General features: G+C 66.6%; 104 protein-coding genes, 1 tRNA gene and 2 riboswitches (2 of these 107 cut by a window edge). Of the genes, 32 read left to right on the top strand and 73 right to left on the bottom strand.

The genetic code is table 11. The features are described 5' to 3' along the window. The 4 genes from ACZYZE_RS08220 to ACZYZE_RS08205 all read right to left on the bottom strand — a co-directional run. A protein-coding gene (locus ACZYZE_RS08220; protein WP_459318877.1) for an alkene reductase crosses the window boundary here: on the bottom strand, nt 1-465 show its start. It extends 606 nt beyond the left edge of the window; the window shows 465 of its 1071 coding nt (coding positions 1-465); its start codon is at nt 463-465; its stop codon lies off the left edge, out of view. Nucleotides 466-547: 82 nt separating this feature from the next. Then, a complete protein-coding gene (locus ACZYZE_RS08215; RefSeq protein ID WP_459318876.1) occupies nt 548-1603 on the bottom strand; it encodes a 2,3-butanediol dehydrogenase in 1056 nt (351 codons plus the stop codon). A gap of 40 nt (nt 1604-1643) precedes the next feature. Then, complete coding sequence (locus ACZYZE_RS08210) at nt 1644-2429, bottom strand: acetoin reductase (RefSeq protein ID WP_463907271.1); 786 nt, start codon at nt 2427-2429, stop codon at nt 1644-1646. A 72-nt stretch (nt 2430-2501) separates the two neighbouring features. Next, nucleotides 2502-4292, bottom strand: a complete 1791-nt coding sequence (locus ACZYZE_RS08205) for an NAD(P)-binding domain-containing protein (protein WP_463907270.1) — start codon at nt 4290-4292, stop codon at nt 2502-2504. Between the two features lie 205 nt (nt 4293-4497). Here ACZYZE_RS08205 and ACZYZE_RS08200 point away from each other — a divergent pair, with 205 nt between their 5' ends. Beyond that, nucleotides 4498-5835 (top strand): GAF domain-containing protein, encoded by a 1338-nt coding sequence (locus tag ACZYZE_RS08200; protein WP_463907269.1) that lies wholly within the window; start codon nt 4498-4500, stop codon nt 5833-5835. 60 nt (nt 5836-5895) lie between these two features. On the opposite strand, the gene ACZYZE_RS08195 is transcribed toward ACZYZE_RS08200, so the two are convergent. The 3 genes from ACZYZE_RS08195 to ACZYZE_RS08185 form a co-directional block, all read right to left on the bottom strand. After that, nucleotides 5896-6813, bottom strand: coding sequence for a hypothetical protein (locus ACZYZE_RS08195; RefSeq protein ID WP_463907268.1), 918 nt, complete (start codon nt 6811-6813; stop codon nt 5896-5898). 3 nt (nt 6814-6816) lie between these two features. After that, nucleotides 6817-7479, bottom strand: a complete 663-nt coding sequence (locus ACZYZE_RS08190) for a DUF6318 family protein (RefSeq protein WP_463907267.1) — start codon at nt 7477-7479, stop codon at nt 6817-6819. 221 nt (nt 7480-7700) lie between these two features. Next, on the bottom strand, nt 7701-8342 hold the full coding sequence (locus ACZYZE_RS08185) for a type IV secretion system protein (RefSeq protein WP_463907266.1): 642 nt from the start codon (nt 8340-8342) through the stop codon (nt 7701-7703). A gap of 276 nt (nt 8343-8618) precedes the next feature. Here ACZYZE_RS08185 and ACZYZE_RS08180 point away from each other — a divergent pair, with 276 nt between their 5' ends. Both ACZYZE_RS08180 and ACZYZE_RS08175 read left to right on the top strand, forming a co-directional pair. Next, nucleotides 8619-9053 (top strand): pyridoxamine 5'-phosphate oxidase family protein, encoded by a 435-nt coding sequence (locus ACZYZE_RS08180; protein ID WP_459318869.1) that lies wholly within the window; start codon nt 8619-8621, stop codon nt 9051-9053. Nucleotides 9054-9081: 28 nt separating this feature from the next. Next, nucleotides 9082-9531 (top strand): very short patch repair endonuclease, encoded by a 450-nt coding sequence (locus ACZYZE_RS08175; protein ID WP_463907265.1) that lies wholly within the window; start codon nt 9082-9084, stop codon nt 9529-9531. On the opposite strand, the gene ACZYZE_RS08170 is transcribed toward ACZYZE_RS08175, so the two are convergent. Next, on the bottom strand, nt 9528-10076 hold the full coding sequence (locus tag ACZYZE_RS08170; protein WP_463907264.1) for a TetR/AcrR family transcriptional regulator: 549 nt from the start codon (nt 10074-10076) through the stop codon (nt 9528-9530). The genes ACZYZE_RS08175 and ACZYZE_RS08170 overlap by 4 nt on opposite strands. 246 nt (nt 10077-10322) lie before the next feature. Here ACZYZE_RS08170 and ACZYZE_RS08165 point away from each other — a divergent pair, with 246 nt between their 5' ends. Further along, nucleotides 10323-10619, top strand: a complete 297-nt coding sequence (locus ACZYZE_RS08165; protein WP_459318866.1) for a hypothetical protein — start codon at nt 10323-10325, stop codon at nt 10617-10619. 22 nt (nt 10620-10641) lie between these two features. Here ACZYZE_RS08165 and ACZYZE_RS08160 read toward each other — a convergent pair whose 3' ends face one another. The 10 genes from ACZYZE_RS08160 to speB form a co-directional block, all read right to left on the bottom strand. Continuing rightward, on the bottom strand, nt 10642-11838 hold the full coding sequence (locus ACZYZE_RS08160; RefSeq protein WP_463907371.1) for a 5-methylcytosine restriction system specificity protein McrC: 1197 nt from the start codon (nt 11836-11838) through the stop codon (nt 10642-10644). Between the two features lie 70 nt (nt 11839-11908). Then, on the bottom strand, nt 11909-14140 hold the full coding sequence (locus tag ACZYZE_RS08155; RefSeq protein ID WP_463907263.1) for an McrB family protein: 2232 nt from the start codon (nt 14138-14140) through the stop codon (nt 11909-11911). 170 nt (nt 14141-14310) lie between these two features. Continuing rightward, entirely contained in the window at nt 14311-14565 is a 255-nt protein-coding gene (locus tag ACZYZE_RS08150) for a hypothetical protein (RefSeq protein WP_459318864.1), read from the bottom strand. Nucleotides 14566-14643: 78 nt separating this feature from the next. Beyond that, a complete protein-coding gene (locus ACZYZE_RS08145; protein WP_463907370.1) occupies nt 14644-15102 on the bottom strand; it encodes an acyl-CoA thioesterase in 459 nt (152 codons plus the stop codon). 53 nt (nt 15103-15155) lie between these two features. Then, complete coding sequence (locus tag ACZYZE_RS08140; protein ID WP_463907369.1) at nt 15156-17087, bottom strand: ABC transporter ATP-binding protein; 1932 nt, start codon at nt 17085-17087, stop codon at nt 15156-15158. Between the two features lie 95 nt (nt 17088-17182). Continuing rightward, nucleotides 17183-18916, bottom strand: a complete 1734-nt coding sequence (locus ACZYZE_RS08135; RefSeq protein ID WP_463907262.1) for an ABC transporter ATP-binding protein — start codon at nt 18914-18916, stop codon at nt 17183-17185. Nucleotides 18917-19111: 195 nt separating this feature from the next. Continuing rightward, the gene (locus ACZYZE_RS08130; RefSeq protein ID WP_463907261.1) at nt 19112-20818 is read right to left on the bottom strand and encodes an MFS transporter; all 1707 of its coding nucleotides are present in this window, start codon (nt 20816-20818) and stop codon (nt 19112-19114) included. A 10-nt stretch (nt 20819-20828) separates the two neighbouring features. After that, entirely contained in the window at nt 20829-21308 is a 480-nt protein-coding gene (locus ACZYZE_RS08125; protein ID WP_463907260.1) for a MarR family winged helix-turn-helix transcriptional regulator, read from the bottom strand. 158 nt (nt 21309-21466) lie between these two features. Beyond that, a complete protein-coding gene (locus ACZYZE_RS08120; RefSeq protein WP_463907259.1) occupies nt 21467-23131 on the bottom strand; it encodes a thiamine pyrophosphate-binding protein in 1665 nt (554 codons plus the stop codon). After that, nucleotides 23128-24216, bottom strand: coding sequence for an agmatinase (speB, locus tag ACZYZE_RS08115; RefSeq protein WP_459318859.1), 1089 nt, complete (start codon nt 24214-24216; stop codon nt 23128-23130). Before speB ends, ACZYZE_RS08120 begins: the two co-directional genes overlap by 4 nt. 325 nt (nt 24217-24541) lie before the next feature. Here speB and ACZYZE_RS08110 point away from each other — a divergent pair, with 325 nt between their 5' ends. Next, a complete protein-coding gene (locus tag ACZYZE_RS08110; protein WP_463907258.1) occupies nt 24542-25357 on the top strand; it encodes a DUF559 domain-containing protein in 816 nt (271 codons plus the stop codon). Between the two features lie 144 nt (nt 25358-25501). Here ACZYZE_RS08110 and ACZYZE_RS08105 read toward each other — a convergent pair whose 3' ends face one another. Continuing rightward, on the bottom strand, nt 25502-26077 hold the full coding sequence (locus ACZYZE_RS08105) for a helix-turn-helix domain-containing protein (RefSeq protein ID WP_459318857.1): 576 nt from the start codon (nt 26075-26077) through the stop codon (nt 25502-25504). Nucleotides 26078-26390: 313 nt separating this feature from the next. Between ACZYZE_RS08105 and ACZYZE_RS08100 the strand changes: the two genes are divergently transcribed. Continuing rightward, on the top strand, nt 26391-27914 hold the full coding sequence (locus ACZYZE_RS08100; protein ID WP_463907257.1) for a sodium:solute symporter family protein: 1524 nt from the start codon (nt 26391-26393) through the stop codon (nt 27912-27914). 114 nt (nt 27915-28028) lie between these two features. Here ACZYZE_RS08100 and ACZYZE_RS08095 read toward each other — a convergent pair whose 3' ends face one another. Next, nucleotides 28029-28232, bottom strand: a complete 204-nt coding sequence (locus tag ACZYZE_RS08095; protein WP_459318855.1) for a hypothetical protein — start codon at nt 28230-28232, stop codon at nt 28029-28031. Nucleotides 28233-28495: 263 nt separating this feature from the next. On the opposite strand from ACZYZE_RS08095, the gene ACZYZE_RS08090 reads away from it, so the two are divergent. Next, on the top strand, nt 28496-29680 hold the full coding sequence (locus tag ACZYZE_RS08090) for a VIT1/CCC1 transporter family protein (RefSeq protein ID WP_463907256.1): 1185 nt from the start codon (nt 28496-28498) through the stop codon (nt 29678-29680). Next, complete coding sequence (locus tag ACZYZE_RS08085; protein WP_463907255.1) at nt 29680-30615, top strand: matrixin family metalloprotease; 936 nt, start codon at nt 29680-29682, stop codon at nt 30613-30615. The genes ACZYZE_RS08090 and ACZYZE_RS08085 overlap by 1 nt, the downstream gene beginning before the upstream one ends. Here ACZYZE_RS08085 and ACZYZE_RS08080 read toward each other — a convergent pair. After that, nucleotides 30612-31754 carry an LOG family protein gene (locus tag ACZYZE_RS08080; protein ID WP_459318852.1) on the bottom strand — a complete coding sequence of 381 codons (1143 nt, stop codon included), beginning with the start codon at nt 31752-31754 and terminating at the stop codon, nt 30612-30614. The two genes, ACZYZE_RS08085 and ACZYZE_RS08080, sit on opposite strands and share 4 nt — an antisense overlap. A gap of 9 nt (nt 31755-31763) precedes the next feature. Continuing rightward, complete coding sequence (locus tag ACZYZE_RS08075; RefSeq protein ID WP_459318851.1) at nt 31764-32261, bottom strand: SRPBCC family protein; 498 nt, start codon at nt 32259-32261, stop codon at nt 31764-31766. A gap of 41 nt (nt 32262-32302) precedes the next feature. Here ACZYZE_RS08075 and ACZYZE_RS08070 point away from each other — a divergent pair, with 41 nt between their 5' ends. The 3 genes from ACZYZE_RS08070 (at nt 32303) to iolB (ending at nt 34937) form a co-directional block, all read left to right on the top strand. Continuing rightward, on the top strand, nt 32303-33082 hold the full coding sequence (locus tag ACZYZE_RS08070) for a gamma-glutamyl-gamma-aminobutyrate hydrolase family protein (protein WP_463907254.1): 780 nt from the start codon (nt 32303-32305) through the stop codon (nt 33080-33082). Nucleotides 33083-33213: 131 nt separating this feature from the next. After that, nucleotides 33214-33954 (top strand): GntR family transcriptional regulator, encoded by a 741-nt coding sequence (locus tag ACZYZE_RS08065; RefSeq protein WP_459318930.1) that lies wholly within the window; start codon nt 33214-33216, stop codon nt 33952-33954. A gap of 86 nt (nt 33955-34040) precedes the next feature. Then, on the top strand, nt 34041-34937 hold the full coding sequence (gene iolB, locus ACZYZE_RS08060; RefSeq protein WP_463907253.1) for a 5-deoxy-glucuronate isomerase: 897 nt from the start codon (nt 34041-34043) through the stop codon (nt 34935-34937). A 78-nt stretch (nt 34938-35015) separates the two neighbouring features. Here iolB and ACZYZE_RS08055 read toward each other — a convergent pair whose 3' ends face one another. The 7 genes from ACZYZE_RS08055 to ACZYZE_RS08025 form a co-directional block, all read right to left on the bottom strand. Further along, a complete protein-coding gene (locus ACZYZE_RS08055; RefSeq protein WP_463907252.1) occupies nt 35016-36050 on the bottom strand; it encodes a Gfo/Idh/MocA family oxidoreductase in 1035 nt (344 codons plus the stop codon). Continuing rightward, the gene (locus ACZYZE_RS08050) at nt 36047-36841 is read right to left on the bottom strand and encodes a TIM barrel protein (RefSeq protein ID WP_459318847.1); all 795 of its coding nucleotides are present in this window, start codon (nt 36839-36841) and stop codon (nt 36047-36049) included. The genes ACZYZE_RS08055 and ACZYZE_RS08050 overlap by 4 nt, the downstream gene beginning before the upstream one ends. Next, nucleotides 36841-37929: a Gfo/Idh/MocA family oxidoreductase gene (locus ACZYZE_RS08045; protein ID WP_459318846.1), complete on the bottom strand. Its 1089-nt coding sequence runs from the start codon at nt 37927-37929 to the stop codon at nt 36841-36843. Before ACZYZE_RS08045 ends, ACZYZE_RS08050 begins: the two co-directional genes overlap by 1 nt. Nucleotides 37930-38070: 141 nt before the next feature. After that, entirely contained in the window at nt 38071-38985 is a 915-nt protein-coding gene (locus ACZYZE_RS08040; protein ID WP_463907251.1) for an ATP-binding cassette domain-containing protein, read from the bottom strand. Between the two features lie 14 nt (nt 38986-38999). Further along, nucleotides 39000-40049: an ABC transporter permease gene (locus ACZYZE_RS08035; protein WP_459318844.1), complete on the bottom strand. Its 1050-nt coding sequence runs from the start codon at nt 40047-40049 to the stop codon at nt 39000-39002. Between the two features lie 52 nt (nt 40050-40101). Then, complete coding sequence (locus ACZYZE_RS08030) at nt 40102-41097, bottom strand: substrate-binding domain-containing protein (protein WP_459318843.1); 996 nt, start codon at nt 41095-41097, stop codon at nt 40102-40104. A 258-nt stretch (nt 41098-41355) separates the two neighbouring features. After that, the gene (locus tag ACZYZE_RS08025; protein WP_463907250.1) at nt 41356-42573 is read right to left on the bottom strand and encodes an MFS transporter; all 1218 of its coding nucleotides are present in this window, start codon (nt 42571-42573) and stop codon (nt 41356-41358) included. 173 nt (nt 42574-42746) lie between these two features. Between ACZYZE_RS08025 and ACZYZE_RS08020 the strand changes: the two genes are divergently transcribed. Further along, on the top strand, nt 42747-43196 hold the full coding sequence (locus tag ACZYZE_RS08020) for a MarR family winged helix-turn-helix transcriptional regulator (protein ID WP_463907249.1): 450 nt from the start codon (nt 42747-42749) through the stop codon (nt 43194-43196). A gap of 88 nt (nt 43197-43284) precedes the next feature. Here the strand turns inward: ACZYZE_RS08020 and ACZYZE_RS08015 are convergent, their stop codons facing one another. The 10 genes from ACZYZE_RS08015 to ACZYZE_RS07970 form a co-directional block, all read right to left on the bottom strand. Further along, a complete protein-coding gene (locus tag ACZYZE_RS08015) occupies nt 43285-44706 on the bottom strand; it encodes a sugar porter family MFS transporter (RefSeq protein WP_463907248.1) in 1422 nt (473 codons plus the stop codon). After that, nucleotides 44703-45578, bottom strand: a complete 876-nt coding sequence (locus tag ACZYZE_RS08010) for a sugar phosphate isomerase/epimerase family protein (protein ID WP_459318839.1) — start codon at nt 45576-45578, stop codon at nt 44703-44705. Before ACZYZE_RS08010 ends, ACZYZE_RS08015 begins: the two co-directional genes overlap by 4 nt. Nucleotides 45579-45667: 89 nt before the next feature. Beyond that, the gene (locus ACZYZE_RS08005) at nt 45668-46681 is read right to left on the bottom strand and encodes a Gfo/Idh/MocA family protein (RefSeq protein ID WP_463907247.1); all 1014 of its coding nucleotides are present in this window, start codon (nt 46679-46681) and stop codon (nt 45668-45670) included. Nucleotides 46682-46697: 16 nt separating this feature from the next. Then, the gene (locus ACZYZE_RS08000; protein ID WP_459318520.1) at nt 46698-47609 is read right to left on the bottom strand and encodes a sugar phosphate isomerase/epimerase family protein; all 912 of its coding nucleotides are present in this window, start codon (nt 47607-47609) and stop codon (nt 46698-46700) included. A gap of 32 nt (nt 47610-47641) precedes the next feature. Then, on the bottom strand, nt 47642-49153 hold the full coding sequence (locus tag ACZYZE_RS07995) for a CoA-acylating methylmalonate-semialdehyde dehydrogenase (RefSeq protein WP_463907246.1): 1512 nt from the start codon (nt 49151-49153) through the stop codon (nt 47642-47644). A 48-nt stretch (nt 49154-49201) separates the two neighbouring features. Next, nucleotides 49202-51130: a 3D-(3,5/4)-trihydroxycyclohexane-1,2-dione acylhydrolase (decyclizing) gene (gene iolD, locus ACZYZE_RS07990; protein ID WP_463907245.1), complete on the bottom strand. Its 1929-nt coding sequence runs from the start codon at nt 51128-51130 to the stop codon at nt 49202-49204. A gap of 39 nt (nt 51131-51169) precedes the next feature. Continuing rightward, nucleotides 51170-52087: a Cgl0159 family (beta/alpha)8-fold protein gene (locus ACZYZE_RS07985; RefSeq protein ID WP_459318629.1), complete on the bottom strand. Its 918-nt coding sequence runs from the start codon at nt 52085-52087 to the stop codon at nt 51170-51172. A 53-nt stretch (nt 52088-52140) separates the two neighbouring features. After that, the gene (gene iolC / locus ACZYZE_RS07980; RefSeq protein ID WP_459318523.1) at nt 52141-53142 is read right to left on the bottom strand and encodes a 5-dehydro-2-deoxygluconokinase; all 1002 of its coding nucleotides are present in this window, start codon (nt 53140-53142) and stop codon (nt 52141-52143) included. Between the two features lie 377 nt (nt 53143-53519). Further along, a complete protein-coding gene (locus ACZYZE_RS07975; RefSeq protein ID WP_463907244.1) occupies nt 53520-54821 on the bottom strand; it encodes an alkaline phosphatase family protein in 1302 nt (433 codons plus the stop codon). Next, nucleotides 54818-56461: an alkaline phosphatase D family protein gene (locus ACZYZE_RS07970; protein WP_463907243.1), complete on the bottom strand. Its 1644-nt coding sequence runs from the start codon at nt 56459-56461 to the stop codon at nt 54818-54820. Before ACZYZE_RS07970 ends, ACZYZE_RS07975 begins: the two co-directional genes overlap by 4 nt. 218 nt (nt 56462-56679) lie before the next feature. On the opposite strand from ACZYZE_RS07970, the gene ACZYZE_RS07965 reads away from it, so the two are divergent. Continuing rightward, entirely contained in the window at nt 56680-57042 is a 363-nt protein-coding gene (locus ACZYZE_RS07965) for an ArsR/SmtB family transcription factor (RefSeq protein WP_463907242.1), read from the top strand. Continuing rightward, a complete protein-coding gene (locus ACZYZE_RS07960) occupies nt 57039-57521 on the top strand; it encodes an SRPBCC family protein (protein ID WP_459318527.1) in 483 nt (160 codons plus the stop codon). Before ACZYZE_RS07965 ends, ACZYZE_RS07960 begins: the two co-directional genes overlap by 4 nt. A gap of 105 nt (nt 57522-57626) precedes the next feature. On the opposite strand, the gene sucD is transcribed toward ACZYZE_RS07960, so the two are convergent. From sucD to ACZYZE_RS07935, 5 genes are all read right to left on the bottom strand, one after another. Continuing rightward, complete coding sequence (gene sucD / locus ACZYZE_RS07955; protein WP_463907241.1) at nt 57627-58529, bottom strand: succinate--CoA ligase subunit alpha; 903 nt, start codon at nt 58527-58529, stop codon at nt 57627-57629. Nucleotides 58530-58541: 12 nt separating this feature from the next. After that, nucleotides 58542-59711, bottom strand: a complete 1170-nt coding sequence (gene sucC / locus ACZYZE_RS07950) for an ADP-forming succinate--CoA ligase subunit beta (RefSeq protein WP_459318529.1) — start codon at nt 59709-59711, stop codon at nt 58542-58544. 224 nt (nt 59712-59935) lie between these two features. Then, nucleotides 59936-60610, bottom strand: coding sequence for a hypothetical protein (locus tag ACZYZE_RS07945; RefSeq protein WP_463907240.1), 675 nt, complete (start codon nt 60608-60610; stop codon nt 59936-59938). Between the two features lie 82 nt (nt 60611-60692). After that, complete coding sequence (pcrA, locus tag ACZYZE_RS07940; protein ID WP_463907239.1) at nt 60693-63206, bottom strand: DNA helicase PcrA; 2514 nt, start codon at nt 63204-63206, stop codon at nt 60693-60695. Between the two features lie 218 nt (nt 63207-63424). Continuing rightward, nucleotides 63425-64279: an inositol monophosphatase family protein gene (locus ACZYZE_RS07935; RefSeq protein ID WP_463907238.1), complete on the bottom strand. Its 855-nt coding sequence runs from the start codon at nt 64277-64279 to the stop codon at nt 63425-63427. A 112-nt stretch (nt 64280-64391) separates the two neighbouring features. On the opposite strand from ACZYZE_RS07935, the gene ACZYZE_RS07930 reads away from it, so the two are divergent. Then, nucleotides 64392-65045, top strand: a complete 654-nt coding sequence (locus tag ACZYZE_RS07930; RefSeq protein WP_459318533.1) for a hypothetical protein — start codon at nt 64392-64394, stop codon at nt 65043-65045. 147 nt (nt 65046-65192) lie between these two features. Here ACZYZE_RS07930 and ACZYZE_RS07925 read toward each other — a convergent pair whose 3' ends face one another. Next, nucleotides 65193-66215 carry a hypothetical protein gene (locus ACZYZE_RS07925; RefSeq protein ID WP_463907237.1) on the bottom strand — a complete coding sequence of 341 codons (1023 nt, stop codon included), beginning with the start codon at nt 66213-66215 and terminating at the stop codon, nt 65193-65195. A 210-nt stretch (nt 66216-66425) separates the two neighbouring features. Here ACZYZE_RS07925 and ACZYZE_RS07920 point away from each other — a divergent pair, with 210 nt between their 5' ends. After that, nucleotides 66426-66686, top strand: a complete 261-nt coding sequence (locus ACZYZE_RS07920) for a hypothetical protein (RefSeq protein ID WP_459318535.1) — start codon at nt 66426-66428, stop codon at nt 66684-66686. A 91-nt stretch (nt 66687-66777) separates the two neighbouring features. On the opposite strand, the gene ACZYZE_RS07915 is transcribed toward ACZYZE_RS07920, so the two are convergent. From ACZYZE_RS07915 to ACZYZE_RS07905, 3 genes are read right to left on the bottom strand one after another with little or no spacing between them, the layout of a single operon-like run. After that, the gene (locus ACZYZE_RS07915) at nt 66778-68301 is read right to left on the bottom strand and encodes a putative bifunctional diguanylate cyclase/phosphodiesterase (protein ID WP_459318536.1); all 1524 of its coding nucleotides are present in this window, start codon (nt 68299-68301) and stop codon (nt 66778-66780) included. Next, on the bottom strand, nt 68291-68797 hold the full coding sequence (locus ACZYZE_RS07910; protein ID WP_463907236.1) for a DUF7793 family protein: 507 nt from the start codon (nt 68795-68797) through the stop codon (nt 68291-68293). The genes ACZYZE_RS07915 and ACZYZE_RS07910 overlap by 11 nt, the downstream gene beginning before the upstream one ends. Further along, the gene (locus ACZYZE_RS07905) at nt 68794-71139 is read right to left on the bottom strand and encodes a glycosyltransferase family 2 protein (RefSeq protein WP_459318538.1); all 2346 of its coding nucleotides are present in this window, start codon (nt 71137-71139) and stop codon (nt 68794-68796) included. The genes ACZYZE_RS07910 and ACZYZE_RS07905 overlap by 4 nt, the downstream gene beginning before the upstream one ends. Nucleotides 71140-71342: 203 nt before the next feature. Between ACZYZE_RS07905 and ACZYZE_RS07900 the strand changes: the two genes are divergently transcribed. Next, a complete protein-coding gene (locus tag ACZYZE_RS07900; RefSeq protein WP_463907235.1) occupies nt 71343-72917 on the top strand; it encodes a chitinase in 1575 nt (524 codons plus the stop codon). 27 nt (nt 72918-72944) lie between these two features. Here the strand turns inward: ACZYZE_RS07900 and ACZYZE_RS07895 are convergent, their stop codons facing one another. Next, nucleotides 72945-73754 (bottom strand): DUF998 domain-containing protein, encoded by an 810-nt coding sequence (locus ACZYZE_RS07895; RefSeq protein WP_463907234.1) that lies wholly within the window; start codon nt 73752-73754, stop codon nt 72945-72947. A gap of 85 nt (nt 73755-73839) precedes the next feature. Between ACZYZE_RS07895 and ACZYZE_RS07890 the strand changes: the two genes are divergently transcribed. From ACZYZE_RS07890 to ACZYZE_RS07880, 3 genes are all read left to right on the top strand, one after another. Beyond that, a tRNA-Arg gene (locus tag ACZYZE_RS07890) sits at nt 73840-73912 on the top strand. Between the two features lies 1 nt (nt 73913). Then, nucleotides 73914-74435: a DUF6314 family protein gene (locus ACZYZE_RS07885; protein WP_463907233.1), complete on the top strand. Its 522-nt coding sequence runs from the start codon at nt 73914-73916 to the stop codon at nt 74433-74435. Further along, nucleotides 74432-74830 carry an NUDIX hydrolase gene (locus ACZYZE_RS07880; RefSeq protein ID WP_463907232.1) on the top strand — a complete coding sequence of 133 codons (399 nt, stop codon included), beginning with the start codon at nt 74432-74434 and terminating at the stop codon, nt 74828-74830. The genes ACZYZE_RS07885 and ACZYZE_RS07880 overlap by 4 nt, the downstream gene beginning before the upstream one ends. A 30-nt stretch (nt 74831-74860) precedes the next feature. Here ACZYZE_RS07880 and ACZYZE_RS07875 read toward each other — a convergent pair whose 3' ends face one another. After that, nucleotides 74861-76774 (bottom strand): ABC transporter ATP-binding protein, encoded by a 1914-nt coding sequence (locus tag ACZYZE_RS07875; RefSeq protein WP_463907231.1) that lies wholly within the window; start codon nt 76772-76774, stop codon nt 74861-74863. After that, the gene (locus ACZYZE_RS07870) at nt 76771-78441 is read right to left on the bottom strand and encodes an ABC-F family ATP-binding cassette domain-containing protein (protein WP_463907230.1); all 1671 of its coding nucleotides are present in this window, start codon (nt 78439-78441) and stop codon (nt 76771-76773) included. The genes ACZYZE_RS07875 and ACZYZE_RS07870 overlap by 4 nt, the downstream gene beginning before the upstream one ends. A 258-nt stretch (nt 78442-78699) precedes the next feature. On the opposite strand from ACZYZE_RS07870, the gene ACZYZE_RS07865 reads away from it, so the two are divergent. From ACZYZE_RS07865 to ACZYZE_RS07855, 3 genes are read left to right on the top strand one after another with little or no spacing between them, the layout of a single operon-like run. Continuing rightward, nucleotides 78700-79446 carry a hypothetical protein gene (locus tag ACZYZE_RS07865; RefSeq protein WP_459318545.1) on the top strand — a complete coding sequence of 249 codons (747 nt, stop codon included), beginning with the start codon at nt 78700-78702 and terminating at the stop codon, nt 79444-79446. Beyond that, a complete protein-coding gene (locus ACZYZE_RS07860) occupies nt 79428-80174 on the top strand; it encodes a hypothetical protein (RefSeq protein ID WP_463907229.1) in 747 nt (248 codons plus the stop codon). The genes ACZYZE_RS07865 and ACZYZE_RS07860 overlap by 19 nt, the downstream gene beginning before the upstream one ends. Before the next feature lie 29 nt (nt 80175-80203). Further along, nucleotides 80204-81007, top strand: coding sequence for a hypothetical protein (locus ACZYZE_RS07855; RefSeq protein WP_463907228.1), 804 nt, complete (start codon nt 80204-80206; stop codon nt 81005-81007). A gap of 134 nt (nt 81008-81141) precedes the next feature. Here ACZYZE_RS07855 and ACZYZE_RS07850 read toward each other — a convergent pair whose 3' ends face one another. The 9 genes from ACZYZE_RS07850 to ACZYZE_RS07810 all read right to left on the bottom strand — a co-directional run bounded on the left by ACZYZE_RS07850 (nt 81142) and on the right by ACZYZE_RS07810 (nt 91776). Beyond that, nucleotides 81142-84189, bottom strand: coding sequence for an alpha-mannosidase (locus ACZYZE_RS07850; protein ID WP_463907227.1), 3048 nt, complete (start codon nt 84187-84189; stop codon nt 81142-81144). 105 nt (nt 84190-84294) lie between these two features. Next, entirely contained in the window at nt 84295-85167 is an 873-nt protein-coding gene (gene fdhD / locus ACZYZE_RS07845) for a formate dehydrogenase accessory sulfurtransferase FdhD (RefSeq protein WP_463907226.1), read from the bottom strand. A gap of 81 nt (nt 85168-85248) precedes the next feature. Then, on the bottom strand, nt 85249-86610 hold the full coding sequence (locus ACZYZE_RS07840; RefSeq protein ID WP_463907225.1) for a molybdopterin molybdotransferase MoeA: 1362 nt from the start codon (nt 86608-86610) through the stop codon (nt 85249-85251). 101 nt (nt 86611-86711) lie between these two features. After that, entirely contained in the window at nt 86712-86999 is a 288-nt protein-coding gene (locus ACZYZE_RS07835) for a DUF6457 domain-containing protein (protein ID WP_459318551.1), read from the bottom strand. Then, nucleotides 86983-87663 (bottom strand): molybdenum cofactor guanylyltransferase, encoded by a 681-nt coding sequence (gene mobA, locus ACZYZE_RS07830; protein ID WP_463907368.1) that lies wholly within the window; start codon nt 87661-87663, stop codon nt 86983-86985. The genes ACZYZE_RS07835 and mobA overlap by 17 nt, the downstream gene beginning before the upstream one ends. 124 nt (nt 87664-87787) lie before the next feature. Next, nucleotides 87788-88288 (bottom strand): HNH endonuclease, encoded by a 501-nt coding sequence (locus ACZYZE_RS07825; RefSeq protein ID WP_459318553.1) that lies wholly within the window; start codon nt 88286-88288, stop codon nt 87788-87790. A 222-nt stretch (nt 88289-88510) separates the two neighbouring features. Beyond that, the gene (locus tag ACZYZE_RS07820) at nt 88511-89269 is read right to left on the bottom strand and encodes an NlpC/P60 family protein (protein WP_459318554.1); all 759 of its coding nucleotides are present in this window, start codon (nt 89267-89269) and stop codon (nt 88511-88513) included. A 309-nt stretch (nt 89270-89578) separates the two neighbouring features. Further along, a riboswitch (cyclic di-AMP (ydaO/yuaA leader) is annotated at nt 89579-89748 on the bottom strand. Between the two features lie 138 nt (nt 89749-89886). Then, entirely contained in the window at nt 89887-90711 is an 825-nt protein-coding gene (locus tag ACZYZE_RS07815) for a M23 family metallopeptidase (protein WP_459318555.1), read from the bottom strand. 4 nt (nt 90712-90715) lie between these two features. Next, nucleotides 90716-90929: riboswitch (cyclic di-AMP (ydaO/yuaA leader) on the bottom strand. A 151-nt stretch (nt 90930-91080) separates the two neighbouring features. Beyond that, nucleotides 91081-91776 (bottom strand): iron-dependent transcriptional repressor DtxR, encoded by a 696-nt coding sequence (locus ACZYZE_RS07810; protein WP_459318556.1) that lies wholly within the window; start codon nt 91774-91776, stop codon nt 91081-91083. A 308-nt stretch (nt 91777-92084) separates the two neighbouring features. Between ACZYZE_RS07810 and serC the strand changes: the two genes are divergently transcribed. Then, nucleotides 92085-93212, top strand: a complete 1128-nt coding sequence (gene serC, locus ACZYZE_RS07805) for a phosphoserine transaminase (protein ID WP_459318557.1) — start codon at nt 92085-92087, stop codon at nt 93210-93212. Nucleotides 93213-93261: 49 nt separating this feature from the next. Here the strand turns inward: serC and ACZYZE_RS07800 are convergent, their stop codons facing one another. Genes ACZYZE_RS07800 through ACZYZE_RS07790 form a run of 3 tightly spaced genes read right to left on the bottom strand, consistent with a single transcriptional unit; the run spans nt 93262 to nt 95749 of the window. Further along, nucleotides 93262-94596 carry an MFS transporter gene (locus ACZYZE_RS07800; RefSeq protein ID WP_463907367.1) on the bottom strand — a complete coding sequence of 445 codons (1335 nt, stop codon included), beginning with the start codon at nt 94594-94596 and terminating at the stop codon, nt 93262-93264. Between the two features lie 44 nt (nt 94597-94640). Beyond that, nucleotides 94641-95357 carry a DUF3027 domain-containing protein gene (locus ACZYZE_RS07795; RefSeq protein WP_463907221.1) on the bottom strand — a complete coding sequence of 239 codons (717 nt, stop codon included), beginning with the start codon at nt 95355-95357 and terminating at the stop codon, nt 94641-94643. Nucleotides 95358-95365: 8 nt separating this feature from the next. Then, nucleotides 95366-95749 (bottom strand): cold-shock protein, encoded by a 384-nt coding sequence (locus ACZYZE_RS07790; protein ID WP_459318560.1) that lies wholly within the window; start codon nt 95747-95749, stop codon nt 95366-95368. Nucleotides 95750-95927: 178 nt separating this feature from the next. Between ACZYZE_RS07790 and ACZYZE_RS07785 the strand changes: the two genes are divergently transcribed. The 3 genes from ACZYZE_RS07785 to ACZYZE_RS07775 are packed head-to-tail and all read left to right on the top strand — an operon-like array spanning nt 95928 to nt 100316. Beyond that, nucleotides 95928-96161 (top strand): hypothetical protein, encoded by a 234-nt coding sequence (locus tag ACZYZE_RS07785; RefSeq protein ID WP_459318561.1) that lies wholly within the window; start codon nt 95928-95930, stop codon nt 96159-96161. Between the two features lie 10 nt (nt 96162-96171). Continuing rightward, nucleotides 96172-98664: a helicase-associated domain-containing protein gene (locus ACZYZE_RS07780; RefSeq protein ID WP_459318562.1), complete on the top strand. Its 2493-nt coding sequence runs from the start codon at nt 96172-96174 to the stop codon at nt 98662-98664. Continuing rightward, complete coding sequence (locus ACZYZE_RS07775) at nt 98661-100316, top strand: DNA repair helicase XPB (RefSeq protein WP_463907218.1); 1656 nt, start codon at nt 98661-98663, stop codon at nt 100314-100316. Before ACZYZE_RS07780 ends, ACZYZE_RS07775 begins: the two co-directional genes overlap by 4 nt. Before the next feature lie 40 nt (nt 100317-100356). Here ACZYZE_RS07775 and ACZYZE_RS07770 read toward each other — a convergent pair whose 3' ends face one another. Together ACZYZE_RS07770 and ACZYZE_RS07765 are read right to left on the bottom strand one after the other, a co-directional pair. Next, the gene (locus ACZYZE_RS07770) at nt 100357-101232 is read right to left on the bottom strand and encodes an FHA domain-containing protein (RefSeq protein WP_463907216.1); all 876 of its coding nucleotides are present in this window, start codon (nt 101230-101232) and stop codon (nt 100357-100359) included. Between the two features lie 2 nt (nt 101233-101234). Continuing rightward, complete coding sequence (locus tag ACZYZE_RS07765; RefSeq protein ID WP_459318565.1) at nt 101235-101495, bottom strand: hypothetical protein; 261 nt, start codon at nt 101493-101495, stop codon at nt 101235-101237. Nucleotides 101496-101721: 226 nt separating this feature from the next. Between ACZYZE_RS07765 and ACZYZE_RS07760 the strand changes: the two genes are divergently transcribed. The 3 genes from ACZYZE_RS07760 to ACZYZE_RS07750 all read left to right on the top strand — a co-directional run bounded on the left by ACZYZE_RS07760 (nt 101722) and on the right by ACZYZE_RS07750 (nt 104333). After that, nucleotides 101722-102432: a response regulator transcription factor gene (locus tag ACZYZE_RS07760; protein WP_459318566.1), complete on the top strand. Its 711-nt coding sequence runs from the start codon at nt 101722-101724 to the stop codon at nt 102430-102432. A 5-nt stretch (nt 102433-102437) separates the two neighbouring features. Further along, entirely contained in the window at nt 102438-103928 is a 1491-nt protein-coding gene (locus tag ACZYZE_RS07755) for a sensor histidine kinase (RefSeq protein WP_459318631.1), read from the top strand. Nucleotides 103929-104045: 117 nt separating this feature from the next. Continuing rightward, complete coding sequence (locus tag ACZYZE_RS07750; protein ID WP_459318567.1) at nt 104046-104333, top strand: WXG100 family type VII secretion target; 288 nt, start codon at nt 104046-104048, stop codon at nt 104331-104333. Nucleotides 104334-104360: 27 nt separating this feature from the next. Here ACZYZE_RS07750 and ACZYZE_RS07745 read toward each other — a convergent pair whose 3' ends face one another. The 6 genes from ACZYZE_RS07745 to ACZYZE_RS07720 all read right to left on the bottom strand — a co-directional run bounded on the left by ACZYZE_RS07745 (nt 104361) and on the right by ACZYZE_RS07720 (nt 110228). After that, nucleotides 104361-105326, bottom strand: a complete 966-nt coding sequence (locus tag ACZYZE_RS07745; RefSeq protein WP_463907214.1) for an RNase H family protein — start codon at nt 105324-105326, stop codon at nt 104361-104363. A 215-nt stretch (nt 105327-105541) separates the two neighbouring features. Further along, a complete protein-coding gene (gene groL, locus ACZYZE_RS07740; protein ID WP_459318569.1) occupies nt 105542-107179 on the bottom strand; it encodes a chaperonin GroEL in 1638 nt (545 codons plus the stop codon). Between the two features lie 317 nt (nt 107180-107496). Further along, nucleotides 107497-108780: an ABC transporter substrate-binding protein gene (locus ACZYZE_RS07735; RefSeq protein WP_463907366.1), complete on the bottom strand. Its 1284-nt coding sequence runs from the start codon at nt 108778-108780 to the stop codon at nt 107497-107499. A 68-nt stretch (nt 108781-108848) separates the two neighbouring features. Next, the gene (locus tag ACZYZE_RS07730) at nt 108849-109055 is read right to left on the bottom strand and encodes a cold-shock protein (RefSeq protein WP_459318570.1); all 207 of its coding nucleotides are present in this window, start codon (nt 109053-109055) and stop codon (nt 108849-108851) included. A 159-nt stretch (nt 109056-109214) separates the two neighbouring features. Beyond that, a complete protein-coding gene (locus tag ACZYZE_RS07725) occupies nt 109215-109826 on the bottom strand; it encodes a LytR C-terminal domain-containing protein (RefSeq protein ID WP_459318571.1) in 612 nt (203 codons plus the stop codon). 84 nt (nt 109827-109910) lie between these two features. Then, nucleotides 109911-110228, bottom strand: a complete 318-nt coding sequence (locus ACZYZE_RS07720; protein ID WP_459318572.1) for a DUF3263 domain-containing protein — start codon at nt 110226-110228, stop codon at nt 109911-109913. Between the two features lie 93 nt (nt 110229-110321). Between ACZYZE_RS07720 and ACZYZE_RS07715 the strand changes: the two genes are divergently transcribed. Beyond that, nucleotides 110322-111107, top strand: coding sequence for a uracil-DNA glycosylase (locus tag ACZYZE_RS07715; protein ID WP_459318573.1), 786 nt, complete (start codon nt 110322-110324; stop codon nt 111105-111107). A 51-nt stretch (nt 111108-111158) separates the two neighbouring features. After that, nucleotides 111159-111998, top strand: a complete 840-nt coding sequence (locus ACZYZE_RS07710; protein WP_463907212.1) for a siderophore-interacting protein — start codon at nt 111159-111161, stop codon at nt 111996-111998. Nucleotides 111999-112573: 575 nt separating this feature from the next. On the opposite strand, the gene ACZYZE_RS07705 is transcribed toward ACZYZE_RS07710, so the two are convergent. Together ACZYZE_RS07705 and ACZYZE_RS07700 are read right to left on the bottom strand one after the other, a co-directional pair. Next, complete coding sequence (locus ACZYZE_RS07705) at nt 112574-114070, bottom strand: threonine/serine exporter family protein (RefSeq protein WP_459318575.1); 1497 nt, start codon at nt 114068-114070, stop codon at nt 112574-112576. Nucleotides 114071-114101: 31 nt separating this feature from the next. Then, on the bottom strand, nt 114102-114857 hold the 3' portion of the coding sequence (locus ACZYZE_RS07700; RefSeq protein ID WP_459318576.1) for a lipid II:glycine glycyltransferase FemX. It continues 318 nt past the right edge of the window; the window shows 756 of its 1074 coding nt (coding positions 319-1074); the start codon falls outside the window, past its right edge — the gene reads right to left on this strand; the stop codon is at nt 114102-114104.

Below are 114857 nucleotides of genomic sequence, written 5' to 3'. Positions count from 1 at the left end.
CGTGACGAACTCCTGGACGATGCCCGGCAGCTCAGTGGTCAACAGGGCGTGCGGAACCGGGAATGACTTCTTGCCCTCGTAGGTGCGGGTCTCGCCGTCGATCGCGATGGCGCTCGGTGCGACAACCTCAAAGCCACCGTTCGTGTCTTTATGCGTGACGCGGCCGGCGTGCATGACCTGGGCGAAAATCCTCCCGCCCTCGGAGTGCACGGCGGAGGTAACGTTGGCCCAGCCCTTGAGCTGTTCCTCGGTTACCAGGCCGGGCTGGCCGGGGAATCCCTGGCCAGCGCGGCTGGGGTACGTGCCCTCGCTGACGATCAGTCCCAGCGAGGCGCGTTGGCGGTAGTGCTCGGCAACGAGGGGTCCGGGGACGCCTTCCTTGCCGGAGCGGACGCGGGTGAGCGGCGCCATCACGAGTCGGTTGGGCAGTTCCAGCTCGCCGAGTGTCATCGGGGAAAACAGCATGCGCAGTTCCTTTCACCATGGATTGGGTTCACTGGCGGCAACTGCACGGCGCCTGCAACTATTCCAGATGAGACTCGGATCACTAGGGGTGGACGATGATCTTCACTGCGGTGTCGTTGTGGTTGATGAGCGTGTCAAAACCCTTATCCACGAGATCATCCAGGGCGATTCTTCCCGTGATGAAGGGTTTCAGATCGACCTTTCCCTCCTGGACGAGTTTGATTGCGGCCGCATGATCGCCGCAGTAGGCGATGGTGCCGCGCAGGTCGATTTCCTTCAGGACCACTTTTTGCATGTCGACGGTGGCCGGATGTCCCCAAATGGAAACATTGACTACGACGCCGGCCGGCTTCACGACGTCCAGCATCGTGTCCAGCACGGCATTCACACCGGCACATTCAAAGGCGGCATCTGCCCCAGCCCCCGCAGTCAGTTCCAGCACGCGCGCCTTGACGTCATCGGAGCTAGGGTCCAGAACATGATCAGCGACTCCTGAGGAAACCGCTTTGTCTTTCCGGGCGGCTGACAGTTCGGTGACGATCGTGGTGACACCCAGGCCCTTGAGGACTGCCGCGGTCAGCAGGCCGATAGGACCCGCACCGCCCACGACGGCGACGTCGCCAGCCTTGACGTCGCTCCGGCCGACGGCGTGATAGGCCACCGCGAGGGGCTCGATGAGGGCGGCTTCGTCCAGCGGGATGTCGCCGACGGGGTGGACCCAGCGGGCGTCGACCACGATCTTCTCGCTCAGGCCGCCGCCGCCGCCCGCCAAGCCGATGAAGCCTAGCTTGGTGCACAGGTTGTAGTGACCGCTGAGGCAGGGACCGCACTCATTGCAGACCAGGTATGGCTCCACCACGACGCTGTCTCCGATGGCGAGCCCGGTAACGCCCTCGCCCACTTCCTCGACGGTGCCGGAGAACTCATGTCCCAGGGTGACCGGGGCGGCCTCGTGTGAAAGCCCGTGGGGGTGGCCGGGCGGCGGGGTGAAAATGGGTCCTTCCAGGAATTCATGGAGGTCCGTGCCGCAGATGCCGCACCAGGCCACGGCGATCTTTACCGCTCCCGGACGCAGCTCCGGCTCAGGGATGTCTTCGATCCGGAGGTCATTGCGGGCATGGAATCGTGCTGCTTTCATGTTCTCTTCCGCCTTCGTATTGATGTCTGATTCGTGCGGCTCAGCTATACAGGATGCCGCCGTCAACGAGCAGCGTTTGTCCGGTGACATAGTCCGAATCCGGGCCGGCAAAGAAGGAGACTACCTTCGCGACGTCGTCGGGCGTCTCGATGCGGCCCAGGGCGATGGCTTTGACGTTCTCACTCAGGTTCTGACCGGCCGGTTTACCGTTGATCTTACTCAGTTCCCGGTCGATCAACTCCCACATTCCCGTTCCTACAATGCCCGGCGCATACGCATTTACGGTGATGCCCTTCGGCGCCAGCTCCTGCGCCGCGGCCTGGGTGATGCCCCGGACCGCGAACTTGGATGCCGAGTACGCTCCGAGAATCGGAAAGCCCTTCACCGCGGCAATCGAAGCGGCTGAGATGATCCTGCCGGCGTGTTGAAGTTCATCGAACTTTGCAGCAGCCGCCTGGATGCCCCAGATCACGGAGTTTAGATTAATCCGGAAGACTTGCTCCAGATCCGCCTCCGTGATCTCCAGCACCGGCCGGACCTGGGCGATGCCCGCGTTGTTGACGATCACGTCAAAGCCGCCGAGCTGCTGTGAGGCCGTCTCGACTGCGCCCACAACATCTGCCCGCCGCCCGACGTCGGCGGCGATGAATACCGCCCGGCCCCCGATGGCTTCAATTTCGGAAACAACGGCCTCGCCCTTCTCCTGCTGAGAATCAAGATCCGCCACGGCAACGTGGAATCCGTCCCGGGCCAATCTCAGCGCAATACCCCGGCCGATCCCTTGGCCGGCGCCGGTGACAAGGGCTACTTTGTTTCGAACAGTCATGTTGTTGGAATCCTTTGGGTTGGGCCACGGCTGGGCCATGTCGGTACAGCCGTGGCCTGATCTGGGTCGTTATCAGCGCGTGTGGTGCGTCGGCTGAGCCTCGAAGACCGGAGTCGGCAGCCCTTCCATCCTGGCCTTGAGCTGCAGCGCCAGATAGTTGGAGTAGTGGCGGCTCTGGTGCAGATTGCCCCCGTGAATCCAAAGCCTTTCCACGTTCGTGGGCTTCCACATATTGCGCAGTTCTCCCTCCCATGGACCCGGATCTTTGGGAGTGTCCGATCCATAACCCCAGCATTTGCCGACGGCGTCGGCCACCTCGGGTGAGACCAGGTCCGACAGCCAGCCGTTCATCGACCCATAGCCGGTCGCGTAAATGATGACGTCGGCGTCCAGCTCCGTTCCGTTGGCCAGCACCACGGCGTTGCCGGTAATTTTGCCGACCTCGCCGTTGGCGAGCTTGACCCGGCCGTCGATGATCAGCTGCGAGGCGCCGACGTCGATGTAGTAGCCGGAGCCACGCCTCAGGTACTTGAGGAAAAGACCGGAGCCGTCCACGCCGAAGTCCAGGTCGAAACCGGCGGCCTCCAGCTGGGAGTAGAACTCCGCGTCCCGCTCTGCCATCTCCGCATAGACGGGGATCTGGGCTTCGGGCAGAATCCGGTATGGCAACGAGGCAAACAGCAGATCGGCTTTTTCGGTGGTGACGCCGTTGGCCAGCGCCTTCTCCGAGTACAGATCGCCAAGCGCAAGATCCATGAGGGATTCACTGCGGGCAATGTGAGTGGAGGACCGCTGGACCATGGTGACGTCGGCGCCATGCTCCCAGAGATCGGCACAGATATCGTGCGCCGAATTATTGGAGCCGATGACCACCGCCTTCTTCCCTGCCCAGTCTCCGCCGCCCGGGTGCTTGGACGAGTGGTACTGCTCCCCCAGGAAGGACCCGGCGCCGTCGAACGCGGGGACGCTGGGGTAGCCCGAAACGCCCAAGGCGAAGACGAGCTGTTTGGGGCGCAGGGTGACCGGTTCGCCGTCGCGCACTACCTCAACCACCCACTCCTGCGAGGATTCGTCGAAGCGGGCGCTGGTGCACTCGGTGCTGGACCAGTAGTTCAGTTCCATGATCCGCGTGTAGTGCTCCAGCCAGTCGCCGATCTTGTCCTTGGCCGCGAAAACGGGCCAGTCGTCAGGGAATTTGATGTACGGCAGGTGGTCATACCAGACCGGGTCGTGGAGGTGCAGGGACTTGTAGCGGTTGCGCCAGGAGTCACCGGGGCGGTCATTCTTTTCGATGATGATGGTGGGCACACCGAGCCGACGCAACCGCGCGCCCAGCCCGATCCCGCCCTGGCCGCCGCCGATGATGACGGTGTAGGGCTGGTCTTCGTAGCCGAGCCGGGCTTCCTGCTCAACCTTCAGCTCCAACCACGATTTGCGGCCCTTGGTGATCTCGTGCGCGACCCCCTTCTCCCGGTTGGCGCCCTTCTTTTCCTCGAAGCCCTTGAGTTCCTGCATGGTGGTAAGCAGGGTCCAGCACTTGCCGTTCCGAAGGCGCAGATGGGCGTAACCCCGGGCCTGGGCGGTCTCGAAATTCACCCACGCCTCACTATTGGCGGCATCCCCGGTGGCGTCCTCGGCGAGGGTCCAGTTGCTTGGCCGCACGTCGTCAAGGGTCGCATCGAGCATCCGTCGGATGTCTTCTTTGCCCTCAAGGGTCTTGAGGTTCCAGGTGAAAGAGACGAAGTCGCGCCAGTACGAATCGTCGTCGAATAGCTCAAGGGTGGCGTCCATGTTGTGGCTGCGCAGCGCCTCATCGAACTGCGCCAACCAGGCCCGGACGACGCCGTTTGGTGTCTCAGACATGTTTCCTCTTTCCGTTGCTAACTGTGGGCCGCTCCCGTTGCATGGCGTTCAGGCCATGCAGTGACCCGCATCACAAGTAAAGGTCGCGGGGGGTTACAATCGGGTTACACGGAGCTCTCACGTTGTTGGCCGGCGCTTGCGCTGGTCGAGGATTGACGGGAGCGAACCGAATGCGACGATTCGAGGGCGAGTTGGGAGACTGAGCATGCGACAGGGCACTAGCTCCATCACGCCGCTCTCAGACCTCAGGTTTTCTGCGCCGGCAGAATACGCCCGAACGCTCCGGGACGCGCACGAGTCCACAATTTCCGGCACCCCGAATCCGCACCTATCGCCGTCACTGGCCAAGTCCTGGCAGCGTTCCCTCGCGTCGGGCATCAATCCGGACCAGCACCGCCCGGTCCACCGGCACGAAGTTTCCGAGGCTCGCTCGCTCAGTGCAGGCCATCGGCTGGCCGCCGTGATGCCCGCCCTGTCGCACCTGCTTGCCGATGAGACTGCGACCGGGCGCCACCTGCTGATCGTCACGGATCATGAGGGCGAGGTGCTGTGGCGCATCGGCAGCAAACAGGCATTGAAACTCGCGGATTCGCTGGAATTCGTGGAAGGAGCCGATTGGTCCGAATCCGGCGTCGGCACCAACGCCATCAGCGAAGCCTTGGTGACCGGCGCCCCGGCTCAACTCTTCTCAGCCGAACACCTCGTGCGGACCCATCACGATTGGGCCTGCACCGCATCTCCGATTCGTGACCCTTTGACGGGCGAAGTCATCGGCGTCCTGGACGTTTCCGGCCCATTCGAATCCGTCACGCCGGACAGTCTACGGCTGGTGCGGTGTGGGGTGCGGCTTGCAGAGGAGCTGCTGAAATCGACTGCGCCTCCCGACGGCCGCATCTGGCGTCGTGGGCAGCCGCTACGACGTGACGACCGGACACCGCGCGACGGCGGCGCCCAGTCTCAGCTGACGCTGCGGCTCCTTGGAGACGCACCGTCGGCGGCGATCGACGGCGGCGCCCTTCGTCCAATTACACTGCGCCGCGCCGAGATCCTGGCCCTGCTGGCGTCTCGTGCCCAGGGGTGGAGCGCCGATGAGCTCGCCTACGAGATCCACGGCGACGAGGGCACCGGCGCGACAATCCGGACGGAGATGCACCGAATACGAAGCACCGTGGGCAACGTGGTCGAAGCGAACCCCTACCGTTTCTCTTCCGCCGTCAGAGTCGTTACGGATGCCTCGGATGTGGCGGGCCATTTGCGGGAGGGCCGGGTTGGCGAGGCGTTTGCAGCCTATCCGGCGAAACTGCTCAACCGTTCGCTGAACCTTTCCATCGGTTTTATGCGCGATGAGCTCAACGTAGCCGTCGGTGCGTCCGTTCGCGCCAGCGGGGACGCCCGGTTGATCCTGCAATGGTGCACCAGCGACATGGGCTCCTCCGACACGGAGGCGGCGGCCGCTGCGGCGAAGCTGATCGGGCCCTTTGATCCAAGAGTTCAGCTGGTGAGCGCGCGGATGGAGCGGGTGGACCGCGAGCTGCGAGCCTAGCCACAAACTCCGGCTCCTTCGTCATCTGGGACTTCCCGGCCGCAGACCACCGACTCAACACTAGGCCGGGGGCGGCGCGACGCCGGGACAGCCTTGACCTTGAGGGTTCCGGAGGCAATCGTCAGCGTAGTTCCGGGTAATCGACCGCCAGACGCTGACGGTCTGCGGCGGCGAGCTGAATGTTCCCTGGCCCGGAATGGGCAGCGGCGGACCGCCGTTGACGGAGTAGGTGCCCTGGAAATGGGTCGTCAGGACCGCAGAGAAGTCCCCGGTCTGAGTGTAGACATGGCTGGTCGCCGTCTTTTCGCCCCAACGATCCGGTGGCAGAGGGCCACCGGCCGCTGTCTGGGGGCCGGCTGAGGCGCCGTCACCGTAGCTCCAGGTGTACTGCACCGGCTTGGCGACGACGGCAACACTCTGACCGAGCATTTCGACGGTGAACGCCTGCTCGGATGCCTCAGCATAGAAGTTCGTCTCGGCACCTATCAGGGTGTGGGGGCTAGGCTGCATGACAGACTCGCCTGGCCTGACAGGCAATTGCTGGAATTTCGTTTGTATCTGGGCAGCGATCTTGCCCAGGACATCGTCGGGATCTTCTAGATAGACGCAACGGTCTGGGGCGATACGGCTCCAAATCGGTGGCAAGAATACTCGGAGTGAAGAGAACCATCGGACAGGTCGTCCAGCCTCACCTTGATCACACCTCACAGCCGATGCCAAGCATGCGATATCGAAATTGTTATTGCCTTCATCGAGGCACAGATACTCGAACTTGTAGACATTGGGGTCCTCTGCCACCATCCCTGGAGTGTCGACCCACACGCCCGCCCCGGCGTCAAAGCGCCAGATACCGAGGCCGGACTTCGTCCACGAAACTTCCGAATCGTCGGCGACTGCAATTGTGGGTGTAGCGACCAGCGTTGCCCCGATCAAAACGATCCCGATCGCCAGTCGCGACAAGGTTCGCTTGAGATTCATGGCCTAGCCGCCGAGCCGGTCGACGTTCTGAACGGTCCAGTTTCCCTTTTCATATCGCGCCACCAACAAGTCACCCAACATCCCAGATTCCGAAACTGTCTGAGCGTCCGTGCCATCCGCATTTTTCAGCCACCCGACTCTTTGCTGCGACTGAATGGCAACCTGAAAGTCGCCCTCATCGGTGCGGACAAATGTCGACTGAACGGCATGTACATTTACGGTGGCTCCGACTATCCATCGTCCTTCAGAGTTCCACTTTTCGATGCCCGGAAACACTTTCCCACAGAGGGCGCATGCCGAACTCGAAATAGCCCCGATACGCGATAGGTCACCCGTTTCATACCCGTAGTTGAGGAGCTGATACCAGTACCTCGCGAAGGCCTCGAGCCCTTCCTTCGTCTCCGCCTTAGCCGCCTCCGGCAGTTCCGGCACCGGGACGTTCTGGGCTTTTCCTGAGGCATCGGCCGGTTTGTAGCTGGCCGTGGGTGTGGGTGTGGCGCTGGGACTCGCCGACGTCGCCGCCGATGGTCTAGATGACTCTGGGGCAGCCGTCGCCCCAGGCGTTGTTCCGCCGCCGCTGCAGGCAGTGACCAGCAGCAGGGACGAAGCAAGGAAGACGCCGGCGAAAGCGCGCCAGCGGCCGGCGATCGAACTGCGAGATGTCATGGTCAGCTATTCCCCCCGATAGAAAATCAAGACGCCTAAAACCAACAATGAACTAAGAGTAACCGACGTCACATTTTAGACGTCAAGGTTATCCACAGGCTCCAGATTCACCCGCAACAGCAATGGCAGCAGGACGCCTCCGGCGGGAATGCCCGCACAGATGCGCCCTGCCGCCGCCGCCCCGGTAGTCGCCGTCGCTGGCCGGCAGCCGGTAGTGCCGGTTACTTCTTCTTGCCGGCGCCCAGTCCCGAGCCGCTGCAGGAAGCCATGGCGCCCTGACCTGCACCGGAGTTCTTCGAGATGGAGACACCGTCGAAGATGATCTCGCAGCCGACAGTGGCCGCGGCGTTGGCGTAGTCCCCTGTCACCACCAGGGAGAGGAAGTCCGAGTTTTTCACGGTCTGGTCCTTCTTCCACTCCGCAGCGATGTCCTCGGTGGAAGTTCCGCCGCTGGTCCAGTAACTGACCGAGGCCTTGCCGTTTGTGGTTACAACGAATTCCACCCTGTGCTCCGAATTCAGTGCCTGATCGGCCGAGGAAACCGCCGCAGACAGGACCGCCATCCAGATCGCCGCAATGACAATGCTGAGAATGCCCAGGACCAGCCCGGCCACGACCGTTCCCTTCTTGGCGAACTTGCGGGTGGCGCCGATGATGCCGAAGAGGACGGCCAACGGTCCCAGGACAAAGGCCACGGCGCCCATAACGGGGATGAAGGAGAAAACGACAGCCACGATGCCGAGCACGAGCGCGGCAACGCCCCAGCCGTTGCCGCGCGGAGCAGGCGCTGAGACCACGGGCTGCTCGGGAGCCGTAGCGGTTGCCGCGGCGGGCGGAGTGCCCTGTGAATTGAAAGTAGTCATAATTACCCCATGTTGATGGCCAGGCATGCGCCTGGCGATGCGAGTGTCCGATCCCTGGCGCCCCCAATAGACACGCAGGGTCATCGATTTCTTGCGACGGAATGCCCGGAGGCGCCCGCCGCTGGATACCGATGAAATGCGAACAACATCAGGGTATGAAGGGGTGCCGACAATTTAGCGCCCCTCTTTCGGGCGCGAAGCAAATACAGTCGACGCACGCCGACTTTCCCCCGTAAGCCACTGGCGCTTTTCTACACGGGCCAGAACAATGAAGCCATGATGTTCGAACACGCAGACGACAATCCCATTCTCAACCTCGACGAAGAGCAGATCTGGAAAGTGATTGAGGGCACCAAACACGGCAGGCTCGTGGTCACTGTGGCCGGAGAACCCGATATTTTCCCGGTGAACTACGCGGTGAGCGACAGGAAGCTCTACCTCCGTACGGCGCCCGGCAACAAACTCGCCCAGCTGACCATCAACTCCAAGGTGCTCTTCGAAACGGACGGCATCCTGTCCGACGAGGCCTGGTCCGTGGTCCTCCGCGGCACCGCCCGGGTGCTGGACCAGTCCGCCGACATCGCAGCCGCTGAGGCCCTGGGGCTCAAGCCCTGGGTACCGACGTTGAAGGACTACTACGTCGAGATCGAGCCGACCTCCACGACCGGCCGTCACTTCAAGTTCGGCGAACATCCCGAGCGCGAGATCTAGCCCCATCTGGCCCGCCTAGAATTAAACCATGGCGGACAAGCTGTCGCCGGAGCGGCGCAGTTGGAACATGTCCCGTATCCGGGGGAAGAACACAAAGCCGGAGTTGCTGGTTCGACGGCTATTGCATGCCAAGGGCTACCGGTACCGGCTGCACGGCACCGCGCGTGGCGGACGGCTCCCCGGCAACCCGGATCTGGTGTTCGCGGGCCGCCACAAAGTCATCTTCGTCAACGGCTGCTTCTGGCACTTCCACGATTGCCGCGTCGGGCAACACGCACCCAAATCCAACGTCGAATTCTGGGAATCCAAGCGGACCCGCACCAGGAACCGCGACGCCGACCAGCGCCGTCAGCTGGAAAGCGCAGGCTGGGAGGTCCTCACCGTCTGGGAATGCGAACTGAGGGACCGGTCGGCGCTGGAGCAGCAGTTGGACGCATTCCTTCGGGCGCGGGCAGCTGACCCCACCCCGGGAAACTAGCCCCGGTGGTGGTCGATCAGCCAGCCGGCCATTTGGCGGGCACGGCCGGCCGCGGCAAGGTCTCCCTCGGCGGCGGAGACAATCGAACCCTTCATGAGGATGTGCCAGGAGCGGGAGAAATTCGCCGGATCGCGAAGGCCTGCCTCTTGGGCAAGCTGCTGCACGTGGCCGCGGATCCTCGCGAGGTAGTCGATGCTGGCCCGGCCGAGCGGGTGGTCGGCCCCCATCTCGAGCAGGATATTGACGAACGAGCAGGCCTCGAAATCCTCGCGTGCGAACCAGTCGGCGAACACATCGAAGATCGCCAGCAGCTGCTCCTGGGGGGTGTCTCCCCTGAGCCGGGCCTCGGAGATGATCATGTCTACGGTCCACTGCTGATCCCGGCGTTCCAAGAAGGCCAGGACCAGCTCGTCCTTTGATGCGAAATGCCGGTAGAAGGTTGCCTTCGCCACGCCGGAGCGGCTGATCAATTCGTTGACCCCGACGCCGCGGACTCCCCGCCGGGAAAACAATTCGTAGGCAACCGCGAGAATCCGCTCCCGCACGCCTGGACCCGGCACGCCTGGCGCAGCACCTGGCGCAGACCGGCCGGCCACGGCAGGGCGCTCGCCGTCAGCCACGGTAAGCGGCGGGGACGTTGCAGCTCCGGAATTCGTTGAAAGAGACATCAAAAATATCTTAGCCCAAAGACAAGACAGAGTGGTCTGTCTCGGGTAGAATTCCAATTCGGGGACTTGGACTCTGATTGGTCCAGATTTACTCGTATAACTACACCTACGGGAGAGCGCCAGATGCCGCACTTGCTGATGTCGAATGAGTCGCTGAGAACCTCAGCATCACGGCCAAGATCATCGCCAGTTTCCCGAATCCAGAATTTCCGGCGCTCCGCTGAAGTCGATCCTGATCTCGAACCCTTGCGTCAGCAGGTGGGCGCGATCATTGATGCGATTCTCGCTGACACCAAGCCCGAAGAGGCGGAGGTGCGAGAAAAACTTCGTTGGCATGTCGCGGATAACCCGGGCAAGCCGGAGAAGGCGCTCCTGAGTCACCTGCTGTCGATGCCGGTCCGTCAGGACGCATCAGCCTAGTTCCGCCGGCGGCCGGTCATGCTCAGCGGCCACTGCCGGCCTGACGCACCACTTCGCCCCAGGACTGCTGCGCGAGGTCAGCCACGGAAGCGAGGATTTCCGACGGCGGCCGGGACAGGTCCAGCGGGAACTCCACGATGTCGATATCGGTGTTGAGGATCCGACGCAGCTTGATTTCTCCTGCGCCCGGGTAGATCAGCCACGCCGTCGGTACCCGAAGCGAGGTGCAGTAGGCCAGCATCCGGTAGTGGTCCGCCGTAGGTGACGCCCCGACGTCGGCCGCGGCCTGATACCTGGCGTCGTAGACCATCACCGGCCGCCCGCCGAGCAAATGGACCGCGCCGGGTTGCACAACGATCCGGTCCGAGTCACGGACGGCCTCGTTGAACAGGGCGCTGTACCGCAGCCGCATCTCACCCGGGTAGGTTTCCATGGCTTCCCGCAGCGCCGTCCCGACAAAGTCCTCAAAAACTTTGGACATGTCCACCACAAACGACGCCGACTGTTGCCTGCCGTCGCCCGCCTCCGCCGAGGCATTGCGCAGGATCACTTCGGCGAGCCGGAGGGCAGCGTGGTAGCGGGTGTTCATCCGGTTGGCACGCCACACCGGCAGCGGGGCGCCGGACTGCAGGCGGGTCACGGCAGCGAGCTTGCCTTTGAGCTGGCGCAGGCGGCTGAGTACTTCCGGGCGCACCCCCGGGACCCGGGACATCCGTTCCAGCGCGGCCCGCAGGATGCGGTTCTCGGCGATGTCCTCGGTGAACTCGTCGTAGGACACCTCGAGCGGCACCAGCATGCCGGGCCGGCGGGAGATCTGGTCCGAGATTCGGATCCGGCCCTTGACCGTCCGCAGCGATTCGTCCACGGTGAGGTAGCCCTGCAGCACCCCGCGGCTGAACGCACGGTCCGCGAGCTGCGCCAGCGACTCGGCGAGCGCGCTCCACAGCTCCGGCTCCTCGACGGCGGCGACGGAATCCTCGCGGAATCCCTGATCCCCCGCGTAGCCGAGCAGGAACAGCAGCCGGCCGAGGTTGAGCCGCTCCTTCGGTCGCACCTCAAGCTGGACCGTCGGGGTGCGCACCGAGCCGACCTTCCCCACCGGTTCAATCCGGTACAGGCCCATGCCCATTGGCGAAGCCCTGGCCAGACCGCTGCCGTTGACGTACGCGGCGCTGCCCGGATCGAGCCGCTCCACAACACCGACCGAGAGCTCGTCCAGGACGATCCGCCGGACCGGCGAGGCGTCAAGCCCGGGCTGCGTGGCCCGTACCGGCGCGACGGCCGCCGGGCTAGACGCGCGCAAGGCGGGCGAGCAGTTGGTCCAGCCCGAACCGCTCCTCCAGCTGGGCCCGGTTGAGCTGACCGTGGTAGTGCTCCTCGAGCAGCGGCATCAGCTCGTACTTCCAGATCCGGCGCAACCCCTTCGGCGTCTGGGCGGACGGTTTCATGAAGTACGACGGTCCGATCATCAGGTCCCGGTCCCACTCGTCGATCGCGTCGTTGAGCGCGTCCATCAGGAAGGCCGGCGTCGTATCCAGGTCCCGGGCCTGCAGGAACCGCAACAGCGAGCCCTTCACCGGCTCGGTCTTCGGGTGCAGCTCAATGAAGGAGAAGCGGCGGCGGATGGCGGCATCCATCATCGCGATGGAGCGGTCCGCGGTGTTCATGGTGCCGATGATGTACAGGTTGTCCGGCAGCGTGAACGGCTCGTTGGGGCTGTACTGCAGGTAGATCCGGTCATCGCGGTATTCGAGCAGGAAGTAGAGCTCGCCGAAGACCTTCGCGAGGTTCGCCCGGTTCATCTCATCGATGATCAGGAAGTACGGCTTGCTCTCATTGCCGGGCTTGGCAGCCTCTTCGGCAATCCGGCGCAGCGGCCCGGCGACGAGCTTGAAGGACACCTGCCCCTCCTCCGTCTTGTCGGGACGGAAGCCCTCGAAGAAGTCCTCGTAAGCGTAGGAGGGGTGGAACTGCACGAGCTTCACGCGTTCGTCCGTGGGGTCGCCGGCCAACTGGGCGGCCAGGTGCTTGGCGAGGTACGTCTTGCCTGTTCCGGGTGGTCCGTAAAGCACCAGCTGGCGGTTCTCCTCCAGCAGTTCGGCGATTTCCTGCAGCGGCTCCAGGTCCATGTGCAGGGACGCCGCGAACTCCGGTGTCAGCGGGCGGAATCCTTCGCAGACCGGTTCGACGACGGCGTTCGGCTCGGCGCCGTCGCCGGGCTCGGCTTCCGCCTCGGCCGGCAGGAGCGCCTCCAGCGCCTGGATGACGCGGGTGACGTCCACGATGATGCCGGAGGTGGCGAGCTGCCGCTGCACGTGCCGGGGCAGCTCGGTCATGTCATGGGTTTCGTCGAACCAGCGGACCTTTCGGCGCAGCCGCCGGTTGTCCCCGTGGTGCCCGGGCTCACCGAGGACCACGCCCACCCGGACGGATCCGGAGTTCTGGTACAGGGTCAGGTCGCCGGGCTTCATCACGGTCAGGAACGCGAAGACGGCGGTTTTGGTGTCCTCGCGTTCCACGTAGCCGAGGTGCTTGTAATCCTCATCCACGGCACGCTGGACCAGCCCGGCGGTGACGCCGGGGTCGAGCAGGCGCAGGTGCTCGACGTCGAGCGTCACCGCCTCGCCGGCTTGCCAGACTGTGAGCAACTCGGCGTTGTCGTGGTGGGTGCGCAGGAGCCAGGCCCGGCGGCCGGGGTCGCCCACCTTCCGCCATTGGCTCACGAGTTGCCGGGAGTACCAGTCGATGCGCTGTCCGGCCTGCTCGTCCAGGTGCAGCCGGATCCGGTGGATGTCCGCGGAGATTTCCTCGTCGCTGTCGCCCTTGGCGCCGCCCACGAGGGAGGCAAAGGCATCCCGGATTTCCTGGCGTTCAACGTCGGCCACCACGGGTTCGAAGTAGCTGGGCCAGACCAGGAATTCGATGCTCCGGCGGATGGCCGGCTGGTCGCCGGGAGTACCGGCAACCAGTTGGTGGAACGCCAGCGGATCCTTGACCGCGGCGGCCACGGTGCCGCCGGGCCGCTGGGCGACGTGCTGCACAAAACGGCAGAGCCATTTCAGGTGGTCCCAGATGGTCCAGTTGAACTCCGCGGTGCGGTCCCGGATGACTCCGTGGTCCGTCATACCCGCGTACAGCTCGCCGGGAAGTTCCAGCGGCGGCTCCAGCCAGGATGCCGCCTCGGCCACACGCGCGCGCTTGACCTTGAGCGATTTCACCTCGTGCGCCAGCGGCAGTGACTGGAGGAACAACAGCTCGACGGCCAACTGCTTGGCACCCCGAGTGGCATCCCCCAGGTTCTGCCGGAGGTTGGTCATCATGGGCGCCTTGGAATCGGGAACCCCGCGCTCGAGGCGTTCCAGCAACTCCGCGGCAGCCTGGACCGTCCACGTCTTGGTGCGGCCGTCCAGAGCCGACGGTTTTCCGTGCAGTCCCGGCCCCAAGACAAACCACGCCGCGTCTTCGATCTCCTTGGAGATGCCGAGGGCGCGGTGCATGGCAGGCTTTTGGGTTGGGGTCATACCTTCAATTTACAGGCTTAAGCTGGACGCCCGCATCATCGGGGGCTTTAGAGTTACTGCGCAGTAGATTTTGCCTGGATCCGGGACTGAATCCCCGGCGGCGGCCGTGGCGCGGCTGTCTGCCGGCTCTTTGCCCGCTCTTTGCCCGCCGTCCGGCCGCAATCCGGCGGCTATTTGCCGGCCGGCGGCCTGATGATTCCGAACGTGAAGTAGCTGACCGGGCCGATGAAGTTGGCCAGGGTGGCCATCCGCCACATCGCCTTGCTGCCGCGGATCTGCGCGGCCGGGCGGCGCGAGATATCCCGCTGCGCCGCGACCAGGAGCGAGAGCTGAACCACCGCCGCCGCGACGGTGCCGAACTTCGCCATCGGTGAGAGTTCCTTCCAGCTCTTCTTCTTCGCGTTCTTCTTGCTCTTGTTCACCATGATCTGTGCTCCTTACTTCGCGGGGCCATGTGTTCCGGGTGGTTCATTCTAGGGCTGGCCAGTGCACCGAGGTAGAGGCTAGGGGACCGGGTTGGTCAACTCTGCGGCCGGGACCGGGTGGACCGCCATGAACGGCGAGAGCCTGTCCTTCTGCTCCGCGGTCAGCCGCAACACCCGCCCGGTGGCCTCCTCCACAAAGGCCAGGTGGCTCGTGGCCCGGACGCAGTCCTCCCGGGTCACCGGGTCCTGCACGAGGTAGTGAATGTCGAAGCTGGCACCTTTCACCGCGCCAATCCACAGCACCACGACCGCCGGTATATTGCGGTACTCGAGCGTTTTGACGTAGCGGATCCTATGCTCCACCACGAGCGCCAGGACGCCTGCCGGGATTTCGTTGAAGAGCGGCACCGGTGGCTCGCTTCCGGGCATCCCGGAGCCGCGGGGCGGGCCGAACGCCGCTATGCGGGCTTCCTCCAGGATCCGGACAATCTGCACGTTGTTGATGTGGCCGTAGGCGTCCATGTCGCCCCAGCGCATCGGGACCTGCACCTCGATGCGCCGTGCGTCTGAACCGGCCGGGCCGGCGGCGCTCAGCTGTGCACCGCCGTCGCATCATTTTCGAGCACATCGTCTGCGTCCTCGCCGGCGAACTGGGACATGTACAGGCGGTAGTACGCGCCCTTCAGCTCCAGCAGTTCGGCGTGCCGGCCCTGCTCCACGATGCGGCCATCTTCCATCACCAGGATGGTGTCGGCGTCGCGGATGGTGGAGAGGCGGTGGGCGATCACGAAGCTCGTTCGCTCGGTGCGCAGCGCCGCCATGGCTTTCTGGACCAGCACCTCCGTGCGGGTGTCCACCGAGCTGGTCGCCTCGTCCAGGATCAGCAGCGAGGGGTTCGCCACGAAGGCCCGGGCGATGGTGATCAGCTGCTTCTCGCCGGCGCTGACGTTGTTGCCTTCCTCATCGATGATCGTGTTGTACCCGTCCGGGAGCGCCCGGACGAAGCGGTCCACGAATGTGGCCTTCGCCGCCTCCATCACGTGCTCCTCGGTGGCGTCCAGCTTGCCGTACCGGATGTTGTCGTAGATGGTGCCGCCGAACAGCCAGGCGTCCTGCAGGACCATGCCGATCTTGGCACGCAGCTCCGCACGGCTTAATTGGGTGACGTCCACGCCGTCGAGCGTAATGCTGCCGCCGCTGAGTTCATAGAAACGCATCACGAGGTTCACCAGGGTGGTCTTGCCGGCCCCGGTGGGGCCGACGATCGCCACGGTATGCCCGGGCTCGGCAGTGAAGGACAGGTCCTCGATCAGCGGTTTGTCCGGGGTATAGCTGAAGGTGACGTGCCGGAAATCGACGTGCCCGTCAGTCTTGGCCGGCAGTTGCTCGGTGGCGGTCTCGGCGTCCTGTTCCTCGGCGTCGAGGAACTCGAACACCCGCTCCGCGGAGGCGACGCCGGACTGAAGCATGTTCGCCATGCCCGCCATCTGTCCCAGCGGCTGGGTGAATTCGCGGGAGTACTGGATGAATGCGGTGGCGTCGCCCAGGCTCATGCTGCCGGAGGCGACGCGCAGCCCGCCGACGACGGCGATCCCCACGTAGCTGAGGTAGGACACGAATTGCATGACCGGCATGATCATGCCGGAGACGAACTGCGCCCCGAAGCTGGCCTTGTAGAGCGCCTCGTTCCGTTCGTCGAAGCGGGCCAGCATATCGGCGTCGCGGCCGAACACGCGGACCAGGTCGTGCCCGGAGAAGGACTCCTCGATCTGGCCGTTGAGCTCCCCTGTGTTCTTCCACTGGGACGCGAAAAGCTTCTGGCTGCGGGAACCTATGATGCCGGCGGCCACCGCCGAGAGCGGCAACGCCACCAGGGCGATCAGGGCCAGCTGCCAGGACACGATGAACATCATGATCACGATGCCGATGACCGTCAGCGCGGAGTTCACCAGCTGGGCGAAGGCCTGCTGCAGTGCCTGCTGGATGTTGTCCACATCGTTGGTGACGCGGGACAGGATGTCCCCGCGTTGGCGGGTGTCAAAGTAGTTCAGCGGGAGCTTGTTCAGCTTCTTCTCGGTGTCATCGCGCAGCGTGCGGACCACCCGCATGACCAGCACGTTGAGCACATAGCCCTGTAGCCACAGGAAGATGTTGGCGACGAAGTACATCACCAGCACCACGCTGATGAGGTAGGCGAGCTTCTGGAAGTCAACGCCCACGCCGGGGATGAGATCCATCCTGGAAAGCATGTCCGCGAAGTTGTTCTCGCCCTGGGCGCGCAGTCCTTCGACGAACTGATCCTTGCTGGCCCCGGCAGGAAGCTGCTTGCCCACCACCCCCGCGAAGATCACGTCCATCGCCTGGCCGAGGATCCGGGGCGCAATGACGTTGAGGACGACGGCGACCGTCACCATCGCCAGCACGGCGGTGATGCCGGCCCGCTCGGGCTTCAGCAGGCCCATCAGCCGTTTCGCGGAGGGCCAGAAGTGCTGGGCTTTCTTGGCCGGCAGATCACCGAACATGCCACCGTCGGCCTCGCCTGGAGTGTATTCCTCTTCGAAGAAATCGTCGTCGGGAGCCGCATCCGGGGTCCGGGGGGCGGTCTTCTCGTTGGTGCTCACGCCACTGCCTCCGAGGTCAGCTGGGATTCAACAATTTCCTGGTAGGTGCCGGAACTCGCCAGGAGTTCCTCGTGGGTGCCGCGGTCCACGATCCGGCCGTTGTCGAGGACCAGGATCTGGTCGGCGTCGGCGATGGTGGAGATGCGCTGGCCGACGATGATCACCGTGGCATCGGCGGTCTTGGCCTTGAGCGCGCGGCGGAGCCTGGCGTCCGTGGCGACGTCGAGGGCCGAGAAGGAGTCGTCGAAGAGGTAGACCTTGGGCTCGGTGACGAGCGCCCGGGCGATACACAGCCGCTGGCGCTGGCCGCCGGAAACGTTGGTGCCGCCCTGGGCGATCCGTGCGCCCAGCCCGTTGTTCTTCTCACGGACGAAGTCCGCGGCCTGGGCGACGGTCAGCGCGTCCCAGAGTTCCTCGTCCGTCGCCTCCGGCTTGCCGAAGCGCAGGTTGTGCTCGATGGTTCCGGAGAACAGGTAGGGCCGCTGCGGGACCATGGCAACGCGCTGTGTGATCTCGGCCCGGTCCAGGTTGGTGACGGGGACGCCGTCGAGCAGCACTTCCCCCGAGTCTGCGTCGTAGAGGCGCGGCAGCAGGGACAGCAGACTGGTCTTGCCAGCGCCGGTGGAACCGATGATCGCCACAGTCTGGCCGGGTTCGGCTGTGAAACTGATGTTGCTCAGCACCGGCAGCTCGGCGCCCGGATAGGCGAAGGACACATTCCGGAACTCCACCCGGCCGGCCTTTTGTGCCGGGGCCACCGGGGTGACGGGCTCATGGATGGAGGGTTCGACGTCGAGCACCTCACCAATGCGGTCCGCGCAGACCGAGGCGCGCGGGATCATCATGGCCATGAACGTGCCCATCATCACGGCCATGAGGATCTGCAGGAGGTACTGCAGGAACGCCGTCAGGGAGCCGACCTGCATCTCCCCGGCATCGACCCGCTGGCCGCCGAACCACAGCACGGCGGCGGTGGAGACGTGCAGGATCATGCCGATGGCGGGGAACATCAGCACGAACAGTGCGCCGATCTTCAGCGAGACGTCGGTGAGTTCCTTGTTCGCGGCGCCGAAGCGTTCCGCCTCGTGCGGCTCGCGCACGAAGGCACGGACCACACGGATGCCGATGATCTGCTCGCGGAGGATCCCGTTGAGCCGGTCGATCTTCTTCTGCATGGAACGGAAGAGCGGCATCAGCCGGACCACGAGATAGCCCACCACCACCACGAGCACCGGCACTGAAACCCAGACCAGCCAGGACAGGCTGAGATCCTCGCGGAGGGCCATAAAGATGCCGCCGATGCACATGATGGGCGTGGCCACCATGAAGTTCAGGCCCATCAGCATGAGCATCTGCACCTGCTGGACATCGTTGGTGCCGCGCGTGATCAGAGTGGGGGCGCCAAAGACGTTGACGTCCTTCGCGGAGAAGCTGGTGACCTTGCGGAACACCCCGCGGCGCAGGTCGCGGCCGAACGCCATCGCGGCCTTGGACCCGTAGTAGACACCGGCGATGGCGGTGGCAACCTGGATCAGGGAGACGCCGAGCATCAGGACGCCGGTCCGCCAGATGTAGTCGGTGTCGCCGCGCGAGACGCCCTCGTCGATGATTTGCGCGTTGAGGCTGGGGAGGTAGAGGGCCGCAATGGTGGAGGCCAACTGGAAGACGATGACTGCCGAAATGTATGGCAGATACGGCTTGGAATAGCGCCGCATGAGGGTGACAAGCATGCCCACGAGTCCTTAGGAAATACCGAATAAATGAGGCTGGAGAGAAAACAGCGAGGCAACATCAACGAGATGCTCCCAGTAGTAGCAGAGGGGGCTGACAGCCGTAGCTTTCCAACACTACGAAATCCCCCGTCCGCGGGGAACATCGGACACCAAATATCATCCAAACGGGGTAGGTTCGCCGGCGGCCGGCCGCTACCGGGAGCGGTGCCGGCTTTCGCGCTGCCGGCCGAGCACCTCGACAAATTCCCTGTCGAGATCCACGATTCCGGTAGCTGCCCCGGGGCCGGCAGAATACCCAACTGCCGTCGGGGCGCCAGCGGTGGCCGGGTCACCGGCGTCGTTGTTCCCCGTCTTGGCCGGCTGGATATCCACGGTGCGCCGCAACGGCTGTTCCTTGATGAAGAGGACGGCAACGAGGGCCACAATGCCGATGGCTGCCGAGATCATGAAGATCTGGGCCGTCGCATCACCGTAGGCTGCCCGCATGATCTCGCGGACCGGCGCCGGCATGTCCCTGAGGTCCATGCTGGCGCCGGCCGATCCGCCCGTCATGGGGATCCCGGCGGCGGCGAGCCCTTCGGCAGCGAGGTCCTTGACCCGGTTGCCCAGGACTGCGCCCAGTACCGAGACACCGATGGCGCCGCCGACGGAGCGGAAGAATGCCACGGAAGCGCTGGCGGTGCCGATGTCGCCCGCCCGGACCGTGTTCTGCACCACCAGAACGAGGTTCTGCATGAGCAGGCCCAGGCCGAGGCCGAGGATCGCGGTGTAGAGGCCCGTGAGCCAGAGGTCAGTGGTGTGATCGATGGTGCCGGCGAGGCCGAGGCCGCCGATCAGCAGGATGGCGCCGGCGATCAGGTAGCGCTTCCACTTGCCGGTGCGGCTGATCAGCAGCCCGGAGACGACCGAACCGATCAGGTTGCCGGCGATCATCGGCAGGGTCAGCAGTCCGGCCTCGGTGGGGCTGGCGCCGCGGGCGACCTGGAAATACTGGCCCAGGAACGTGGAGGAACCGAACATGCCGACGCCGACGGCGACCGAGGCGAGGATGGCCAGGGCCGTGGTGCGCTCGGAGATGAGCTTCAGCGGAATGATGGGCTGCGCCACGCGTGATTCGACGAACACGAGCAGGGCCAGGAGCACCACGCCGCCGCCGACCATCGCGACGCTTTGCCAGGACCACCAGTCGTAGTAGTCCGGATTGCCGGCGAAGGAGACCCAGATCAGCAGCAGGCTGACGCCGGAGGTCAGCAGGATGGATCCGAGCCAGTCGATCTTTGCCGGGCGCCTGACATGCGGCAGTTTCAGCGTGAGCTGCAGCAGGATGAGGGCGATGACGGCGAGCGGGACGCAGACGAAGAACGTCCAGCGCCAGCCCAGCGGGCTGTCGACGATGAAACCGCCGAGCAAAGGCCCGCCGGCAGTGCCCACGGCCATGACCGCACCCATGTAGCCGGAGTACCTGCCCCTGTCACGCGGAGGGATCATCGAGCCCATGATGGCCATGGCCAGCGCGGTAAGTCCGCCCATGGCGATGCCCTGGATCACGCGGGCCGTCAGCAGCAGCGGGATCGTCTCGGACAGGCCCGCCATCACGGAGCCGGCCACGAAGATCACGATGCTGAGCTGGACGAGGAACTTCTTATTGAAGAGGTCGGCGAGCTTGCCCCAGATCGGCGTTGTTGCGGCGTTGGCCAGCAGGGCCGCCGTGATGACCCAGGCGAAGTCCGTCTGGGTGCCCTTGAGCTCGGACATGATGGTCGGCAGCGCGTTGGCAACAATGGTGCTGCTGATGATCGCGGTGAAGAAGGCTGCCAGCAGCCCGGTCAGGGCCTCCATAATTTGGCGGTGAGTCATCGCCGCCGGCGGTGCGGGGGGCATTTCTGCGGTTTCTGCCATGGGGCGCTCCTCAAACAATTTCGGTCGTGTGGGTGGATCCGGCCGTCGTTGCCCGGGCTGAAGTCCTGAGGGACTCAGCAAGTTTCTTCAGGGTGTTCGTTGTCTCGTCGACGTCCTGATCGCTCCAGTCCTGCAGGAACTCCTGCAGCGTGGCGGTGCGCTGATCCTCGATGCAGCGGAGCTTCTCGATTCCGGACGGCGACAGCGCCACCAGCTGTGCGCGCCCGTCCAGGGGATCTGGCCGGCGGACCAGATAGCCCTGCTCTTCAAGTTCGGCGATGTGCCGGCTCATGACCGGGGCACTGACGCCGAGCCGCTCGGCAAGGTGCGTGGCGCGCGACTCGCCCTCCCCCACGAAACGCAGGACACCCTGAAGCGCAACCCCGGTGTCCTGTCCACGCAGATTGACCGCCGCGACGCAACGAACCGCGCGCTGGAGATCGAAGATCTGGTAAACGAGTTTGGCTGCGGTGCTCGGCTCAACTGCCACGGACTCCCCTTTTGCTTGCCCTAGGCAACAATATACGCCAATATGGTTACTTTGGGAAACTAACGCTCCTGGCGCGGTTCCGGGAGGCCCGGCTTAAACGCAGAGCGCGGACCGGCAGCTGGGCTGCAGATCCGCGCTCTGGCGCTGTGCGGGAGGTGTCAGGCCTCCATATGGGTCGGAGCAAACATCTTGAGCAGGGTTTCGACGACGACGACGTTCGGTCCGTCCGCGGCGAAGCCCGCCTTGAGCGCCGCCCCGACGTCCTCCGGAGCCACCCGGACGGCCGGAACCCCGAAGGCCTCGGCGAGCCTGACGAAGTCCGGCCGGGCGAGCTCGGTGGCGGTGGCTTTGCCGAAGGCGCCGACCATGTACTCGCGCAGGATGCCGTAGCCGCCGTCGTCCACGATCAGCCAGGTGACCGGGACGTTGTGCTGCTTGGCCGTGGCGAGCTCGGAGATGGAGTACATTGCCGAGCCGTCGCCCGAGACGGCGAGCACCCTCGCAGGGCCGCCGGGCTTGCCGGTAGTTTCCAGGCCGACGGCGCCTCCGATCGCCGCGGGGAAGCCGAACCCAAGGCCGCCGGCGCCCTGGGCGGAGTGGAACTGGCCCTCGCGGGCATCCCAGCAGCTCCAGGCCCAGTAGGCGGAAATCGTCATGTCCCAGAAGGTCTGCATGTCCGCGGGAACAGCCCCGCGGATGTCCGCCATGAATTTCAGTTCCTTGCCGAGGCCCTGGGATTCCAGCCGGGCCGTGACCTTGGTCAGGGATTCCTTGACCAGGGTCTCGGGGGATGTGCCGTGCCAGTTGGCGCGCTCGCCGTGCGGTTCGGTCAGGGCGGCGTCGAGGGCGGCGAGGGCCTGGCCGGCGTCGGCCCGGATGCCAAGGCCGGGGCGGTTGGATTCGAGCACGCGGGGTTCGGCGTCGATCTGGATGATCCGGCCGCGCGGTTCGAAGGTGAAGTAGTTGGAGGTGACTTCGCCCAAGGACGAGCCGATGACGATCAGCACATCGGCGTCCTCGAGCAGCCCCGTCATGTGCTGGTCCTCGATCCAGGACTGGAGGGAGAGCTCGTGGTTCCACGGGAACGCTCCGTTGCCGCCGGGAGTGCAGATTACCGGCGCCCGGAGTTTTTCCGCGATGGAGAGCAGCGACTTCTCGGCCCGGCCGCGGCGGGTGCCGCCGCCGGCGATGATGGCGGGACGTTCCGCAGCCGCGAGCCATTTGACGGCTTCGCGGACCAGCTCCACGCGGGGCGGATTGTCGGCAGCTTCGGCGAGTGCATCCTCCACCGGGGGCACCATGATGGGATCCAGCAGGACGTTTTGCGGGATTTCCAGCCACACGGGGCCCTGCGGCGAGGAGATCGCCTCGGTCCAGGCGTCCTGGATGGCGGAGGGGATGCCGGACGCGTGCTGGATCAGCCGCTGGCTCTTGGTGACGTTCGCGGCCGAGGCCTTCTGGTCATCGAGCTGGTGAAGCATGCCCTTGCGTCGCGCACCGAGTCCGTCCAGCGGGATCTGGCTCGCGACGACCACCATCGGGACACCCGTGGCGTAGGCCTCCTGCAGCCCGGCCAGGGAGGTCAGCGCGCCGGGTCCTGTGGAGAGGAAGAGGACGCCGACCTCGCCGGTGGCGCGGGAGTAGCCGTCCGCGGCGAAGGCTGAGTTGTTCTCCACCCGGGAGGAGACGAAGTGCAGGTTTCCTCGGCCCATGGCGTCGAAGAGACCCAGGGCGTGCTGGCCCGGGATACCGAAGACGGTTTTGGCACCGAGCGCCTCGAGGGTCTCGACGACGAGGTCGCCGCCGTTGCGCACGCCGGTCACTGGGAGACACCGCTCTCGACGCGCCGGGCCGCCGGAGTCACGAAGCCGGCCGGCCGGCGGGATTCCTGGCCGAGGGCCTGGGCGGCGTAGCCGTTGGCCGTGCCGAATCGGTCGCCTTCAACCGCAGAGTCAGCCATCAGGGTGATGAGTTCATAGGCGACATGGCTGGCCGCCACGCCGGTGATGTCCGCGTGGTCGTACGCGGGGGCCACCTCGACGACGTCGGCCCCGACGAGGTTCATGCCGCGGAAGCCGCGGATGATCTCCAGCAGTTCGCGGCTGGTGATGCCGCCGGCCTCCGGGGTCCCGGTGCCGGGTGCATGCGCGGGGTCGAGGACGTCTATATCCACCGAGATGTAAAGCGGGCGGTTGCCGATCCGGTCGCGGACCTTGGCGACGGTTTCCAGCACGCCCTGGTAGTAGACGTCGGCGGAGGTGACGATGCCGAAGCCGAAGCGGTGGTCGTCGTCGAGGTCCTTCTTGCCGTAGAGCGGGCCGCGGGTGCCGATGTGGCTGATGGCCTCGGTGTCCAGGATGCCTTCCTCGACAGCACGGCGGAACGGCGTGCCGTGGGTGTATTCGGCGCCGAAGTAGGTGTCCCAGGTGTCCAGGTGCGCGTCGAAGTGCAGCATGGCGACGGGCTCTCCGGCGCGTTCCGCGGCGGCACGCAGCAGCGGCAGGGCGATGGTGTGGTCTCCGCCGAGGGTCACCAGCTTGCTGCCGGAGGCGGTCAGGTCCAGGGCGTTCTGCTGGATGGTCTCAATGGCGTCATTGATGTTGAAGGGGTTGACGGCCATGTCGCCGGCGTCGGCCACCTGGATGTTTTCGAAGGGGCTGACGTCCCAGGCCGGGTTGTACGGGCGCAGCAGGCGGCTGGCCTCGCGGATGTGGTTGGATCCGAAGCGGGCGCCGGGGCGGTACGAGACGCCCGAGTCGAAGGGCACGCCAACAACGGTGACGTCGGCCTTGGCGACCTGGTCCAGCCGCGGCAGCCGGGCGTAGGTGGCGGCACCCGCGTAGCGCGGAATGCGGGATGAATCGATGGGGCCAAGGTTGCCATTGGCCTCGATGCGCAGCTCTTCCAAAAGAAAGCCTCTCCTTCGAGGATTGACCGACGGGTGTGACAGCCATCATACACTCGAAGTTGCCTCTTGTGCATCAAATGTTTACAAAACACCCCCGCCGGGGCGGCCTGCCGATCCTCCAGGCCCCGACCGACGCTCCTGCCCAGTTACTTTCGCCGTGCTGGTCGGGGCTCCCGGCCCGCCCCGCCAATCCGAGCCCGGGCCTGGCCGCGCGCGGCGCGGCTTCGAGCAACTGGGAGGGAGCGCGGGCAAGCATTGGCCCCGGTTATCCAGATAGCCCCACTTGCCTGTTCCACCCGTCCGCTCGGAGCGGTGCACTGGCCAGATGGATCCCATTGAGTATCTAGCACAACTGGGCGGCGTGGCCTGGACCGGACAATTGTTGGCCGCGGGCTTCTCCCGGACCGAGATTTCCCGGCTTACCGGCGCCGGTGCCAGCCAGCCCCGGCGCGGGGTCTACGTCCTTGCCGAGTTCAAGCCCGAACTCATGGCGGCGATCCGGCACAATGCCCGTGTCACTTGCGCCAGCGCGGCCGGACACTATGGGCTCTGGCTGCGGGAGCCACCGGCCCAGCACCATCTGGCCTGCAATCATGGCCGCGGCGGCGGCTTTGTCAGGCACCGGACCGTGAGGTTCGATAGCGGGACAACGTTGCCACTGGCCGCCGTCGAAGACGTGGTGCTGCACGCCATGTCGTGCCTGCTGCCCCCGGCATCAACGGCCATGGCAACCTCGGCGATGCGCCTGCACGGTCTGCCCCTGGAGGTACTGAAGGCCCAATTGAAGGGCGACAGATCAGGGCCGGCACTAAAAGCGCTGTGTCAGCTGGACCTGCGGGCCGAATCCATTGTGGAGGTGGATGCCCAGCACTTGTTCACCACCCAGGGGAGCGGCTTCGACGCCCAGGTCCAGCTGCCCGGAATCGGCCGGGTCGACTTCCTGATCGAAGGATTCCTGATTGTCGAGGTGGACGGCTTCGCCTTCCACTCCGGCCGCGAGGCCATGCGTCGGGACCTCAGCCGGAACAACACCTCGACGGTAAACGGGTTTGCCGTGCTCAGGTACATGCCGGAGCACATCTGGTTCGAACCGGAGCGCGTCCTGGCCGAGATCCGGACCGCGCTGGGGCGCCGGCCATAAGCTACTCGCGGCCCTCCCCTGACGCTCCATCCCGGCTGCTTCGGAACCCACCCCTTGCAGCCCGCGGAGATCCGGGGCTGGCAGGCTCCGGCGGGCCGCCTGCCAGGGAGCAACCGGGAGGGAGCGCAGCCGGAGGGGAAGAAGCTACCGGCTGGCGGCGGGGACCAGCACCCAGAGGACCTCGACGGCGTCGTCCGTGGGATTGACCCAGGTGTGCGGCTCCCTGCCGGGGAACGTCACGGTATCCCCCGTGCTGAGCTCGAACTCCTCGTTGGTAAGGATCAGCCGGATGCTGCCCTTGACCACGTGCAGCACGTCGACATCGCAGTCCACGGCGTACAGCTCGGATTCGCCGCGGCCACGCGGTTCGATCACGGCCTGGATGATCTGGACGCGGCGCTCCGAGCGGGCGGTCAGCAGCCGCTCCACGATCCCCTCGCCGCCGAGCGAAATCCGGGGTCCTTCGTTCTGCTTGGTGAGATGCGTTTCCGGGGCCGCAAACAGCTCGCCGATCGAGATGGACAGCACCTGGCACAGCGTCACGAGAGAGGCGACCGAGGGTGAGGTCAGATCCCGCTCCACCCGGCTCAGGAATCCCTTGGTCAGCCCGGTGGCATCGGCGACCTGCTCGATCGTGAGGCGCTGCGACTGCCGCGCGGCACGGATCCTCGAACCGATGGCAACGGGAACGTTGCTCGGTTCAACTGGTAGAGCCTTCATTTAGGAACCTTTCACGGCTGGCCGCTCGGCCCCTTCGTTGGAGCAATACTAGCGGGACGCGGACGCCGGGACGCCGGATACGCCGAAGCCACGGAATGCGTCTTGACTGTTACCGGGATCACAACATACTCTTTGGCAACAAGTGTTGCCTATCAGGCAATTACTGCCACACCCGCGGCGGAAGGCCCGGCGCAAGCCGGGCGAATCCGCCAGACCTGTCACCGTACCCGTCAAGAAGCACCTGGATCCCAGACGCACCGTTGCGCGCCGGTCGGTTCAGCCCATGCTCCGAACAGCTCCGAGGAGCCCCCTAGTGGACGCACGTTTCGTCAACATCGCCATCGTGGTGGTGTACCTGGTCGCCATGCTGGCGTTCGGCTGGTGGGGTAAATCCCGCACCAAGAACAACAGCGACTTCCTGGTCGCGGGCCGCCGCCTCGGCCCGTTCCTCTACACCGGCACCATGGCCGCCGTTGTGCTGGGCGGCGCCTCCACGGTCGGCGGCGTTGGCCTCGGCTACAAGTTCGGCATCTCCGGCATGTGGCTCGTGGTCGCGATTGGCGCCGGCGTACTGCTGCTGAGCCTGCTGTTCGCCAGCACCATCCAGAAGCTGAAGATCTACACGGTCTCCCAGATGTTGAGCCTGCGCTACGGCAGCCAGGCCACCCAGACCTCCGGCATCGTCATGCTCGCCTACACGCTGATGCTGTGCGCCACCTCCACCGGCGCCTACGCCACCATCTTCGTGGTGCTCTTCGGCTGGGACCGCGCCCTGGCCATCGCCATCGGCGGCGCGATCGTACTGGTCTACTCCACGATCGGCGGCATGTGGTCCATCACCCTGGCCGACCAGGTCCAGTTCGTCATCAAGACCATCGGCATCTTCTTCCTGATGCTGCCGTTCACGCTCAATGCTGCGGGCGGCCTGGATGGCATCCGCGCCCGGGTTGACGCCAGCTTCTTCAAGATTGACGGCATCGGCATCCAGACCATCATCACGTACTTCGTGGTCTACACCCTGGGCCTGCTGATTGGCCAGGACATCTGGCAGCGCGTCTTCACCGCAAAGACCCCCACCGTTGCCCGCTGGGGCGGCGCCACCGCCGGCATCTACTGCATTCTCTACGGTGCAGCCGGCGCCCTGATCGGCCTCGGCGCCCGCGTTGCCCTGCCGAACATCGACGTCAAGGCCCTGGGCAAGGACGTTGTCTACGCCGAGGTCGCCACGCAGCTCCTGCCGATCGGAATCGGCGGCCTTGTGCTCGCCGCAGCCGTCGCCGCCATGATGTCCACCGCCTCCGGCGCCCTGATCGCCGCCGCCACCGTGGCCCGTGCCGATGTCCTGCCCTTCGTCGCCAGCTGGTTCGGCAAGACCATCAACACGGACGACTCGGACAACCCGGAGCACGATGTCAGGGCCAACCGCATGTGGGTCCTGGGTCTCGGGATCGTGGCGATCGTCATCGCCATCATCACCAAGGACGTCGTCGCCGCCCTGACCATCGCCTACGACATCCTCGTCGGCGGCCTCCTCGTCGCCATCCTCGGCGGCCTGGTCTGGAAGCGCGGCACCGGTGTGGCCGCCGCCGCCTCCATGGCGGTCGGTTCAGTCATCACCCTTGGCACCATGATCATCCTGGAGATCAACGCCGAGGTCCCGCTGGACGGCATCTACGCCAACGAGCCGATCTACTACGGCCTCGCCACCTCCGCGATTGTCTACATCGCCGTCTCGCTGCTGACCAGGCCGACGGATCCCGCCGTTATGGCGAACTGGCACCGGCGCGTCGCCGGCGGCGCCGTCGAAGAAAAGCAGACTCCGGTCCTGACCCACTAAGGGACTGCGTTCACCACGGCGGCCTCAAAAGGCGCCGGGTTAAAGCTCGACGGCGGCGCTTCCCTTTCGGGGAGGCGCCGCCGTCGTCGTTTGCCTGCTGGAGCGGTGCGCCGCTCAGTCCTCTTCTTCCGGTTCGCGGAACTCGTCCGTGTCCAGGGGCACTACCCGCTCGTCCCCGTCAACGACGGACTCGCCAGATTCCCCCTCCTCGTCCCAGGGCTCATCATCGATCGGGGCGTCCTCGGCATAGTCGTAGGCCGGATCGGACTCGACGGTATCCCTCACCGGCTGGACGGGATGTGATCCGGTGTTGTCCATGGTGCAACCTCCGTGCGCTCGGGCTGGCGGCGGCGGTTCCGGAGAACCCGCCCTTGGGATTCATTCGAACACCGCTGTCCAACCCGGTCAAGGGTCGCCCCGGCAGGAGAGCGGAGGGGCAGCCGATTCCGCCGCGGGACCGGAGCTTTTACGGTTTGCCTAAACATTCCGCTGAGGATCGCCAGCCGAAAATGCGCGGAAATACGGGGTAGTCTGGAGACGCAATGGGGCCGGACCATGCCCCGTCAAGCCCAGGAGTTTCCGTGTCTCAGCACGCCCCATCTGATCCGTTCAACCCTGAACCCCTCCCCCGCAACGGCGTAAGCGCCGAATCCGCGCCGCCGAATGGCGCCGCGCCGGGCGCGGCAGACATGAGCGCGGCAGACATCAAGCGGTGGCGGCAGTACCTCGCCGACGAACGCGCCGAAGCTTCCGTCTACCGTGACCTGGCGCAGAACCGCCGCGGCGAAGAGCGCGCCATCCTGCTCGCCCTGGCCGAGGCGGAGGGACGCCATGAGGCGCACTGGCTCCTGCTGCTGGGCGGGCACGCGGGCCGGCCCCGCCCCGCCTCGCTCCGCAGCCGGTTCCTGGGCTTCCTGGCCCGGCACTTCGGCTCGGTCTTCGTCCTGGCACTCGCGCAGCGGGCCGAGAGCCGCTCGCCGTATGCCACTGACCCGTCCGCCACTCCCGCCATGGTCGCCGACGAGCAGATCCATGAGGAAGTGGTCCGCGGACTCGCCACCCGAGGCCGCAACCGCCTGGCCGGGACGTTCCGCGCGGCCGTTTTCGGCGCCAACGACGGCCTCGTCAGCAACCTTTCCCTCGTGATGGGCATGGCCGCCTCCGGCGTGGGAAGCTCCGTGGTGCTCCTCAGCGGCGTAGCCGGGCTGCTGGCCGGGGCCCTATCGATGGGGGCGGGCGAGTTCATCTCCGTGCGCTCCCAGCGCGAACTCCTAGCCGCGACCCGCCCCACCCAGATCACCCTGGCCGCGGCGCCCTCGCTGGATATTGAACACAATGAGTTGCTGCTCGTCTACCTGGCCCGGGGCATGTCCAGGGACGCGGCCGAGCACCGGGTCGCGGAACGGATGGGCCTGCTGGACTGCGACTGCGATCCCAGCCTCTCGCTGCAGCCGGAACTTCCGAAGACCCATGACGAGCACGAGGCCGTCGGGACCGCCTGGGGAGCGGCGGCATCGAGCTTCTGCTTCTTCGCCTCCGGCGCGATCGTGCCCATCATCCCGTTCCTCTTCGGCATGACCGGCATCCTGGCCCTGGTGGTCTCCGCGGTCCTGGTGGGGCTGGCACTGTTGTTCACCGGCGGCGTCGTCGGCCTCCTCTCCGGCACCTCCCCCACGACCCGCGGCTTCCGGCAGCTTGCCATCGGTATGGGCGCCGCGGGCGCCACCTACCTGCTAGGCCTGGCCCTCGGCGCGGTGATCGCCTAATGGAGAGTCCTGAGTTCCGGGACCGGACACCGCGGCACAGCCGCCCACGCACCGTCCTGCGGATGGTCCGCGGCCTGACGGCTGCGGCCCTCATTGCCGGCGCGGCCTTCCTGACCGCCGGACTCGTCTACGGCGACCCGCGCTTCGCCGGGCTCTTCGAGGTCAGCCGCGGCACGGGACCGAACGGGCGTCCCGGCGCGGACCCCGGCCCGCCGATAGCAGGACAGTCCGGGCAGCAGCCCGGCGCCGCGCAGGAGTCCCGGACGGACACCCCCACACCGGGGTTCGAAGAGCAGGACGAGCCGCTCGGCCGGCCCCAGACGCCCGCCGTCGCCAGCACGTCGTACAAGTTCCTGGCCACGAACGACGACGGCACACCGGTGGGCTATTCGCCGTGCCGGCCGCTGCACTATGTGGTCAACGCCGGACTCGCACCCGAGGGCGCCGAACGCCTCGTCCACGACGCCATCCGGACAGTCTCCCGCGCCACCGGCATCAAGTTCATCAATGACGGCGGCACCACCGAGGCCCCGTCGCAAACACGCGCACCCTACCAGCAGGCTGCCTACGGGGACCGCTGGGCGCCGCTGCTGATTGCGTGGACCACCCCGGAACTGGCCCCGCAGCTCAAAGGCCCCGTCATCGGCACCGGCGGCAGCACTCACTTCAGCTTCGGCGACGGGCCCAAGAGCTTCGTCACCGGCAGCCTCGAACTCGACGCCCCGCAGATCGCCGAGGACCTCGGCCGGCCTGATGGCGCCGACTATGCCACCGCCGTGATCCTGCACGAGCTCGGCCACGTTATGGGCCTTGAGCACGTGGACGACCCGGTGCAGCTCATGTATCCGGAGATCGGCACCCCGGACGGCCTGGCCGCAGGGGACCTGTTCGGCCTCCGCGAGCTGGGCCGCGCCCAGTGCCGCACGGACCTCTAAATCACCTCTCGGTCCAGGACGGCGAGCGCTTCGGCCACGGTGTCCACAAGGAAGATCTTGTTCTCCATCCTCCGGCCCGCGGCGAGGCTCTGCAGCAGCGGCCACGCCGGGAAGCGGCGCAGCCAGTGCTCCTTGCCCACCAGCACCATCGGCGTGATGGTTTCCGGGGTGCCGTAGTAGTTCTCGCAGGCGTCCTGGAAGATCTCCTGCACCGTGCCGCCCGAACCCGGCAGAAACACAATGCCGCCGTTGCACAGTTCCAGCAGGATGGCCTCGCGGACGGAGTTGGCGAAGTATTTGGCAATGTGGGTGGCGAAGAAGTTGGGCGGCTCATGGCCGTAAAACCAGGTGGGGATGCCGAGCGACGGTGTACCGCCGGGATGGCGATCGACGACGGCGGACGCGGCCCGCGCCCACGCCGACACCGACGGCAGGAAGGCCGGCACCGCCGCCAGAGCGTCCAGGGCCCGCCGGAATTCCGGCCCCGAAGCCTCGCTCAGGTAGGCGCCGAGGTTCGCTGCCTCCATGGTTCCGGGCCCGCCGCCGGTGGCGACGATCCGGCCGTCCCTGGCCAGCAGCCGGCCAAGCTGCGCGGCCTCGTCGAAGACCGCCGTCCCGCGGCGGGCGGCGTGGCCGCCCATAACGCCCACCATGGTCCGGCCCCGGCAGAGTTCCGAACTAGTCAGCTCGTCGAGGGCATCGCCGATCGAATGGTCGTGCAGGGCCGCCGCCAGGGTGGCGTCGAGACGGTGGCGCTGGCCCGGCCGCATACTCCACTGGTACACCCTGGCGTCCGGGGTGTCCTCGTAGCGTGAGTCGGCGATGCCTTCATAGAGCTCGTGCGGGGTGTACAGCTGCCCGCGGTAGGGGTTGAACGGCACGGCCTCGAGCCTCGGGAAGATCAGGGCGCCGCGGCTGCGCAGCGAGTCCTCCACGCCGTCGCCGAACGTGCAGCCGAGGAAGATCCCGCCCTGGGCCTGCATCGCCTTGAGCTGTGCTGTCCGTCCGCGCAGGTCCAGCGATTGCGCATGCCAGCCCTGCATGGTCCTGGCGCCGGCCGCGACCAGCCGGTCAAAGCTGTCGAGGCTCTCGACCTCCAGGGTGCGCGGGCTGGGGTGCAGGCTGCGGGCAGCGCTCATGCGGCGCGCCTAGCGGTGCTGGTCCGGGGCGCCGGGATCAACGCTGCCGGCAGCGGCGCTGGCCACGTAGGCGTCGAGCTTGGCCAGCGTCTGTTCCAGGTTGGCCGGGTGGCGGCGCAGGTAACCGGCGAGGCGCAGGAGGATCTTGCCGCGGACCTGCCGCGCGTCCCACTGTTCGGTGACCAGGGTGCCGGGGTTGCCGGCGGCGTCGGCGGAGGGCTGCAGGAGATAGCGCCACACGTGGCCGTAGAAGTGCCGCCAGGCGATGCGTCGGCCTTCCTCGAACTCGCAGACTGTGTTGAGGATCTTGTAGTCCATCGTCATGTTCATTTCCATACCGAACTTCGCGCCGAGGGCGAGCCGTTCGGGGCCGCGGGGCTGGGCCCCCTTGACCGTGTCGGAACCGTCGATCACGCTGTGCAGCGCGGGTGCAGCGAGCACCTCAAAGATGGCTTCCGGAGCGGCCGCGATGAAGCGGCTGCGGGACACGAGATATCTGTTGTTCATCCGGCAATCCTAGTCCCGGGCATTGTGTTGCAGAATAAACCATGCAGACTCCGCCCCTCGCCCGCAGCAGCCGGCCCCGCATCGGCATTCCCGTCCGCCTCAGCAGTTCCGCGGACCCGGATCCGCGCGTGGCGGCAGCCAATCACCTCTTCGACTACATCGTGGAACTGGTGCGCGACGGCGGCGGCGAACCGGTGCTGCTCACCGCGGCGCCGGCTCCCGGGGATCTGGCGGACCCGGCGCAGCGGGCGCTCCACGGCGTCGTCCTCCCGGGCGGCGGTGACCTGGACCCCCGCCTCTACGGCGAGGAATCCGGTGGCGCCTGCTACGACGTCAACCAGGCCCAGGACGAGCTGGATCTGGCCGTCGCACGGCAATCGATCGACGCGGGGCTTCCGCTGCTCGGCATCTGCCGGGGGCACCAGCTGCTCAACGTCCTCTACGGCGGAACCCTGATCCAGGACATGGCCCCGGGCACCGTGGCGCACAACGAACCCGGGCCGGCGCAGGGGGCCGGACCGTGGGCCTGGCACGGGGTCGAGGTGCAGCCCGGGACCAAGGTCGCCGGGCTGTACGGGAACGGCGCCGGCGGCGTGACCGTGAAGATTGCCTCCGGCCATCACCAGGCCGTGGGCCGGGTCGCCAAGGGGCTCGTGGTGACAGCCGTGGCCGACGACGGGACCGTCGAGGCGCTGGAGGACCCGGATCGCTGGGTCGCGTCCGTCCAGTGGCACCCCGAGGCACTGGAACTTTCCGCCGGGGAGCGGCTGGCACCCTTCCGCGCCTTTGTTGAGGTGTGCCGCAGGTCTCCACTGACCTGAACTGCCCTGCTATCATGAACTTAGGCAGTATGTCCTATCAAGCGAACATATGCTTAAGTACGTGACCGGCGGCCCGATCTGGGCCCAGGTCCGGGGCACAAGGGAGCGCTTCAACAGTGGCTATTCAAAAAGTGGCTCATCAACTCAATCTCAGCATCGACCGGTCGTCCCCGGTACCGCTCTACCACCAGGTGGTCCAGGGCATCGAAGCCGCGATCCACTCCGGGGTACTGGCACCGGGCAGCCGTCTCGACAACGAAATCGATCTGGCTGCCCGGCTCAACCTCTCCCGTCCCACCATGCGCAAAGCCATGGACGAACTGGTCCGCTCCGGCCTGCTGGTCCGCAAGCGCGGCGTGGGCACCCAAGTGGTCTCCAGCCAGGTCCGGCGTCCGCTGGAACTCTCCAGCCTCTTCGACGACCTCAGCAACAACGGCAGCAAGCCCACCACCGAGGTACTGAGCTTCTCCCACGACGAAGCCGACGCCGCCACCCGGGAAGCACTGCAGCTCCCCGCCGGCGCCAAGGTGTACCACTTCACCCGGCTCCGGAAGGTCGGCGGCAAACCGCTGGCCCTGATGGAGAACTGGGTCCGCGACGACATCACCACCATCGATGAAGCGCTTCTGGGTTCACAAGGCCTCTACGGGATCCTCCGCAACGGCGGCGTGAACTTCCGGCTCGCCTCACAGCGCATCGGCGCCATGGTCGCCAACGACTACCAGGCGCCACTGCTGGAAACCACCCCCGGATCCGCCCTCGTCACGATGGAGCGCACCGCCGTGGATGACACAGGACGGCTCGTCGAAACCGGCCACCACGTCTACCGGGCCGACTCCTACAGCTTCGAAATGACACTGGTCCAGCGCTAGGGGGGCAGGCTTCTCCTTCGCGGTACCGGCTCCACCCCGCAACCACCCGCGCCTTCCTCCGGCGCTGCAACGAAAGGGCAGAACTCATGGCCAACTGGGTCTATCCGCTCGGCACCGCCACCCAAGGCAAATGGGACATCTCACTGGGAACCTCCGACTCCAGGCTGGACATTGACGGCTGGGCCCACACCGGGCTGAAGGTTGCCACGCTGGCGGCCGGCGGCGCCGTCGAGCTGCCCGCCGCGGACGAGGAACGCATCGTCATCCCGCTCAACGGTTCCTTCACGGTGTCCGTCGACGGCGGGGAGTACCGGCTGGCCGGCCGGGACAGCGTCTTCAGCGGTCCCAGCGATGTGCTCTACACCGGGACCGGCAAGGCCGTGACCATCAGCTCGGCCGACGGCGGACGGGTTGCCGTCGCCACGGCCCCGGCCAAGGCCTCCTACCCGACCCGCCTTATTACCGCCGCCGAGACGCCGGTGGAACTGCGCGGGGCCGGCAACTGCTCCCGCCAGGTCCACAACTTCGGCACGCCCGCGGCGCTGGAGGCGGACCGGTTCATCGTCTGCGAGGTCCTCACTCCTGCCGGCAACTGGTCCTCCTATCCCCCGCACAAGCATGACGAGGAGAAGGACGGCGAGACCAGCCTGGAAGAGATCTACTACTTCGAAACCCGGGTGGCCCGCGGCGCCCCGGCGCGTCCGGGAACGGACGACGCGATCGGCTACCAGCGCGTGTATGCCTCGGATGAGCGCCCTATCGATGTCTCCGCTGAGGTGCGGACCGGCGACGTCGTGCTGGTGCCATATGGCTGGCACGGCCCGGCGATGGCTGCCCCCGGTTACGACATGTACTACCTCAACGTGATGGCGGGCCCCGGCCCGGTCCGTGACTGGCTCATCAGCGACGACCCGCACCACGGCTGGATCCGGCAGACCTGGGCTGGCCAGGACCTCGACCCGCGGCTGCCGTTCGGCGCCTGACGCCGCCGGGCCGACGCAGACAAAAGAACCCCCGGGGCCCTTAGGCCCCGGGGGTTCCATGCGCTACGCAGTCCCCGGTCAGCTGGCGACGGTCTGGACCACCCGGACCGGGACGCCCGTCGCCAGCGATTCCTGGGCGGCATCCGCCACCCGGGAAGCCGCCACGGCATCTTCCGGGGTACAGGGATTTTCCCGCTTGCCCAGGATCAACTCGACGAAGGCAGCCATCTCGGCGCGGTAGGCCTGGTCGAACCGGCCGGCAAAGGTCCGGTGGGGCTCGCCGGCCGGGAACGTGATCCCGGCTTCAGCCGAGGCAAGCGCGGCCTTGTCGTCCAAGCCTACCATCAGCGAACCGCGGGAGCCCTGGATTTCCAGCCGCACGTCGTGGCCCGCCCCGTTGTAGCGGGTGGCCGAGACAGTTCCCACGGTGCCGTCGTCGAAGGTCACCAGCGCGAGGGCCGTGTCCACATCGCCGGCTTCCCCGATGGCGGGGTCCCCGTTGTTGGAGCCCCTGGCGTACACCTCGACGATTTCCCGGCCGGTGAGCCAGCGGATGATGTCGAAATCGTGGACCGAGCAGTCCCGGAACAGGCCGCCGGAGCCGGCAAGGAACTCGACCGGCGGCGGCGTCATATCGCATGTGACGGCGCGCAGCGAGTGGATCCAGCCCAGTTCGCCGGCCTGGTACGCCCGCTTGGCTTCGAGATAGCCGGCGTCGAAGCGGCGCTGGTGGCCGATCTGGACAACGCCGTTCCGTTCCCGGAGGTAGTCGAGGACAGGCAGGGCGTCTTCCACGTTCAGGGCTACGGGCTTCTCGCAGAAGACCGGGATTCCGGCGCCCACTCCGGCCTTGATCAGGTCCGGGTGGGTCCCGGTTCCCGTGGCGATGACGAGCCCGTCCAGCCCGGCTGCAAGGAGCGCCTCCACAGAGGGCAGGCACTCGGCACCCAGCCCGTCGGCGATGGCCCGGGCGTGGTCTTCCGCGACGTCGGTGAGCCGGAGCCGGACGTTGATGCCCTGCGGATTCAGGACGTTGTTGAGCGCGGCGATGTTGTTGGCGTGCATAACGCCGATCCGCCCCACGCCGACCAGTCCGAGTATTACCTCTTTCATACTTCTGCTCCCGTGTGTAGTGCGGGCACGGTGAATGCTGCCCGGAAGGCCTCCAGTGCCGCATAGCTGTCACCGCTGGCCCAGGCTTCCATGCCCACGGTGCCGTCGTAGCCGGCCTCTGCGAGCGCCCTGGCGACGGCCGCGTAGTTGATTTCACCGGTCCCGGGTTCGCAGCGACCGGGAACATCCGCCACCTGGATTTCGCCAAGGTACGGCAGGGCGTTCCGGACGAGCTCGATCAGGTTTCCCTCCCCCATCTGGGCGTGGTAGAGATCCAGCATGAGCCTGGCGTTCGGGTGCCCGGCGGCCTGCACAAGTGCCAGGGTGTCCTTGGCACGGGCCAGCGGGATGCCGGGGTGGTCGAGGATGGTGTTGAGGTTCTCGAGGCAGAACGTCACCCCGTATTTCTCTCCCAGCCTGCCGAGCCGCTCCAGGGTCCTAGCACCGGTAGTCCACATGTGGCCGCTGGGCCGGTAGAGGGGACGGGCTGCCTGGCCGTCGATGAGTTCCGCCGGGTGCACCACCATCCGGCTCACACCGAGTTCCAGCGCGGTAGGGATGAGCGATTCGGCCGTCCGCACCACCTCGTCCGCAGTGTCGGGGTCCACCAGGCTGCCGGCGGTGTATCCCGTCATGGAGGAAAACACCGCCCCGGTGGCCTTCAGTGCACCGATGTCCTTGGTCCGCGAGTCCCAGAGTTCGACGTCGAAGCCGGCCTCGTGGATCCGGCGCACCCGCTCCGTGAACGGGAGGTCGGTGAAGACCATCTCCGCGCAGACGGCAAGACGCATCAGAGGACAGCCGTCTCGTTGACGGCCACCGGAGTGCCGCGCTTGACCGATTCGATGCAGGCAAGCGCCATGGCCAGCGCCCGCCGGGCGTCTGCGGCTCCCGGCGTGAGGGTATAGGCCTTCGACGACGCCGATGTGCCGTCACGCCGCGCGCGCACGGCGTCGGCAAAGTCGACGAGTTCATCCGTGTAGGCCTCCCGGAAGAGCTCCACGTTCAGCCGCGGGGTGTCGGCCGACATCCCGTCGGCGGTGTACCGGCGGGCCGCGGTTTCCGTGGCACGCCCGGCCTGCACCATGCCCTTGGAACCGAAGACTTCCCCGCGGATGTCGTAGCCGTAGAGGGCGCTGAAGTTTGCCTCGGCCACAGCGACGGCGCCGTTGCTGTAGCGGATGGTTACCACTGCCGTGTCCAGGAAACCCTGATCGCGCAGTGCGGGTTCCACGAGCGCATCGGCAATGGCGTAGACCTCCACCGGTTCGGCGCCTTCGTTGAACCAGTTCAGGGTGTCGAAGTCGTGGATCAGCGTTTCCAGGAAGACGGTCCACGCCGGGACCCTGGCCGCGTGCGGAATACTTCCCGTGCCAGGATCCCGGGTCAGCGAGCGCAGCAGTTGCGGCGTCCCGACGGTGCCGGCGGCGAGGTCCTTCTTGGCGGCCTGGAAGTCCGCCGCATAGCGGCGGTTGAATCCGATCTGGAAGTGCACTCCGGCCGCGTCCACGGCGGCCAGGGCGGCGTCGAGCTCGTCGAGCCCCAGTCCTGCCGGCTTCTCGCAGAACACGTGTTTTCCGGCGGCGGCAGCCTGGCCAATCAGGGAGGCGTGGAAGCGCGCCGGGCTCGCAATGATCACTGCGTCGATCTCCGGGTCGGCAAGGATGTCGGCGGCGTCGGCGCTCACCTTGCCGGCGCCCAGGACGGAGGCCAGAGCCGCGGCGGACTCCACATTGGGGTCAGCGATGGCCGCGAGCTCGGCGCCGGGGACCCGGCGGGCGATGCTCTCGGCGTGGAAAGCGCCCATCCAGCCCGAGCCGATCAGCCCGATGTGCACGGGCAAGGGGTAATTGGTGGAGTCTCGATTCAGGTAGGCCATTGGCTCATCCTTTCAAGTGATTACAACTGCTTAAGGGCGGAACTGGTCAAGGGTGGGACCGAGGATGCCAGGCCTTGGCTCGACCAGCGCATGAAGAAGCAGGGCCAGGCCCAAGCGGGCGGGCCCTGCTCCCCCTTGGGGCTAATAGGACTTTCCGGTGGTCTGCGCCACCTCGGCCACTTCGTTCTGGACTTCCTTGACCACGTCGCCGTGTCCGCCGAGTTGTTCGAGTTCGTGGGCGAGTTCGGCGAGTTCGGCGCCGCCGGCCATTTGGGCGGTGAGTTCGTCGAGGGTGATGTCCTTTTTGTCGTAGTAGCCGATCGATTTGCCGCGCTTGAGCAGCAGGAACCGGTCGCCGACGGGGAAGGCGTGGTGCGGGTTGTGGGTGATGAAGATGACGCCGAGGCCGCGGTCGCGGGCCTGCAGGATGTAGCGAAGCACGACGCCGGACTGCTTCACGCCCAGGGCCGCGGTGGGCTCGTCCAGGATCAGGACCTTCGCGCCGAAGTACACGGCCCGGGCGATCGCGACACACTGGCGTTCACCGCCGGAGAGCTGGCCGATCGGCTGCTCCACGTCGCGCAGGTCGATGCCCATCTCGGCGAGTTCCTTGAGCGTGATCTCCTTCATTTTCTCGACGTCCATGCTCTTGAACGGGCCGAAGCCGGACGTCAGTTCCGAGCCGAGGAAGAAGTTCCGCCAGATCGGCATCAGGGGCACCACCGCGAGGTCCTGGTAGACGGTGGCGATGCCGGCGTCCAGGGCGTCCCGGGGAGAGGCGAATTTGCGTTCCTCGCCCATGATGTTAAGGACCCCGGCGTCGTGCTGGTGCAGGCCGGCGATGATCTTGATCAGCGTGGACTTGCCCGCGCCGTTGTCGCCGAGCACGCAGGTGACGCGGCCGTTGTCCACGGCCATCGTGACATCGGACAGGGCGATGATGTTGCCGTAGTGCTTGCCGACCCCCTCGAGGGAGAGCAGGTGCACGGGGGTGTGCGTGAGCGGGTCTTTTTCGTTCTTCAGCAGCGTGTGCTGGTCGATTTCGTTGGCGTTCATATTCCCGGGCCCCTTTACTTGAGTTCCGCGCGGCGTTTGACGACGAGGTTGACGATGGTGGCCAGCAGCAGCATCAGGCCGAGGAAGAACTTGAACCAGTCCGGGTTCCACTGCGCGTAAACGATGCCCTTGTTGGCCATGCCGAAGATGAACGCGCCGATCGCGCCGCCGATCGCCGAGCCGTAACCGCCGGTCAGGAGGCAGCCGCCGATCACCGCGGCGATGATGTAGAGGAATTCGTTGCCCACGCCTTCACCGGACTGCACGGTGTCGAAGGCGAAGAGGTTGTGCATGCCGAGGATCCAGCCGCAGAAGCCCACGCCCATGAACAAACCGATCTTGGTGGCCTTGACCGGGACACCCACGGCGCGGGCCGCGTTCTCGTCCCCGCCGACGGCGAAGATCCAGTTCCCCACGCGGGTCCGCATCAGTACCCACGTGGCCACCGCGACGAGCGCGATCCAGATGAACACCGTGATCTTGACGTCGACGCCGCCGATGGTCACGGAGGAGGCGAACACGGCCCGGGCCGAGGCGAAGCCGTCCATGGTGGAGATGGACGGTGAGGACACCGAACCGCCGATCAGGCGGGTCAGCCCCAGGTTCAGGCCGGTCAGCATCAGGAACGTCGCCAGGGTGACGATGAAGCTCGGCAGCTTGGTCTTCATCAGGATCCAGCCGTTGATGTAGCCGATGCCCACGGAGACCAGCAACGCCAGGATGACACCGACCCAGACGTTCGTGCTGAAGTACCAGCTGAACATCGACGCAGTCAGCGCCGAGGAGATCACCGCGACGCCGGTGGACAGGTCGAACTCCCCGCCGATCATCAGCAAGGACACCCCCACGGCCATGATCCCGATCGTGGAGCTGCCGTACAGAATGGTCGCCAGCGCGTTCGGCTGGGTAAACGTCGGGGAAACCAACGCGAAGAAGATGAACAGGACGATGGCGCCCACCAGGGCACCGACCTCGGGACGTCCAAGAAGCTTCTGGAACGGACTGCGCTTGGCGACGCGCTCATCGGGCGCCGCTGACTTGGTCTTTGTCTGGGTGATGGTCATGATAGATCTCCTTGCTGCCGGGCCGGCCTGAGCCGGACCGGCCAGCGGGCTGTTAGCGGATACCCTGCTTGGCGAAGGTCAGGACATCGGCCGCATTTGACTTGTCGACGAGGCTCGGGCCGGTGAGGACCGAAAGGCCGCCGCCGATGCCGAAGCCGCCGCGCTTGTTCTGCCACAGCGCATCAACGGCGCCGTATCCCTGCAGCCACGGCTGCTGATCCACTGTAAACAGAACTGCACCATCCACGATCTTCTGGGCGAGGTCCGCGTTCAGGTCGAAACTTGCAACCTTGGCAGAGCTGCCGGCGTCCGTGACCGACTTGAGGAGAGTCAGTGTGATGGGGGCGCCGAGGCCGATGATGACGTCGGCGTCCTTGGAAGCTTGCAGCTTGGCTGTCGCGGTGGACTGGACGGAGGTCATGTCCTTGCCGTCGACGTAAAGGATCTCCGTTCCAGGCACCTTCGCCTTGACGCCGGCGCAACGTGCTTCAAGTCCGACGTGGCCCTGCTCCTGAATCACGCAGACCGGGAGCTTGAAGTTCTCCGCCGCGAGCCGGGTGCCGACGGCCTCGCCGGCGAGCTTTTCGTTCGAGCCGAAGTGGGTGAACGCCCCCAGCTGCGCCGAGACCCCCTCGCCGGCGTTGAGGCTCACAACCGGGATGCCGGCGTCGGTGGCCTTCTTCAGCGCGTCCTTGAGGGCTTCGGGCTTGGCGAGCGTGACCGCAATGCCATCGACCTTCTGGTCGATAGCCTGCTGGATGAGCTGGGCCTGGCGCCCGGCTTCGGGATCGGACGTGTAGAGAAGCTCAACGTTGTCCTTCGCCGATGCCTCCTCGGCACCCTTGCGAACGATGTCCCAGAAAGTGTCACCTGCTGCTGCGTGGGTGATTAGGGCGATCTTCATCCGCTCTGTGGTGGCGACCTGGCCACCCCCAGCCGCGTTGCCCGAGTCTGCCGGCTTGCCACCGGTACTGGAACACGCGCTCAATGCCAGCATCGGCACAACCGCCGCCACCAGGGTTGCCTTGCGCCATGAAAATTTTGCCACCGTGAATCTCCTTTGATTTCAGCTCCGGGCTGCTACCTTGCAGCCACCGGAATAATGCCTACCTCGATCATGGTGACTTAGCTCACTTATGTCAATAGTTTGTCCTGACATTAGGATGTAATCACGTAACGAATGCTGTTGCGCGCGTAAAGAATCGCCGGCCGGCTCATCCACGACGGCGCCACAGTCAAAACGACGACGACGACGACGGCAGCCGGGGCCGCCGTCGTCGTCGCCTCAACAGTGCGATCAAGGCCGCTAGGTCCGCTGGAGTTCCGCACTCTCCTGTTCGACGCCTGTGCCAACAGCGTCGGCCGCGGACGGGTCACGCCGCTTCGCAGCGGCCGCCGCAAACACCATGACCGCCAGGCCCAGCAGGGTGATCCCGGCGCCGGCCCAGATGGGCGAGGTGTAGCCGAGGCCGGCAGTGATGGTCACGCCGCCCAGCCACGCGCCCAGCGCATTGCCGACGTTGAAGGCACCGATGTTGGCACCGGACGCCAGGGTGGGGGCCGTCGTGGCGTACTTCATGACGCGCATCTGCAGTCCGGGGACCGTGGCGAAGCCGAAGCCGCCCAGCAGCACCATGGAGGCGACGGTCATCGGCTGGTTTGCGGAGGTCAGGGCGAAGACTACGAGCACCACGACAAGGACGGAGAGCACCACGAGCAGGGTGCGGTCCACGTTCTTGTCAGCGGCTTTGCCGCCCACGGTGTTGCCGATGAAGAGGCCAACGCCGAACAGGATCAGCAGCCACGGCACGGTGGAGGCCGAGAAGCCGGTGACCTCGGTGAGGGTAAAGGCGATGTAGGTGAAGGCGCCGAACATGCCGCCGTAGCCCAGGATGGTAACCAGGATGGAGAGCCAGACCTGGCCGGAGCGGAAGGCCCGGAGTTCCCCTCGCAGTCCGCCGGGGGAAGCCTGGCCGGACCCCACCCTGGGCACCAGCGCCAGGATCGCCACGAGCGCCAGCACGCCGATGCCCGTGATCGCCCAGAAGGTGGAGCGCCAGCCGGCGGCCTGGCCCAGCATGGTGCCGAACGGCACGCCGAGGACGTTGGCCGCGGTCAGACCGGTGAACATGATGGCGATCGCACCGGCCTTCTTGGTGGGGGCGACCATGCTGGCGGCGACCACCGCACCGATGCCGAAGAAGGCGCCGTGCGCGAGCGCAGCGATGATGCGGCCGGCCATCATCAGGCCGTAGTCCGGCGCAATGGCGGAGACCAGGTTGCCGGCAATGAACAGCACCATCAGCACGGCCAGGACCGGCTTGCGCTCGAAGCGTGTCACTGCGGCGGTGAGGAGCAGTGCACCCACAACTACGGCGAGCGCGTAGCCGGAGATGAGCCAGCCCGCCGTGGCCTCGCTGACCCGGAAGTCCGCGGCCACTTCGGGCAGCAGGCCCATGATGACGAACTCGGTGAGTCCGATCCCGAACCCGCCGAGGGCGAGTGCTATCAGGCCAATAGGCATGGAGAAGCTCCTTCAGAAACTGTACGGAAAGAAATACGAAGCGTAAGCTATTAGTTGCAGACGCGTTATTTATTGTTGCACAAGCAAGTATGCCGCGCAAGCAACTAAATTGTGGGCTACCTGCGTTCCGGATTTCCTCGGGGCGGGGCAAACTGATCTGAAGGGATGAACTGATGGGCATCAAGGACGACGCCGTCGAGGTCCGTGCACAAGGCTGGCGGACCCTGGCGGCCTTGCACGGACTGATCGAGGCGGAGCTGGAGCGCTCGCTGCAGGCCGTGGCGCAGCTGTCGGTCGTGGAGTACACCGTCCTGGATGCGCTGAGCCGCCAGGACGGGTGGCACATGCGGATGCAGCAGTTGGCCCGCGCCACCGCGTTGAGCGCCAGCGCCACCACACGCCTGGTCAACCGGCTCGAGGACCGGGGCCTGCTGACCCGGATCCTGTGTGCCGATGACCGCCGGGGGATCTACACCGAGCTCACACCGGGCGGCATCAAGCTGCTGGCGGAGGCCAGGCCCAGCCACGACGCCACACTTGAGCGTGCGCTGGCCGAGGCGCAGGAAGTGCCGGAACTGGCACCACTTATCGACGCGCTCCCCACCCTGCACACCCGCGTCTAGCCCGACAACGCACAAGGCCCCGCCCGCCCCGGTCCCCATCTGACTCGCAGCAGGGGGGTGCCGGGGGCAGGGCCTTCTTTTGGCCAGGCTATGCGGTGACGGGTTGTTTCGCCGCCAGCTGTTTGAAGTGGTGCTCGAGATCTTCCAGGCTCTTGTCCTTCGTCTCCGGAATGTACTTCGCGGCGAACGCGATGGCGCCGACGCCCAGCACGGCAAAGACGAAGAAGGTGTTGGAGAGCCCGATCGCGGCGAGGAGTTGGGGAAAGCCGAAACCGACCAGGAAGTTCACCGTCCACAGCACGAAGGCCGAGGCCCCCATGCCCAGGCCGCGGATCTTCAGCGGGAAGATCTCGGAGAGCATCAGCCAGGTGACCGGGGAGATCGCGCCCTGCTGGAACGCTAGGAACGTCACCGTCAGCCCGAGGATCACGAAGCCGCGGGCGGTGCCTTCGGGCAGGACCAGCGAGAAGACACCGATCAGAAGCAGCGCCGCCGTCGTCCCGAGCTGGCCGGTGATGAGCATCCTGCGCCGGCCCACCTTGCCCAGCAGCCAGATCCCCACGAAAGTGGCCACGACCGAGATGACGCCGTTGGCGATGTTCGCCGTCAACGCCGCCTCCCTGCCGAAGCCGGACTGGGCGAGGATCTGGGTGCCGTAGTACATGATCGAGTTCACGCCGGTGATCTGCTGGATGACGGCGAGGCCAACGCCCACGACGAAGATGCGGCGGAGCCAGGGGACGCCGAGGTCCTTCCAGGAGCCCATCTTGGACTTGTAGTCCTCCACGGCCAGGGCCTTGACTTCCTCGAACTCGGCCCGGGCCTCGGACTGGGAGCGGATCCGCTGCAGCACGCTGAGGGTTTCGCCGAAGCTGCCCATCGAGGCCAGCCAGCGGGGGCTTTCGGGCATGAAGTTCATCCCGATCCAGAGCGCGATCGCGGGCAGCGTGGCGATCACGAGCATCCAGCGCCAGATCCCGCCGGATTCGCCGAAGGTGGTGCCGAGGTAGGCATTGAAGATGAAGGCCAGCAGCTGGCCGGTGACGATCATCAGCTCGTTCTGGGTGACGATCCGCCCGCGCCGGGCGCTCGGCGAGACTTCGGCGAGGTACACCGGGACGGTGACCGAGGCGCCGCCGACGGCGAGGCCGAGGACGAAGCGGGCCAGGATCATCACCTCGGTGTTCGGGGCGAAGGTGCAGGCCAGGGTGCCGATCAGGAAGATGACGGCCAGCACCATGATCATCTTGCGTCGTCCGTTGCGGTCCGCGAGGCGCCCGCCGAACAGGGCGCCGAAGGCTGCACCGAAGAGCAGCGAGGAGGTCACGAGCCCTTCGGTCAGCGGCGTGAGGCCCAGGTCCTCCTGCATGTAGGGCAGGGCGCCGTTGATAACGCCGGTGTCATAGCCGAAGAGCAGCCCGCCGAAGGTGGAGATGATGGTCGCGGTGCGCAATGCCCGTTGGTGGTTTCCGGGCGCCTTCCGCTGCTGGGCGGTTGCCGCCGACGTCATACGCTCACCTTTTGGATCTGCTGCTTCATGGTCTCGAGCTGGTAGCGGGAGACCTCGGCGGCGTTGTCGTCTTCGGCGAAGACGCTGGAAACCATCACGGTGTTTTCGCGGTCAAGGAAGCCGATCTCCTTCAGGCCGCCGAAGAATTCGTCCCAGTTGACGTCGCCGTCGCCGATTTTCAGGTGCTGGTGGACCCGGACCGGGTTGCCGGGCGGGTTGGTGATGTAGCGCAGCCCGTGCGAGGCGTGGTGGTCCATGGTATCCGCGACGTGGACGAGGCGGAGCTTGTCCCCCGCCGCGCGCATGATGTCCAGTGGCGCGTTTTTCATGTGGAAGCTGTGCGAAGCCACATAGACCAGGCCGACATTCTTGGAGTTCAGACCGCGGATCACCCGGATCGCGGCCAGGCCCTCCTCGACGAAGTCGTCCGGGTGCGGGTCGATCAGCAGGTCGATTCCCTCCCGCTCGATGATCGGCAGGAGTTCCTCCATGGAGCGGTAGAACGCGCGCTCGGACTCCTCGGCCTTCTCCGGCCGGCCGCTGAATTCGGTGTTCATGGTGCTGACGCCGAGGTCCACGGCGATCTGGATGGCACGCTTCCAGTACCGGACAGCAGCTTCGCGGGCATCCTCATCCGGGCCGGACCAGCGCAGCACCGGCAGCACCGAGGCGATTTCGATCCCCGCGTCCTTGCACGCCTTCTTGAGCTGGCCCACCAGTTCGTCATCGGCCTTCGGGTGGTTGAAGAACGGGATGAAGTCGGCGTGCGGGGTCAGCTGCATGTACTTGTAGCCGAGGTCGGCCACCACGCGCGGGAACTCCAGGAGCCCGTGGCTGTGGTGGAACGGCGTGGGATCAAGGGCGATTTTCACGGTGAACACTCCATTGTGGATCAGGCGGGGACGTAGGCACCGGCCGGCGCTGCGCTCTTAGCAGTAGAGGGCACCGGCCGGCAGGGTTCCTAGCGGTAAAGGCCGGGCTTCGCGTTGAGCTTCACGGCGACCTTTTCGCCGTTCTTCTGCGCTTCGACGCCGGCCTCGCAGCAGGCGGCGGTGGCGTATCCGTCCCACGCCGTCGGGCCGCCGATTTCACCGCGGAGGGCGGCGTCCACCCACGACTGGATTTCGACGTCGTACGCAGCACCGAAACGTTCCTCGAAGCCGGGGGCGACGTTTCCGCCCCAGTGGCCGTTGCTGCGGGTGTAAGGGCCCTTGTCCCCGCCGATGCTGACAATGCCGTCCTCGAAGGAGGCCTGGGTGGCCACCTCGTAGCCGAACTTGGCGTTGACGTAGATCTCGACGTCGGCCAGGACGCCGGATTCGGTTTCGATCAGCACGTGCTGCGGGTCGTGCTGGCCCGCCGGGGCGTTCCGGGTGGCCTTGCCCAGGCGGACCTGGACCGAGGTGATTTCCTCGCCGGTGAAGTAGCGGATCGCGTCGAATTCGTGGACCACGGAGTCGTTGATCAGCATCTCGTTGGTGAAGCCCGCCGGGGTGGTCGGGTTGCGGTGCTGGTGGTGCAGCATCAGCAGTTCACCGAGTTCGGAGTCGCGGATGATCTTGCCGAGGGCGGCGTATTCGGCGTCGAAGCGGCGCATGAAGCCCACCTGGATGCGCTGGTGGCCCAGCTTCTCCTCGGCCTGGACGATTTTCCAGGCGGATGCGGCGTCCGGGGTGAGCGGCTTCTCGCACAGGATCGGGATGTCCTTGGCGATCGCCTTGAGCAGGATGTCCTCGTGCAGGAAACCGGGGGTGGCGATCAGCACGGCGTTGACGTCGCCGTTGTTGAGCGCCTCATCGGCGTCCGCCAGGGCGACGGCGCCGGGGATCCCTTCGATGGCGGCCTGCGCCCGGGCGAGGTCGACGTCGACGACGGCGGCAACTTCCGCGCCGTGGATGCGGGTGTTGAGCCGCTGGATGTGGTCTGCGCCCATACGGCCGGCGCCGATGACAGCTACGCGGAGTGTCTTGGTCATGATGTTGTCCTCAGTTCTAGTTGACGGCGGTGCGGGAGCCGCAGGAGAGCAGGTAGTTGCGGGTGCGCTTGGCGATCGGCATCGGGACGTCGAAGGCCACGGGGTACATGTCCTGTTCCACAATGCCAAAGATGGGCCGGTTCAGCGCCTCCACGGCGTCGATGACCGCGCGCAGGTCCGGCAGGCCGTTCGGCGGTTCGGTCATCACGCCGGCCAGGTTGGCGGCGGCCCAGGTCATGTTCTGCTCATTGACCTTTTTGAGGATGTCGGGGTTGATCTGCTTGAGATGCAGGTAGCCGATCCGGTCCGGGTAGTTCTTGATCAGCTCCAGGCTGGAGGCCCCGCAGTACTCGGCGTGGCCGGTGTCCAGGCACAGGTTGAGGTGCTTCGGGTCTGTAGCGGCGAGAAGGGTCTCGATGTCCTCCTGCGCGCCGACATGGGAGTCGGCGTGCGAATGGAACTGTTGCTTCAGGCCGAAGTCCTCCAGCAGGGTCTTGCCGAGTCGGTTGTGGCCGGTGAAGAGGTCGCTCCAGGCCTTCTCGGTGAGCTGGCCGCTTTCCACGGCCTCGCCGGTGACGTCGTCGCGCCACATGGCCGGGATGACCACCATGTGTTCGCCGCCCATCGCGGCGGTGAGTTCGGCGACCTTCCGGGCCGGTTCCCACGCGGTCTCCCACTGGTCCAGGCCGCGATGGAAGGCGGTGAACACGGTGCCGGCGGTGATCTTCAGATCGCGGGCCTTGAGTTCCTCGGCGAGGCGTGCCGGGTCGGTGGGAAGGTAGCCGTAGGGGCCGAGTTCGATCCACTTGTAGCCGGATTCGGCCACCTCGTCCAGGAAACGTTCCCACGGGGTCTGCTGGGGGTCATCCGGGAACCAGACACCCCAGGAGTCCGGCGCGGTGCCGATGATCAGCTTGTTCTCAGTCATGACAGCGTTGTCCTTCTTGTTTGGGGCCGGGATCAGTTGGACGGGAAGTTGTAGGAGGCGCCCGAGGCGTGGGTCGGTTCGGGCCAGCGGGAGGTGACCACCTTGCCGCGGGTGTAGAACGACACACCTTCGGGGCCGTACATATGCTTGTCGCCGAACAGCGAGGCCTTCCAGCCGCCAAAGGAGTGGTACGCCACCGGCACGGGCAGCGGCACGTTGATGCCGATCATGCCCACCGTGACGGAACGCTGGAACGTGCGGGCATTGGCGCCGGAGGAAGTGAAGATGGCGGTGCCGTTGCCGTAGGGGTTGGCGTTGATCAGAGCGATGCCGGCGTCGAGGTCCTCGACCCGTACCACAACGAGGACGGGGCCGAAGATTTCCTCGGTGTACGCGGTCATTTCGGTCCTGACGTGGTCCAGGACGGTGGGGCCGACCCAGAAGCCGTCCTCGTGGCCGGGGACCACAAGGTCACGGCCGTCCACCACCATCGCCGCTCCCGCGGCTTCGGCTTCGGTGACGATCCGGACGATGCGTTCCTTGGATGCCGGGGTGATGACCGGGCCCATTTCGGAGTCGGGCACGATGCCGTTGTTGACCTTGACGGCCAGGGCGCGTTCTTCGACCTTTTTGACCAGCAGGTCGGCGGCCTCGCCGACGGCGACGGCAACCGAGATGGCCATGCAGCGCTCCCCGGCGGAGCCGAAAGCGGCCGCGGCGAGGTGGTCGGCCGCGTTGTCGAGGTCGGCGTCGGGCATGATGATGGCGTGGTTCTTGGCGCCGCCGAGGGCCTGAACGCGCTTGCCGTGCTTGGTGGCGGTTTCGTGGACGTACTGGGCGATCGGGGTGGAGCCGACGAAGGAGATGCCGTCCACGTCCGGGTGGGTGAGGAGGCCGTCGACGGTCTCCTTGTCGCCGTGCAGGACCTGGAAGACGCCGTCGGGCAGGCCCGCGTCCTTCCACAGCTTGGCCAGCAGCATCGAGGCGGACGGGTCGCGTTCGGAGGGCTTGAGGATGAAGGCGTTACCCGTGGCGATCGCCATCGGCGCCATCCACAGCGGCACCATGACCGGGAAGTTGAACGGCGTGATGCCGGCGACGACGCCGAGCGGCTCGCGGAAGGAGAACACGTCGATCCCGGTGGACACCTGGTCCGAGTAGTCGCCTTTGAGCAGTGTCGGGATGCCGCAGGCGAATTCGATGACCTCGAGGCCGCGGCCGATTTCGCCCTTGGCGTCGGAGAGGACCTTGCCGTGCTCGGCGGTGATCAGCTCGGCGAGGTCGTCCACATGGGCCGCGACGAGCTCACGGAACTTGAAGAGCACGGCGGTGCGCTTGGCCAGGGAGAAGTCGCCCCAGGAATCGGCGGCGGCGCGGGCGGCGGCGACGGTGTTGTCCAGGTCCGCCCGGTTGGCCAGCCGCAGCTCTGCGGTGACGGCCCCGGTGGCGGGGTTGTAGACGGGCTGGGTGCGGCTGCCCTCGCCGGAGGTCTCTGCGCCGTTGATGAAGTGGTGGATGGTTTTGGTGCTGGTGACGGTGGTCATGGGAATGTCCTTGGGGGTTGGAGTCTGTTGTCGTTCAGGGGGCCGGGGTCAGCCCAGAAGTTTGCGCTGGCGGCCCTTGTGGTCGGTGTAGGTCTGGAAGGCCTGCTTCGTGGAGTCCAGTTCGGAGACCTGGGAGACCGGGACGTCCCACCAGGACTCGGAGCTTGGCGCATCCAGCAGCGGGTCGGATTCAACGTGGATGACGATCGGGCCGCCGCGTTCGGGGGCCGCCTTGGCGTCACGGACGGCCTGTTCGAGCTCGGCGATGACCTTCTCCCCCGGTTCGATCCGGATCACCTTCACGCCGAGGCTTTCGGCGTTCAGGGCCAGGTCCACGGGGAGCCGGTCGCCGTCGTCGAAGCTGTGGTGCTCCTCATCCAGGGCCCGGTACTGCGTGCCGAAGCGCTGTGAGCCGAGGGATTCGGAGAGCGAGCCGATCGAGGCGTAGCCGTGGTTCTGGATCAGGACCACGATCAGCTTGATCCGCTCGGCAACGGCGGTGACCAGTTCGGTGTGCATCATCAGGTAGGAACCGTCCCCCACCATCACGACGACGTCGCGCTGCGCCCCGCCCTTCGCGGCTTCGGCCAGCGCCGCCCGCTTGACGCCGAGACCGCCCGGGATTTCGTAGCCCATGCAGGAGTAGGCATATTCGACGTGGTACCCGAACGGATCCCGGACGCGCCACATCTTGTGCAGGTCACCCGGGAGGGAACCAGCGGCGCAGATGACAACGTCCTGCGCGTCCATGGCCCGGCTTGTGGCGCCGATGATCTCGTTCTGGGCCGGCAGCGGGGTGAAGCGGGTGTCGAAGGCTTCGTCCACGGTGGCGTTCCAGCGGGACTTCTCGTTCGCGATCCGCTGTTCCAGGTCGGCGCCGACCCGGTAGCCGCCGAGGGCCTGGTTCAGCTTGACGAGGGCCTTGCGGGCGTCGGCGACGATCGGCAGGGACGTGCCGTGTTTGTAGGCGTCGATGGCGGCGACGTTGATGTTGATGAACAACACGCCCGGGTTCTGGAACGCGGTGCGGGAGGCGGTGGTGAAGTCCTCGTAGCGGGTGCCGATGCCGATGATCAGGTCCGCGTCGGCGGCGATGGCGTTGGCCGCCGTCGTGCCGGTGGAGCCGATCGCGCCGAGGGAGAACTGGTGGTCCCAGGGCAGGACGCCGACGCCGGCCTGGGTGTTGCCCACCGGGATGCCGGTCAGCTCGACGAACTTCGCGAGTTCATCGTTGGCGTAGGCGTAGAGGACGCCACCGCCGGCGATGATGAGCGGGCGCTTGGCGGCGCGGATGGCCTCGGCGGCGCGGCGGATGTCCTCGTCGTCAGCGTCCGGGCGGCGGATCCGCCATTCGCGTTCGGCGAGGAATTCCTCCGGCACGTCGAAGGCCTCCGCCTGGACGTCCTGGGGCAGCGAGATGGTCACGGCACCGGTCTCGGCCGGATCCGTGAGGACACGGAGGCCGTGGTGGAACGCCGAGAACAGCTGCTCGGGCCGGGAGACGCGGTCAAAGAACTTCGAGAGGGGCCGGAAGGCGTCGTTGACCGTGATGTCGTAGCCGTGGGGCTGCTCGAGCTGCTGCAGCACCGGGTCAGCGGCCCGCGTCGCGAACGTGTCGCTCGGCAGCAGCAGGACGGGCAGCCGGTTGGTGGTGGCGAGAGCGGCACCGGTGAGGAGGTTGGAGGAACCGGGCCCGATCGAAGTGCTGATGGCGAAGGTCTGCCGGCGGCGGGTGTGGCGGGCGTAGCCGACGGCCTGGTGGGCCTGGGCCTGTTCGTTGCGTCCCTGGTAGTACGGCATGATCGTCGGATCGAGGTGCTGGTACTGCTTCAGGGCCTGGCCGACGCCGGCGACGTTGCCGTGGCCGAAGATCCCGAAGGTGCCCGGGATGAGCCGCTCGCGGTAGTCCTGGCCGCCGATCGAGTCGACGGTGTACTGCTGGGACAGGTATTCGACGACGGCCTGGGCGACCGTCATTCTTCGGGTTCCTGATGCAGATCCAATTCCCATGGGACGTTACTCCGATACTTCTGCGGTGCGGGCGGATTCGGTGTGGTGCAGCAGCGAGGCGGCGGTTGCCACGGCCCCGGCGACGTCGCCGTCGTGTGGGTAGAGCAGGGTCCGGCCGACGGTGAGGCCCTGGACGCCGGGCAGCGCGAGGGCGTCCTGCCAGCTGGCGAAAACGTCGTCCTGGCTGCTGTCCGGGTCCCCGCCGAGGAGCACTGTGGGCATGGTGGTGGCCGCCATGACGCGTTCCATCCCGGCCACGACGGGCAGTTTCATCCAGGTGTAGGCGCTGGTGGAGCCAAGGCCTTCGGCGATGGCGACGGACTTTATCACGGCGTTGGTGGACAGGTCGTTGCGGACCTTGCCGTTCTCGCGGACGGAGAGGAACGGCTCCACCATTGCGATGAGCTTGCGCTCTGCGAGGGAGTCGACCGCTCTCGCGGTGGCTTCCAGGGTGGCCACGGTGTCCGGGTCGCCGAGGCAGATGCGGGTGAGCATCTTACCTCCGTCGGCGCCGAGGGCTTCGAGGGCTGCGGCCGTGTGGCCGGTGAAGCGGTCGTCAAACTCGTTGACCAGGCCGGAGAGTCCGCCGCGGTTCATCGAGCCGAAGAGCAGCTTGCCGTGGAGCGCGCCCAGCAGGAGCAGGTCGTCCATGATGTCCGGGGAGGCCAGTACGCCGTCCACATCGGGGTTGGCCAGGGCGATCTGGAGCCGGTCCAGCAACTGGCGGCGGTCGGCCATGGCCACGGGATCACTGCCGACCGCGAGGGCGCCGCGGGCCGGGTGGTCGGCCGCGACGATGAAGTTTTGCCTGCCGGCTTTGACGCCGGGGTGGCGGCGGCGGGTTTTCGCGGCGCGGGCTATCGCAGCCGGATCCTCGAGCCGGATGATGCTCAGGTGCTCGTAGCGGCGGGGATCATCGTCCACGGAAGCGGTGACGGAAGCGGTAACGGAAGCCGTGGCGGCGGCGTGGTTGACACTCACAGGGTTGCTCCTTCGGTGGCGTAGGTGCCCGGCACAAGGCGGCCGCGTTCGGCCAGCAGCGCGGTGACTTCCTCCGGCGTCGGCATCGCATCGGCGCAGGACAGCCGGGAGGCGACGAGGGCGCCGGCGGCGTTGGCGAAGTCGAGGACCTGGGCGAGCGGCCAGCCGGAGAGGAGCCCGTGGCAGAAGGCCCCGCCGAAGGAGTCGCCGGCGCCGAGGCCGTTGACGGTTTCCACCGGCACGGGAGCGGAGACGATGCGTTCGGTGCGGGTCTTCGCCATGACCCCTTCGGGGCCAAGCTTCACGACGGCGATTTCGACGCCGGCCGCGAGCAGCCGGTCGGCCTGCTCATCCGGGGTACCCGCACCGACGGCGACGGCGCATTCCTTGTCATTGCCGATGGCCACTGTGACGTGCGGGAGGATCTTGGCGACCTCGGCGCGGGTTTCGGCTTCGGAGGCCCAGAACATCGGCCGGTAGTCGAGGTCCAGGACGGTGAACTGGCCGGGCTTCAGCCCGGTGCGGGGCCGGGCTTCGTGGGCCTTGAGGTGTGCCGATCGGCTGGGCTCCTGGCAGAGCCCGGTGACGGTGGACCAGAAGATGCGGGCGTCCCGGATAGCGTCGAGGTCCAACTCTTCGGCTTTGATCTGCAGGTCGGGCGCCGTGGGGAATCGTCCGTAGAAGTAGAGCGGGAAGTCCTCCGGCGGCTTGATCGCGCAGAACGTGACCGCGGTGGGCCATTCCTTGACTGCGGTGACGAAGGAATCGTCCACGTTGAACTTGCGCAGTTCGCGGTGCAAATATTTGCCGAAGGCGTCGTCGCCGGTGCGGGTGATAACGGCGGTGCGGCGGCCATGGCGGGCCGCGGCCACGGCGACGTTGGACGGGGAGCCGCCAAGGTACTTTCCGAAGGACGCGACATCCTCCAGATCAACACCGATGTCGTTCGGGTAGATATCAACGCTGATGCGCCCGATCGTGAGCAGTTCGTGGGTCACGGTGATCGTGGGCCTTCCTGGTGTGAACTCGGTACCTTTGCGCAGCCGAAACTCCGGTTCGTGGCGGGATTGTGTGAGCCGGACCACATCCACTACCTTGCCCTAGAATCCATGTACTGTCAAAGGTTTGTACTGACATATTTACAACATGACACGGTGTATGGAAATGCCCCGCGGTGCGGCCGCAGTGACGGCGGCCGGGAGTCTCCGATGTCCCGTTGCAACTTTGTCCTGACATACTAACAAAGAATACTTGAGGCCCACAATACCCGCGGCCAAAAAAGCAACGCGGGGTCACTTCGCGCCCGTCCCGGGGTGTGGGATGGGCGCGAAGTGACCCCGCGTTGTCTTATCGGAAGCCGGCCAGGCCGAACGAACTACCGGGTGAAGGCGGAACTCCGGGCCGTGCCGTCGTAACCGCCGGCTGGGGGCTTCAGCCCGTAGATACCGCCGACGGTCGGCGCGACGTCGACGGTCCGGGCAGCCTCGGAAGACACCGATCCTTTCACTACCAGCGGGCTGCCGCCGGAGACGAAGAACGGAACCGGCTCCGTGGCCGGGTGCCCATGGTTGCCCGGGATCGGGTTAGACGCCACATAGGGGTCGGCGAAGCGCCAGCCCGCGCGGCAGAAGGCCACCAGGTCTCCGGCCTCGCCGCCCAGCCGGAGGTCCGCCGGCCTGTTAACCGACAGCACGCCCTCGTGGGCGCTGACCAACTGTTCGACGGCGGCCAGGCCGGCCACGCGGTCCGCGTCGGGACCGGTCCAGTAGAGCAGGTCCGCGCCCCCGTTCTGGGCAATCGTGATCTTGGACTGCAGCTCCGGACGGGACTGGAGGATGAGGTTGATCGAGATGACATTGCTGGGGATGGACCAGTCCATGGAATGGTCAGCAAGCACCATCACCACGCTGGAGTCCCATTTGCCGGCGTTCTTGAGGTGGTCGGTGAAACGGCCCACCTGCATGTCCGTCGCCGCCAGGGCAGCCTCACGCGCCGCCCGCAGCGTGGTGCCGGACAGGTCCGAGTGGCCCACGCGGTCGATGTCGCCCAGGTTGGTGAACACAAAGTCCGGGTCCGGCCCGCTGACCATCGCCAGCAGCGCGTCCATCGTGGCGGCGTCGGGCGCGTGGCCGGTCACCGGAAGCACCGGCCGGGGTTCCCACCGGTAGCTGGCCCGGGCGCCGAAGATGCCGAACAGGTACTTCTTGCTGAGCACCGATCCGGTGGTGAGCCCGCGCTCCTGCAGCCGCTCCAGGAGGGTGGGGAAGTGCAGGTCCGTGGACCGGTCCAGGTCGCGGACCGCGCCTTCGGTACGGTCAAAGATGGAGTTGGCCGGTACGCCCGAGCGGTCCGGGCGCACCCCCGTCATCATCATGACGTGGTTGGGAATGGTCTCCATCACCGGCAGGGAGCGTGCCGCGGGGAAGTTGGTGCCGGAGTCGCGCAGGGCGGCCAGCCTCGGTGTCAGGGCAGGTGTGATCTCATCCGGCCGGCAGCCGTCCACCACCAGCACGTAGCAACGGGTCCGTCCCGCGGCGGGGGCGGCCCAGGCCGTGCCCTGCACCGAGGAAAGGACGACGGCGGCGCCGCCGGCAGCGGCGATTTGCAGGAACTGCCGGCGTCCCGGCGTCGTGAGTTTGCTGCTGGCAGGTGTGCCCTGCTGGGATATACGGCTCACTGGAGTCCTCCTTGCGTCGGCGTGACCTTGCCGGTGCCGGCTTGCACCTTGAACGATGTGGACAGCGCCGATGCGGAGCTGGCCGAGGTCCGTTCGGCGAGGACGTACCAATCCATCCGGACACCGGCGGCGGTCACTTCCAGGACCGAGTAGCCGTGCGAATCGAAATCGAGGTACTTCACGTGCGGGTTGGCTGCCTTGAAGGCGTTCTCGACGCCGACGGATCCGGTGCGCGGCGGAACGTTGAGGATGTCGTCGAGGTTGTCGCTCGTAACGGAGGTGCAGACGAGCTCCGCGGCAACCGAGTCGCCGGTGGCCGGGTACGTGGCCGGATCCGCGGGGATGTCGCAGGCCCAGCCGGAGTGGATGTCGCCGGTGAGGAAGACGGTGTCCTTGACGGCGGTGTCCCGCAGGTGGCGGATCACGCGGTTGCGGTCCGCCTCATAGCCGTCCCACTGGTCCACGTTGTAGGGCACACCGTCGATGCTCGTGCCGCCCGTCAGCTTCTGGACGCCGGCGACTTCCGCGGTGCTCAGGGTGGACGGGAAACGCACGGGCGCGATCATGACCGGGTTGCCCACGAGCTTCCACTGCGGGCCGGCGGACTTGAGGTTGCCCAGCAGCCAATCCATCTGCGCCGCGCCCGTGATGGTCCGTGCGGGGCTGCTGATCGAGGAATCCGCGCCGTTGGCGGCCTGCTGGTCCCGGTAGGAGCGCAGGTCCAGCATGGACAGGCTGGCCAGGGAGCCGAAGTCCAGCCTGCGGTAGAGCTGGCCGCCCGGCTCGTAGCGGACGGGCATCCACTCGGCATAGGCCCGGTGCGCGGCAGTGGACCGCTCGCTCCAGGCGCCCTCGGCGCCCTCGGTGTGGTTTTCGGCGCCGCCCTTCCAGGCATCGTTGGCCGATTCGTGGTCATCCCAGGTCACGATGAACGGGGCCGCAGCGTGCAGCGTCTGGAGGTCCGGGTCGGTTTTGTACTGGGCATGGCGGCGGCGGTAGTGCGCCAACTGGGTCATCTCGTGCGCGGGGTCATGGGGGCGGACCACCACGTCCCGTGCCTGGTAATCGCCCGGCCCGTATTCGTAGAGGTAGTCCCCCAGGTGAAGGACGGCGTCGAGATCGCCGCGTGCTGCCAGGTGGCGGTATGAGGAGAAGTAGCCCGCCTGCCAGTTTGCGCAGGAGACCACGCCGAACTTCAGCCGGGCCACCGCGGCGCCGGCGGCGGGCGCGGTCCGGGTCCGGCCCACGGGGGAGATCTCCTGCCCGAGATTGAACCGGTACCAGTGGCTCGTGGCGGGAGCCAACCCGGCTGCCACGACTTTCACGGTGTGGTCCCGGGCCGGGCCGGTGGCCGCGGTACCGCGGGCCACCACTTTCTTGAACGCGGCATCAGCGGAAATTTCCCATCCGACGGAGACGTCGGGGCCGGCACCGCTGCCGGGTAGTGATTCCGGGGTGGGCGTGACGCGGGTCCACAGCAGCACACTGCCCGGCATGGGATCTCCTGAGGCGATCCCGTGGCCAAAGAGGCCGGTTTCGGAGGCGGAAAATGCGCCCGCGGGGGTGCCGGCGGCCATGGTTCCGGCCACGGCGGCGACCCCTGCTGAACGCAGTACTTGACGACGAGTAAAGGTAGTCATGCCTTCCAGTATCCGGATGATTCCGCCGCCGACCGGCGGTTTTTCGCGCAGTTAACCGGACATTCGCCAAGTGTTTTCCGTGGCGCAGTGCCCATTCTCGCCGACGGATGGATACACCCCTTGTCATGGTGTGGGCCTCGTCATATTCTTAAACAACCAAAGGGTTGATCAACGAATAGATTGATTACAAAAGACTGGCGAGGAGGTGGGGACACCTGGTGGACGCACGCGACGACGAACTGCTCGACTCGGCGTTCCTCGCCCTGGCCGACCCCGTCCGCCGGCGCATCATCGCCCGGCTCAGCCGGGGCCCGGCCACCGTAAATGAACTGGCGGAACCATTCGCGATCACCAAGCAGGCGGTCTCGAAACACATCCAGGTCCTCGAGCAGGCGCAGCTGGTCACACGCACGCGTGACGCCCAGCGCCGGCCCGTCCACCTGAACCCCGCACGGCTGGAGGCGCTCACCGCATGGATCGACCGGTACCGGCTGGTCCGCGAGGGGCAGTTCCGCAGCCTTGACGCCGTGCTCCAATCCAACGCCGCGGCACGCGGCACCCAGGCAAAGGACTCATCATGACCAACGCCCTGAAAGTCACTGTCCCGGAGGGCCTGCCCTTCATCGATTTCGAGCGGGAGTTCGACTTCCCCGTCGCCGATGTCTTCCGGGCCCACAAGGAAGCCGAGCTGATCGCCCAGTGGCTCGGCCCCCGCGGTCTCACCATCGACGTCGACCACTACGATTTCCGCACCGGCGGCAGCTACAGCTATACGCACACGGGGCCGGACGGCGTGCCCTACAAGTTCAGCGGGGTCTTCCACACGGTCCGCGAGAACCAGTTCGCCATCCAGACCTTCGAGTTCGGTGGTTACCCGGACGTCGTCAGCATCGAGTTCCTCACCCTGGCGGACCTCGGCGGCGGCCGCACCCGGCTGACCGCCCACGCGGTCTACCCCAGCATGGAGGCCCGCGACGGCATGGCACAGTCCGGCATGGAAGACGGCCTGTCCGAGGGCTACGAGCGGCTCGACGAACTCCTCGCCGGCGCCAAGGTCTAAGCGACGTCCTTAAACAGCAACGCGGGGTCACTTACGGCCCATCCCACCGACTGGAATGGGCCGTAAGTGACCCCGCGTTGTAGTTAGTCCTGTGGTGCGTCGACCCTAGAGGGTTGCGAGGACTTCGCGCAGGAGCTTGGCGGTCTCGGACGGCGTCTTGCCGACCTTTACACCGGCAGCCTCGAGGGCCTCCTGCTTGGCCTGGGCGGTGCCCGCGGAACCCGAGACGATGGCGCCTGCGTGGCCCATGGTCTTGCCTTCCGGAGCGGTGAAGCCTGCCACGTAGCCGACAACCGGCTTGGTGACGTGTGCCTTGATGTAGTCGGCGGCACGCTCCTCGGCGTCGCCGCCGATTTCGCCGATCATAACGATCGCCTTGGTCTCCGGGTCGGCTTCAAAGGCTTCGAGCGCATCGATGTGGGTGGTGCCGATGACCGGGTCGCCGCCGATGCCGATGGCGGTGGAGAAGCCGAGGTCGCGCAGTTCGTACATCATCTGGTAGGTCAGGGTGCCCGACTTGGAGACAAGGCCGATGGGACCCTTGCCCGTGATGTTGGCCGGGGTGATGCCGACGAGGGCCTCACCCGGGGTGATGATGCCGGGGCAGTTCGGTCCGATGATGCGCGTGACCTGCTTGCCGTTGGCGTCCACCTTGGACTGGGCCAGTGCCCAGAACTCGGCGGAGTCCTGGACCGGCACGCCCTCGGTGATAACGACGACCAGGCCGATGCCGGCCTCGATAGCTTCGACGACGGCGTTCTTGGTGAATGCCGGCGGGACGAAGACGATGGAAACGTCGGCGCCGGTCTCGGCAATGGCTTCCTTGACGGTGCCGAAAACGGTGATCTCGGTGTCGCCATGCAGGACCGTGGTGCCGGCCTTGCGGGCGTTGACGCCGCCAACAACGTTGGTGCCGGCCTTCAGCATCAGCGCGGTGTGCTTGGTGCCTTCGCCGCCGGTGATGCCCTGGACGATGACCTTGGAGTCCTTGTTCAGATAAATAGACATAGTCGAGTCCCTTTACTTCGCTGCGTTGGCGAGCTCGGCAGCCTTGTCGGCGCCCTCGTCCATGGTGGCGGCCAGGGTAACCAGCGGGTGGTTGGCCTCGGCCAGGATGCGGCGGCCTTCCTCAACATTGTTGCCGTCGAGGCGGACTACCAGCGGCTTGTTCGCGGAGTGGCCCAGCTCGGCCAGTGCACCGACGATGCCCTTGGCGACGGCGTCACAGGCGGTGATGCCGCCGAAGACGTTGACGAAGACGGACTTGACCTGCGGGTCGCCCAGGATGACGTCGAGCCCTGCTGCCATGACTTCGGCGGAAGCTCCACCGCCGATGTCCAGGAAGTTGGCGGGCTTGACGTTGCCGTGGTTCTCGCCGGCGTAAGCAACGACGTCGAGGGTGGACATGACCAGGCCGGCACCGTTACCGATGATGCCTACTTCGCCGTCCAGCTTGACGTAGTTGAGGTCCTGCGCCTTGGCCTTGGCCTCGAGCGGGTCGGCGGAGTCCTTGTCTTCAAGGTGGGCGTGCTTGGGGTGGCGGAAGTCGGCGTTCTCGTCGAGGGAGACCTTGCCGTCCAGGGCAACGATGTCACCGGCGCCGGTCAGGACCAGCGGGTTGACCTCCACGAGGGTGGCGTCTTCCTTCTTGAAAACGTCCCAGAGCTTCAGGATGACGGCGGCGACCTTGCCGCGCAGCTCCTCGGAGAAGCCTGCAGCGGCGACGATTTCGTCGGCCTTGGCCTGGTCGATGCCGACGGCCGGGTCGATCGCGATTTTGGCCAGGGCGTCGGGGCGCTCAACGGCGAGCTGCTCGATTTCCATGCCGCCTTCAACCGAGCACATGGCCAGGTAGTTGCGGTTGGCCCGGTCCAGGAGGACGGAGAAGTAGTATTCCTCGGCGATGTCCGCACCCTGGGCGATCATCACCCGGTGGACAGTGTGGCCCTTGATGTCCATGCCGAGGATGTTGGTGGAGTGTTCAAATGCTTCGTCGGCGGTCTTGGCGACCTTGACGCCGCCGGCCTTGCCGCGGCCTCCGGCCTTGACCTGGGCCTTTACGACCGTTACGCCGCCGATTTTCTCGGCAGCTGCCTTTGCTTCTTCAGGGGTATGCGCCACGATGCCAGCAAGCACGGGTACACCGTGCGCCTCGAACATATCGCGCGCCTGGTATTCAAACAGGTCCACGGTTTAGTGTCCTTCTACGTCGAAGTAGTTTCTGTACAGCCGGACCCCACGTTCTCGCGGTTACCGGGCTGCGGAATAAACGCACCCTGCGACTAGCTTGGAAACGAGCCACACGGCGCAATGCTCCTTTCGGAACTCTAGTCCTTCCTTGGGAGCGGCCCGTCCCAGAGTAGCCGTTATGTGAGGAAGGACACTATTCTATTGAGCGTAGAAAAACCTCTAGATTACGGGGTTTTTGGGGGTTCCGCCGGGGTACGGGAGGCCTGTCCGCCGGCATCGGAGATCAGTTCGTAACGGTCCCGCGACACGAAGAAGGCCACCCCGGCGGAGACGTTTCCGCAGGCGACCCCGCCGTTATACGCCGAGCAGCGCAGCCCGTTCCGCTCCAGGTTCTGGCCCTCGCCGAGGACCGGAAGCTGGGAAATCGGGCCGTTGCGGCTGCCCCGGGGCCCGAAGGCCGCTTCCTGCTGTGTGACGCCGGAACGGCATTCGCCGTAGCTGGCCTTCGCCGGGGTGAGCAGCGCGGCGCCACCCAGGTAGCCCAGGCCCGTTCCGCCACAACTGTCGGTGGCGTCCCTAGCCTCCGGTTTCGGGTAGAGCGCCAGCTCGCAGTGCGCCACCGGGACGGTCGCCAGCTTGTTGTTGGCGGTGTCCGCGAAGCCGTTCTGCTCATACGGCAGATTCACGTGCCCGCCCCTTGCCGAGGTCAGGGAACAGACCACGTTCCGGTCCGCGGTGGTAAAGGCGAGGATCTCCTGACCGGCGGCGAAGTTCGCCGCGTCCGCGAGGGGCGCCTGTTTGAGCTGCTCCAGCGCCGGCAAGGGCGGCGGCGGAACGTAGTCCGGGTCCTTCTGTGTGATGCTGCACGCCGTGGCCACCAGCAGGATGAGGGCGGCCATGATCCCCAGGAATGTCCGTCGCGCGGGCTCCACTATGCCTGCCGCGACCGTTTGGCCAGGCGGGCGCAGGGGCCGACGGCGCTCAGGCATCGAGCTTCGTCAGCGGCGCGTAGCGGAGCAGGAGCCGCTTGTCACCGACACCGAACTTCACCTTGGCCACCGTTTTGTCGCCCGCGCCCTCAAGGGCCAGGACGGTGCCGTTGCCGAAACTCGTGTGGTTGACCTTGTCCCCCACGCTGACGGCGACGATTTCCTTTTGCGGCTGCACACGGTTTTTGGCGATCGCCGCGGGGACGTCGGCGTTGAAGCCGGCGGACGGGCCGGCCTCGGCGCCGCGGGAGGCTCCGGCTCCCCAGGAGGATCCGCCGTAGCGGCTGGAGCCGATAGCGGACCCGCTCCCCCAGCTGCCGGTCTGGCGGTTGGAGCCTTCGCGCCGCCATTCCACCAGCTCGGCCGGGATTTCCTCGATGAACTGGCTCGCGGGGTTGTACTGGCTCTGGCCCCACATGCTGCGGACCTCGGAGCGGGTCAGGTAGAGCCGCTTCCGGGCACGGGTCAGCCCCACGTAAGCCAGCCGGCGTTCCTCGGCCAGTTCCTTCGGATCCGTGGCGGAGCGCTGGTGCGGGAACAGCCCGTGCTCCATGCCGGTGAGGAACACCACGGGGAATTCCAGGCCCTTGGCGGTGTGCAGGGTCATCAGGGTGACGACGCCGAGCCGCTTGGCTTCGGCGACGGCGGCGTCGATATCGGCTCCCGGGGCGTCCGGGATCTGGTCGGCGTCGGCCACGAGGGAGACCTGCTCAAGGAACGCCCCAAGGGAGCCTTCCGGGTTGTCGCGTTCGTATTCACGCACGACGGCGACGAGTTCGGCGAGGTTTTCCACCCGGGACTCGTCCTGCGGGTCGGTGCTGGAGCGCAGCCCGGCAAGGTAGCCGGTCTGTTCCAGCACGGCCTCGATTGCCGCGGCCGCACCGGAGCCGGAGGCCACCTCCGCGAGATCGTCCAGCAGCTTAACGAAGCCCTGCACAGCGTTGACGGAGCGGGTGGCCATGCCCGGCGCCTCGTCGGCGCGGCGGGCCGCGGCCATGAACGAGATCCGGTCCCGCTGGGCGAGGGAGGCCACGGCGCCTTCTGCACGGTCGCCGATGCCGCGCCGGGGCTCGTTGAGGATCCGGCGCAGGTTCACGTCATCGTCCGGGTTGACCAGCACACGGAGGTAGGCGAGCGCGTCCTTGATTTCCTTGCGTTCGTAGAAGCGTGTTCCGCCGACCACCTTATACGGCAGGCCGACGCGCACCAGGACGTCCTCGATGGAGCGGGACTGGGCGTTGGTGCGGTAGAAGATGGCGACGTCGCCGGGCCGCAGATCGCCCTCGTCCTGCAGCCGGTCGATCTCCTTGGCGATGAACTGGGCCTCGTCGTGTTCGTTCTCGCCGACGTAGCCGACGATCTTCTCGCCGTCGCCTTCGGCGGTCCAGAGCCGCTTCTCGGGCCGGTTGGGGTTGCGGGAGATGACCGAGTTGGCGGCGCTAAGGATCGTCTGGGTGGAGCGGTAGTTCTGCTCAAGTTTGATGGTCCGGGCGTCCGGGTAGTCCTTTTCGAACTCCACGATGTTGCGGATATCGGCGCCGCGAAACGCGTAGATGGACTGGTCCGAATCGCCGACGACGGTCAGTTCCGCCGCGCCGGGACCCTCGCCGACAATCTCGCGCACGAGGGCGTACTGGGCGTGGTTGGTGTCCTGGTATTCGTCCACAAGGACGTGCCGGAAGCGGCGCCGGTAGGAGTCTGCGAGCGCCGGGAAGGCCCGGAACATGTAGACGGTTTCGGCGATCAGGTCATCGAAGTCCATGGCGTTGGCCTGGCGCAGCCGCTGCGAGTAACCCTTAAAGACCTCGGCGACGGCCTGTTCGAAGGGGTCGTTGTGGTTGGCAGTAGAGAAGTAGCTGTCGGCGTCGATCAGCTCGTTCTTGAGCGCGGAGATCTTGTGCTGGATGGCCTTGGGCGCGAACCGCTTGGGATCGAGGTCCAGGTTCTTGGCCACGAGCGTGATCAGACGCAGCGAGTCCGCGGAATCGTAGATGGAGAAGTTGGAGTTCAGGCCGACGTTCTTGGCCTCGCGGCGCAGGATCCGGACGCAGGAGGAGTGGAAGGTGGAAACCCACATGGTCTTGGCCCGGCCGCCGACGAGGGCTTCAACCCGTTCGCGCATTTCGGCGGCGGCTTTGTTGGTGAAGGTGATGGCCAGGATCTCGCCGTGGTGTGCGCGGTGGGTGGCGATGAGGTAGGCGATGCGGTTGCTGAGCACCCGGGTCTTGCCCGAGCCGGCGCCGGCAACAATCAGCAGGGCGCTGCCGGCGTGCTTGACAGCTTCTTCCTGCTCCGGGTTCAGGCCCTGCAGCAGCTCTTCCGCGCCCGGTAGCCCGGGGCCGTCATGGTCCTCCGCCCGGTTGGCAGCGTTTCCGGCGCCGGGCCCGATGCTTAGCGCGGAATCGCGGGCCGCCATCCCCGTTCCGGCGGGCGATTTGGTGGCCGCCGCCGTCGTGGAGGCAGCTCGGAAGGGTCCGTCGGTATAAGGGTCAAACAACATATCCATGGTGTTAACAAGTCTAGGCGGTGCCACCGACACCGGCGTCCGCCCCCTCGGGACATGCCCTCCCCTGCCCGCGGCCACCGGACATATGCCCACTATGCCCACCCCTCGCAACCAAGAATGAGCATGTCCCACGGAGGACTGAGCCGTGAACTGAGCATGTCCGCTCCGGAGTCCAAAGAATGGGCATGTCCTGCGGGAGCGGGGTGTAGTGCCTGAACCTAGCCGACGGAGCCGGACTCGAGCGCGGCGCGGAGTTGCCGCACCGCCGTCGTTCCTCCTGCGAGGAACCAGTCCAGCCCGTTGACCCGCACGACGTCGGCCGCGCCGCCGGCCGCGAGAACGATCGCCTGGCCGGGGAGCCAGTCCCATTCCGGGCAGCTGTGCTGGAACCAGCAGCCCAATTCGCCGTCGGCCACCCGGCTGAGATCGCACGAGCCCGAGCCGAACATCCGAAGCGCAGCGGCGGAGGTCGCGGCGGCGTGCCAGGGCATGGCGCACATCGGATCGGTGAGCCAGGTGGGGTGGATGTATGTCGCGGCAGCAAGTTCGGACAACGGAGCGTCCGAACGGCCGGCACCCGCCGCATCCGGCCGGAAGGTGGTCAGTGGTTCGCCGTTCAAAGATGACGACTGCGAGGTCCCGCCGAGCCACAGCTTGTCCTCCTCCGGCTGGAAAACCGAGCCGAGCACCACACCGGAGGAGTCTTTAAGGGCGATGGCCGAGCACCAGTATGTGGAGCCGTGCAGGAAGTTGTAGGTACCGTCGACCGGGTCGATGACCCAGGTCCTGCCGCTGCTTCCCGCCACCGAGGAACCCTCCTCCCCAAGGATGCCGTCGTCGGGCCGGCAGCGCCTTAGCTGTTCCAGTACATAGGCCTCGGCGGCATGGTCGGCGGCCGTGACCACATCGGAGACGGACGTCTTCTGCCGTCCCTCCAGTCCGGCCTGACGCATGAGGAGCGCCAGCGTGCCGGCCTCGCGCACGAGGGCCTCGGCGAGCTGGTAGTCATCCAGGGCAGGGTTGAGTTCGGCGGTGCTGTGCCGGCCAAGCCGGTGTTTTCCTAGTTCGGTCACGCGCCCCAGCCTATCGGCGGCTGTGGGCAACGAACAGACGACGGTGAACGGTTGCTCCTACGCCATGAAGATCAGTGCCGGCCGGGCGACGGCGCGGGGCGATAATGGAGCCATGGCCAAGACTCCCGCACAGCGGATCAAGAAGCACGGCGCCAACGCGGCCGTCCCCCAGCACCAACTGCCGTCGGTGATCAATCCGAGCACCAGCCGGTCCCCGCAGAAGGCTCAAAACAACAGCAATCTGATCCTGATCGCCGGTGTGGTCGCGAGCCTTTTCCTGTTCTGGTACGTCCATCTGCTCACCCTGAACCAGCTCACCCAGTTGACCGGTGGCGTGGCCATGCCTGACTCCCTGTTCGGGGGCTTCGACCAGGGCTTCGTGGAACAGCTCCGCTCGGTCATGGACGAGAACGCCCGCGGGCAGCTCAACTACATCCACAAGACGGCGGGCATGCTTTTCCCGCTCATCTTCGGCTTCACCTGGCTGCTGCTGATCGGCACGAACGTCGCGCGAAAAGCCCTGCGCTGGACTCTCTGGGCTGTTCCCATACTCTTTGTCGTTGTGCGGCTGTGGGCCAACGCGGCCGTTGACACGATGCTGTCAGCCGACGCCGTCGACGCCGGCCAGGTTGCGCTGGCGTCGGCCCTCACCGTTGCCGGTTGGGTGCTTCTGGTGCTGAGCCTCGTGGTTGGCGGAGCCGCGGTGTTCCTGGGCCGCAAGTCTGCCACCGCAGCGGCGCCCAGCAAGGGACATGCCCAGCCCTAGCCCGCTCACACCGCGGGACATGCCCCGCCCTGGCCGCGGCCACTGGACATAATGCCACTATGTCCATCCGCGGGGCGATCCGGAGGGCATGTCCACGTGGGGATGGTGCCGGATCGGCGTTTGCGCAGCGTCAGGCTGTGTGCGGGCTCAGGCCTCGGCTGCGAGGTACTCCCGGGCCAGTTCTGCCCGCTGGGCGGCGCCGGCCGTTTCGAAGTGATCGGCCGCGGTAAGGAGGTTCTCCTTGGCCTTGTCCGGATTTCCGAGGGCCGCGTAAGCCCGGCCCAGGAGGAGCCTGGCCTCGCCGAGGATTTGTGGCACCGTAGTGTCCGCGTCGGCGCAGACCCCTTCGAGCAGCTCGGTGGCCGTCTTCGGATCCCCCGCCAGGTAGCTCCAGTGGCCGCGGTTCAGCCTAAGCAGGATGTAGTCTTCCGCGGAACCGCCGATGACGTCCGTGGCCAGCTCTGCCCGCTCGATGCAGCGCAGGGTGTCCGCGTCCGCGACGTCGGCTGCAAGCCGCATCGCTGCCGAGGCCTTGTTGAATTTCGCCCAGACATCGAGGTTCCTGGCCGGCGAGAACGTTGCAGCCGCCCGCTCGTGGTACGTGAGTCCGTCCTGCACCCTGTTGCAGAGAAATGCGACGTTCCCGATAACCCAGTACGCCTTGCCGAGAAGGTGATCATCCACTTCTGCGGAAATCACCTCTGCCATGGTGAGGCATTCCGCCCAGGCTTCCTCGAGCTTCCCGCTGTCGGCGAGAGCGGCTATCAGGGCTTGAAGGGCCATGACGTCTATCTCGACGTCGGCTTCGTCCTTCATCAGATCCGAGGCGGCCCTGGCCTCCGCCGCGGCGTTCTCCAGCAGCCCAGAGCCCTGGCGCGCCTTCGCCATCAGAATGTGCGTCTGGGCCCGCAGCCGGGGCGTGCTGTCCCCCGGCTCGTCGATCAGTGTTTGCGTAACGTCTGCGCAGTCCTCAAATTTCCCGGCAGCAAGCAGGTTTTCCGCCTGGAAGAAGGTCATGTTCCACCATGATTCGGCGTCCCCGTCACCGCGGGCAATTCTCGCGGCAGCCTGGGCGCTCGTCGCGGCCTCGTCGAAGTCATGGCTGTCCCGGTGTCCGCGCGCCTCTAACTCAGCGGCGACGTATGCTGCGGAAACGGTGTTTTGGTGCATGAGTCAATTATCCGTCGCCGGGGACATGGAAACGGCCAAAACGCGCAAGCAAGAGCAAGCAAGGATTGGCGCAGGATTCTCACAGGTGCGCGCGAATAGCACAAGATTATTTGATCGCAGTTGAATCGTCATGCTTGGGCGTGTCGCGTACCCCTATACTTACCTCGTACCACATGAGTCACTTCAGCCCCTTTCGTATCAGGAGTCTCCATGAAGAAAACCCTTGCAACACTCCTCGTCGCCGGTGCGCTGGCTGCCGCGGGCCTCTCCGCTGGTGCAGCAGTCTCGGCAGCCGGCAGCAACTCAGGCCAGGACTCCGTCGTCGCGGTGGGCTGGTGGCCCGACACGAACCCGCTGGTCGGCTGGTGGCCGGACTCCACCACGCAGGGGTCACTCTCGGCCGTGGGCTGGTGGCCCGACACCACCAAGCCGACGGTCGGCTGGTGGCCGGACGCCAAGCCGCGCGTCTAGTCATGGGCACCACCGGGCGGTGGGTATTCGGATATTGACTCCGATACCCACCGCTCGTGCTTTAAGACGGGGCGGACAAGCAGGGCCGCCCCTACTCCCCCAGACTGATCATGGACTCGATCTCGGCCGCCGCCACGGGCCTGCTGAAATAGTAGCCCTGGCCGCTGGCGCAGCCCAGCTCGGTAAGGATCCGGGCCTGCTCCGCCGTCTCGATTCCCTCGGCAACAGCTTTAAGTCCGCAGGCATGGATAAGGTGCAGCACGGCCCCGACGAAGTCTCCCTGCCCGTCGTCGGCGCCCAGGCCGTCGATCAGGCTCTTGTCGATCTTGACCACGTTCACGGGCAGTTTCCGCAGGTAGCTGATGGACGAGTAACCGGTGCCAAAGTCGTCGATTTCGAGCTGCACACCGAGCCGGCGCAGCCCGCTGAGCGAGTACTTGTCCACGTCCCCGCCATTCACGGCCATGGACTCCGTCAGCTCGACGATGAGGTTTGCGGCGTCCACCCCCGTCTCGCGGAGGATGTCCCGGACATGTTCAATGAGGTCCAGGTTCTGCAGCTCGGTGGTGGAGATGTTGACGCGGACGTTGAAGCTGCTGTCCACGTTCAGCTTCTGCTGCCAGTCCCGCAGCTGGCGCACGGCGTTGCGCAGGACCCAGTGGCCCAGATCCACGATCATGCCGGTCTCTTCTGCCAGCGGAATGAACTGGTCCGGCATCAGGAGTCCACGCTCGGGGTGGCACCACCGCACCAGCGCCTCGACGCCTTCGATCCGGCCGGTCGCAAGCTCCACCACCGGCTGGTAGTGCAGCGTGAGCTGGTCCTGGCGGATTGCTTCGCGCATTTCGGTGATCATGACGCTCTGGAGCCGGCGAGCGTAGAGCAACGCCGGTTCGAACACCTTGACGCTGCTGTGCGGCTGCGCCTTGGCCGCATACATCGCCGTGTCGGCTTCCATCACGAGCTGGTCGGCGGACTGGCCCGCTTCCGCGACGCGCAGGCCGATGCTGGTGCCGCAGGTGACCCGCAGATCCCCGATTTCAAGGCTCTCGCTGAGAGCCTTGAGGATCCTGTTGGCCACACGGCGGGCCCGGACCAGATTGGATTTGGGCAGCATAATGGCGAATTCGTCGCCGCCGAGGCGCGCGACGGTATCCGTCTCGCGGACCGCCTCCTGCAGCCGGCCGGCGATCATCCGGAGGACGTCGTCGCCGGCGCTGTGGCCCAGCGTGTCGTTGATGCCTTTGAAGGAGTCGAGATCGAGGATCAGCAGGGCCGGCGGCATTTCGCCCCGAGCCGTCTCCGCAAGGGCGTGGCTGAGCACCGAGTTGAGCGCGGTCCGGTTGGCGAGCTGCGTCAGCGGGTCGGTCAGCGCCATACGCTCGAGCTCCACTTGGGCCGCACGCAGCATGGCCGTGCGGCTATCGACGCGTTCCTCGAGCTCCTGGTAGATGGTCTGCAGATCATCGGCCATCAGGTTGATGCCGGCGATGACGGCCGCGACGTCGTCCCGGGCGCCCGAGTGCGGGATCCTGGTGGAAAGGTCTCCGCCGGCGATGCGGACGATACCCTCGACGAGGGCGTGCAGCCTGGGGTCCGGAGGATCAGTCTTCACTCGCGTATTGCCCTAACCACTCGACGGCTTGTTCCTCGGATGTAAAGAACTCAGCCGGAATCGTCTCGCTTCTCGACCGCAGCAGGTAGTGGGCGATGACCCGGTCCACGGGGCTTTCGCCGACCAGGGCAAACGCGGACGCGGCAATGCACGTGGCATAGACGTGCCGTGCCTCGACGCTCACGCCAAGAATGCCGGTGATCACGAGCAGCACCGGCATCCGCCGGCCGCCGGCCAATTCCCGGACGATGCCACCGGCCACCCGCGCCTCGGGCCCCTCGATCTCCTGGTTGGCCGGGAGTGCCACCTCGATAATGCCCCGGTCCAGCATCCGGACACCGATCGGCTGGCCCGCGCCCGCACCAGCGCCCGCGCCCGCACCCACGCCCGCACCCGCGCCCGCAGCGGCCGCCGCAACTGCTGCCGCGGCCAGGAGGCCGGCCCCGGGCTCCGCGGGGGTTCGCTCATCGGGCCCGGCCAGGGCTTCAACCGTCAACGGACTGAAATCCGGCGACGGCGGTCGGCGGAGCCGCGAAGATCCCGGTTGAGCCGGCGGTCGCCATGGTAGAGAATCGTCTCCCAGTCGATTTCCTCGGCTGTCTTGGGAACCACGGGGCTCTCCTTCACTTTCTTGGGCCGCGGGCTCACATAGAGCCAGTTGACCGTTCCTAGGAACACGTCCACCGCGGAATTGAAGACCCCGATGTAGGCGCGGATCGCACCCGCGGCGAGGATGGCGTTGAGCGATGCGAAGGCCACGTTGCCCCAGTTTCCCAGCTGGGCGTCCCGCCAGACAGTCAGCAGCGAGAACGCCACGATGGCGTACGGCGTCAGCACATAGATCGCGGGTGCGGAAGTACGGTCCTTGACCTTCGGGGTGCGGGCGAACGGGATCTTGTCACCGGTGACAGCCTGCTGCAGCGATTTGAGGACGCCGGCCAGGTTCACCGGCAGCAGGACCAGGTTGAAGCCATAAATCCGGAGAATGTCGCTGAAGCGGTGCCCGCAGTCGCGCAGGTCGCTGCCCATGGCCAAAAAGTACGGCAGGGCGGCAAGGAACACGATGGGGCTCAGCAGCCGGCTGTCATAGGGGTAGGCCAGCAGGAAAAGCAGGCCAAAACTTGCCCAGGCGATGGACGCCATATAGTTCACCCGCAGCAGCACTTCGCGGAACAGGATCGCCCGGCGCTCGGAACGGTGCTGGCGGAGCTGGACCCACAGCTTGGGCAGGATCAGCAGGCCGCCGTTGGCCCAGCGCCGGCGCTGGACCACGAGGGAACCGAAGTCCGGCGGGGTGGCACTGTAGCTCAGCCGTTCCGGGTAGTTGACCAGGGTCCAGCCGTGCTGGCCGAGGTCGATGCTGGATTCGGTGTCCTCGATGACGGTTCGGTCCTGGATGTAGGTCCGGATCTCGAATCCGCCGCTGCTCTCCACCTCAACAATGTCTTCCAGGGCGCGCTTGCGGATGACCGCGTTCGCGCCCACCCAGAAAGTGGCGCCGTAGTACGTCATGCCCTGGTGCAGGATGTGCTGAAGGTCGGTCGTGGCTCCGGCGACCCGTTCGATGCGGGTCGGCGCGCCGCGGAAGGAGGAGTACGGCGTCTGGGTCACGGCGACCCGCTCGTTGCCGGCAGATTCCAGGAAGTAGACCAGACGGAGGCAGTAGTCGCGCAGCAGGAGCGAGTCGGCGTCGAGCGTCAACAGATAGGTGGTGTCCCGGAAGTCCGCCACCCGTCCCGGCCCCTCACGCCCGACGTCGGGCTGCAGCTTGCGCAGGACCACGCCGTCGGCGGTGGTCTCTTCCTGCCAGGAATGCCCCATCAGCGAGATGTAGGCATTGAGGTTCATGGCCTTGTTGGCCTCATGCGAGAGGCTCGCGTACTTTTTCCGCTCAAACGTCTCCGTGGACACGGTGAAGATCCAGGTCAGCCGCAGGTACAGCTCCTCGAGCCGGGACCACGGCGGCGACGCCTGCTGGACGGCGGCCGCAGTCAGCCCTACCAGCACCAGCCGCAGTTCGCGGGCCAGCCCCATCAGGACCAGGTCCACGAAGAACTCATCCACATGGTCCTCGACCTGCTCGCCCGCCGCCATCGACTCCAGCCAGTCCGCTGCCGCCTCGTATTCGGCGATCAGCAGGGCCAGCTCGGCGGGCTCATCGTGGACGGCAGTCTTGGCGCGGCGCCGGAAGTCCGCCAGGGCGGTTCGGAAGCGTTGTGCCGGCATGCCCAGGGCGGCGGCGATCTCAGCCGTCAGTGCCCGGGTCTTGTCCAGCCGTGCGAGGTCCGCCGGATCCGAAGGGTGCGGCGGATCATCTAGCAGCAGAACGATCTTGAGATCCGGAAACTCCTGCAGTGCGGCGGACCACAGGGTGGCACGCACAACCTGCGGCTCCTCGGCATAGGAAGGCACCAGGACCGTGATGCCGTCGGCATAGTCGACAAAGTGGCGGTCGAGTTCCCCGCGCGGAACGCGCTGGTGGTCCCGGAACCGGTACATCGCCCCTTGCCTGGCCAGGAGATACATGAGTGCCGAAAACGTCAGGAATGTTACGACGACAAGATAGGAGACCGTCTCGAATTGAAACCGAAAACCGGCATTCGGGTTATCCGCGAGTTCTTTGAGGATTGTCGAAATGACGTAGGTAACCCAGGCCAGTACGGTGGTGAGAATGGCCAGCCGGCCGAGGATGATTTTGCGCCGGGAGGGCCGGGGGTGCACGATCGACAGCGGCTCGGAACGCCGCTCAGCCCCCCATTGACGGCGCCGCGCCGCACCCTTTTGATCGGCGGAGACGCCCTCTGCGTCAAGTCGCGGCAAGACAAGCTGATCAGACATTGGTCCCCATAGACGGCAAAGTCGGCTTTTCGGCATGCGCTTATGTCAAATCGCGCACGATGCACCGGAATGTTCCAGTGAGTGCCCTTATGATAATGCAAGGTCAGACCGTTGCCGGACATCAGACACCCCGGAAATAACTCGAACTGATCCTCCTGGCCGGCACGTGACCGGCAGATCACTTAATGACATAAGGGGGCCCCGTGTCCGAAAGATTCCCAGGCCGCAAGTTATCGCTCGCTCGGTTGGGCGTCCTCACCGGCGTCGTGGTGGCCGCCGTCATCGGCGGAGTAGGCGCGTGGGACAACTTCCAGGACGTTCGGGCAGCCGAGGCCATCCCCTCTATCTTCTCCGGCTATGTCGACGTCACCGCGACTCCGCGGTACGCCTTCGAGGCGCCGGTGTCCAAGGAGGCCGAGAACGTGGTGCTGTCCTTCGTGGTGGCCGATGCCAAGGACGCTTGTGCCCCCACCTGGGGCGCTGCGTACTCCCTCGACGAGGCCGGCTCGGCCCTGGACCTAGATCGCCGCGTGGCCAGGCTCCAGCAGCTGGGGGGGACCGTGTCCGTCTCCTTCGGCGGACTGATCAACAACGAACTGGCCACCAGCTGTACGAACCCGGAGCGGCTCGAGGCTGCCTACCGTGCCGTCGTCGACCGCTACAACGTCAGCAGCATCGATCTGGACATCGAGGGCGGGGCCCTCAGCGACGTCGCCGCCCTGGACCGGCGCTCCGCGGCGATCGCGGCTCTCCAGCAGGACCGCCGCCGCGACGGCAAGGACCTCAGCGTCTGGCTGACGCTTCCGGCCGACCCCAACGGTATGACGACGGAGGGCACCGACGCCGTGCGCCGGATGATCTCCGCGGGCACCGAGCTCGCCGGGGTCAACGTCATGACCATGGACTATGGCGGAAGCAAGCTGCCGGGCCGCTCGATGTACGAGAATGCCGTCTCCGCCGCGGAGGCCACGCACGGGCAGCTCACCGCCCTGTACCGGGCGGCGGGGAGCGAGCTGGGCGGCGAAACCGTCTGGCGCAAGGTCGGGCTGACCCCGATGATCGGCCAGAATGACGTTGCCGGTGAAATCTTCACCCTCCAGGACGCGCAGGAGCTTAGCGGCTACGCGAGCGCCAAGGGCGTCGGCCGCCTGTCCATGTGGTCCCTCAACCGCGACCGGACCTGCAGCCCCAACTACCCCGACGTCCAGCAGGTCTCGGACGGCTGCAGCGGCGTGGACCAGGGCTCAGCGAGCTTTGCCGCGATCCTCGGTGCCGGCGTCACCGCTCCGGCAGCTGCACCGACGGCCTCCACACAGCCCACGGCGGCTCCCGCCGTCAGCGACGATCCCTCCACCAGCCCGTACCCGGTGTGGAGCGAAACCACCGCCTACACCACCGGCGAGCGGATCGTCTGGCACTCCAACGTCTATGAGGCCAAGTGGTGGACCCGCGCGGACACCCCGGATGACCCGGTTCTCCAGGGCGCCGCCACGCCGTGGCGCATCATCGGCCCGGTGCTGCCCGGCGACAGGCCGACTCCCCAGCTCTCCGCCCCCGCCGGTACCGCCCCCCAGTGGCAGCCGGCGACGGTGTACCGCAAGGGCGACCGCGTCCTCTTCGAGGGCCGCGTCTTCGAAGCGAAGTGGTGGACCCAGACGAACAGCCCCGAGGCCGCCCTGCAGGGCTCGCCGGAATCGCCGTGGTCAAAGCTGCGGGACGAGGAACTGCTGAAAATCATGGCGACCGCGTCCGCCGCACCGACGGTGGCGCCTCAGTAGCTGCCGGCAATCAGCGGGCGTGCGGGGTCAGTTCTGCTCGCGGCTTTCGGCCGCACTCTGCGGCCGCGCAAGCCGCTGCGGCCGCGCAAGCCTCCGCGCCGTCCGCTCCTGCCGCACGCGCTGTGCCACGACAAGCCCCACCGCTGCCATGCCGATGGTGATCGGGTACCCCATCAGCCGTTCCAGGCTGCCGGGCTCCGGCACCTCCATGCCCGTCACACCGCCCGTGATGAGCGCGCCGAGGGACACCACGCCGCATGCGAGGATAAACCATCCCAGCGGGGACTGCCGGAGCCACAGCCGGCCGAGCACCAGAAGGGCCACTGCTCCGGCAGCGAAGTACGCCACCGCGCCCACCGCGTGCCAGCCGGAGCCGGCGTCCTCCGGCACCAGCCCCACCAGAACTGTGCCCGCACCGGCGACGGCGGTGAGCGTGCGGGCGATGATCGCGGCGGCCCACGGCGTCCGGCCCGCCGAGGCCGGCGTGAACTGTGCCCCGGCCCGTGCCGCCGTGCACAACAGGGCCGAGCTGAGGAGCACGGCGCCCACCATCATCCCAACGCCCTGGACCACGAACGAGGCATTCATCAGCAGATGCGCCGGCGAGCAGACGTCCCGGCCGTCGAACACCCCGCAGCCGCCGGCGCCCAAATCGCTGATGTAACCCGTCCGGCGGCTGTACGGCGCGGATCCCGCCCAGGCACCGATCACGGCCGCCTCCGCCACAAAATACTGCAACACACTCAGCAGTGCCAGGGCACCCGCATAGAACCGGGTGGAGGGCACATCCGGGATGTAGATGGTGTTCTTGGATACCGCGGAGGCTGGGACAGTCATGGCAAGAGCGTAGTACGGGCCCTCACCTTGTATGCTTATATCCGTGTCCGAACGGGCCGGCCTCGGCCGGCCAACCCGGATGCCCGCCCTCGTAGCTCAGTGGATAGAGCACGGCTCTCCTAAAGCCGGTGTCGTTGGTTCGATTCCAATCGAGGGCACTTGAACCCCCAGTCCCCGGACACCGCTCCGGACTTCGACCTCCGCGCCTACCTGTTGGGCGGCTGGAACGTGGAACGCACCCTGCTGGACCGGGCCGCCGGCACCCGCGGTGCCTTCACCGGCGTCGCGCGCTTCACTCCCCGCAGCGGTGCGGACAGCGCTCACGGTGACGACGCACGGGACGACGGCGGCCTCCGCCTCCGCGAAGAAGGCACCATCGCCTGGACCTCCCTCAGCGGCGAACCCTTTACGGGGGCTGCCAGCCGCGACTACCTGCTGCGCTCCACGGAGTCACCGGACACGATGGATGTGCTCTTCCCGGACGGCCGGCCCTTCCACCGGATGGGGTTCGGCGCGCACAGCAACCACGACCAGCATTGGTGCGCCCCGGACACCTACCGGGTGAGCTACACCAGAACCGGCCCGGACGAATTCCGCTACCGCTGGGACGTCACGGGACCGGCCAAGGACCAACAGCTCGACTCCGTGCTGCGCCGCCAGCTGCCGGGCCCGCAGGAATGAATCCGCTCATTGTTGTCTCCGCAGTCTGCGTCTTTGATGACGCCGGACGGCTCCTGACCGTGCGCAAGAAGGGCACGGATAAGTTTATGCATCCCGGCGGCAAGCCGGAGACGGGCGAGACTGCCGCCGAGACGGCGTCGCGCGAACTGGAAGAAGAAGTGGGAATCGTACTGGCGCCGGAAGAGCTGGAGCTCCTCGGGATCTGGCTCGCGGACGCCGCCAACGAGGCGGCCACACAGATCGAGGCCACCGTCTTTACCGCCCCAGGGGTCTGGAGCGCCCGCCCCTCCGCCGAAATTGCCGAGATCCGCTGGCTGGAACTCGACGGTGAACTGCCGAACGACCTGGCCCCGCTGCTCACCGACCACGTCTTACCGGCCCTCGCCTCGAAATAGCGCGGCGCGGCAACTCCGCCAACGGCACCCCTAGTACTCGGAAACCGCCTCGTCGACCACCGCAGCGGCCTCGGCGAACTGGGTCCGGTACAGCTCCGCGTAGCGGCCTTCGGCGGCGAGCAGTGCGGTGTGGGTTCCGCGCTCCACGATCGAGCCGTCCTCCACCACCAGGATGACGTCGGCGGCGCGGATGGTGGAGAGCCGGTGGGCGATCACGACGGCGGTGCGGCCCCGAAGCGCGGCGCCGAGCGCGTCCTGTACCGCGGCTTCGTTGGTCGAGTCCAGCGCGGCCGTGGCCTCATCCAGGATGACAACGCGCGGCTGCGCGATCAGCAGGCGCGCGATGGTGAGACGCTGGCGTTCGCCGCCGGAGAGCCGGTAGCCGCGCTCCCCCACCACGGTGTCCAGGCCATCCGGCAGGGAGCGGATCATGTCTTCGAGCCGGGCCTGGCGCAGCACATCCCACATCTGTTCCTCGGTCGCGGCCGGTGCGGCCAGGCGCAGGTTGGCGGCGATGCTTTCGTGGAACAGGTGCCCGTCCTGCGTCACCATGCCGAGGGTTTCGCGCATCGAATCGAAGGTGAGGTCACGGACGTCCACGCCCGTGCCCGGCGTCGCGCCACCGAAGCGGACGGCGCCAGAATCGACGTCGTACAAGCGGGAAAGCAGTTGCGCGATGGTGGACTTTCCGGCGCCTGATGAACCCACGAGGGCAACGGTCTGGCCCGGTTCCACCCGGAAACTGATCCCGTGCAACACCTCCTCGCCGCCGCGGGTATCCAGTGTGGACACGTCTTCCAGCGAGGCCAGCGAGACCTTGTCCGCCGAGGGATAGGCGAACCGGACGTCGTCGAACTCTACCGAGAGCGGGCCGGACGGCGATGATACGGCGTCGGGCTTCTGCTCGATGAGCGGCTTGAGGTCCAGGATCTCGAAGACGCGCTCGAAGCTGACCAGGGCGCTCATGATCTCCACCCGGGCATTGGAGAGCGCCGTGAGCGGCGCATAGAGCCGGGTCAGCAGCAGCGCCAGCACGACGACGTCGCCGGCGGCCAGTTGCCCCTGCAGCGCCAGGAAGCCGCCCAGGCCGTAGACCAGGGCCAGGGCCAGGGCGGAGACGAGTGTCAGGGCCGTGACAAAGGTGAACTGCAGCATGGCGGTGCGCACACCGATGTCCCGGACGCGGCCGGCGCGGAGCGCGAATTCGCGCGACTCCTCATCGGGGCGGCCGAAGAGCTTCACCAGGGTGGCGCCGGGGGCGGAGAACCGCTCGGTCATCTGGGTGCCCATGGCGGCATTGTGCTCGGCGGCTTCGCGGCGCAGGTCGGCCAGCCTGGAGCCCATCCGGCGGGCCGGAATCAGGAAGATCGGCAGCAGGATCATGGCAAGCACGGTGACAAGCCAGGACTTGCCCAGCATCACCACGAGGGTGAGGGCCAGTGCCACGACGTTGCTGACGACGCCGGAGAGCGTTCCGGCGAAGGCCGACTGCGCACCGATCACATCGTTGTTCAACCGGCTGACGAGCGCCCCGGTGCGGGTGCGGGTGAAGAAGGCGATCGGCATCTTCTGCACATGGTCGAACACCCGGGTCCGCAGGTCCACGATCACGCCCTCACCGATGATGGAGGACAGCCAGCGCGTGATCAGGCCGATCCCGGCTTCCGCCACCGCCACGATGGCGATCAGCACGGCGAGCCGGACCACAACGTCGGTGCCGGCACCGGCGATGATCGCGTCAACCACCTGCCCGGCGAGGACCGGGGTGGCGACGGCCAGCACGGCCATCACGATCGAGAGCAGCACGAAGGCGATCAGTTTGCCCCGGTGCGGCCGGGCGAAGCCGAATACCCGCCTGAGCAGCTCCTTCGAGAACGGCTTGGAGCCGCTCGAGGCGCGCGTGATGTTGTAAAGGGAGCTCCAGGCCACCCGGTCCATGCTCATTCGTTGTTGCCTTTCGGGGCGGTATGGCCCAGCTGTTCGGTGACGGCGCCGTTGTCCACGTTCCAGCGCACGTCCAGGCGCACGTTTTCCAGCAGCCGCCGGTCGTGCGTGACCAGCAGCAGCGCGCCGTCGTAGCTTTCGAGAGCGTCCTCGAGCTGTTCGATGGCGGGCAGGTCGAGGTGGTTGGTGGGTTCGTCCAGGACCAGCAGGTTGACGCCGCGGGCCTGCAACAGGGCCAGGGCAGCCCGGGTCCGCTCGCCGGGGGACAGGGAATCCACCGGGCGGGAGGTGTGGTCCGCCTTGAGCCCGAACTTGGCGAGCAGGGTGCGGACTTCGGCCGGAGTGTGGTCCGTGAGGACGGCCTCGACGGCGTCGCCCAGCGTCAGTGCTCCGGCCAGCAGCCCGCGGGCCTGGTCAATCTCGCCGACAGCCACCGAGGCGCCCATGGACGCGTCGCCGGTATCCGGCCGCTGAATGCCCAGCAGCAGGCGGAGCAGTGTGGACTTGCCGGCGCCGTTGGGGCCGGTGATGCCGATCCGTTCGCCGGCGTTCAACTGCAGGTTCACCGGGCCCAGGGTGAAACCGCCCTGCTGCACGACGGCGCCGCGGAGCGTCGCCACAACCGCGCTGGAGCGGGGCGCTGCCCCGATGCTGAACTGCAGCTGCCATTCCTTGCGGGGCTCTTCGACTTCCTCGAGCCGGGCTATCCGGGACTCCATCTGGCGGACCTTCTGGCCCTGCTTCTCGGAGGACTCGGTGCTGGCCGCGCGCCGGATCTTGTCATTGTCCGGGTTCTTCTTCATGGCGTTCCGGACGCCCTGGGAGCTCCACTCGCGCTGGGTGCGGGCGCGGGAGACGAGGTCCGCCTTGGTGTTGGCAAACTCTTCGAAGCGTTCCCGGGCGTGCCGGCGCGCGACGGCGCGTTCCTCCAGGTACGCCTCGTAGCCGCCGTCGTAAACCGACACGGCGTTCTGGGCGAGGTCCAGTTCCACGATGGTGGTCACGCAGCGGGCCAGGAACTCACGGTCATGCGAGACCAGCACCACGCCGCCGCGGAGTCCCTGCACGAAGGCCTCCAGTTTGGCCAGGCCGTTGAGGTCCAGGTCGTTTGTCGGTTCGTCCAGGAGCACGATGTCGAAGCGGCTCAGCAGCAGCGCGGCGAGCGCCACCCGGGCGGCCTGGCCGCCGGAGAGCCCTGTCATGTCGGCGTCGTGGCCTACCTCGAGTCCGAGGTCCGCCAGCACAGCCGGGATCCTGTCCTCAAGATCGGCGGCGCCGGAGGCCATCCAGCGGTCGAAGGCGAGGGAGTAGTCGTCGTCTGAGCCGGGCGCTCCTGCGCCCAAAGCTTCAGCCGTGGACTCCAGGTCCGCGGTGGCCTGCGCGCAGCCGGTCCGGCGGGCGACGTAGCCGCCCACCGTCTCGCCGGGAATCCGTTCGTGTTCCTGCGGCAGCCAGCCCACGAACGCGTCCGCCGGGGCGAGACTGACGGTGCCCTCCTGCGGTTCGTCGACGCCGGCCAGCAGCCGGAGTAGGGTGGATTTGCCCGCGCCGTTGGCACCCACGACGCCGACGACGTCGCCGGGCGCGACGGTCAGGGAGAGTTTGGCGAAGAGTGTGCGGTGGTCGTGACCACCGGAAAGGTCCTTGGCAACAAGGGTTGCAGTCATGAGTCCATCCTCTCACCGCGGCCCAAAACGGGCAGCCCGGACGGCAGCCCGCCACGGCAGGAAACCGCCGAAAAGCAGCCGAAATCCCGCCGGGCATAAAAGAACCCGCCGGTCCGGACTTGGGGGGTGTACGGACCAGCGGGTTCGAGCATTTAGCATAGTTGAATCAGCACCTCGCGTAAAATCACAGCCCGGGCCGAGCCGTCGCAAGCGCACGCCGGAAGAAACACGTCCAACCGATTCCGCAGGAAGCCATAGATGCCATTACCCGCAAAGGCGTTCCAACTCTGGCTTCACAGGGTTGCTCCGACGTTGAGCACGGCCGACATCTGCAGGATCTCCGGTATCAAGCGCACCACCCTGGCCCAGCAGCTGGTGCGCGGGAAAGTGGCCGAAACCACCCTCGTCAGCATCAGCCGCGCCCTGCGATTGAGTCCCTTGGCGGCCCTCGCCTCCTTCAACAGCTTCGCCGGACTGGCCGGGCAGCCGCAGCGGCCGGCTCCCGCCGAGCTGGTCAGCCAGATTGCCACCATGGATCTGCTGCGCGCGGTCATTTCCCGCTCTTCTCCGGCGTACGGCGGTTACGGGGATCACGGCAGTTCGCGGACGCCGCCGCTCAGCCCGGCCCCGCATGCCACGTCGGTCCGGAACTGGGTTGATGCGATCGACGACGGCGAGCTGCGGCACCGGGTCTCGGCCGCCACCGGCGTCGCGCCGCAGAACTATTCGGCGCAGTTGACCGCGAACCGGCTCTCCCCGGAACTGGCCGTCGCGACGGCGCGCTCGGCTGGAATAGGATTCACGGGCGGACTCGTCGCAACGGGCCTGATAACGGAAGCCGAGGCAGGCTGGCCGCCCGGGGCCAGGCAGGCCGCCCTCGACGCGCTTTCCGACGGCGAACTCACGGCACTTGCCGGCGAGCGACTGCAAGCCCTCGGCAAGACACTTCGTCGGCACGAGCAGGAGCAAGCACAAGCTGAAAAGATATGGGAGAACCTCGGATGATCGCGATGCTGCAGTGGACCACCTTGGCGGTCTGCGCCCTCGTCGCGATCGCCCGCATTCCGAGTGCTCTACGGGGTGAGAACCGGTCGCTGTTCTTCATCTTCGCGTTTATGACGGTGGCTATTCTGCTGAGTATGGACGCGAGCTATACCGCCATCGATTCCTGGCTTGGATCGGAGAACTACACGAACCTCATCCTGCGCTTTATCATCTACGGGGCGGTCCTGCTGTCCGGGTACCGGATCGCCAAGGGGTTCGATGCTCAGAGGAGTATCCGCTTCATCGTTGGGCCGGTGGGAATTGGAATCCTCTCCCTCATTGGCATCGCGACCCTGGCACTCTTCCTGCTGGCCGACACCGCGGGGACCGTCACCGGGTTGACCACTCTGCCGTCCAAGAGCCCTGAGAACGCTGCACTCATCGAATCGTATGCGGCGGCAGGCCGCCTTTACCCGTCGTACGTGGCAGCGTGCATCCTTCCCGCCACCTATCGGGCCATCAGCCAGAGACTGCCCCAGGCTATACGCATAGGAGCACTGCTGTTGACCGTCGCCTTCGCATCCATGGCGCTTGGCACCTTCTTCCCCCTGATCCCCTCGGAAGTTGGATATGTGAAGGCCATCATCAACTACACCTCTGTTCTGTGCCTCGCCCTGGGACTGGCCTTCGTCTGGATCTCCAGCCTGATGGCGAGGCGCACGCCGGCGGCCCGACCGGTCGTCTCCTGATGATGACCGTGAGCTGAGCAGGGAGCGACTTGGACGACTCCGGGATGATGGCCATCCTTGAATGGGGCACGTTGGCAGTGTGCTGCACCGTGCTCCTCCTCCGCGTTCCGGATGCCCTGCAGGGACGAAACAGAACCGTCTTTGGCATCCTGCTCCTGGCTGCGCTGTGCAGCCTGCTCGCTGTCTCCGGCCCCTACGAAGTGATCGACGGTGTGCTGGGGGGCTGGAACCTCACCCACCTCATCCTGCGGTTCCTCGTCTTCGCCGCCGTCCTGCTGGTCGGCCTGCGGGTGGCCAGTGGACTCGCAGCGGCCAGGGGCTACCGACTGATTGCAGGGAGGACGGGGCGCTGGGCCCTGGGCATCAGCTGCGTGGCCGTGGCGGTGCTCTTCCTCCTCCTGGACACGAGAGGGTCCTCTGCCGGGTTGGAGGCGCTCTCTCCCAGCGGCGGGCGGAACGCCGTCCTCGCTCCGATCTATGCCGCCGCCGGCCGCAGCTACCCGGCTTTCATCTCAATCATCCTTATAGCCCCCCTGCTGGCTGCGGTCAGGACCCCGCTGCCGCGGCTCGTACGGGCAGCTGCGCTGCTGACGCTCCTCGGCGCCCTCGCCGTGGTCGTGAGCATTCCGGCGTCCTTCGCGCCTCCGGAGTGGGCGCTTGGACAGCATGTGATCAATTACTCAGCGGTCCTGGGCTATGTACTGGGCCTCGCCCTGTTCTGGTTCTCCGGGCTGATCGCCAGCAAATCTGGTAACGCTAATGCAACATTAATTAAGAACGGCGAAAGGGCGTTCACAAAATCATTAGACCGTGAGAGAATCATGAATGTGTGAAAGCGGCAATCGCTTCGTGGACGGGAATAAACCGTGCGAAGCCGAGGCAGTCGTCCAAGCGCCATTGGGGGGATGAGTGGTGGCGGTCCGGAAGGACCGCTCCCACTCAGCCTGTTTAACGGGATTCTTCGGCGTCAGGGGGCGTCGGGGCGCCCGCCTTGGCGCACGAATCTTAAGGTCACAAGCTGGAAGGGCCGGAGGGCCAGTTCCGCGGTATTACGGCCCGCAGTCACGCCCGGTGACACCATCGGCCGCTCCAGGAGGTCCACGGTGTGGACACCGGAAGCGTCGAAGTTGGCCGTCACGATTCCCGTGGACCGCTCCCCCAGAGACTCGTACAAGCGCACCACCACATCCCCCGAACCGTCCTCAGCGAGCTTGACAGCTTCGATGACCAGCGCCTGGTTCAACACGGTAAACAGCGGCTCCACCCCATGGGCACCCCTGACCACGCGCGGCGCCAGGTTGGTGCGGTAGCCCTCCTCGACGGCCCCGGCGATGCTGGCACCGGGCCTAATCGTCACGTTCAGTTCATGCCGGCCGCGGTCCGCGCCCGGATCCGGGAACTTGGGGGCGCGCAGCAGCGAGAGCCGCACGGTGGTGGTCGTCCCGCCGTCGTCCTCCCGGATGTGCCGGGTGACGTCGTGGCCGTAGGTGGAAGAATTGGAAACCGCCACCCCATAGCCGGGTTCGGCGACGTGGATCCACCGGTGCGCGCAGATCTCGAACTTCGCCGCCTCCCAGGACGTGTTGAGGTGGGTCGGGCGGAACACATGCCCGAACTGGGTCTCCGAGGCCGAGCGGTCCGCCCGGACATCGAGCGCAAACCCGAGTTTGAGCAGCTTCTCGCTCTCCTGCCAGTCCACGGCAGTGGAAATCGCCAGGGAATCACTGCCCGCCTCGAGCGAGATCCGCTGCGTCACCGTGGATGAGCCGGCCAGCCGTTCCACCACAACGACAGGATCCCGGCCACCGCGTTCCAGCGTCACCGAGCGGGCCTCGGTCAGCGGAACGACGTTGCGGCGATAGAAAGCGTCGATGTCCCAGGCATCCCATTCGTTGGGAGTGTCCCGGTGAAGTTCCAGGAGGTTGCCACACTGCCCGGGCGCAATCGCCTGGCGCCCGCTGGCGTGGTCCATGAGGGACGCGAGCAGCCCGTCTGCATTGACGACGGCCCGGATGATGCCGTTGTCCAGGCTGAAGCCGCCCCCGGACTCGGTGACCAGCACGGGGTGTTCCGCGCGGACCGGCTCTGCGGCGGCGAGGGCGGGGACGCCCTGGCGCTGGTGCGGGGCTGCGTTGAGCAAGAACTCCCGTTCGCCACTGCCGAGCAACGCCACTGCCGCATCCGCGATGATCGCCTCCAGCTGGTTTCCGACGGCGGTGTAGTTCCGTTCGGCGTCCTGGTGCACCCAGGCGATGGAGCTGCCGGGAAGAATGTCATGGAACTGCTGCAGCAGGACGAGGCGCCACAGGCGCTTGAGCTCGGCCGCCGGATAGCGGTAGCCGCCGCGCACCGCGGCCGTGGCGCACCAGAGTTCCGCTTCCCGCAGCAGGTGCTCGCTGCGCCGGTTGCCCAGCTTGGTCTTGGCCTGGCTGGTGTAGGTGCCGCGGTGCAATTCCAGGTACATTTCGCCGACCCAGACGGGAAGCGACCGGTATTCGGCTTCTGCCCGGCCGAAGAAGCTCGCGGCCGAGCCGAGCCGGACCTTTGGAGATCCCTCGAGGTCCGCCGTGCGGCGCGCGGCCGCCAGCATCTCGCGGGTGGGTCCGCCGCCGCCGTCGCCGTAGCCGAACGGGACCAGCGATGTTGTGCCGCGGCCGTGGTCCCGGTAGTTCCGCTCGGCATGCGCCAGCTCCCGGGCGCTCAGCTCCGAACTGTAACTGTCCACCGGCGGGAAGTGCGTGAACAGCCGCGTGCCGTCGATGCCCTCCCAGTTGAAGGTGTGGTGCGGCATCTTGTTGACCTGGTTCCAGGAGATCTTCTGGGTCAGGAACCACTTGCTGCCGGCGGCCTTGACGATCTGGGGCATGGCCGCGGAGTACCCGAACGTGTCCGGCAGCCAGGCCTCCTGGCATTCCACGCCGAATTCGTCGAGGAAGAAGCTCTTGCCCTCCAGGAACTGGCGGGCCATCGCCTCGCCGCCGGGCATGTTGGTGTCCGATTCGACCCACATGCCGCCCACCGGGACGAACTGGCCGGTCATGACCTTTTCGCGGATCCGCCCGAAAAGCTCCGGGTACAGTTCCTTGATCCAGGCCAACTGCTGGGCCGAGGAGCAGGAAAACACGAAGTCGGGGTCCTCGTCCATCAGCGCGACGACGTTTGAGAACGTGCGGGCGCATTTGCGGATGGTTTCCCGGACGGGCCACAGCCAGGCGGAGTCGATGTGCGCGTGGCCGGTGGCGAGCAGCTGATGGGCCGAGGCGTAGGCCGGCCGCGACAGGACACCGGCGAGGGCGCCCCGGCCGGCGGCTGCGGTTCCGGACACGTCGTCGGGGTCCAGGATGTCCAGCATCCGCTCCAGCGACCGCAGGATCTCGTGCCGGCGGGGCAGCTCCATCGGCAGTTCGTGCATGAGCCCGCTGAGCGTCCAGATGTCCTGCTGCAGCTCCCACACGGTCTGGTCGAGCTCGGCGATGACGATCCGGCCCAGCCGGTATTTCGGATCGTTGCCCGCAGTGGCCTTGTCGCCGTAGGGGGTGGCTGCGAAGGTCCATCCCTGCGAGAGGTCGGGATTCGCCGCGGCCTCGACGTAGAAATCGACGGAAACGCCGCTGCCCAGCAGCTTGAGCGGGATGTACTGGTTCCGTGGGGAAATGGCCTTGATAATGGTTCCGTCGGGCCGCCAGGCGATTCCTTCGCACTGGAACCCGGGGAGGTCTGCGCTGAAGCCGAGGTCCACCACGATTTCCACCGATGTGTCCACCCCGGTCCCCCAGCCGTCCGGGACGTCGCCCTGCAGCCTCAGCCATTTGGTGCTCCAGGGTTTCCCCCAGGCCGCCCCCTGCTCCTGCGGGGTGAACTCTTGCCGGAGGGCCTCCATGACCGGCACCGGCTCATCCGGAACATCCCAGCTGCTCAGGGTGAGGGAAACACTGCGCGGGTAGACCGCGGGGATGATGCGTTCGCGCACAAAGCGGTCCAGCCGGACTTCCGTAAGACGGCGGTCGTCGTGCAATGTGATCCTCTTCGCTGGCGTGGATGCCGCTGAATCGCATCCAGTCGGTGGATAAAACCTACTTCGCCGGGCGCCTGAGGCCAAGCGCCCGGCCAAGTGTGACCGTCAGCCCGCCACGGACGCGGGCACGGACACACGGCCCTGCCCGGCGTACACGTTCAGCGAGGTCCCGCGGCTGAATCCCGCCAGGGTCATTCCGCTGGCCTCCGCCAGTTCGACAGCCAGGCTGGACGGCGCACTGACCGCCGCCAGTACCGGGATGCCGGCGAGTGCGGCCTTCTGCACAAGTTCGAAGGAGGCCCGGCCGGATACCTGCAGCACGGTTCCGCTCAACGGCAGCATGTTCTCGCGCAGGGCCCAGCCAACCACCTTGTCCACCGCGTTGTGGCGGCCGACGTCCTCGCGCAGGCAAAGCAGTTCAGCGGAGCCGTCGCCGGCGATCCGGAACAGCCCCGCGGCATGAACCCCGCCGGTGACGTCGAAAACGGCCTGGGCCTCCCGCAGCAACTCCGGCAGCGACGCGAGCGTTTCCAGCGGCACCGTGAGCGGGTCCGCGGCAGGGCTGAAATGCGAGGACTTATGCACGGCTTCGATCGAGTCCGTGCCGCAGATTCCGCAGGAACTCGACGTGAAGATGTTCCGTCCTGTGTCCGGCCGCTCGACGTCGGGCCGCAGCTGGGCTTCGACGACGTTGAACGTCTGGGCGCCGTTTTCGTCTTCGCCGGCGCAAAACCGCAGGGAGACGAGCTGTTCAGGGCTCCAGATGACGCCTTCGGAGACCAGAAACCCCGCCACGAGGTCAAAGTCGTTGCCCGGAGTCCGCATCGTGACGGAGTAGGACAGGCTGCCGATCCGGATTTCCAGCGGTTCTTCAACGGCCAGGATGTCCTCGCGGTGGCGGACCGGAAACTCGAGCGCCTGGGGGGATCCGTCCAGGACAAATTTGTGCACCTTGCGGCGCTGCGTTACGCGGCCCATCAGGTACTCCTAACCAACATAGATCCATCATTGCAAGCGCACGGCCGGGTGGCCAGCACGGTGTTTTCCAAGCGCTGCCGGCTATCCGAGCAGAGCGCTCCAGTCCACCGGCCCGTCGGTGCCGGCGGGCTTTCGGGTGGGGCGTTTTGGGGCGGCCTTCGCTTTCGCTCCGGCGGCTGCCGGCTGCGGGATGGGGGCGCCCCACGGCAGCGCAAAGGCCGGGACCAGTTCCCCCAGTTGCACGCCGTGGGGCGGGACCACCAGCACACCGTCGGCGGCGGCCAGGCCCCGCATCATCCCCGGACCTGTATGCCGCGCCGGCGACGCCATGCCGTAGAGAAGGCGGAACGGCATCAGCCGGGTGCGGCCAGGATCCGGTTCGATCATCGAGCCGCAGGGCACCTCGCCGACGGGCGGCAGCGGCCGGTGCCCCAGCGCTGCCAGGAGCGGGGCGCCGATGGTTGAGAGCGCCATCATGGCCGCGAGCGGATTACCCGGCAGGCCCAGGATGAAGCGGCCGTCGGGCAGCTCGGCAAGAACGGCCGGATGGCCGGGGCGCATCGCGATGCCGTCGATCAGCAGCCGACCGCCGAGCTCGGTGACCGAGCGCCGGAGGTGGTCGGTTCCGGAGCGGCCCGTCCCGCCCGTGGTGATGACGACGTCGGCGGGCAACGTCTCCGGCGCAGGTGCAGCGGCCGCTCCGGGGGCAGTTTCCCCGTCGGCGCCGGCCGGTTCGATGTCCTCGAGGGCGGCGAGCCATTCGGCGTAACTGTCCCCGATCTTGACCTCGTCGGTGCAGATGCCGCCGAGCATGTCCACGACGCCGGCCAGTTGCGGGCCGAAGGTGTCGCGCACCTCCCCGGGCTCCGGGAGGCCCGAGGCCACGACCTCGGAGCCGGTGAGTACAAGCCGGACCACCGCCTTGCCAAGCACGGGCAGGGTGTCGTGGCCGGCCAGGGCAGCTAGGGCAAGATGGGCGGGGTTAAGGATGGTGCCGCCGCCGATGAGCAGGTCACCGGCGGCCGCTTCCTCGGCGGCCTTGCGGATGTGTTCGCCGTTTCGCGGCTCCCCGGGCTTGGCGGCGCCGCCGGTCTGCAGCACCGGGAGCCCGTCCTCGTCCCCGCGGATGCTGCCGCTTTCACTGCGCAGCACGGCCTTCGCGCCGGCCGGGATCAGCCCGCCCGTGACGATGGGGCTTGCCTGGTGCGGAGCCAGCCGCTGGCCGGGTTCCGCAAGGATCCAGGGCCCGCTGCCGTTGACCGCCCAGCCGTCCATCGCCGAGGAAGGATAGTGGGGCATGTCATGGAGCGCCGCCACGTCCGCCGCCAGGGTGCGTCCCAGCGCGCTGCGAAGCGGCACGGGAGCGGCAGGAATGGGAGAAGCGCAGTCGAACGCGAACTGCCGGGCTTCCTGCCAGGTGTGGGCGAGGTGCCGGTGCGGCATTTCCGGTCCGGGCTCCGCCGGTCCGGGCTCCGCCGGTCCGGCAGGGCCGTCTGGGCTTTGGCCGACCCCGCCTGCCGCCCTGCCGTGAGGGGGTGCAGTTCTCATGCCCCGGAAGCTTCGCTAGCCTCGTAGTCCTTGGCCAGCTTCCGGGCCACGGCCATGGCGGCCTGCATGGAGACAGCATCGGTGGCCTGGCCGGAGCCGGCGGCCAGGCCCGCGGCAAAGCCGGCAATGAAGGTGGTAAGTGGGGCGGCGGGGCGCACTATGGAGTGTGCTGCGACACCCGCGAGAGCCAGGACCTCGTTGACGTCCACCTCGACGTCCTCCAGTTCCAGGGCCTGGAGCAGGGCACGGCACCAGTCTTCCAGCGTTTCATCCTGGCTCTTCACCGTTTGCCTCCAAGGTTGGGTTCAGCTGCGGGGCTCCGGACCCGTTGCCCGGATCGTGGCCGTGAACCAGGCCGGATACCCCAAGTGCGGAGGCATCGTCCCACGTATCCACGTCATCCGTGGCCCCGGAGGGGACAGTAACTTCCCGCACATCAAGACTAGCAAGAAGGGCAAATACTGAGGCGTTTGTGAGCACGCCACGGCGCCCAGCTTCGTCCACGCACCGTTGTAGCGCAGTTGTGCCATATAAGCCGACAAGGGGTTGCCTCCGCCCGTCCGCAAGCGCCATGACCCCGTCGCCCTGGGGCTCAGCCTCCGGCGCGGACGGGCCGGAACGCCGGGTGGTTCCGGCGGCTTCGAAGAGCACACGCAGCGCGGCATCCACCCGCGGCATGTCGCAGGCCAGGACAAGGGTCAGCGGCGGTGCCGCAACACCCCCACTCCCACTCCCACTCCCACTCCCACTCCCACTCCCAGCATGGTGCAGTTGGAGCGCTGAGAGTCCAGCCGCGATGGCGGCGGCGGGTCCGGCGAACGGCGGGTCCTCGCGGCAGCTCAGCACACCACGGGGAAGCGTTCCGGGGTCCGGGCCGACAACGACGACTGTCCCGGCGTCCCGCGCGGCCTGCAGCGCACGCGCCAGGAGGGTGGCGCCGTGGTACACCAGCCCGGCCTTGGGCACGCCACCCAGGCGGGAGGAGCGCCCGCCGGCGAGAATGACAGCATCGAATTCCACCGGCCAAGCCTAGCGCGGCCCAGGCACGTTCACCCGGGAGCGGCGGGCCGGGTCAGGCAGCAGATTCCGGCAACAGGAACGGGTCCCAGGCCGGCGTCGGCTTTTCCAGTTCTTTGATCTGCCAGATCGCGCCTTTCGGCGGCCCCGGGAGGAAGCTGAGTTTCCAGCCCATCTCGGCCGGCGTGTGGTCACCCTTGGTGTTGTTGCACCGCAGGCAGGCGGCGACGAGGTTTTCCCACGAATCAGCTCCGCCCCTGGATTTGGGGTGGACATGGTCGATGGTGTGGGCAGCTTTACCGCAGTAGGCGCAGCGCTGTCCGTCCCTGCGGAGCACGCCACGGCGGCTGACAGCCGTCCTGGTGTTGTACCGGGGCCTGATGTAGCGATTCAGCAGAATCACCGACGGCCGGCCGAGGATGTCCGTTGGCCCGACGACGGGATCGTCGCCTTCGGCCACGACACTGGCTTTTCCAGTCAGCACAAGAACGAGCGCCCGGCGGAAGGTCACTACCGCCAGCGGTTCATATCCAGCATTCAGAACGAGAGTGCGCATCCGCATACCTCTTCACGGCCGCACCCGCCAGGGGCACGAGGGCCGGCTGCCCTGTGCATGGTCGGGCTATGGATCGACACCACAAGAGTAAACACGCGAGTGCCGGATCACCGAATTTTTTTCGCCGGAGGATACCCGTGTCGGCTGAAATTCATCCCGCGGCAACACAAAGGACCCCTGCCGCAGGGGCAGGGGTCCTTGGTGTTGCTGGCAGTTGGTCTCTTAGCCGCCGACGCGGATGAAGACCGGGCCGGAGCCGACGTTGACGCTTTGCAGAGAGGTGGTTCCGCCGTTCCAGCCGCCGTGGACGGCCATGCCGTTGCCGACGTATACAGCGATGTGGGCCATACCCGCGCCACCGTTCTGGTAGTAGGCGAGGTCACCCGGCTGCGCTTCAGCGGCGCTCACGGTGCGGCCGAGGGACAGGTACCCTGCCGGCCAGCCGTGGTAGTTGATGCCGGCAGCGGCCAGTGCGTTCGTGGCCAGTGCGGTGCAGTCCTGCGCAACGCCGAGCTGGGCGTAGGCAGCAGCCGCGATCGTGGAGCCCTTGCCGCTGGCAACGCCAGCGGCAGCCGGTGCGGCAACAGCCGCGGTGGCGCCGACCTTGGTGCTGGCGGTCTTGGCAGCGGTCGCAGCTTCCTGGACCTTGACGACCGGCTTCGGGGCCTCGACGACGGGAGCCGGGGTGGTGGTGACTGCCGGCTTCTCGTAGGAGATCGCAATCGTGGAAGCAGCCGAGATGGTTGCCGGAGATGCCGACTGGACTTCGAGCGTGGAAGCGGAGGTGGATTCGCGCTGAACATTGGCCTCAGCAGCGTTGGCTGCGATACCGCTGGTCAGAACCAAACCGGAAGCGGCAGCGATAACTGCAGCCTGGCGGCCCATGCCGCCGGCGTTGTCGCCGACAGCCTTGGCAATGACAGCCAGCGAGTTGGTCTTGGTGACCTCGGCGCGGTGCCGTGCGATTGCACGAGTAGTCATTAAGTTCTCTCTTTCGTGATCCTTGGAAAGCGCTTTTTGGGCGCAGTCTGAGGACGCTCCGGCATCTTGGGGGTACGCCGGATCGCCCCGAATGGGTTACTTAGCGAAGGGTGTAATGCGAAGACGCGCCAAAAACGGGAACTGCATGCAGGTGCTTGGCCTGCGGGCCGGACTCAGCAGAGATTGAGACGGCGGTGTGGGATCCATTCCGGGCGCCGGCAAGGGCAGCACGAACGTTGGATTCCAGCGGGCTCGTAAGAGCCGCGCAAGCGCGGTGAAGCGCAGCATTGTGGCGTGAAGACACGAAAAGTAGCCTCTCCCAATGCCTGCGAGGTGAGCTGTCGGATTCGGATGGGAGTCACCCGGCCGCGCCGCTTCCTGGGAAGCTTTGCGACTTAACCCCAAGGTCTTCTTTCGAAGACCAAAATTGGTTCCCCCGCCCCTGCCAGACGATGTAATGCGAACGGACCTTGAGCGGTGGCAGAGCTAGGCAATCCACTCAAGAGCGCCAACTTCGGAAAAGTTGGCGTACCTCATACGGTACAGCAGTTGGGATTCAATGTCACATTCAGATCACGGCGTGTCACAGGAATGCGAGAGTGACCCATCGGCTTGGCTTAGAGCCAGCCGGTGGGGTCCACGACTTCGCCGTTGACCATGACCTCGAAGTGGAGGTGGCAGCCGGTGGAGGCGCCGGTGGTCCCGCTCATCGCCAGGACATCGCCGCGGGAGACCTGCTGGCCGACGCGGACGCTTGAGGAGGACAAGTGGTTATAGGTGGTCTCCAGGCCGTTGCCGTGGTCGATCACCACACGGTTGCCGCCGCCGTAGGGGTGCCATCCAGCGAACGTGACGGTGCCGCTGGCGGCAGCGTGGACTGCTGTTCCGCACTGGGCCGCAAAGTCCTGGCCGCGGTGGAACTCGCCGGAACCGCCGGTTATGGGGCTGACGCGCAGCCCGAAGGCTGAAACGGTGTCCATCCGATCCAGTGGTGCACCAAGGCTTCCCGAAGAGGCGGCACGCGTGATGGTGCCGGCGGCCTGGGCGCTCAGCAGTTGCTTGAGCTTGCCGTCCGGATCACCCTGGGTGGTGACGGCGGTGCGGTTGAAGTCGATCTTGGCGGCGGCAGCGGCAGTAACATCCGGCTGGGCGGCGGCGGAGACTGATCCGGCGGGCGAACCGGCGTTGGTGGCCGTGACCGGACCGGTCGCGGGGACCGTGACTGTCAGGATCAGACCCGTGGCGGCCAGGGCAATGCCGGCCTTCTGCCCAACACCGCTGGCGGCGGCGAAGTCGGTGACCTGCCGGAACGGGCTGCGGCGGCCGCGGCGTTCATCGCGGTGCGCGTCGCGTGGGCGGTCGGCCAATGAGGCGGCGGTCGGACGCGGCTCCGGAGCGGGGCCGGTCGCACGGCGGCGGCCCCTGGCGGTCTGGGTGGTCAAGAACGGTTCCTCTCTGGATAGCCTGCGAAGTTAGCTGTCGGATTCGGGTCAGAGAGATCAAAGACCCGGTCCGCCGTAGCAAGCACCCAGACACAGAGGCATCCAAAAAAAGTCCCTCACTGGAGTGTGCTTGCCGCTGACGGACTTCACCCCAAGGCTGTGTTGAAACAGCCGGAAGTGGTTCCCCCGCCCCTGCCAGAAGGTGACTCTGCGACTGATCCGCTGGCAGAGCTCGGCTTCGGATCAGATAACGCTTTGGTATCGGTACTAGTCATCAACTATAGGCGATTAAGCCGCCCGGTGATAAATCCGTTATCGGCAGTAGTGCACAACTTGTGGGTCATCCCACAAGTGATGGCTGAAGTGGGGTTAACCGACCGTAACAAAAACATGGGCGGCGACCTCGGGCGGCAGCTCGAGGGCCCCCTCGATATCCGGCACTCGGACCGAGATATATTCGCCGACGCGCTCCAGCGAGACTCGGGCACCGGGACGGATCCCGCCCTCGTCGAGCTGGACAAGCAGTTCCGGCTCCACCTGGATGGGCTCGGCAAGCCGGTTGACCGTGATCCGGGAATCGGCTCCGTAGCCGGCCATGGCTTCGAGCAGGTTCACGACACCGACCGGGTGCGGCGGGGACGGCGGGCCTCCGAGTTCGGCGAGGCCAGGAATCGGGTTGCCGTACGGGGAAACGGTCGGGTGGTTGAGCAGTTCGAAGATCCGCCGCTCCACGCGTTCGCTCATCACGTGTTCCCAGCGGCAGGCTTCCTCGTGGACGTAGGCCCAATCGAGGCCTATCACGTCGGCCAGGAGGCGTTCGGCCAGACGGTGCTTGCGCATGACTTCAATGGCACGTTTCCGGCCGGTTTCGGTCAGCTCAAGGTGCCGGTCGCCGGAAACAACCACCAGACCATCGCGTTCCATGCGTCCGATGGTCTGGGAAACAGTGGGCCCGGAGTGGCGGAGCCGCTCGGCGATGCGCGCGCGGAGGGCGACGATGTTTTCTTCTTCAAGCTCCAGAATGGTCCGAAGATACATCTCCGTAGTATCGATCAGATCCGTCATTCAGCTCAGCTCCTCGAGCGCTGTCCTTGCGTCATTCCCACGTACCGCGTGCAGGATGAGCCCTGGCGAGCTCGGCCGTACGCTCGCAGGACAGCCTAGCCTATTTTGAATTTGTCCGGATAATTTCGCGGCGCCCCACGGTACCCCGGCAACGTTTTCAATGACCGGACTATGTCGGGCTCCTTTCCCGCCAGTCCGGCGCAGTCAGGCAGAATGAAAGTAGGCTCCGTTGCAGCCACCCCGCCGGGCCAGCTCCGGAGCCACACTTTGTACCAGCGCTTTGTACCAGATCAAAAATTGGAGCCACTGTGAGCGACACCAGCATCACGATCCCCGCAAACCTCCTGCCCAGGGACGGCCGGTTCGGCGCCGGACCGTCCAAGGTCCGTCCGGAACAGATGGATGCCCTCGCCGCGTCGACGAAGCTGCTGGGTACGTCCCACCGCCAGGCGCCGGTCAAGGGCCTCGTTGGCTCTGTGCGTAATGGCCTCAGCCAGTTTTTCCGCGCCCCCGAAGGCTATGAGGTCATCCTCGGCGTCGGCGGTTCCACGGCGTTCTGGGACATTGCCAGCTTCGGCCTCGTGGAGAACAAGGCACAGCACCTGTCCTTCGGCGAGTTCGGCTCGAAGTTCGCTTCGGCCACGAACAAGGCACCGTTCCTCGCGGAATCCTCCATCATCAAGTCCGAGCCGGGCACGCGTCCGGAGGCCAAGGCGGAGGCCGGCGTCGACGTGTACGCGTGGCCCCAGAACGAGACCTCGACCGGCGTTGCCGCCCCGGTCAGGCGTGTGGCCGGTTCCGACGAAGGTTCCCTTGTGCTGGTCGATGCCACGTCCGCGGCCGGCGGCCTGGCCGTGGATGTGGCCGAGGCGGATGTCTACTACTTCGCCCCGCAGAAGAACTTCGCGTCCGACGGCGGCCTGTGGCTTGGCCTGTTTTCTCCGGCAGCGCTGGAGCGTGCGGCCCGGATCAAGGCCGGCGGCCGCTGGATCCCGGACTTCCTGGACCTCCAGACGGCGATTGATAACTCGCGGCTGAACCAGACCTACAACACCCCGGCCCTGGCCACGCTGGTCACGCTGGACGCCCAGGTGCAGTGGCTCAACGCAAGCGGCGGACTGGACTTCGCCTCGGCGCGCACGGCGGATTCGGCCGGACGGATCTACCGCTGGGCCGAGGCCTCGGAGTACGCCACTCCCTTTGTGGCGAAGGCTGAGGACCGCTCCAACGTGATCGCGACGATCGACTTCGACGACTCCATCGACGCCGCGGCGATCGCCAAGGTGCTGCGCGCCAACGGCATCGTGGACACCGAGCCGTACCGCAAGCTGGGACGCAACCAGTTGCGTATTGCCACGTTCGTGGCGATCGAGCCGGACGATGTGTCGGCACTGCTGGAGTGCATCGACTTCGTCGTGGGCGAGCTGAAGAAGTAATCTTCCGGCTCGACAAAACGCAGCACGCAGCACACTGACCGCTGACGCGTCAGGGATCGACGGCGTCGTCCGGGTCTGTTTCCCGGGCGGCGCCGTTCGCGTGACCGCCGGAACCGCCGGCACCGCGCCCGGATTCGACGTGGAAGTAGTGCAGCCCGCGGGCCCTGCGGTCGAAGCGGATCCGCAGCCGCTTCGCCCGGATGATCCATAGCAGCCCGATCAGCGCGGCGACCAGGCCGGAGGCCGCCGCGACGCTCATGGACCAGCGGGGGCCGGCGACGTTCGCGATCCAGCCCACCAGCGGCGCCCCGATGGGTGTGCCGCCCATGAAGATCGCCATGTAGAGCGCCATCACCCGGCCGCGCATCACAGGGTCCGTGGTCGTCTGTACGTAGCTGTTTGCGCTGGTCATCATGGTGATCGCAAAGAGGCCCACGGGGACCAGCGCGACGCCGAACCAGAAGTAGCTGGGCGCGAGGGCGGCGATGCCCGAGGTCACGCCGAACGCCCCGGCAGCCCCGAAGATGACCCGCAGCCGGGGCTTCTTCCGGCCGGCCGCCAGCAGCGCCCCGGTCACGGAGCCGATGGCCATGATCGAGTTCATCAGCCCGAAGGCTCCGGCGTCGAGGCCGAATTCCGTTCCGACCATGGCCGCGATGAACAGCACGAAGTTCAGCCCCAGGGTTCCCACGATGAAGACCGCTACGAGCACCACCACGATGTCCGGCCGGTACCGCACATAGCGCAGCCCTTCCCGGATCCGGCCCTTGCCCGCGGCGGCCTTCGGCAACTGGCGGAGCGAGGCCCTGGGGATCTTCCACAGGCTCAGCAGCAGCGCCACGAAGGTGAGGGTGTTGATCAGGAAGACCCAGCCGGGGCCGACTGCCACCGTCAGGAGGCCGGCCACCGCGGGGCCGATCATCCTGGCCACATTGAAGGAGGCGCTGTTGAGGGCCACCGCGTTGGGCAGGTAGTCGTCGCGGACCAGCTCGGAGACGAAGGTTTGGCGCACCGGGGCATCGAGGGCCGACACGACGCCGAGCAGCAGGGCGAAGCCGTAGACATGCCAGAGCTGCGCGGCACCGGAGAGCACCAGGATGCCCAGGCCCGCGCTCAGAAGCGCCATCGCGGACTGCGTTCCGACCAGCAGCTGTTTGCGGTTGAAACGGTCGGCCATAAGCCCCGCCACCGGAGCCAGGAAGAGTTGAGGCCCAAGCTGCAGTGCCATCGTGATGCCCATGGCGCCCGCGTCGTGCTCGGTCAGGCGGTCAAAGACCAGCCAGTCCTGGGCAGTGCGCTGCATCCAGGTGCCGATATTGGAGATGATCGCCCCGATGAACCAGATCCGGTAGTTCAGGACGTGCAGGGACTTGAAGGTGGACATCATGCCCGGCCTCCACAGCTCGTCTCCCCTGCCGGTTCCAACCCCTAGTCGAGCTTGTCTGAGGCCGCTTCGCCGGACGCCTCGTCGTTCGAGGCGTCGACTTCCACGTCGTCGGCGTCGTACTCGTCGCCGGCGCCGTCGGCGTTGCCGTCCGCGTCATCAGAGTCGTCTTCGGGGGCGGTGTCGTCCTCCTCGAAACCGTCCCCTACCGAGGAGTCGGCCCCTGCCGGGGCGTCCTCCGCGGCAGGCTCGCCGACAGCCTGGTCCTGGCTTTCGGAAGCGGCGACTTCGGCCCCTGCCTCGTCTCCCTGTTCGTCCCCGGGGCGCACACGTTCGGCCCACGGGACCCACTCGGGCGCCAGGATCGAGTCGTCGGAGGGCAGGAGGCCCAGCTCGTCGACCGTGACGGCCTTGGACCGCGAGTTGCGGGTGAGCACGGCATACCACCGCCAGCCCCCGTAGCCGGCCAGCTTCGATTCGAAGAGGTGGGTTACCAGACGGTCACCCTCACTCTTGGCGCCCAGGTGCGGGCCGATCTGCTCGGCCGCGGCGATGCCTTCCACCGCGGTGCGGGCGACGTCGACGGCGGCGGCCAGGACGGCGTCGGGCTTGCCGGTGCGCCAGGCAGGAACCCCGGCGCGCGGCTTGGACCCCGCCGCTTTGGCTCCGGCTGCACTTGACCCGGCGGTTTTGGATCCGGCGATTTTGGATCCGGCGGTGCCGGAGGCTTCGGGCGCGTTGTGTTCAGGTTCCGGAGTCATCGCCGAGCCTATGCGTCCAGCTCGTCGGCAACCTTACGCAGGGCGACGGCGATCGCCTTACCCTTGTTGCCTTCCGGGTATTTGCCCGCGGAAAGCGTCCCGGACAGGTTGTCCAGGACGGAGACGAGGTCCTGCACCAGCGGCGCGAGATCCCTCGCGCTGGGCCGCTTGGCCTTGGCGATGGACGGTGTTTTGTCGAGTACCCGCAGGCCCAGGGCCTGGGCGCCCTTGCGGCCGTCGGCCACACCGAACTCGACGCGGGTGCCGGCCTTCAGATCCGTTATGCCCTCGGGCAGTGCGGACTTGGGCAGGAAGACTTCCTGGCCGTCCTCGCCCGCGAGGAATCCGAAGCCCTTTTCCTTGTCATACCACTTGACCTTGCCGGTAGGCACGTAATCAACCTTCTTCGTTCTGCTGGGGACACAGCCGGCGGCCACCGCATCCGCATTGATATGCGGGTTCAGGGTGTGGCTGCCCGGACCATGTTGGTCTGTTCCCTCAAGGTTATCCTGCCGGACCCGGTTTGCGGCGTTGGGGCGCGGGCTGGACCGGGCTGTTAGCGTTACTCCCATGACACCACTGCGCTTCCGGCGGCCCCTCTTGATCATGGCGGCGGCCGTCGCCGTGCTGTCCCTGATTGCCGTCGGCGCAGTCATGGCTATGGCCTTCGCCAACACTGTGGCCCCTGTCTGGGTCACCTCCGCCGCCCTCTATGGGCTGCCGCTGGCTTTCCTGCTGATGCTCTTCCTCGTACTCGACGGGGCCGCAGCCCGGCGCCGGACGCGTGGACCCGGCGAAAGGTAACGTTGGTCTGATGTCCCTTATCCGCGCGCTCAGCAAGGAACTCCAGGCACGCAGCGACGACTCGTTGCGGGCCTTGTTCTCCGCGCGGCCGGACCTCATCTCCCCCGGTGTCCCGGACTTCGCCGCCCTCGCCGCACGCGCGAGCGGCCGCGTGAGCGTGCAGCGGGCGCTGGAGCGGCTCAACCGCCCCGAGATGCAGGTGCTGGAAACCCTGCACCTTTGCACCAACACGGACACCGGGCACAGCGCCTCCGCTGCGACACTGAAAAAGCTGATCAGCGGGTCCACGCTTGCCTCGATTGAAAAGATGCTGCATTCGCTGCAGGAACTGGCCCTCGTGCACCGGGCTGAACCTCCGCATGGAACGTCGCCCGCCGCCGCAAGGCAGCGGTACTACCTTCCGGTGGGCAGCCTGAAGGACGTCATCGGAATCTACCCGGCCGGGCTGGGGCGCAGTTACACCGAACTGGTCCGGCTCCAGCCGGCATTCGCGGCGCGCGTCGTGCAGCTCGTCGCGGAGCTACACCGCAGCGGCGCAGCGATCTCCCTCGCCACAACGCCGATGGAGGCGGCACTGTCGCTGCAGCACTGGACAGCAACGCCGGCATCCCTCCTGCAGATCCTCGCGGCCGCCCCGGAGCGCACGACGGCGCTGCTGGCCCGGTTCGGGAACTGGGCCATGGGCGCGGTACCCCAAGCGCAACGGCGGGCCTCCGTGCTCAACGAGGGCGCCGACGTCGGGCCGGTGGACTGGCTCCTGGCCCGCGGCCTGCTGGTACCGCTGGACGCCGCCCACGTGGAACTCCCGCACAGCGTCGGGATTTCATTGCGCGGCGGTTTTGTCATCGAGAGCTTCGCCCTGACGCCCCCCGCGCCTCGGCTGGGCTATACGAGTGCCGCGTTGCGCCGCAACGCGGCCCTGGGCGCCATCGCAGAGACCCTGCGGCTCGTGGGTGAATTGCTCTACGTTGTCCGCGACCAGCCCCTCGTCACGCTGCGCAGCGGAGGCGTCGGCGTGCGGGAAATGAAACGGCTGTCCGACGCCCTGCGGATCGAACTGCACGAGGCGGGGGTTCTGGCCGAGCTCTGCGCCCTGTCCGGTCTGCTGCGGCTGGACGTGGACAGTTCCGCCTGGGTCCAGCCCCCGCAGCTGGAGTGGCTGACGCTTCCGAGGCAGGAGCAGTGGCTCTGGCTCGTCAACGCCTGGCTCGCCAGCGAGCGCGCGCCCTCGCTGGTGGGCCAGCCCGTCAACGGCGTCACCTCCGGCCCCGCCGTACACCGCGGCGCGGCCGGCACAACCATCAACGCGCTCTCCGCGGAGGCCCAGCGGCCGGACGCCCCGGTGGTCCGTAAACGGATCCTGGAAATCCTCCGCGAACTCACCCGGGAAGCCGCGGCGCCGGACGGCCGGGCCCCGGTACTGGACGCCGCGGCCGTGCTGGAGCGCGCCGACTGGACGCAGCCGCGGATGGCACGGCGCTTCAGTTCGCTGATCCGCGGCGTCCTGGCCGAGGCGGAAATGCTGGGACTGATTGGCTCCGGGGCCCTCTCCCAGATCGGGGCGGCGATCGCCGCCGAGCAGCCCGACGACGCCCTGGGTATCCTGGGCGAACACCTGCCGGCGGCCCTGAACCATGTGCTGCTCCAGGCGGACCTCACCGCGGTGGCGCCGGGCTACCTCGCACCGGAGCTGAGCGAGAAGCTCCTGACCATGGCAGACGCCGAAGGGCAGGGCCCGGCTACCATCTACCGTTTCTCCGTCTCTTCGGTCCGGCGTGCCCTCGACGCGGGCCAGGAGGCGCAGTCCCTGCTTGAGTTCCTGCGCCTGCACTCGGCCACTGCCATCCCGCAGCCGCTCAGCTACCTCATCGAAGACACCGCCGCCCGGCACGCCAGGCTCCGGGTTGGGCCCGCGGCGAGCTTCATCCAGAGCGACGACGAAACCGCCATCCTGGAACTGCTCAACACCTCTGCCGCCTCCGGCCTGGGGCTGATCAAGATTGCGCCCACCGTACTGATCGCGCACGCGGCGCCCCGGGAAACGGCGCAGCTCCTTCGCAGCCTGGGGCTGTCCCCGGCCGTGGAGGAATCCGAGTCCGGCTTCGTCCGGCTCCGCCGCAGCACCGCAGTGCCGGGCAGCACCCGTCCGGTCTACAGCGCCCCGCGCACCGCCCCTCCGGAGGCCGACGTCGACGCCCAACTGGCGGTCCTGCGCAGCGAGCGGCCCGCGGCCGGCGGGACCGGCGGCCACCCCGCGGCGGCTGCGGGCAGCGAGGAGGCGACCCAGCTTGGGCTGGAAACCCTGCAGAAGGCGATCCGGCTGAAACAGCGCGTGGTGATGAATGTGGTTGACAGCATGGGGAATGCCGTCCGCGAAACCGTTGTTCCGGTAGCTGTAAACGGTGGACGGGTCCGGGTGTTTGATCCGGACAAGGAAACCGAACGTGTACTGTCCATCCACCGGATTATTGACGTAGAGGCCGCAGAGGAATTGCTCCAGTGAACGATGGACCGCTGATCGTCCAGAGTGACAAAACCATCCTGCTTGAGGTTGACCATGAGCTGGCCACCGAAGCCCGCCACGCGATCGCGCCCTTCGCGGAACTGGAGCGCGCCCCCGAGCACATGCACAGCTACCGGCTCACCCCGCTGGGCCTCTGGAACGCCAGGGCGGCCGGGCTCGACGCCGAAAAGGTGCTGGACACGCTGCTCAAGTACTCCCGCTTCCCGGTGCCGCATTCCCTGCTGGTCGACGTCGAAGAGACCATGTCCCGGTACGGCCGGCTGCGGCTGGAGAAGGACCCGCAGCACGGACTCGTGATGCGCACCACCGACTATCCGGTGCTTGAGGAGGTCAGCCGCGCCAAGAAGATCGCTCCCCTGCTGGGCCCGCGGATCGACGGTGAGACCGTGGTGGTGCATTCCTCCCAGCGCGGGCAGCTCAAGCAGTTGCTGCTCAAGATCGGCTGGCCGGCGGAGGACCTGGCCGGCTACGTCGACGGCACGCCCCACCCGATCATGCTCAACGAAACCGGCTGGAAGCTCCGGCCATACCAGCGGCTGGCCATGGAGAACTTCTGGGCCGGCGGCAGCGGCGTCGTCGTGCTCCCCTGCGGAGCCGGCAAGACGCTGGTCGGTGCCGCCGCGATGGCCACGAGTTCCACGACGACGCTGATCCTGGTGACCAACACGGTGTCCGCCCGGCAGTGGAAGGACGAGCTGCTCAAGCGGACGTCGCTGACCGAGGAGGAGATCGGCGAATACTCCGGTTCCGTCAAGGAAGTCCGCCCTGTCACGATCGCCACCTATCAGGTCCTGACCACGAAGCGCGGCGGGCTGTACCCCCATCTGGAGCTCGTGGACGGCAATGACTGGGGGCTCATCATCTATGACGAGGTCCATCTGCTGCCCGCCCCGATCTTCCGGATGACGGCGGATCTGCAGGCGCGGCGCCGGCTCGGCCTCACCGCCACGCTCGTCCGGGAGGACGGCCGCGAGGGCGAGGTATTCAGCCTGATCGGCCCGAAACGCTACGACGCCCCGTGGAAGGACATCGAGGCGCAGGGCTATATCGCGCCGGCGGATTGCGTCGAGGTCCGGATCGACCTGCCCCGCGACGAACGCGTGGCCTATGCCATGGCCGAGGACGCGGACAAGTACCGGCTCTGCGCCACCTCCGAGTCCAAGACCCTCGTGGTGGAGCGGCTCGTGGCCGAACACGCCGGCGAGCAGCTGCTCGTGATCGGGCAGTACATCGACCAGCTGGACGAGATCGGCGAGCGCCTGAACGCTCCGGTGATCAAGGGCGACACCCCGGTCAAGGAACGCCAGAAACTCTTTGACGCCTTCCGCGCCGGCGAAGTGCAGACGCTGGTGGTCTCCAAAGTCGCCAACTTCTCCATCGACCTGCCCGAGGCCTCGGTCGCGATCCAGGTGTCCGGTTCCTTCGGGTCCCGGCAGGAGGAGGCCCAGCGCCTGGGCCGGCTGCTGCGGCCCAAGAGGGACGGCCGTGCCGCCCGCTTCTACTCGCTCGTGGCCAGGGACACCCTGGACCAGGACTTCGCCGCCAAGCGCCAGCGTTTCCTCGCCGAGCAGGGCTACGCCTACCGGATCATGGACGCGAACGACGTCGGAACCAGCTCGCCCACCGAATGATCCGGCGCTCCACCGCGTTTCGGGCCAGCGGAGTCCGGGACTAGCGGATGTACGTCGACCCGTCCTTTTCCATGGCACCGGTCCGGGGGTCCCGCTGTGGGCGTTGAAAAGCGAATTCGCCGCCGCTGCGGCCGCCGAACGGGCGTCCGTGGTCAGCAAATTCCTCACGGAAGAAGGCCAGGCACCACTTACCCATTTGGATCCGGGCGCCAGTGCGCAAAACCGATGTCGATGCCGGACCGAAGCTGCCGCTGACTTTGCCGTGCCGGACCAGCACGTATTCGTCCTGGTCGTTGTGGACTATTTCCGCATGCACGCCGTCGAGTCCGGGAAGCTGCAGATCGGCGGATTCATCGCTTCCGATGCGCACCCGCTCCGCACTTAGGCTGAACTCACGCGGGACTTGTCCGTCCCAGGACTCCGAGTCCTGAACAAAAATCAGTCGTGGCCGTCCGCCGCCCCGGGTGTAGTGGGTAGTTGTGATCCGCCGGGGAATCCTGCGCTTTACTGTCGGTAGCAACGGCAACAAGGTCCCGGGCGGCAACAGGGAAAACGCGCGGACAGGAGAACGCCGGCCCCGTTTCAGCAAGGGCGCGAGGGCCCCCAGCTTTCCCAGCCTGATGTGGGGTGACCTGGTAATCACGCGCTGCGCGGCCGGCACCTCAACGGCCCCGAGACTGATGATCCTGCCTTCCGGTCCATCCACGACAACCGTCAGCCCCTGGTCTGACAGTGTCTTGGCCAGCGGCCTGACGTCGCGAATGGACGGCATCCGCTGGCCAAGCAGTGCGTCAATGCGGTCCAGGGAGACCACGACTTCACTTCCGGAGGCCCTCACCGATCCGCGTGCCTCCACGCCGGATTCCTCCTGGAGGGAAAAGTCCAGGCTGATGTCGACCCTGAACCGCGCGGCCACGGTCAGCCTCTGTTCTCGTCGGAACCCGCCGCGTCTTTGTCGCTGGTGGTCACGCGAAGGCTTCCGTTTAGTTTCCAGGTGGCCCGCGGCGCGTCCGGACCGATGTCGCGGGGAACCTCGATGGTCATATCGATGAAGTTGTAGTTGATAGCCGCGCCCTTGCCCGTCAGGTAGGACCACATCTCTTCGGCGAGATCTGCCCAGTCCCGGATGCTCCGGTCAGCGGTGCCTGGACCGTCCGCTGCGTTGCCCTCAGTCGTCACTTTGTGTCCTTTTCATTGGGTGCCGGCGATCAGTCCGCAACGGCCGGGTGAGTTCGATACGGCCACTCTAATATCGGCGAAGGCGGAGGGGAATGCCTTTCCGGTGTCCATATGAACGAACTGCGGAGGCCCGGACGCCCGTGCTGTCCGGGCAGCTGGCCTCCGGCCATGCAACACACATCTGCCACTCAGAGAACTCACAGAGTCTGGGAGGATCATGGGAACCATGAAAAAGAACGGTCCAGAAGCCAAGCTGCTCGTCGTCGATGATGAACCGAACATCCGGGAGCTGCTGTCCACCTCGCTGCGCTTCGCCGGCTTCGAAGTAGTCTCGGCGTCCAACGGGCGCGAAGCCCTCGCCGCGGCGGAGCTCCATGCCCCGGACCTCGCGGTGCTGGATGTCATGCTGCCGGACATGGACGGATTCACCGTCACCCGCCGCCTGCGCGCCTCGGGCAAGCACTTCCCGGTCCTTTTCCTGACTGCCAAGGACGATACCGAGGACAAGGTCATGGGCCTGACCGTGGGCGGCGACGACTACGTCACCAAGCCCTTCAGCCTCGACGAGGTGGTGGCGCGCATCCGCGCCGTGCTGCGCCGTACCCAGCCTTTGCAGGACGACGACGCCGTCATCCGGGTCGATGATCTGGAGCTCGACGATGATGCCCACGAGGTGCGCCGCGGCGGCACCGTGATTGAGCTGTCCCCCACCGAATTCAAGCTCCTGCGCTACCTTATGCTCAACCCGAACCGGGTCCTGTCGAAGGCCCAGATCCTCGACCACGTCTGGGAATACGACTTCAACGGTGACGCCTCGATCGTGGAATCCTACATCTCGTACCTGCGCCGCAAGGTGGATATTGATCCCGATGCACCGGCGCTGATCCAGACCAAACGCGGTGTCGGCTACGTGCTGCGGACGGCCGAGAAGCGCTGACCTTGTTGCTGCAGCGTTGGAAGTCGGCCTCGCTCAGGTCGCAGCTCGTCGCCATCATGACAGCGTTGATGCTGGTCGCGCTCACCGCCACCGGCGCCGGAACGCTGACCCTGCTGCACAGCTATCTGCAGGGCCAGGTGGACGACAAGCTCAAAGCCGCCGTCGATTCGGTGCGCCAGCAGCAGTCCTTCAGCCAGCTGCAGGACCAGAACCAGAGCATTCCGACCGACTATTCGCTGATGCTGCTGACGCCGGGGCTGCCCGCTATTCCCTTCGGCGGCGACAAGGAACTACACCCGGCCATCAGCAGCATGACCGCCGCGGATGCCAAGGACAGGGCGCAGGTCCCGTTCCAGGTCCGCGGCACGGACGGGCGCAACTGGCGGGTGGTTGCCCTCAACGTCGTCGACACCAACCAGCGCAACTCCGTCGTGGTCATCGGGCTCCCGCTCTGGCCGGTCGACTCCGTCATGGAACACGCCGTCCTGGTGGTGGTCGGCGTGGGCCTGCTGACCCTCGTGTTGGCCTTCTTCATCGCCACCTGGAGCATTGCCCGGTCCTTCCGGCCGCTGGCCCGGGTGGAGAAGACCGCCGCGGCGATCGCTGCCGGCGACCTCTCGCGGCGGGTGGAAATCGAAAATCCCGGCACCGAGGTGGGCCGGCTCGGCAGCTCGCTCAATGCCATGCTGGCGCACATCGAAACCGCCTTTGCCGCCCGGATGGCGTCAGAGGCGCGGATGCGCCGTTTCGCCGCCGACGCCTCGCACGAGCTGCGCACCCCGCTGGTGACCATCCGCGGCTTCTCGGAGCTGTACCGGCACGGCGCGCTGTCCTCCCCGGAGGACATCGCCACCGCCATGGGACGGATCGAAAGCGAAGCCAAACGGATGGGGTCCATGGTGGAGGACCTGCTCCTGCTGGCCCGGATCGACGAGCAGCGTCCGCTGCAGCAGAAGCCGGCCGATCTGCTGCTGATTGCCAACGACGCGGTTGTGGACACCCACGCAAGCGACCGCGGCCGGGCCGTATCCCTCACGGGACTCGACGGCGGTCCCGCCGCACCGGCGCCCGTGCTGGGCGACGAGGCGAAGCTCCGGCAGGTCGTGAGCAACCTGGTGGGAAATGCGCTGCGCTACACCCCCGAGGGCACACCCATTGAACTGGCAGTCGGCGTCCGGACCGGCGGGGACGGTACCCGGCTGTCCGTCATCGAGGTCTGCGACCACGGACCCGGCGTCCCCGACGAGGAAGCTGCCCGGATTTTCGAGCGTTTCTACCGCGCGGACACCTCGCGGACCCGGGAAACCGGGGGCAGCGGGCTCGGGCTGGCGATCGTGGCGGCCATTGTCGGCTCGCACTCCGGCACTGTCCGGGTCGAGAAGACCGACGGCGGCGGAGCCACCCTGGCGGTCAGCCTTCCGTACCTGGACGATAGTCCGGAACGCGACGGCACCGGGGGCTCCATGACCGACGCGGGCGGTGTCGCCCAGGCGTAGCCGTCCCGGCCCGGGTTTTCCACATACGCTGAACCGGGCATGGCCTAAGATCTTGGCGCGCGCCTAGGCTCGAGGTGCCCGGAAGACCCGGGTGAGTCACTGTCGAGAGGTCATCCCATGAGCATTATCTCCGTCGATACGGAACTCCTCCAGCTCAAGTCCGCCAACGTCAAGGCCACTGTCGACCGGATCAGCGCTGACGTCCAGGCAATGAAACGCGGACTCGACGAACTGCAGGCCAGCTGGCGCGGCTCTGCCGCCACCAACTTTCAGGCCCTGGTCGCCGAGTGGACGCTGACGCAGGGAAAAGTCGAGGCATCCCTGGCCTCCATCAACCTGGCGCTCAACTCGGCGGCCGCGAGCTACGCCCAGGCCGAACTGAACAACGCCCAGCGTTTCAGCTGAGCGGCCCGGGCCGGCCCGGTGCCGTCCTTACGCCTCGGGAGTGCCCTGGTGGAAGCGACGCCGCCATTGCGCGCCATCGTGGACCCACAGGGAGCTCCGCAGAGCCGTTCCCGAACGGGCGTAGCTGCGGTAGGTCAGCAGGACAGTGCCCTCGCCCAGCCGGTCGGCGCCGAGCATCTCCAGTTCGATGGGGCCGTCCGGGTTCTCCTCCAGCACCATCATCATGGCGTCGCGCGTCCAGATCCTGCCGGAGCTGCCAATTTCGGTGAAGTCCGGGTGCAGCAGCACCCCGGTGCGTCCCATATCGGCGCGGGTCTCCGGAAGGAGGAGTTCGCGCTCGAGTGCTTCGACGATGGCTTCCGGGCTGGAGTCCGTGCCGGGGGCCGGCGTGGTGTCCTCTGCCAGCTCGCTGAATAGATCGGGTTCATTGAACATTCCGGGTTCGCCGAACAGCTCGTTCGGACCCGCTGGCACGGCCTGCCCTGCCGGGGGCGCCGCCTGTCCAGCGGGGGCGGAGCCTTCCGCTGCCGCACCGAAACCGGGGCCCTGGCGCAACGCGAGGCCTTGCTGGTACGCCGTGGCTGCGGCCCGGGCGCGGTCGTCGGCCGCCTCGTTGAGGTCATGCCCGGCGTGGCCGCGCACCCATTCGAAGGTGTACTTTCGCCCGGCCAGTTCCCGGTCGATCTCCTTGAGCAGCTCGACGTTCAGCACGGGCTTTCCGTCGGACTTGCGCCATCCCTTGCGTTTCCAGCCCGGCATCCATTTGGTCACCGAGTTGATGACGTACTGACTGTCGCAAAGGATGTGCAGATCCTCGCTCGCGAGGTGCTTGGAGGACCTGAAGAGGTCCAGGACGGCCATGAGCTCACCCTGGTTGTTGGTCCCATGCGGCCACCCGCCGGCCCGCCAGCAGTCGTCGTTCACGTACCAGGCCCACCCGGCCGGACCTGGATTTCCTAAAGCCGAGCCGTCGGCCGCTGCTGTAATCGTCACTGCACTATCCTGCCAGACCGCGAACCCCCAATGATGCTCCCTCACATCCTGCAGGCTTCTTTCCTACGGGGAGGCATCGGGCGATCGGGCGAAACGTGCGGGACCGTCCGGGGTGCGGGCGGGTTAACGCCGACGGCGGCCCCACCCGAAGGTGGGACCGCCGTCGTTGTACTAGGTTGTCAGCACTGAGGTGTTCAGCGCCGGCAGCCGGGTGGTTAGAAACCGCCCATGCCACCCATGCCGCCCATGTCGTCGCCGCCGCCCATGGCCGGGGAGTTCTTCTCCGGCTTGTCGGCCACAACGGCCTCGGTGGTGAGGAACAGGCCGGCAATGGAAGCCGCGTTCTGCAGGGCAGAGCGGGTGACCTTGACCGGGTCGTTGATGCCGGCAGCCAGAAGGTCGACGTACTCGCCGGTGGCAGCGTTCAGGCCGTGGCCTGCCGGCAGTCCGCGGACCTTGTCGACGACAACGCCCGGCTCGAGGCCGGCGTTGAAGGCGATCTGCTTCAGGGGTGCGTCGATGGCAACGCGGACGATGTTCGCACCGGTTGCTTCGTCACCCGTGAGGTTCAGGTTGGCGAATGCCTTGAGGCCGGCCTGGATCAGGGCCACGCCTCCGCCGGCGACGATGCCCTCTTCAACAGCAGCCTTTGCGTTGCGGACAGCGTCCTCAATGCGGTGCTTGCGTTCCTTGAGCTCAACCTCGGTTGCGGCACCGGCCTTGATGACTGCAACGCCGCCGGCCAGCTTGGCCAGGCGTTCCTGCAGCTTCTCGCGGTCGTAATCCGAATCGGAGTTCTCGATCTCGGCGCGGATCTGGGAAACGCGTCCGGCGATCTGGTCAGCGTCACCCGCACCCTCGACGATGGTGGTCTCGTCCTTGGTGACAACGACCTTGCGGGCGCGTCCCAGGAGTTCGAGGCCGGCGGTCTCAAGCTTGAGGCCGACTTCCTCGGAGATGACCTGGCCACCGGTGAGGATGGCGATGTCGGCGAGCTGCGCCTTGCGGCGGTCGCCGAAGCCCGGAGCCTTGACGGCGACGGACTTGAAGGTGCCACGGATCTTGTTGACGATCAGGGTGGCCAGGGCCTCGCCCTCGATGTCTTCGGCGATGATCAGCAGCGGCTTGGAAGACTGCATGACCTTTTCGAGGACAGCAACCAGTTCCTTGACGTTGGAGATCTTCGAGTTGACGATCAGGATGTACGGATCCTCGAGGACCGTTTCCTGACGCTCTGCGTCCGTGACGAAGTACGCGGAGATGTAGCCCTTGTCGAAGCGCATGCCTTCGGTGAGCTCCAGCTCGAGGCCGAAGGTGTTCGACTCCTCGACGGTGATGACGCCTTCCTTGCCGACCTTATCCAGGGCTTCGGCAATCAGGGCGCCAATTTCGTTGTCACCGGCAGAGATGGAAGCCGTAGCGGCGATCTCTTCCTTGGTTTCGATTTCCTTGGCGGATGCCAGGAGTTCGCGGGTGACGGCTTCAACAGCCTTTTCGATGCCGCGCTTGAGGGACAGGGGATCAGCGCCGGCCGCGACGTTGCGCAGGCCTTCCTTGACCAGGGCCTGTGCCAGCACGGTAGCGGTGGTGGTTCCGTCGCCGGCGACGTCGTCCGTCTTCTTGGCAACTTCCTTGACCAGCTCGGCGCCGATCTTCTCGTAAGGATCGTCCAGCTCGATCTCCTTGGCGATGGAAACACCATCGTTGGTGATCGTAGGGGCGCCCCACTTCTTTTCGAGGACGACGTTGCGTCCACGCGGGCCGAGGGTGACCTTGACGGCGTCGGCGAGGATGTTCAGGCCCCGCTCGAGGCCGCGGCGTGCCTCTTCATCAAATGCAATGATCTTGGCCATAACGGCAGTAGTCCTTTCGGGACAGTCGTTAAGAATGGACCTTTGCTGCGGTGCCCGCGACGGACGATCCTTCCCCGGCAGCCTCTGTACGCCACCGGGTCGGGGATCTCACCACAACCAGGTATTTCTCTCGCCCCCGGACCGGCTGCTTCACTTCGCGGCCGGTTAAACCGGGCGTCGTTTTAGCAGTCAATACGCGGGAGTGCTAATTCAATAATTAGCACTCCCCCGGGGAGAGTGCAAGCAGTGGGCGTGCCGGGCGGCCCGGTATCGGCGCCGTACCGGCGCTCCGCCGGGACGCAATTCGCTACGGGCGATTAACTCCCGCCGCTGCTCGCCGTTTCGCTCCCGCTCATAGTGGCCTTGTTGTCCGCGCCGAAACTGTAGACAACATACTGGGCGGAGGTGACGTCGCCGTTGGAATCGAAGTTGATCCGTCCGGATTCGCCGTCGTAGTCCGGGCGTTTGCCCGCGCGGAGCGCATCCAGGCATTCCTTGTAGCTCCTGCACACCGCGGCCTCTCCGGAGGCCTCGGCTCCGCCGGCCGGCTGTGCCTTGCCGCCGGAGACGGCGATCAGCCTGGCTGCGATGGACGTGCCGGCGTCGTCCTCGGCCGCGGCGGCCGCGATCACGGCCAGGTTCACGGCGTCGTACGTTTCTGCGGCGAAGGTCATGTCCCTCAGGCCGGGGTCAACGGACACCAGCTCGGCCTGGAAGTGCGCGGACGCAAAGATCCCCGGAAGGACACCCCGCGCGCCGTCGAGCGCCCGGGAGCCGAGGCCGGAGCCGTACTGGTTGACGGCACCGTCGCTGAGGATGAGTTTCCTGCCGGCCAGGCCGACGTTGTTCAGCTCGGCGATGGCGCCCTGCGCACCGTCGCGGGAGACCAGGACGACGGCGTCTGGTCCCGCCGCTTTCGCTGCGGCAGCCGCCTGCTGGGCCTGGCCCGGCGCGAATGCAGCGACCGTCAGGGGACCGAGTCCGGCCGCCTTGGCTGCTGCTGCGACGGCGTTGGATACGTCCTTGCCGTAACTGCCTTCCTCATACACGACGGCGACTGTTGCCGCGCCGCCGTCCTTGGCGAGCTTGACGAGTACGGAACCCTGCGCGATGTCGGCGGCCGAGGTGCGGAAGTAGTAGCCGTTGCTCTTGTAGCTGCTGAGTCCGCTGGCCGTGTTGGCAGGGGAAATCATGGCGATCCTGGCGTTGGAGAGCACATCGATGGCGCCGGGCGCGCGGCTGGAGTCTGTCGGGCCGATCACGGCGTCCGCTTTGGCCGCGACGAGCGCCTTGGCCTGGGCCGCGGTGTCCTCGCTGATCGTCTCGGGGAGCAGCTCCACCGGCTTGCCCTTGTGGCCGCCTGCCGCGTTGATCTCCTTAATGGCGAGTTTCGCGGCGGCCACCTGGGGTGCGTTGAGGAAGCCCTGTTTGCCGGTGTTGTCCAGGATGAGGCCGATCCTTAGGGTGCCGTCCCCGCTGGCGTCGGCCTTCTCCACCCGGGCACCGCCGGTCGGCCCGCACGCGGTCAATGCCAGGGCTGCAACCGCCGCCGCCACGGCCCGGCCCGGCCGGAGTGCACCCGCCCGGCGCCGGGGGGACACCGGCGGACCGGATTCCAGTCCGTCAGTGTCCGCTGAGCCGTGCGGGCCGTGCGTTGCGGCGGGGAGTGTCACGGGGCGGGCCGGACGCTTTCGGCCTGCGGGCCCTTCTCGCCCTCGCCGACTTCAAGCTCGACGCGCTGGCCCTCGTCCAGGGCACGGAAGCCCTCCCCGGCAATGGCCGACCAGTGCACGAAGACGTCTGCCCCGGAACTGTCCACGGTGATGAAGCCGTAGCCCTTTTCGGCGTTGAACCATTTGACGGTTCCCAATGCCATGGTGTCCACACTTTCAGTTTGCTGGCGAACGGCCCACCACAATGTGCGCCGCAGAATGCGATACGAAGTCCGCAAATACTGTACCCACACCAGCCTCCCGGACTGCAGGCCCGGGACCGGGTCGGCTCCCAATAGTTATTCGGGCGTAACCGGAACGGGCTATTGGAAGCCGGGCCCCAGCACGACGACGAGCGGCATCTTGAACTCGGCCGACTCCATCATGGTCTGGATGCCGAGCAGTGAGCCCAGCGCCTCGGCGTTGCCCTTCTGGGCGGCGCCGCTGTAGAAGATCACGGACGTCTGCTGGCGGACCCCGGCCCAGTTGCCCGTTGGGCCAACCACCCAGCCTGCGGTGGTGACTGTTCCGCCCACTCGGCCGGCGAGCCCGGCGGTGGCGGTGCCGTTGTAGATCGCGACCGGCTGGGTCTTGTCGACGGCGGCGGTCGCCTTGGGCGTAGCCGACGGCGACGCGGACGGGGCCTCGCTCGGCGCGGCACTGGAGGGGGCGGCGCTGGGAGCTGCGGAGGCGGGCGCTGCAACTGCGCTGCTGCCGCCCTGTTCGTCCGAGACGGCCGAGGTGTTTCCGGCGGAGGTGAATCCGAGCTTCGGCAGGATCAGGAAGGCGACGAGGCCAATGGCCAAGGCTGCGGCGCCGACGGCCAGGATGGGTCCGAGGCTGCGGCGGCGGGATTCGGCCACGGTCCGGTGGACACCCTGGCGTGCGGAGGTCTCCGGGACCCGATCAAATTCATCCCGAGCATATTTGGTCATAGTGAAAACGACGTCCTTGCTGATTTCTTACGAAGTTGCCAGAACGGGTGTACAGCGCAGGAATCTGCGCATCCGTCCGTGGTTTTACGCGTCTGCACCCAAGCGTCGGGCAGTGCGCGCGCGCTGGCGTGACGTACGTAGTCTACGCAGTCTCTTGACCAGCATGGGATCGTGCGCCAGCGCATCCTCGCTATCGATCAGCGCGTTGAGGAATTGGTAGTAGTGCGTGGCGGACAGGTCAAAGAGCTCCCGGATGGCCTGTTCCTTGGCCCCGGCGTACTTCCACCACTGCCGCTCCAAAGCCAGCATTTGCTGGTCCCGGATGCTCAGCGGCGACTCATTGCCGGTCCCGGCGGCAGCTGACTCCGCCGCGGAAAGGTGCTCTTGCGCTTGTTCGGCCACGACACACTCCCTGGCTGGATCCGAAAAAAGGTCTTCCCCCATGCTACGGGCGAATAACAGCCTTGTCATTTGGGGCCCTGCGAGAATAGATCCGTGTTTGATTCCGAGGCCCAAGACCCCGATGCGCTGTTCGAGCTGGAGCCGCCAGCGGCCGAGGCCGTGGGCTTCGCCGAGCTCGCTCGGCTGCCCCTCGCTGAGCTGATGTCCCCCGATTGGGCGCACGCGCTGGCTCCGGTCGAGGGCCGGCTGCGCGACGTTCTGACCTTCCTCGCCGCTGAAGTCGACGAGGGGCACACGGTGTTGCCTTCGCCGTCGAACGTGCTGCGCGCGTTCCGGCAGCCGCTGGCGGGCGTCCGGGTCCTGATCGTAGGTCAGGACCCCTACCCGACGCCGGGCCACGCCGTCGGGCTGTCCTTCGCGGTGGACGGCGCAACCCGCCCCATCCCGCGCAGCCTCGCCAATATCTACAAGGAGCTCGACGCCGACCTCGGCCTGCCGCCGCGGGTGCACGGAGACCTTGGCAGCTGGGCGGCGCAGGGCGTCCTGCTCCTGAACAGGGTCCTCAGCGTCCGCGCCGGGACGGCAGGCTCGCACCGGAACCGGGGCTGGGAGGCCATCACGACGACGGCGATTACCGCCGTCGTGAACCGCCGCACCGCCGAGGGCGCACCGGCTCCCCTCGTTGTGATCCTCTGGGGTAAGGATGCGGAATCCGTCACACCGTTGCTGGGGTCTGCCCCGGTGATCGCCAGCGCCCACCCCAGCCCGCTGTCGGCCTCGCGCGGATTCTTCGGCTCCCGGCCCTTCAGCCGCGCCAATGCCCTGCTCCAGGCGCGGGGCGGCGGCACGGTGGACTGGACGCTGCCGCCGCGTCCGTAAAGGGGCTTCACGGTCCGGCCTCCCTCAGGCGTCTTGGCTAGGCTTAGCCCCATGACCTCAGTCCCCGCCGCCACCTCGTCCACCCGGAAATCGCGACCGCAAACTAACCTCACGGTCCTGCGCCGCGAACAGCTCTCACCGCACATGGTGCGGATCGTGGCGGGCGGCCCGGGCTTTGCCGGCTACGTCAACAACGACTTCGTGGACCGGTACGTCAAAATTGTGTTCCCGCAGGCCGGGATCGACTACCCGGACCCCCTGGACCTCTGGGAAGTCCGGGAATCGATGCCGCGCGATCAGTGGCCGCACACCCGGACCTACACCGTCCGCTGGGTTGACCCGGCCGCCGGAGAGCTCGCCATCGACTTCGTGATCCACGGCGACGAAGGCCTCGCAGGGCCCTGGGCGGCCTCGGCGCAGCCCGGCGACGCCCTGATTTTCACCGGGCCGGGCGGCGGCTACAACCCGGACCCGGCGGCGGACTGGCACCTGTTCGCGGGCGACGAGTCCGCGCTGCCGGCCATCGGCGCCGCGATCGAATCCCTGCCTGCGGATGCCCGCGGCCTGGCCTTCCTGGAGGTGGACGGCGACGCCGACCTCCAGCCGATCGCGGCCCCCGCCGGCGTCAAGCTGCACTGGCTGAAGCGTGCCGGTGTTCCCGCCGGCGCCGGCGAACTGCTCATCAATGCCGTGCGGGACGCGGACTGGCCCCAGGGCCGGGTCCAGGTCTTCGCCCACGGCGAACGCGGCTATATGAAGAGCCTCCGGGACGTCTTCTATAGGCAGCGGGGACTCGACCGCGGGCAGGTCTCGCTGTCCGGCTACTGGGCGACCGGACGGGTCGAGGACGATTTCCAGGCCGAGAAGCAACTCCCGATCGGCAAGATCTAACAGCAGGACCTGGCCCATCCGGCGGGGCCTCCCGGCAGCCTCGCCGCCGCGGCAGACCGGCGCTAGCGGTCATTTTCGCCAATTCGTCGGGGGGTTAGACGGGCCAAGACCTATTTGTGCCGGGAGGACATGTCCATTCCTCGCACCCGGGCTAGGGCATAACCGGAATATGTCCCCGCGCCGGCCGCAGCGCGGGGCATGTCCGGTCCGGTCCGGTGGAGATTTTCGTGTACGTGGTCGGGCGCAGGCAGCCAGCGGACGCTCCTTCCCGGTTGCCCGCCGCCCGGCCGCCTGCCGGCCCGGGCAAAGCCCGGATTCCCGGGCATGTTTGGCCCCGGGTGCCGAAGCAACCGGGAAGGACCGTCACGGCATGGGCGCGTGGGGCCGGTCCGGTGGGCATTGGGTGGGTCCGGCGGCGTGGAGCCGGGCTGCGCGGGGACATGCTCATTCTTCGCAGCCGGGACCGGGCACAACCGGACTATGTCCACCCGCCGGCCCCGGCGCGGGGCATGTCCCTGAGCCCGGCCATCCCACCCCTTGGAACTGGACCCCCGGAGAACTAACGAAAATGCCCTTTAACGGCGCCGCGCCCGGCGTCGTTCATTGCTGGCCAGGCTCCGGGTGAGTGGCCGCGCGAGGGTGTCGCCGAGCACGATGCCGGCCGCGACGCCCAGCACGATCGCCCCGGCGTTGAGCATCCCGCCGGCGCCCATCAGGATTTCGGATTCCTCGATCGTCAATACATACATGGACCGGAATATAGTGAGGCCAGGCAGCAGGATCAGCGCCGCGGGGACCGCCACGACCAGCTGCGGGGCGCCCATCCGGAGCGCCACCACACGGGCCAGCAGGCCGATGACGACGGCGGCGAGGGCGGGCGAAAAGCGCGCCCCGATGCCGAGGGCGTCTCCGCCGATCAGCACCAGATAGCCCACCACGCCCACGGCCGCGGTCGGCAGCAGCAGCGTCCAGCTGGTCTGTTCCGTGATGCCGATCATCAGCACGGCGATGGCGATCATGATGATCACCGCCCATAACGGATACGCCGGCGGGAATGTTTCCGTGACATCGATGGGCTCCATGCCGGTCATGTCCCCTACGACAAATCCGATGGCGATGCCCGCGACCAGCGCACCGAACGTCAGCATCGTGGACAGGAACCGGCCTGCCGCTGTGACGGGGAAGCCGTTGATTGCATCCTGCACCGAGGACACGAGCCTGCCGGTCGGGAGCAGCAGCAGGATCCCGCCGACCACCACGATGGCGGGAGGTATCTGGATCCCTACCAGGCCGCCGAAACGCCATAGGAGCAGGGCGATGAAGGTGACCAGGAACGAACACGAGGCGGTGACGAAGAAGTCCGGTGTGCGCCAGCGCGCCAGCTTTCGGGCCAGCAGGCTGACCAGCAGGTTGGAGAGGAATGCGACGGCTGACGCGCCCGGGCCGCCGCCCAGGACCCCGACGAAGACGGCCGAGAACACCCCGAACGCCACCGTGACCATCCAGCGCGGGAACGGCTTGGCACTGTGGGTGATTTCTTCGAGCCGGCGCACCGCCTCCTCGCGTCCCACCCCGCCGGCGACGATGTCCGTGACCAGCTGGTGCACCTTGGCCAGGCCCGCGTAGTTGTTGGTCCAGGACCGCACGACACGCAGCAGCGTGATGGGCGTCTGGTCCCTCGGCGCAAAGTTGATGGCCACCGACTGGTTGGTGATGTCCACTTCGATGTTCTTGAGTCCCAGGGCCGCCGTGATGGCGATGATGCTGGTCTCTACTTCGAGGGCTCCGGCGCCGTACCGGAACATCGACTCGGCCAGGTGCAGCGCAAAGTCGATCGTCTTGCGGGCCGAAGTGTCTACGCCGCCCACCTGGATCATCGGGTTCGCATAGGGGCTGCCGGCGAGCCGGTCCACGATGCTCATGGGGGCCGTCGGCGGGTTCTCGCCCTGGACCAACCGGCGCAGCATCCGCTTGGCGGCGGCGTTCTGGCGCACCTCCATGGGCGACATCGGTTCGGTCTTGGGCAGTCCGTCCGTGGGCGGCCTGCGCCGTCCGTCGGGTTCTTTGGTCATTCCGGCCTCTTCAATATCCGTTGCAGCCGGTTTAGTAGAACTGTTGGCCCGTGCGGCGGGTGTACAGCTGGCGCGCGATGCGCTCCCCCGCAGCCATCCAGGCCTTGTACTTCAGCGGGCTCAGCACCTGGTCGTAGCAGCCGACGAAGTCCGTGACGGTCTTGCTGAAACTGGTCTTGAACAGGCCCAACCCGTGGAACGGGTTGGACGTGTCCTTGAGCTGGCCGCTCGGGGGCGTGCCGCAGAAATCGTATTCGTTGCAGCCCAGCTCCTTGAGCTGGTTGATGGCCGTCCACTGCACGAGGTGGGAATCGCCATACTGGCTGCGCCTCTGCAGGGAGCCGCCGTCCTTGTACGTGCCCTTGCTGCCGTAGTTGATGACGAAGGCGCCCACCGACGGCACACCGTCCTCGTAGACGAACAGCAGCCGGCCCTGGCCCCGGTTGATGAAGTTGGTCCAGAACTGGCGGTAGTACTCGTATTCGCGCACGCGGACCTGGGACTTGGCTTCCACCGTGGTGGTCATCAGCGCGTACATGGCGCGGAAGTTCTCCTCGGTAGGCTCCACATTGTGCACCTCCACCCCTTCGCGGATGGCCCGGCGGACGGCATTGCGGCCGCGGGAGTGCAGGTTGCGCAGCAGCTGGTTCTCTTCCGGGGAGATGTCCAGCAGCGCCGTCGAGTCGTTGGGCTGCAGGTTATGGGTCTTGACCAGACCTGCGCCTTCGATCACACGCCTGGCTTCCGCCGTCAGCACGATGTCCGGCTCGATCTTGATGGCGAACAC

This window comes from Pseudarthrobacter woesei (assembly GCF_055412745.1).
Note: the sequence above shows the minus strand (reverse complement) of the source record. Positions and strands in the feature narration are given on the sequence as shown.

Excerpts from the sequence above, each read along its gene's own strand:
- ACZYZE_RS08215 (WP_459318876.1), bottom strand. The coding sequence starts at position 1,603 with ATGAAAGCAGCACGATTCCATGCCCGCAATGACCTCCGGATCGAAGAC.
- ACZYZE_RS08210 (WP_463907271.1), bottom strand. The coding sequence starts at position 2,429 with ATGACTGTTCGAAACAAAGTAGCCCTTGTCACCGGCGCCGGCCAAGGG.
- ACZYZE_RS08205 (WP_463907270.1), bottom strand. The coding sequence starts at position 4,292 with ATGTCTGAGACACCAAACGGCGTCGTCCGGGCCTGGTTGGCGCAGTTC.
- ACZYZE_RS08200 (WP_463907269.1), top strand. The coding sequence starts at position 4,498 with ATGCGACAGGGCACTAGCTCCATCACGCCGCTCTCAGACCTCAGGTTT.
- ACZYZE_RS08195 (WP_463907268.1), bottom strand. The coding sequence starts at position 6,813 with ATGAATCTCAAGCGAACCTTGTCGCGACTGGCGATCGGGATCGTTTTG.
- ACZYZE_RS08190 (WP_463907267.1), bottom strand. The coding sequence starts at position 7,479 with ATGACATCTCGCAGTTCGATCGCCGGCCGCTGGCGCGCTTTCGCCGGC.
- ACZYZE_RS08185 (WP_463907266.1), bottom strand. The coding sequence starts at position 8,342 with ATGACTACTTTCAATTCACAGGGCACTCCGCCCGCCGCGGCAACCGCT.
- ACZYZE_RS08180 (WP_459318869.1), top strand. The coding sequence starts at position 8,619 with ATGATGTTCGAACACGCAGACGACAATCCCATTCTCAACCTCGACGAA.
- ACZYZE_RS08175 (WP_463907265.1), top strand. The coding sequence starts at position 9,082 with ATGGCGGACAAGCTGTCGCCGGAGCGGCGCAGTTGGAACATGTCCCGT.
- ACZYZE_RS08165 (WP_459318866.1), top strand. The coding sequence starts at position 10,323 with ATGCCGCACTTGCTGATGTCGAATGAGTCGCTGAGAACCTCAGCATCA.
- ACZYZE_RS08155 (WP_463907263.1), bottom strand. The coding sequence starts at position 14,140 with ATGACCCCAACCCAAAAGCCTGCCATGCACCGCGCCCTCGGCATCTCC.
- ACZYZE_RS08150 (WP_459318864.1), bottom strand. The coding sequence starts at position 14,565 with ATGGTGAACAAGAGCAAGAAGAACGCGAAGAAGAAGAGCTGGAAGGAA.
- ACZYZE_RS08145 (WP_463907370.1), bottom strand. The coding sequence starts at position 15,102 with ATGCGCTGGGGCGACATGGACGCCTACGGCCACATCAACAACGTGCAG.
- ACZYZE_RS08140 (WP_463907369.1), bottom strand. The coding sequence starts at position 17,087 with ATGTTCGGTGATCTGCCGGCCAAGAAAGCCCAGCACTTCTGGCCCTCC.
- ACZYZE_RS08135 (WP_463907262.1), bottom strand. The coding sequence starts at position 18,916 with ATGCTTGTCACCCTCATGCGGCGCTATTCCAAGCCGTATCTGCCATAC.
- ACZYZE_RS08130 (WP_463907261.1), bottom strand. The coding sequence starts at position 20,818 with ATGGCAGAAACCGCAGAAATGCCCCCCGCACCGCCGGCGGCGATGACT.
- ACZYZE_RS08110 (WP_463907258.1), top strand. The coding sequence starts at position 24,542 with ATGGATCCCATTGAGTATCTAGCACAACTGGGCGGCGTGGCCTGGACC.
- ACZYZE_RS08105 (WP_459318857.1), bottom strand. The coding sequence starts at position 26,077 with ATGAAGGCTCTACCAGTTGAACCGAGCAACGTTCCCGTTGCCATCGGT.
- ACZYZE_RS08095 (WP_459318855.1), bottom strand. The coding sequence starts at position 28,232 with ATGGACAACACCGGATCACATCCCGTCCAGCCGGTGAGGGATACCGTC.
- ACZYZE_RS08085 (WP_463907255.1), top strand. The coding sequence starts at position 29,680 with ATGGAGAGTCCTGAGTTCCGGGACCGGACACCGCGGCACAGCCGCCCA.
- ACZYZE_RS08080 (WP_459318852.1), bottom strand. The coding sequence starts at position 31,754 with ATGAGCGCTGCCCGCAGCCTGCACCCCAGCCCGCGCACCCTGGAGGTC.
- ACZYZE_RS08075 (WP_459318851.1), bottom strand. The coding sequence starts at position 32,261 with ATGAACAACAGATATCTCGTGTCCCGCAGCCGCTTCATCGCGGCCGCT.
- ACZYZE_RS08070 (WP_463907254.1), top strand. The coding sequence starts at position 32,303 with ATGCAGACTCCGCCCCTCGCCCGCAGCAGCCGGCCCCGCATCGGCATT.
- iolB (WP_463907253.1), top strand. The coding sequence starts at position 34,041 with ATGGCCAACTGGGTCTATCCGCTCGGCACCGCCACCCAAGGCAAATGG.
- ACZYZE_RS08055 (WP_463907252.1), bottom strand. The coding sequence starts at position 36,050 with ATGAAAGAGGTAATACTCGGACTGGTCGGCGTGGGGCGGATCGGCGTT.
- ACZYZE_RS08050 (WP_459318847.1), bottom strand. The coding sequence starts at position 36,841 with ATGCGTCTTGCCGTCTGCGCGGAGATGGTCTTCACCGACCTCCCGTTC.
- ACZYZE_RS08045 (WP_459318846.1), bottom strand. The coding sequence starts at position 37,929 with ATGGCCTACCTGAATCGAGACTCCACCAATTACCCCTTGCCCGTGCAC.
- ACZYZE_RS08040 (WP_463907251.1), bottom strand. The coding sequence starts at position 38,985 with ATGAACGCCAACGAAATCGACCAGCACACGCTGCTGAAGAACGAAAAA.
- ACZYZE_RS08035 (WP_459318844.1), bottom strand. The coding sequence starts at position 40,049 with ATGACCATCACCCAGACAAAGACCAAGTCAGCGGCGCCCGATGAGCGC.
- ACZYZE_RS08025 (WP_463907250.1), bottom strand. The coding sequence starts at position 42,573 with ATGCCTATTGGCCTGATAGCACTCGCCCTCGGCGGGTTCGGGATCGGA.
- ACZYZE_RS08020 (WP_463907249.1), top strand. The coding sequence starts at position 42,747 with ATGGGCATCAAGGACGACGCCGTCGAGGTCCGTGCACAAGGCTGGCGG.
- ACZYZE_RS08015 (WP_463907248.1), bottom strand. The coding sequence starts at position 44,706 with ATGACGTCGGCGGCAACCGCCCAGCAGCGGAAGGCGCCCGGAAACCAC.
- ACZYZE_RS08005 (WP_463907247.1), bottom strand. The coding sequence starts at position 46,681 with ATGACCAAGACACTCCGCGTAGCTGTCATCGGCGCCGGCCGTATGGGC.
- ACZYZE_RS08000 (WP_459318520.1), bottom strand. The coding sequence starts at position 47,609 with ATGACTGAGAACAAGCTGATCATCGGCACCGCGCCGGACTCCTGGGGT.
- ACZYZE_RS07995 (WP_463907246.1), bottom strand. The coding sequence starts at position 49,153 with ATGACCACCGTCACCAGCACCAAAACCATCCACCACTTCATCAACGGC.
- iolD (WP_463907245.1), bottom strand. The coding sequence starts at position 51,130 with ATGACGGTCGCCCAGGCCGTCGTCGAATACCTGTCCCAGCAGTACACC.
- ACZYZE_RS07970 (WP_463907243.1), bottom strand. The coding sequence starts at position 56,461 with ATGACTACCTTTACTCGTCGTCAAGTACTGCGTTCAGCAGGGGTCGCC.
- ACZYZE_RS07960 (WP_459318527.1), top strand. The coding sequence starts at position 57,039 with ATGACCAACGCCCTGAAAGTCACTGTCCCGGAGGGCCTGCCCTTCATC.
- sucD (WP_463907241.1), bottom strand. The coding sequence starts at position 58,529 with ATGTCTATTTATCTGAACAAGGACTCCAAGGTCATCGTCCAGGGCATC.
- ACZYZE_RS07945 (WP_463907240.1), bottom strand. The coding sequence starts at position 60,610 with ATGGCCGCCCTCATCCTGCTGGTGGCCACGGCGTGCAGCATCACACAG.
- pcrA (WP_463907239.1), bottom strand. The coding sequence starts at position 63,206 with ATGGATATGTTGTTTGACCCTTATACCGACGGACCCTTCCGAGCTGCC.
- ACZYZE_RS07930 (WP_459318533.1), top strand. The coding sequence starts at position 64,392 with ATGGCCAAGACTCCCGCACAGCGGATCAAGAAGCACGGCGCCAACGCG.
- ACZYZE_RS07925 (WP_463907237.1), bottom strand. The coding sequence starts at position 66,215 with ATGCACCAAAACACCGTTTCCGCAGCATACGTCGCCGCTGAGTTAGAG.
- ACZYZE_RS07920 (WP_459318535.1), top strand. The coding sequence starts at position 66,426 with ATGAAGAAAACCCTTGCAACACTCCTCGTCGCCGGTGCGCTGGCTGCC.
- ACZYZE_RS07905 (WP_459318538.1), bottom strand. The coding sequence starts at position 71,139 with ATGTCTGATCAGCTTGTCTTGCCGCGACTTGACGCAGAGGGCGTCTCC.
- ACZYZE_RS07895 (WP_463907234.1), bottom strand. The coding sequence starts at position 73,754 with ATGACTGTCCCAGCCTCCGCGGTATCCAAGAACACCATCTACATCCCG.
- ACZYZE_RS07880 (WP_463907232.1), top strand. The coding sequence starts at position 74,432 with ATGAATCCGCTCATTGTTGTCTCCGCAGTCTGCGTCTTTGATGACGCC.
- ACZYZE_RS07875 (WP_463907231.1), bottom strand. The coding sequence starts at position 76,774 with ATGAGCATGGACCGGGTGGCCTGGAGCTCCCTTTACAACATCACGCGC.
- ACZYZE_RS07870 (WP_463907230.1), bottom strand. The coding sequence starts at position 78,441 with ATGACTGCAACCCTTGTTGCCAAGGACCTTTCCGGTGGTCACGACCAC.
- ACZYZE_RS07865 (WP_459318545.1), top strand. The coding sequence starts at position 78,700 with ATGCCATTACCCGCAAAGGCGTTCCAACTCTGGCTTCACAGGGTTGCT.
- ACZYZE_RS07860 (WP_463907229.1), top strand. The coding sequence starts at position 79,428 with ATGGGAGAACCTCGGATGATCGCGATGCTGCAGTGGACCACCTTGGCG.
- fdhD (WP_463907226.1), bottom strand. The coding sequence starts at position 85,167 with ATGGGCCGCGTAACGCAGCGCCGCAAGGTGCACAAATTTGTCCTGGAC.
- ACZYZE_RS07840 (WP_463907225.1), bottom strand. The coding sequence starts at position 86,610 with ATGCCGCACCGGCACCTCGCCCACACCTGGCAGGAAGCCCGGCAGTTC.
- ACZYZE_RS07825 (WP_459318553.1), bottom strand. The coding sequence starts at position 88,288 with ATGCGCACTCTCGTTCTGAATGCTGGATATGAACCGCTGGCGGTAGTG.
- ACZYZE_RS07820 (WP_459318554.1), bottom strand. The coding sequence starts at position 89,269 with ATGACTACTCGTGCAATCGCACGGCACCGCGCCGAGGTCACCAAGACC.
- ACZYZE_RS07810 (WP_459318556.1), bottom strand. The coding sequence starts at position 91,776 with ATGACGGATCTGATCGATACTACGGAGATGTATCTTCGGACCATTCTG.
- ACZYZE_RS07800 (WP_463907367.1), bottom strand. The coding sequence starts at position 94,596 with ATGTCCACCTTCAAGTCCCTGCACGTCCTGAACTACCGGATCTGGTTC.
- ACZYZE_RS07795 (WP_463907221.1), bottom strand. The coding sequence starts at position 95,357 with ATGACTCCGGAACCTGAACACAACGCGCCCGAAGCCTCCGGCACCGCC.
- ACZYZE_RS07785 (WP_459318561.1), top strand. The coding sequence starts at position 95,928 with ATGACACCACTGCGCTTCCGGCGGCCCCTCTTGATCATGGCGGCGGCC.
- ACZYZE_RS07780 (WP_459318562.1), top strand. The coding sequence starts at position 96,172 with ATGTCCCTTATCCGCGCGCTCAGCAAGGAACTCCAGGCACGCAGCGAC.
- ACZYZE_RS07760 (WP_459318566.1), top strand. The coding sequence starts at position 101,722 with ATGAAAAAGAACGGTCCAGAAGCCAAGCTGCTCGTCGTCGATGATGAA.
- ACZYZE_RS07750 (WP_459318567.1), top strand. The coding sequence starts at position 104,046 with ATGAGCATTATCTCCGTCGATACGGAACTCCTCCAGCTCAAGTCCGCC.
- groL (WP_459318569.1), bottom strand. The coding sequence starts at position 107,179 with ATGGCCAAGATCATTGCATTTGATGAAGAGGCACGCCGCGGCCTCGAG.
- ACZYZE_RS07730 (WP_459318570.1), bottom strand. The coding sequence starts at position 109,055 with ATGGCATTGGGAACCGTCAAATGGTTCAACGCCGAAAAGGGCTACGGC.
- ACZYZE_RS07725 (WP_459318571.1), bottom strand. The coding sequence starts at position 109,826 with ATGACCAAATATGCTCGGGATGAATTTGATCGGGTCCCGGAGACCTCC.
- ACZYZE_RS07710 (WP_463907212.1), top strand. The coding sequence starts at position 111,159 with ATGACCTCAGTCCCCGCCGCCACCTCGTCCACCCGGAAATCGCGACCG.
- ACZYZE_RS07705 (WP_459318575.1), bottom strand. The coding sequence starts at position 114,070 with ATGACCAAAGAACCCGACGGACGGCGCAGGCCGCCCACGGACGGACTG.